The sequence below is a fragment of the Agarivorans sp. QJM3NY_25 genome, assembly GCF_050870875.2.
Lineage (GTDB): Bacteria > Pseudomonadota > Gammaproteobacteria > Enterobacterales > Celerinatantimonadaceae > Agarivorans.
In genome coordinates this window covers 4,547,801-4,663,143 of sequence record NZ_CP194041.2, presented here as the reverse complement: position 1 = coordinate 4,663,143, position 115,343 = coordinate 4,547,801, and the positions used below count along the sequence as shown (strand labels likewise).

96 protein-coding genes and 1 riboswitch (1 of these 97 cut by a window edge) are annotated in these 115,343 nt (G+C 46.8%); of the genes, 51 read left to right on the top strand and 45 right to left on the bottom strand.

The window, feature by feature from the left end:
- The 4 genes in view from menB to ACRRSW_RS21345 are tightly spaced (at most 9 nt apart) and all read right to left on the bottom strand, a layout consistent with a single transcriptional unit that may run on beyond the window.
- Nucleotides 1–347: the 5' portion of a 1,4-dihydroxy-2-naphthoyl-CoA synthase gene (gene menB / locus ACRRSW_RS21360; protein WP_432460395.1), read on the bottom strand. 499 nt of this gene lie to the left of the window's left edge; the window shows 347 of its 846 coding nt (coding positions 1–347); the start codon lies at nucleotides 345–347; the stop codon falls past the left edge of the window.
- Nucleotides 348–356: 9 nt separating this feature from the next.
- A complete protein-coding gene (gene menH, locus ACRRSW_RS21355; RefSeq protein ID WP_432455543.1) occupies nucleotides 357–1,136 on the bottom strand; it encodes a 2-succinyl-6-hydroxy-2,4-cyclohexadiene-1-carboxylate synthase in 780 nt (259 codons plus the stop codon).
- Entirely contained in the window at nucleotides 1,126–2,859 is a 1,734-nt protein-coding gene (menD, locus tag ACRRSW_RS21350) for a 2-succinyl-5-enolpyruvyl-6-hydroxy-3-cyclohexene-1-carboxylic-acid synthase (RefSeq protein WP_432460394.1), read from the bottom strand. Before menD ends, menH begins: the two co-directional genes overlap by 11 nt.
- Entirely contained in the window at nucleotides 2,846–4,171 is a 1,326-nt protein-coding gene (locus ACRRSW_RS21345) for an isochorismate synthase (protein WP_432460393.1), read from the bottom strand. Before ACRRSW_RS21345 ends, menD begins: the two co-directional genes overlap by 14 nt.
- 117 nt (nucleotides 4,172–4,288) lie before the next feature.
- Here ACRRSW_RS21345 and ACRRSW_RS21340 point away from each other — a divergent pair, with 117 nt between their 5' ends.
- From ACRRSW_RS21340 to ACRRSW_RS21305, 8 genes are all read left to right on the top strand, one after another.
- Nucleotides 4,289–5,200: a 1,4-dihydroxy-2-naphthoate polyprenyltransferase gene (locus ACRRSW_RS21340; RefSeq protein ID WP_432460392.1), complete on the top strand. Its 912-nt coding sequence runs from the start codon at nucleotides 4,289–4,291 to the stop codon at nucleotides 5,198–5,200.
- Nucleotides 5,201–5,315: 115 nt separating this feature from the next.
- Nucleotides 5,316–5,431, top strand: a riboswitch (TPP riboswitch).
- Nucleotides 5,432–5,544: 113 nt separating this feature from the next.
- Complete coding sequence (gene thiC, locus ACRRSW_RS21335) at nucleotides 5,545–7,494, top strand: phosphomethylpyrimidine synthase ThiC (RefSeq protein WP_432460391.1); 1,950 nt, start codon at nucleotides 5,545–5,547, stop codon at nucleotides 7,492–7,494.
- Nucleotides 7,484–9,028 carry a thiamine phosphate synthase gene (thiE, locus tag ACRRSW_RS21330; protein WP_432455548.1) on the top strand — a complete coding sequence of 515 codons (1,545 nt, stop codon included), beginning with the start codon at nucleotides 7,484–7,486 and terminating at the stop codon, nucleotides 9,026–9,028. Before thiC ends, thiE begins: the two co-directional genes overlap by 11 nt.
- 8 nt (nucleotides 9,029–9,036) lie before the next feature.
- Entirely contained in the window at nucleotides 9,037–9,798 is a 762-nt protein-coding gene (locus ACRRSW_RS21325) for a HesA/MoeB/ThiF family protein (protein ID WP_432455549.1), read from the top strand.
- 6 nt (nucleotides 9,799–9,804) lie between these two features.
- On the top strand, nucleotides 9,805–10,011 hold the full coding sequence (gene thiS / locus ACRRSW_RS21320) for a sulfur carrier protein ThiS (RefSeq protein WP_432455550.1): 207 nt from the start codon (nucleotides 9,805–9,807) through the stop codon (nucleotides 10,009–10,011).
- Between the two features lie 14 nt (nucleotides 10,012–10,025).
- Nucleotides 10,026–10,793, top strand: coding sequence for a thiazole synthase (locus tag ACRRSW_RS21315; RefSeq protein WP_432460390.1), 768 nt, complete (start codon nucleotides 10,026–10,028; stop codon nucleotides 10,791–10,793).
- Between the two features lie 12 nt (nucleotides 10,794–10,805).
- On the top strand, nucleotides 10,806–11,918 hold the full coding sequence (thiH, locus tag ACRRSW_RS21310) for a 2-iminoacetate synthase ThiH (protein ID WP_432460389.1): 1,113 nt from the start codon (nucleotides 10,806–10,808) through the stop codon (nucleotides 11,916–11,918).
- Nucleotides 11,919–12,065: 147 nt separating this feature from the next.
- Nucleotides 12,066–12,602 carry an ATP-dependent zinc protease family protein gene (locus ACRRSW_RS21305; protein WP_432460388.1) on the top strand — a complete coding sequence of 179 codons (537 nt, stop codon included), beginning with the start codon at nucleotides 12,066–12,068 and terminating at the stop codon, nucleotides 12,600–12,602.
- Nucleotides 12,603–12,708: 106 nt separating this feature from the next.
- On the opposite strand, the gene ACRRSW_RS21300 is transcribed toward ACRRSW_RS21305, so the two are convergent.
- Nucleotides 12,709–13,554 (bottom strand): DNA ligase, encoded by an 846-nt coding sequence (locus ACRRSW_RS21300; RefSeq protein ID WP_432455554.1) that lies wholly within the window; start codon nucleotides 13,552–13,554, stop codon nucleotides 12,709–12,711.
- Nucleotides 13,555–13,635: 81 nt separating this feature from the next.
- Between ACRRSW_RS21300 and ACRRSW_RS21295 the strand changes: the two genes are divergently transcribed.
- Nucleotides 13,636–13,995 carry a GFA family protein gene (locus ACRRSW_RS21295; RefSeq protein WP_432455555.1) on the top strand — a complete coding sequence of 120 codons (360 nt, stop codon included), beginning with the start codon at nucleotides 13,636–13,638 and terminating at the stop codon, nucleotides 13,993–13,995.
- Nucleotides 13,996–14,109: 114 nt separating this feature from the next.
- On the opposite strand, the gene xylA is transcribed toward ACRRSW_RS21295, so the two are convergent.
- From xylA to ACRRSW_RS21280, 3 genes are all read right to left on the bottom strand, one after another.
- Nucleotides 14,110–15,432 carry a xylose isomerase gene (gene xylA, locus ACRRSW_RS21290; RefSeq protein WP_432455556.1) on the bottom strand — a complete coding sequence of 441 codons (1,323 nt, stop codon included), beginning with the start codon at nucleotides 15,430–15,432 and terminating at the stop codon, nucleotides 14,110–14,112.
- A gap of 436 nt (nucleotides 15,433–15,868) precedes the next feature.
- Entirely contained in the window at nucleotides 15,869–16,780 is a 912-nt protein-coding gene (locus ACRRSW_RS21285; RefSeq protein WP_432460387.1) for an aminoimidazole riboside kinase, read from the bottom strand.
- Nucleotides 16,773–18,197, bottom strand: a complete 1,425-nt coding sequence (locus ACRRSW_RS21280; RefSeq protein WP_432460386.1) for a sucrose-6-phosphate hydrolase — start codon at nucleotides 18,195–18,197, stop codon at nucleotides 16,773–16,775. Before ACRRSW_RS21280 ends, ACRRSW_RS21285 begins: the two co-directional genes overlap by 8 nt.
- Nucleotides 18,198–18,492: 295 nt before the next feature.
- Between ACRRSW_RS21280 and ACRRSW_RS21275 the strand changes: the two genes are divergently transcribed.
- The gene (locus tag ACRRSW_RS21275) at nucleotides 18,493–19,560 is read left to right on the top strand and encodes a carbohydrate porin (protein WP_432460385.1); all 1,068 of its coding nucleotides are present in this window, start codon (nucleotides 18,493–18,495) and stop codon (nucleotides 19,558–19,560) included.
- A gap of 84 nt (nucleotides 19,561–19,644) precedes the next feature.
- Nucleotides 19,645–21,012 carry a sucrose-specific PTS transporter subunit IIBC gene (locus ACRRSW_RS21270; protein ID WP_432460384.1) on the top strand — a complete coding sequence of 456 codons (1,368 nt, stop codon included), beginning with the start codon at nucleotides 19,645–19,647 and terminating at the stop codon, nucleotides 21,010–21,012.
- 201 nt (nucleotides 21,013–21,213) lie between these two features.
- Here the strand turns inward: ACRRSW_RS21270 and ACRRSW_RS21265 are convergent, their stop codons facing one another.
- From ACRRSW_RS21265 to ACRRSW_RS21245, 5 genes are all read right to left on the bottom strand, one after another.
- Nucleotides 21,214–22,242, bottom strand: a complete 1,029-nt coding sequence (locus tag ACRRSW_RS21265) for a LacI family DNA-binding transcriptional regulator (protein ID WP_432460383.1) — start codon at nucleotides 22,240–22,242, stop codon at nucleotides 21,214–21,216.
- Between the two features lie 255 nt (nucleotides 22,243–22,497).
- A complete protein-coding gene (locus tag ACRRSW_RS21260; RefSeq protein WP_432460382.1) occupies nucleotides 22,498–23,235 on the bottom strand; it encodes a substrate-binding periplasmic protein in 738 nt (245 codons plus the stop codon).
- Between the two features lie 198 nt (nucleotides 23,236–23,433).
- Nucleotides 23,434–24,393 carry a transaldolase gene (gene tal / locus ACRRSW_RS21255; RefSeq protein WP_432460381.1) on the bottom strand — a complete coding sequence of 320 codons (960 nt, stop codon included), beginning with the start codon at nucleotides 24,391–24,393 and terminating at the stop codon, nucleotides 23,434–23,436.
- A gap of 559 nt (nucleotides 24,394–24,952) precedes the next feature.
- Complete coding sequence (gene xylB / locus ACRRSW_RS21250) at nucleotides 24,953–26,404, bottom strand: xylulokinase (RefSeq protein WP_432460380.1); 1,452 nt, start codon at nucleotides 26,402–26,404, stop codon at nucleotides 24,953–24,955.
- On the bottom strand, nucleotides 26,383–26,697 hold the full coding sequence (locus ACRRSW_RS21245; RefSeq protein ID WP_432455566.1) for a hypothetical protein: 315 nt from the start codon (nucleotides 26,695–26,697) through the stop codon (nucleotides 26,383–26,385). The genes xylB and ACRRSW_RS21245 overlap by 22 nt, the downstream gene beginning before the upstream one ends.
- A gap of 238 nt (nucleotides 26,698–26,935) precedes the next feature.
- Between ACRRSW_RS21245 and ACRRSW_RS21240 the strand changes: the two genes are divergently transcribed.
- Complete coding sequence (locus tag ACRRSW_RS21240; protein ID WP_432455567.1) at nucleotides 26,936–28,114, top strand: XylR family transcriptional regulator; 1,179 nt, start codon at nucleotides 26,936–26,938, stop codon at nucleotides 28,112–28,114.
- Between the two features lie 129 nt (nucleotides 28,115–28,243).
- A complete protein-coding gene (locus tag ACRRSW_RS21235; protein WP_432460379.1) occupies nucleotides 28,244–29,134 on the top strand; it encodes an aspartoacylase in 891 nt (296 codons plus the stop codon).
- Nucleotides 29,135–29,206: 72 nt separating this feature from the next.
- Here the strand turns inward: ACRRSW_RS21235 and ACRRSW_RS21230 are convergent, their stop codons facing one another.
- From ACRRSW_RS21230 to ACRRSW_RS21195, 8 genes are all read right to left on the bottom strand, one after another.
- A complete protein-coding gene (locus ACRRSW_RS21230; RefSeq protein ID WP_432460378.1) occupies nucleotides 29,207–30,178 on the bottom strand; it encodes a magnesium transporter CorA family protein in 972 nt (323 codons plus the stop codon).
- Nucleotides 30,179–30,204: 26 nt separating this feature from the next.
- Nucleotides 30,205–31,575, bottom strand: coding sequence for a magnesium transporter (locus ACRRSW_RS21225; RefSeq protein ID WP_432455570.1), 1,371 nt, complete (start codon nucleotides 31,573–31,575; stop codon nucleotides 30,205–30,207).
- A gap of 160 nt (nucleotides 31,576–31,735) precedes the next feature.
- Nucleotides 31,736–32,167 carry an ATP-dependent zinc protease family protein gene (locus tag ACRRSW_RS21220; protein ID WP_432455571.1) on the bottom strand — a complete coding sequence of 144 codons (432 nt, stop codon included), beginning with the start codon at nucleotides 32,165–32,167 and terminating at the stop codon, nucleotides 31,736–31,738.
- Nucleotides 32,168–32,210: 43 nt separating this feature from the next.
- The gene (locus tag ACRRSW_RS21215; protein ID WP_432460377.1) at nucleotides 32,211–33,245 is read right to left on the bottom strand and encodes a succinylglutamate desuccinylase/aspartoacylase family protein; all 1,035 of its coding nucleotides are present in this window, start codon (nucleotides 33,243–33,245) and stop codon (nucleotides 32,211–32,213) included.
- 32 nt (nucleotides 33,246–33,277) lie between these two features.
- Complete coding sequence (gene rimK, locus ACRRSW_RS21210; RefSeq protein WP_432460376.1) at nucleotides 33,278–34,183, bottom strand: 30S ribosomal protein S6--L-glutamate ligase; 906 nt, start codon at nucleotides 34,181–34,183, stop codon at nucleotides 33,278–33,280.
- A gap of 45 nt (nucleotides 34,184–34,228) precedes the next feature.
- Nucleotides 34,229–34,576 (bottom strand): DUF413 domain-containing protein, encoded by a 348-nt coding sequence (gene maoP, locus ACRRSW_RS21205; protein WP_432460375.1) that lies wholly within the window; start codon nucleotides 34,574–34,576, stop codon nucleotides 34,229–34,231.
- Nucleotides 34,577–34,622: 46 nt separating this feature from the next.
- Nucleotides 34,623–34,772 (bottom strand): hypothetical protein, encoded by a 150-nt coding sequence (locus ACRRSW_RS21200; protein WP_432460374.1) that lies wholly within the window; start codon nucleotides 34,770–34,772, stop codon nucleotides 34,623–34,625.
- 64 nt (nucleotides 34,773–34,836) lie between these two features.
- Entirely contained in the window at nucleotides 34,837–36,141 is a 1,305-nt protein-coding gene (locus ACRRSW_RS21195; RefSeq protein WP_432460373.1) for an HD domain-containing phosphohydrolase, read from the bottom strand.
- 301 nt (nucleotides 36,142–36,442) lie between these two features.
- On the opposite strand from ACRRSW_RS21195, the gene ACRRSW_RS21190 reads away from it, so the two are divergent.
- The 4 genes from ACRRSW_RS21190 (at nucleotide 36,443) to ACRRSW_RS21175 (ending at nucleotide 41,827) form a co-directional block, all read left to right on the top strand.
- The gene (locus ACRRSW_RS21190) at nucleotides 36,443–37,321 is read left to right on the top strand and encodes a LysR family transcriptional regulator (protein WP_432460372.1); all 879 of its coding nucleotides are present in this window, start codon (nucleotides 36,443–36,445) and stop codon (nucleotides 37,319–37,321) included.
- A 155-nt stretch (nucleotides 37,322–37,476) separates the two neighbouring features.
- A complete protein-coding gene (locus tag ACRRSW_RS21185; RefSeq protein WP_432460371.1) occupies nucleotides 37,477–39,303 on the top strand; it encodes an ABC transporter ATP-binding protein in 1,827 nt (608 codons plus the stop codon).
- A 244-nt stretch (nucleotides 39,304–39,547) separates the two neighbouring features.
- A complete protein-coding gene (locus tag ACRRSW_RS21180) occupies nucleotides 39,548–40,492 on the top strand; it encodes a substrate-binding domain-containing protein (protein ID WP_432460370.1) in 945 nt (314 codons plus the stop codon).
- Nucleotides 40,493–40,558: 66 nt separating this feature from the next.
- Entirely contained in the window at nucleotides 40,559–41,827 is a 1,269-nt protein-coding gene (locus ACRRSW_RS21175; RefSeq protein WP_432455578.1) for a sensor domain-containing diguanylate cyclase, read from the top strand.
- A 28-nt stretch (nucleotides 41,828–41,855) separates the two neighbouring features.
- Here ACRRSW_RS21175 and yegD read toward each other — a convergent pair whose 3' ends face one another.
- The gene (gene yegD, locus ACRRSW_RS21170) at nucleotides 41,856–43,229 is read right to left on the bottom strand and encodes a molecular chaperone (protein WP_432460369.1); all 1,374 of its coding nucleotides are present in this window, start codon (nucleotides 43,227–43,229) and stop codon (nucleotides 41,856–41,858) included.
- Nucleotides 43,230–43,475: 246 nt separating this feature from the next.
- On the opposite strand from yegD, the gene ACRRSW_RS21165 reads away from it, so the two are divergent.
- The gene (locus ACRRSW_RS21165; protein ID WP_432455580.1) at nucleotides 43,476–44,378 is read left to right on the top strand and encodes a DMT family transporter; all 903 of its coding nucleotides are present in this window, start codon (nucleotides 43,476–43,478) and stop codon (nucleotides 44,376–44,378) included.
- 111 nt (nucleotides 44,379–44,489) lie between these two features.
- On the top strand, nucleotides 44,490–44,741 hold the full coding sequence (locus ACRRSW_RS21160; RefSeq protein WP_432455581.1) for a DUF2498 family protein: 252 nt from the start codon (nucleotides 44,490–44,492) through the stop codon (nucleotides 44,739–44,741).
- Nucleotides 44,742–44,833: 92 nt separating this feature from the next.
- On the opposite strand, the gene ACRRSW_RS21155 is transcribed toward ACRRSW_RS21160, so the two are convergent.
- Nucleotides 44,834–46,474, bottom strand: a complete 1,641-nt coding sequence (locus ACRRSW_RS21155) for a glycoside hydrolase family 13 protein (RefSeq protein WP_432455583.1) — start codon at nucleotides 46,472–46,474, stop codon at nucleotides 44,834–44,836.
- Nucleotides 46,475–46,890: 416 nt separating this feature from the next.
- On the opposite strand from ACRRSW_RS21155, the gene ACRRSW_RS21150 reads away from it, so the two are divergent.
- Entirely contained in the window at nucleotides 46,891–48,933 is a 2,043-nt protein-coding gene (locus ACRRSW_RS21150) for a starch-binding protein (RefSeq protein WP_432460368.1), read from the top strand.
- Nucleotides 48,934–49,246: 313 nt separating this feature from the next.
- Here ACRRSW_RS21150 and ACRRSW_RS21145 read toward each other — a convergent pair whose 3' ends face one another.
- From ACRRSW_RS21145 to ACRRSW_RS21130, 4 genes are all read right to left on the bottom strand, one after another.
- Entirely contained in the window at nucleotides 49,247–52,423 is a 3,177-nt protein-coding gene (locus tag ACRRSW_RS21145; RefSeq protein ID WP_432460367.1) for an efflux RND transporter permease subunit, read from the bottom strand.
- A 2-nt stretch (nucleotides 52,424–52,425) separates the two neighbouring features.
- Nucleotides 52,426–53,448: an efflux RND transporter periplasmic adaptor subunit gene (locus ACRRSW_RS21140; protein WP_432460366.1), complete on the bottom strand. Its 1,023-nt coding sequence runs from the start codon at nucleotides 53,446–53,448 to the stop codon at nucleotides 52,426–52,428.
- A gap of 53 nt (nucleotides 53,449–53,501) precedes the next feature.
- Entirely contained in the window at nucleotides 53,502–55,190 is a 1,689-nt protein-coding gene (locus tag ACRRSW_RS21135; protein ID WP_432460365.1) for an FAD-dependent oxidoreductase, read from the bottom strand.
- 86 nt (nucleotides 55,191–55,276) lie between these two features.
- A complete protein-coding gene (locus ACRRSW_RS21130) occupies nucleotides 55,277–55,462 on the bottom strand; it encodes a YgaP family membrane protein (RefSeq protein ID WP_432455588.1) in 186 nt (61 codons plus the stop codon).
- 137 nt (nucleotides 55,463–55,599) lie between these two features.
- Here ACRRSW_RS21130 and ACRRSW_RS21125 point away from each other — a divergent pair, with 137 nt between their 5' ends.
- From ACRRSW_RS21125 to ACRRSW_RS21115, 3 genes are read left to right on the top strand one after another with little or no spacing between them, the layout of a single operon-like run.
- Nucleotides 55,600–55,896 (top strand): ArsR/SmtB family transcription factor, encoded by a 297-nt coding sequence (locus ACRRSW_RS21125; protein ID WP_432455589.1) that lies wholly within the window; start codon nucleotides 55,600–55,602, stop codon nucleotides 55,894–55,896.
- A gap of 54 nt (nucleotides 55,897–55,950) precedes the next feature.
- Nucleotides 55,951–56,379: a YeeE/YedE family protein gene (locus ACRRSW_RS21120; RefSeq protein ID WP_432455590.1), complete on the top strand. Its 429-nt coding sequence runs from the start codon at nucleotides 55,951–55,953 to the stop codon at nucleotides 56,377–56,379.
- On the top strand, nucleotides 56,372–56,794 hold the full coding sequence (locus ACRRSW_RS21115) for a DUF6691 family protein (protein WP_432455591.1): 423 nt from the start codon (nucleotides 56,372–56,374) through the stop codon (nucleotides 56,792–56,794). Before ACRRSW_RS21120 ends, ACRRSW_RS21115 begins: the two co-directional genes overlap by 8 nt.
- A gap of 55 nt (nucleotides 56,795–56,849) precedes the next feature.
- Here the strand turns inward: ACRRSW_RS21115 and ACRRSW_RS21110 are convergent, their stop codons facing one another.
- The gene (locus tag ACRRSW_RS21110) at nucleotides 56,850–58,040 is read right to left on the bottom strand and encodes an ROK family protein (RefSeq protein WP_432460364.1); all 1,191 of its coding nucleotides are present in this window, start codon (nucleotides 58,038–58,040) and stop codon (nucleotides 56,850–56,852) included.
- A gap of 300 nt (nucleotides 58,041–58,340) precedes the next feature.
- Here ACRRSW_RS21110 and ACRRSW_RS21105 point away from each other — a divergent pair, with 300 nt between their 5' ends.
- Complete coding sequence (locus ACRRSW_RS21105) at nucleotides 58,341–59,129, top strand: substrate-binding periplasmic protein (protein ID WP_432460363.1); 789 nt, start codon at nucleotides 58,341–58,343, stop codon at nucleotides 59,127–59,129.
- On the opposite strand, the gene ACRRSW_RS21100 is transcribed toward ACRRSW_RS21105, so the two are convergent.
- A complete protein-coding gene (locus ACRRSW_RS21100; RefSeq protein ID WP_432455594.1) occupies nucleotides 59,077–60,177 on the bottom strand; it encodes a phosphotransferase in 1,101 nt (366 codons plus the stop codon). The two genes, ACRRSW_RS21105 and ACRRSW_RS21100, sit on opposite strands and share 53 nt — an antisense overlap.
- 207 nt (nucleotides 60,178–60,384) lie before the next feature.
- The gene (gene rep, locus ACRRSW_RS21095) at nucleotides 60,385–62,403 is read right to left on the bottom strand and encodes a DNA helicase Rep (RefSeq protein WP_432460362.1); all 2,019 of its coding nucleotides are present in this window, start codon (nucleotides 62,401–62,403) and stop codon (nucleotides 60,385–60,387) included.
- A 177-nt stretch (nucleotides 62,404–62,580) separates the two neighbouring features.
- Here rep and ACRRSW_RS21090 point away from each other — a divergent pair, with 177 nt between their 5' ends.
- The 3 genes from ACRRSW_RS21090 to ACRRSW_RS21080 are packed head-to-tail and all read left to right on the top strand — an operon-like array spanning nucleotide 62,581 to nucleotide 67,368.
- On the top strand, nucleotides 62,581–63,147 hold the full coding sequence (locus tag ACRRSW_RS21090) for a TetR/AcrR family transcriptional regulator (RefSeq protein WP_432460361.1): 567 nt from the start codon (nucleotides 62,581–62,583) through the stop codon (nucleotides 63,145–63,147).
- A gap of 16 nt (nucleotides 63,148–63,163) precedes the next feature.
- Nucleotides 63,164–64,285 carry an efflux RND transporter periplasmic adaptor subunit gene (locus ACRRSW_RS21085; protein WP_432460360.1) on the top strand — a complete coding sequence of 374 codons (1,122 nt, stop codon included), beginning with the start codon at nucleotides 63,164–63,166 and terminating at the stop codon, nucleotides 64,283–64,285.
- 11 nt (nucleotides 64,286–64,296) lie between these two features.
- The gene (locus ACRRSW_RS21080) at nucleotides 64,297–67,368 is read left to right on the top strand and encodes an efflux RND transporter permease subunit (protein WP_432460359.1); all 3,072 of its coding nucleotides are present in this window, start codon (nucleotides 64,297–64,299) and stop codon (nucleotides 67,366–67,368) included.
- Between the two features lie 298 nt (nucleotides 67,369–67,666).
- Here the strand turns inward: ACRRSW_RS21080 and tcdA are convergent, their stop codons facing one another.
- Nucleotides 67,667–68,455 (bottom strand): tRNA cyclic N6-threonylcarbamoyladenosine(37) synthase TcdA, encoded by a 789-nt coding sequence (gene tcdA, locus ACRRSW_RS21075; protein ID WP_432455599.1) that lies wholly within the window; start codon nucleotides 68,453–68,455, stop codon nucleotides 67,667–67,669.
- A 242-nt stretch (nucleotides 68,456–68,697) separates the two neighbouring features.
- On the opposite strand from tcdA, the gene ACRRSW_RS21070 reads away from it, so the two are divergent.
- Entirely contained in the window at nucleotides 68,698–69,225 is a 528-nt protein-coding gene (locus tag ACRRSW_RS21070; protein ID WP_432455600.1) for a DUF4136 domain-containing protein, read from the top strand.
- A gap of 53 nt (nucleotides 69,226–69,278) precedes the next feature.
- Here ACRRSW_RS21070 and ACRRSW_RS21065 read toward each other — a convergent pair whose 3' ends face one another.
- A complete protein-coding gene (locus tag ACRRSW_RS21065) occupies nucleotides 69,279–70,742 on the bottom strand; it encodes a sensor domain-containing diguanylate cyclase (RefSeq protein WP_432460358.1) in 1,464 nt (487 codons plus the stop codon).
- Between the two features lie 175 nt (nucleotides 70,743–70,917).
- On the opposite strand from ACRRSW_RS21065, the gene ACRRSW_RS21060 reads away from it, so the two are divergent.
- The 3 genes from ACRRSW_RS21060 to ACRRSW_RS21050 are packed head-to-tail and all read left to right on the top strand — an operon-like array spanning nucleotide 70,918 to nucleotide 73,586.
- Nucleotides 70,918–71,952: an acyltransferase gene (locus ACRRSW_RS21060; protein ID WP_432455602.1), complete on the top strand. Its 1,035-nt coding sequence runs from the start codon at nucleotides 70,918–70,920 to the stop codon at nucleotides 71,950–71,952.
- Nucleotides 71,953–71,986: 34 nt separating this feature from the next.
- Complete coding sequence (locus ACRRSW_RS21055; RefSeq protein ID WP_432455603.1) at nucleotides 71,987–72,427, top strand: HNH endonuclease; 441 nt, start codon at nucleotides 71,987–71,989, stop codon at nucleotides 72,425–72,427.
- Between the two features lie 43 nt (nucleotides 72,428–72,470).
- Nucleotides 72,471–73,586, top strand: a complete 1,116-nt coding sequence (locus tag ACRRSW_RS21050; protein ID WP_432455604.1) for a DNA alkylation repair protein — start codon at nucleotides 72,471–72,473, stop codon at nucleotides 73,584–73,586.
- A gap of 27 nt (nucleotides 73,587–73,613) precedes the next feature.
- Here ACRRSW_RS21050 and ACRRSW_RS21045 read toward each other — a convergent pair whose 3' ends face one another.
- A complete protein-coding gene (locus tag ACRRSW_RS21045; RefSeq protein ID WP_432455605.1) occupies nucleotides 73,614–74,477 on the bottom strand; it encodes a LysR family transcriptional regulator in 864 nt (287 codons plus the stop codon).
- A 133-nt stretch (nucleotides 74,478–74,610) separates the two neighbouring features.
- Between ACRRSW_RS21045 and ACRRSW_RS21040 the strand changes: the two genes are divergently transcribed.
- A complete protein-coding gene (locus ACRRSW_RS21040) occupies nucleotides 74,611–75,111 on the top strand; it encodes a phenolic acid decarboxylase (RefSeq protein WP_432455606.1) in 501 nt (166 codons plus the stop codon).
- A 21-nt stretch (nucleotides 75,112–75,132) separates the two neighbouring features.
- Entirely contained in the window at nucleotides 75,133–76,698 is a 1,566-nt protein-coding gene (locus ACRRSW_RS21035) for a carboxylesterase/lipase family protein (protein ID WP_432460357.1), read from the top strand.
- A gap of 52 nt (nucleotides 76,699–76,750) precedes the next feature.
- Here ACRRSW_RS21035 and ACRRSW_RS21030 read toward each other — a convergent pair whose 3' ends face one another.
- Together ACRRSW_RS21030 and ACRRSW_RS21025 are read right to left on the bottom strand one after the other, a co-directional pair.
- The gene (locus ACRRSW_RS21030; RefSeq protein WP_432460356.1) at nucleotides 76,751–78,289 is read right to left on the bottom strand and encodes a diguanylate cyclase domain-containing protein; all 1,539 of its coding nucleotides are present in this window, start codon (nucleotides 78,287–78,289) and stop codon (nucleotides 76,751–76,753) included.
- Nucleotides 78,290–79,126 (bottom strand): phosphate/phosphite/phosphonate ABC transporter substrate-binding protein, encoded by an 837-nt coding sequence (locus ACRRSW_RS21025; protein ID WP_432460355.1) that lies wholly within the window; start codon nucleotides 79,124–79,126, stop codon nucleotides 78,290–78,292.
- A gap of 310 nt (nucleotides 79,127–79,436) precedes the next feature.
- On the opposite strand from ACRRSW_RS21025, the gene ACRRSW_RS21020 reads away from it, so the two are divergent.
- Both ACRRSW_RS21020 and ACRRSW_RS21015 read left to right on the top strand, forming a co-directional pair.
- The gene (locus tag ACRRSW_RS21020; protein WP_432460354.1) at nucleotides 79,437–80,195 is read left to right on the top strand and encodes a GNAT family N-acetyltransferase; all 759 of its coding nucleotides are present in this window, start codon (nucleotides 79,437–79,439) and stop codon (nucleotides 80,193–80,195) included.
- A 271-nt stretch (nucleotides 80,196–80,466) separates the two neighbouring features.
- On the top strand, nucleotides 80,467–81,423 hold the full coding sequence (locus ACRRSW_RS21015) for a choice-of-anchor A family protein (protein ID WP_432460353.1): 957 nt from the start codon (nucleotides 80,467–80,469) through the stop codon (nucleotides 81,421–81,423).
- A gap of 537 nt (nucleotides 81,424–81,960) precedes the next feature.
- Here the strand turns inward: ACRRSW_RS21015 and ACRRSW_RS21010 are convergent.
- The 4 genes from ACRRSW_RS21010 to ACRRSW_RS20995 all read right to left on the bottom strand — a co-directional run bounded on the left by ACRRSW_RS21010 (nucleotide 81,961) and on the right by ACRRSW_RS20995 (nucleotide 85,891).
- Nucleotides 81,961–82,470 (bottom strand): GNAT family N-acetyltransferase, encoded by a 510-nt coding sequence (locus ACRRSW_RS21010; RefSeq protein WP_432455612.1) that lies wholly within the window; start codon nucleotides 82,468–82,470, stop codon nucleotides 81,961–81,963.
- Between the two features lie 71 nt (nucleotides 82,471–82,541).
- Nucleotides 82,542–83,372 (bottom strand): NAD(+)--dinitrogen-reductase ADP-D-ribosyltransferase, encoded by an 831-nt coding sequence (locus ACRRSW_RS21005; RefSeq protein ID WP_432460352.1) that lies wholly within the window; start codon nucleotides 83,370–83,372, stop codon nucleotides 82,542–82,544.
- Nucleotides 83,369–84,313, bottom strand: a complete 945-nt coding sequence (locus tag ACRRSW_RS21000; protein WP_432455614.1) for an ADP-ribosylglycohydrolase family protein — start codon at nucleotides 84,311–84,313, stop codon at nucleotides 83,369–83,371. Before ACRRSW_RS21000 ends, ACRRSW_RS21005 begins: the two co-directional genes overlap by 4 nt.
- A gap of 183 nt (nucleotides 84,314–84,496) precedes the next feature.
- Entirely contained in the window at nucleotides 84,497–85,891 is a 1,395-nt protein-coding gene (locus ACRRSW_RS20995; RefSeq protein ID WP_432460351.1) for an SLC13 family permease, read from the bottom strand.
- A gap of 97 nt (nucleotides 85,892–85,988) precedes the next feature.
- Between ACRRSW_RS20995 and ACRRSW_RS20990 the strand changes: the two genes are divergently transcribed.
- Nucleotides 85,989–86,789 (top strand): helix-turn-helix domain-containing protein, encoded by an 801-nt coding sequence (locus tag ACRRSW_RS20990; RefSeq protein WP_432460350.1) that lies wholly within the window; start codon nucleotides 85,989–85,991, stop codon nucleotides 86,787–86,789.
- A gap of 294 nt (nucleotides 86,790–87,083) precedes the next feature.
- Here ACRRSW_RS20990 and ACRRSW_RS20985 read toward each other — a convergent pair whose 3' ends face one another.
- Nucleotides 87,084–87,665 (bottom strand): hypothetical protein, encoded by a 582-nt coding sequence (locus ACRRSW_RS20985; protein WP_432460349.1) that lies wholly within the window; start codon nucleotides 87,663–87,665, stop codon nucleotides 87,084–87,086.
- A gap of 441 nt (nucleotides 87,666–88,106) precedes the next feature.
- The gene (gene ilvC, locus ACRRSW_RS20980) at nucleotides 88,107–89,588 is read right to left on the bottom strand and encodes a ketol-acid reductoisomerase (RefSeq protein ID WP_432460348.1); all 1,482 of its coding nucleotides are present in this window, start codon (nucleotides 89,586–89,588) and stop codon (nucleotides 88,107–88,109) included.
- A gap of 201 nt (nucleotides 89,589–89,789) precedes the next feature.
- Between ilvC and ilvY the strand changes: the two genes are divergently transcribed.
- The 3 genes from ilvY to ubiK all read left to right on the top strand — a co-directional run bounded on the left by ilvY (nucleotide 89,790) and on the right by ubiK (nucleotide 91,714).
- A complete protein-coding gene (ilvY, locus tag ACRRSW_RS20975; RefSeq protein WP_432455617.1) occupies nucleotides 89,790–90,671 on the top strand; it encodes an HTH-type transcriptional activator IlvY in 882 nt (293 codons plus the stop codon).
- 13 nt (nucleotides 90,672–90,684) lie between these two features.
- Nucleotides 90,685–91,158 carry a Cys-tRNA(Pro) deacylase gene (ybaK, locus tag ACRRSW_RS20970; RefSeq protein WP_432460347.1) on the top strand — a complete coding sequence of 158 codons (474 nt, stop codon included), beginning with the start codon at nucleotides 90,685–90,687 and terminating at the stop codon, nucleotides 91,156–91,158.
- Between the two features lie 301 nt (nucleotides 91,159–91,459).
- Nucleotides 91,460–91,714, top strand: coding sequence for a ubiquinone biosynthesis accessory factor UbiK (ubiK, locus tag ACRRSW_RS20965; protein WP_432460346.1), 255 nt, complete (start codon nucleotides 91,460–91,462; stop codon nucleotides 91,712–91,714).
- A gap of 55 nt (nucleotides 91,715–91,769) precedes the next feature.
- Here the strand turns inward: ubiK and ACRRSW_RS20960 are convergent, their stop codons facing one another.
- From ACRRSW_RS20960 to ACRRSW_RS20950, 3 genes are all read right to left on the bottom strand, one after another.
- Nucleotides 91,770–92,009 carry a GlsB/YeaQ/YmgE family stress response membrane protein gene (locus ACRRSW_RS20960; RefSeq protein WP_432460345.1) on the bottom strand — a complete coding sequence of 80 codons (240 nt, stop codon included), beginning with the start codon at nucleotides 92,007–92,009 and terminating at the stop codon, nucleotides 91,770–91,772.
- 229 nt (nucleotides 92,010–92,238) lie between these two features.
- On the bottom strand, nucleotides 92,239–94,503 hold the full coding sequence (locus tag ACRRSW_RS20955) for a glycoside hydrolase family 9 protein (protein ID WP_432460344.1): 2,265 nt from the start codon (nucleotides 94,501–94,503) through the stop codon (nucleotides 92,239–92,241).
- Nucleotides 94,504–94,529: 26 nt separating this feature from the next.
- Nucleotides 94,530–96,539, bottom strand: a complete 2,010-nt coding sequence (locus ACRRSW_RS20950; protein WP_432455623.1) for a methyl-accepting chemotaxis protein — start codon at nucleotides 96,537–96,539, stop codon at nucleotides 94,530–94,532.
- A 337-nt stretch (nucleotides 96,540–96,876) separates the two neighbouring features.
- On the opposite strand from ACRRSW_RS20950, the gene ACRRSW_RS20945 reads away from it, so the two are divergent.
- The 12 genes from ACRRSW_RS20945 to ACRRSW_RS20890 all read left to right on the top strand — a co-directional run bounded on the left by ACRRSW_RS20945 (nucleotide 96,877) and on the right by ACRRSW_RS20890 (nucleotide 114,327).
- Nucleotides 96,877–98,058: a carbohydrate porin gene (locus tag ACRRSW_RS20945; protein WP_432455624.1), complete on the top strand. Its 1,182-nt coding sequence runs from the start codon at nucleotides 96,877–96,879 to the stop codon at nucleotides 98,056–98,058.
- A 59-nt stretch (nucleotides 98,059–98,117) separates the two neighbouring features.
- Complete coding sequence (locus ACRRSW_RS20940; RefSeq protein WP_432455625.1) at nucleotides 98,118–99,029, top strand: MalM family protein; 912 nt, start codon at nucleotides 98,118–98,120, stop codon at nucleotides 99,027–99,029.
- Between the two features lie 239 nt (nucleotides 99,030–99,268).
- Nucleotides 99,269–102,433, top strand: coding sequence for a GH116 family glycosyl hydrolase (locus ACRRSW_RS20935; protein ID WP_432460343.1), 3,165 nt, complete (start codon nucleotides 99,269–99,271; stop codon nucleotides 102,431–102,433).
- 47 nt (nucleotides 102,434–102,480) lie between these two features.
- Nucleotides 102,481–104,883, top strand: a complete 2,403-nt coding sequence (locus tag ACRRSW_RS20930) for a GH36-type glycosyl hydrolase domain-containing protein (RefSeq protein WP_432460342.1) — start codon at nucleotides 102,481–102,483, stop codon at nucleotides 104,881–104,883.
- A 372-nt stretch (nucleotides 104,884–105,255) separates the two neighbouring features.
- Nucleotides 105,256–106,263, top strand: a complete 1,008-nt coding sequence (locus ACRRSW_RS20925) for a LacI family DNA-binding transcriptional regulator (RefSeq protein WP_432455628.1) — start codon at nucleotides 105,256–105,258, stop codon at nucleotides 106,261–106,263.
- Between the two features lie 24 nt (nucleotides 106,264–106,287).
- Nucleotides 106,288–107,535, top strand: a complete 1,248-nt coding sequence (locus ACRRSW_RS20920; protein WP_432455629.1) for an extracellular solute-binding protein — start codon at nucleotides 106,288–106,290, stop codon at nucleotides 107,533–107,535.
- Between the two features lie 49 nt (nucleotides 107,536–107,584).
- A complete protein-coding gene (locus tag ACRRSW_RS20915) occupies nucleotides 107,585–108,586 on the top strand; it encodes a carbohydrate ABC transporter permease (RefSeq protein ID WP_432460341.1) in 1,002 nt (333 codons plus the stop codon).
- Between the two features lies 1 nt (nucleotide 108,587).
- Nucleotides 108,588–109,439, top strand: coding sequence for a carbohydrate ABC transporter permease (locus ACRRSW_RS20910; RefSeq protein ID WP_432455631.1), 852 nt, complete (start codon nucleotides 108,588–108,590; stop codon nucleotides 109,437–109,439).
- Nucleotides 109,440–109,443: 4 nt separating this feature from the next.
- Nucleotides 109,444–110,784, top strand: a complete 1,341-nt coding sequence (locus ACRRSW_RS20905) for a GH1 family beta-glucosidase (RefSeq protein WP_432455632.1) — start codon at nucleotides 109,444–109,446, stop codon at nucleotides 110,782–110,784.
- A 1-nt stretch (nucleotide 110,785) separates the two neighbouring features.
- A complete protein-coding gene (locus ACRRSW_RS20900) occupies nucleotides 110,786–111,922 on the top strand; it encodes an ABC transporter ATP-binding protein (RefSeq protein ID WP_432455633.1) in 1,137 nt (378 codons plus the stop codon).
- A 176-nt stretch (nucleotides 111,923–112,098) separates the two neighbouring features.
- A complete protein-coding gene (locus ACRRSW_RS20895; RefSeq protein ID WP_432455634.1) occupies nucleotides 112,099–112,704 on the top strand; it encodes a GNAT family N-acetyltransferase in 606 nt (201 codons plus the stop codon).
- 276 nt (nucleotides 112,705–112,980) lie between these two features.
- Nucleotides 112,981–114,327 carry a class II 3-deoxy-7-phosphoheptulonate synthase gene (locus tag ACRRSW_RS20890; protein ID WP_432455635.1) on the top strand — a complete coding sequence of 449 codons (1,347 nt, stop codon included), beginning with the start codon at nucleotides 112,981–112,983 and terminating at the stop codon, nucleotides 114,325–114,327.
- Nucleotides 114,328–114,399: 72 nt separating this feature from the next.
- Here the strand turns inward: ACRRSW_RS20890 and ACRRSW_RS20885 are convergent, their stop codons facing one another.
- Nucleotides 114,400–114,927, bottom strand: coding sequence for a GNAT family N-acetyltransferase (locus tag ACRRSW_RS20885; protein ID WP_432455636.1), 528 nt, complete (start codon nucleotides 114,925–114,927; stop codon nucleotides 114,400–114,402).
- Nucleotides 114,928–115,343 lie beyond the last annotated feature (416 nt).

Sequence of the window (115,343 nt, the reverse complement as noted above, 5' to 3'; positions counted from 1 at the left end):
TTGGGACAGGTCCGAATTTGTCGTTGAAAATCGAGGACATTCAGATGATGAGTGCCCTGATCGTCTTGATAACCGCCATAATCCCCCCGTACCGATTGGTCACCACCAGAGCAGAAGGCGAGCTCTCCTTCACCAGTTAAAATAATCACCCCGACTTCAGGATCAATTCGCGCATCGTGCAAAGCATGCATCATCTCTTGCACCGTTAACGGTCGAAAAGCATTGCGAACCTGCGGACGATTAATGGTGATTTTGGCGATACCGCATTTCGATTTATGGTAGTAAATATCTTGGTAGTCATGGTTGACGTTTTGCCAATTTACTGGGGTGCGTTCAATTGTAGTCATGTTTTTCTCTTATATATTTTTAAGACACTGAGTGAGTTGTTGGGAAAACAGCGCCGGTTGTTCAAAGTGGCAATTGTGCCCAGCATTGGCAATGTGATGCCAATGCTGTTGCGGATAATCTTGCTGTAGCTGCTTGGCTAGGCGCTGGTAGTTATGGTCTAAACTTCCGCCGATAAAATCGAGCGGCATTTTTAAGCGTCTTAGCTGCTTTGAGAGGTCATCTTGTAAACCTAAACTACAGGCGGTTAAGGTTGCAGCTAGGCCTTGACGATCTTGGTGGCTGCGTTTTCGTATCAGTTGCTGGCGTTGTAAGCTCGATAAATTGCTAAACACCGCCTGTTGATACCAGTCGTTTAATAGCTCTTCCAACGGCTCGTTTAAGCAACGGTCGGCCCAACGGTGATCCTGTACTAAACGTTGTTGGCGAGCTTGAGCGTCGCATAAACCTGGGTGAGCCGATTCAATAATCAGCTGCTGCAAGCCTTTGGGAGCGAGTAGTGCGTGATGTAAAGCTAAGCGGCCTCCGAGGCTGTAACCGAGTAATCGGTATTGGCGTACTTTCAGGCGTTTGAGGCAGGCGCTCAAGCGATGACTAAAGTCTTTGAATGCTGCGCGCGGTTTCAACCGTTGCTGCCCGCTCAAACCATGACCAGGAATGTCGATGGCGACGCAGTAATAATCAGCGCTTAATTCGGCGATGACCGCCTGCCAGTCGCTGCCATTTCCCAAGAAACCATGTAACAGCACCAAGCAGGGATGTTGACTTTGTCCATAAACACTAAAGTGCATGCTGTTGACTGACCTCGCTGAGTAAGGCCTGATAACGCCGACTGGCATCACCGGCGGAAAAACAAACCTCAATCAAACTCGCGCCTTGATGTTGCTGTGCTTGCTTAAAGGCTTGCTCGAATTGCTGCTTGCTCGAGACTCTGTGGAAGGGCAAGTTAAATAACTGTGCGGCTGCGGCGAAGTTGGTTTGTTGGGGCAATTGGTAATAGTCCTCGGCCAGTTGCTGGTGCTGCTCGGGCTCACCCAGTTCAGGCAGTAAACTAAAGATCTCGCCGCCTTGATTATTCAATAAGATGATCACTAGCTTATGTTGGTTGCGACTCGCCAGCGCCAGTGAATTCAAGTCATGCAGTAGCGAGGTATCGCCAATCACTAAGCTGGTTGATCCAGCCAAAGCCTGACTAATTCCGACACTGGTTGCCAGCAGACCGTCGATGCCCGAGGCTCCGCGGTTGGCAAAATAATTTGTGGCAGCGCAGCTCTGGCCTAAGAGTTCGAAGGTCCGTATCACCATACTATTGCCCATAAAGAGGGTTGAGCCTGGTGCTTGTAAGGCGCTGATTTGAGCACTGATCGATAGCTCTGAATAATCTTGCAGATGCTGCTGCACGATGGGCTGAATTTGTTGCTGTGCCTGGAGCCATCGCTCTAAGTAAGCGCCACTACTTGGCTGCTTCGCCAGATGGCTCTTGAGCCAAGTAGTGGGCTGGCACTGCCAGCGAATTTGTTGTTGATGCTTGGGATTTAGTCGCTGCTGTGCGGGATCAATTAGCCACTGCTGTGTCGAGATCTTGGCCAACCATTGGCTGAGACGTTTGGCGACCAGATGCGCGCCAAACTGGATCACTAAATCCGGTTGATTAGCCGTGGCAAAGTGCTGGTTGGCCAGTAATAAGTCTGCTTGAGTGATGACTTTGCTATCGACTACTTGCCAATGGCTCTGACAATCGACTACCACTGGCCAATGGTGTTGCTCAGCCCAAGCGATAATCGCCTGAGTCTGTTCGGGCAGTTGTTTACCAACTACCACTAACACTTTGCTGTTGCGATCCAAGCTTGACCAAGCCGCCGAGCAAGTGGGGCTCTGAGGGCTGATGACTACTTGGTAATAGGGTTGGTCACTGTCGTGCCAAACGGTTAAGTCAGCTAGGTGGCTGGATAAATCTTGTCGCGCCTGCTGTGGGTAAAAGGGTTCTCGATAGGGGCAATTAAGATGTACCGGGCCAGCTGTTTGTTGTTGCATGGCCAAGGCCTGACCTAGTTCCGTGAGCATGCAACTGGGTGACATGGCGAGGTTGGGTTCGGCTAAACTGGCTTGGTAAATCGGGTAGTCGGAAAAAATCCTACGCTGATCAATGGCTTGATTGGCTCCCACCGCAAGCAACTCTTGGGGGCGGTCGGCACTGAGGATCAATAGTGGCACGCCGGTTTGCCGTGCTTCAATTACCGCCGGATATAAGTTTGCGACGGCAGTACCAGAGGTGGTGATAATTGCCACCGTTTGTCGGCTAGCCTTGGCTAGACCGAGGGCGAAAAAGCCAAGACCACGTTCGTCAAAGTGAACCAGACTTTGGCAGCCAGGGTGATTAGCGACGGCCAAGGTTAAGGGGGTAGAGCGAGAGCCCGGCGCGATACAAAACTGGCGAATACCATGGCGCAGACAGTCTTCAATCAACAGTTCCGCCCAAGCGATATTAATATTTTTGGGGTTACTTTTGTTCAAGGGCGTCCTCATCGACTAATTGTAATACGGTGGCGATTTTGTGGTTGAGTTCTTGCCATTCTAGCTCAGGATCTGAGCCGGCGAGGATCCCCGCGCCAGCAAAAATAGTCAGTTGTTGAGCACCGACCAAGGCGCTACGGATCGCGACCGAAAACTCACTTTGCGCGCCACTAAACCAGCCGACGGCACCGGCATACCAGCCGCGAGCGTATCCTTCATGCTTTAAGATATATTGGATCGCCGAACTGCGCGGTAGACCGCCGACGGCGGGGGTTGGATGCAAGGCCTGTAACAGAGTACTATCATCCAAATCGGGACTGATTTGAGCAATGATCCGTCGCTTTAGATGTTGCACCTGAGCTAGCTTGACGAGCTCTGGCTCGGCCAAGGTTTGTACATGTAAGCTGAGTTCGCCGAGACGACAGCTTAAGTCATCGGCCACCAATTGATTTTCTCGTTGGTTTTTTGCGTCATCTAATAAGGCCTGTCCAAGTTGTAAATCTTGTTCTGGAGTTGCGCCTCTTGGGGCAGTTCCGGCTAGGGCTTCACTGCTTAGCTGGCTTCCTTCCCGTGAATACAGGCGCTCGGGGCTACAGCCAACAAAGCAGTGAAAGCCATCAAACTGAAATAAGAAGCTATAGCACTGCGGCTCTTTTTGTTGCCATTGTTGCAACAGTGAAAAAGCATTAATATCAGCACTTAAGCTCAGACTTGTCTGCCTGGATAAGACCACTTTTGCGGTATGCTGCTGAAATTCACTGCTGGTGACCTGTGTCACCAGTTGCTGCCATTGGGCTTGACTGGGCTGGTCGTGACGACTTAGCACTGTGAGCTGGTTTGGTTCGATGGTTTGAGTGGCTTGGAGCGATGAAAAAGCTTGTTCGATCCGTTGATATTCTAAGTCGATTTGTTGTTCAAAATTGGCATTAATGAGGAATTGAAAATCTTCGCCATTGCCTCGGATCTCAAAGCGCGGCAAAATAAAACGCTGTTGTGGGAAACTGGGCCACGATGCGGCTTGTTCCGCAAAGGCAATACCACCATAGAATCGCAGTTGATTGTTTTGGGCGTTGAGTTGTTCACACTGAGCTTGCAGTTGTTCCTGACCAATCAGTGATTTTGCGGCACCGACAAAAGCCACTTGTTGCTGATGTTTATCCCGCCAGTAGCCACGAGTATGTTGTTGCTGTTGATTTAACCAGGCTAATAAATCTAATTTAGGCAAGCGGATGCAGGCTTGCTGAAAACCATGCTGTGGCGCCTTTTTTAGTTGCTGCATCAGCAGTTTAAATTGACTATAAGAGAGCTGCACCTTTACGATTCCTGCTATCGACGACCGTCTCAATGTAGCGGTTTTTTTTATAACATCATAGTCAGATTTGGTTCTGCTTTGATGCTGAGCAATAATAGGCGCCGAGTTGTTATTTTTATGTTGAGTATTACTGTGAAATCCTGGTTGCATGCTGCCCGCTTGCGAACGCTGCCTTTGGCGAGCTCGTCGGTTCTTTTAGGTTCTTGTCTGGCGCTGAAACAGCAGCAGTTTAGTTGGCCAGTATTTGTACTGTCGTTATTGACGGCGGTGTTGTTACAAATTTTATCCAATTTAGCCAATGACTATGGTGATGCGCTGAAGGGCCTCGATGATGAGACCCGGGTGGGACCGACGCGGGCGATTCAGGCTGGTTTGCTGAGCGCACCGCAAATGTTGCGGGCGATAGTGCTAATGGCCTTGTTATCGGTGGCGAGTGGTTTGCTGCTGTTGTGGGTGAGCATCGGCGATTATTGGCTGGCCTGGCTTGGTTTCATTGGTCTGGGGGCTCTGGCGATTGTTGCCGCTATTGCCTACACCATGGGAGAGAAACCCTACGGTTATCGCGGTTTGGGCGATCTCAGTGTGTTTGTGTTCTTTGGTCTGCTAGGGGTGGTGGGCAGTCATTATTTACATACTCAGCAGCTCGATCCTGCAGTATGGTTGGTAGGGGCCGGGAGTGGTTTACTGGCGACGGCGGTGCTTAATATCAATAATATTCGCGATTTTAAACCCGATTTGTCGGCTGGAAAGCTGACTCTGGCGGTGCGTCTTGGGGAGCGCCGAGCGCGCTATTATCATCTGTTATTAATATTGGTCGCTTTGGGACTGTTCGCCAGCTACCTATTGCTGAATGCTGCCAGCAGTTTTGCTTGGTTGTACCTGTTGGCCGCGCTCGCCTTGCTCAAGGTGAGTGCTACGGTGTTTTGTCAGTACCAACACCAAGTTTTAGATCAACAACTGCAAGCGACGGCGAAATGGAGTTTCTTGTTGAGTGTCCTGTTTAGTCTCGGTCTGCAATTTCAGTTTTAGTCCATCAGTTGTGGTTGTCATCTTTCTCGGCCTTACTTGGCGGGTATTGAGCGGTGTTGCTCAGTTTGGTTTTTGATCTGCCGCTTGTGATTTGTATTTATCAGCCCTATACTCGGCTCTCTTGTCGGAGTGCCGAAAGGCTGAGACCACGGGTAGCATTGCTACTGTTGTGTGGGATCCGTATGACCTGATCAGGATAATGCCTGCGCAGGGAACAAGATGAGTAAGTTTTTTGTGAAAGTGCCAATGGACCGTTGTGACGGCGTATATTGGGCCCTTAGCTTTGCTTACTTTTCCTACATCCGACAAGCCTCATTGTTAATAACTTTATTGAGAGGCAAGTCATGTCAAGACGCGAAACCAGAGCCGCTGCAGAGCAATATATTAATAACCTGCAGGGTCAAGCTTTTCCAAATTCAGAAAAAATATATATTCAAGGTAGTCGTGACGATATTCAAGTTGCGATGCGCCAAATTAACTTAGCCGATAGCCTCGTGGGCGGTAGTAAAGAAAATCCGAAGTTTGCCGCCAATGAACCGGTTCGGGTCTATGATACCTCAGGAATTTATAGTGATGAACAAGTCGATCTGGATGTGCGTAAGGGCTTGCCCCAACAGCGTCAGGCTTGGATCGAAGAGCGCGGCGATACCGAGGCTTTAGCCGGACACAGCTCAAACTTTTCTCAGCAACGTTTGGCCGATGAAGGTCTCGATCATATTCGTTTCGATAGTTTGCCTACACCACGAAAAGCCAAGCCTGGTAAACGAGTGACTCAATTACACTATGCTCGCCAAGGTATTATCACCCCAGAAATGGAATACATTGCGATCCGCGAAAACATGGGGCGGGACAAGATCCGTGAAGATTTACTGGCCGAACAACAAGCGGGTCATTCCTTTGGTGCTTCCTTGCCGGCGCATATTACCGGTGAGTTTGTTCGCGATGAGGTCGCGCGAGGTCGGGCGATTATTCCTGCCAATATTAACCATGCCGAAACCGAGCCGATGATCATTGGTCGTAATTTCTTGGTCAAAGTGAACGCCAATATTGGGAATTCGGCGGTGACCTCTTCGATAGAAGAAGAAGTTGAGAAGTTAGTTTGGGCGACCCGTTGGGGTGCCGATACGGTGATGGACTTGTCGACTGGCCGTTATATTCACGAGACCCGTGAATGGGTGATCCGTAACTCGCCAGTGCCAATCGGCACCGTGCCCATTTATCAAGCTCTGGAAAAGGTGAATGGAGTGGCTGAAGATCTCAACTGGGAAGTCTTTCGCGACACTTTGATCGAGCAGGCAGAACAGGGCGTAGACTACTTCACTATTCATGCTGGCGTATTGCTGCGTTATGTGCCAATGACCGCCAAGCGGATTACTGGCATCGTTTCGCGTGGCGGCTCGATCATGGCCAAGTGGTGTTTGGCCCACCATCAAGAAAGCTTCCTTTACGAGCGGTTTCGCGACATCTGTGAAATTTGTGCTGCCTATGATGTGTCGTTGTCACTGGGGGACGGAATGCGTCCGGGCTCGATTGCCGATGCCAACGACGAGGCACAGTTTGCCGAATTGGAAACCCTTGGCGAGTTGGCCAAAGTTGCCTGGGAATACGATGTACAGGTGATTATCGAAGGCCCAGGCCACGTCCCGATGCAGCTGATCAAAGAGAATATGGAGAAGCAGCTCGAAGTTTGTGACGAGGCCCCGTTTTATACTTTAGGACCGTTAATTACCGATATTTCTCCGGGATACGATCACTTCTCTTCGGGCATTGGCGCGGCGATGATTGGTTGGTTTGGCTGCGCCATGTTGTGTTATGTGACGCCCAAAGAACACCTCGGTTTACCCAATAAAGATGACGTAAAACAGGGGATGATCACCTATAAAATCGCCGCTCACGCAGCCGATTTGGCAAAAGGTCATGCTGGCGCGCAAATTCGAGATAACGCCATGAGTCGAGCGCGTTTTGAATTCCGCTGGGAAGATCAATTCAACCTTGCTTTAGATCCCGATACTGCCCGAGCCTACCATGATGAGGCCTTACCGCAAGAATCGGCCAAGGTGGCGCACTTCTGTTCGATGTGTGGCCCGAAATTTTGTTCCATGAAGATCTCTCAAGAGGTGCGAGATTATGCCAATGACTTAGAGATTAAGTTGTTAGATGAACCGCTTGCCGATCTTGGATATCAGCCTGCCGCAGTGGTTGAAGGGATGGCGGAAAAGTCTGCTGAGTTTCGTCGTAAGGGGGCCGAAATTTACCACTCTCCGTTAACTGCCGAGACTAGCCATGAAGCCTAGCGCTTGCCTTGACGCGGCCTTGCGCCCACAAGTTTGGACGATCGCGGGGAGTGACAGCTGTGCAGGAGCGGGTTTGCAGGCCGATTTACTGAGCGCCCATGATTTGGGCGTTGAGTGTGCCACTGCGGTGACCGCGTTGACTGCGCAAAATATTCGCGGAGTGAGCGCCATGGAGACGGTCACGGGCGCGATGTTGGCCGCGCAGTTGGATGCTTTGGCTGCAACGAATCCGGCCAAGGTGATTAAAATTGGCATGTTAGGCTGCGCCGAGTTAGTGACTTTGGTGGCAGATAAGTTAGCCAGCTATAAGGCGACTTGGTCGGAACCACCGCTGGTGGTGTACGACCCTGTACTGGTTGCGAGTTCTGGAGCGAAGCTGGCGGCTGACGATCTGCTAGCGGCTTTACCCAAGCTATTGGCTCAAGTTGATGTGCTCACGCCCAATGCCAGTGAGTTAGCCAGTTTGACGGGCATTGGGCTCAGCAGTCCCGTTGCCGTGAAACAAGCCTGCGCAGCGTTGCTAGCCAAGGGCGTCAAAGCCGTGTGGGCTAAGGGGGGACACTTAGATTTCACGCCCGGACAAGCGGTGGATTTTTATTGTGATGGGCTGCGCGAGATATTGCTCTCCAGTCCGTTACTGGAAGCCTCGCATACCCACGGCACTGGTTGTACTCTGGCCTCCGCCCTGGCGGCTGGTTTAGCGCTCGATTTTGCCATGGAAGATGCACTGGTGCTGGCTAAAGCTTATGTCTATCAGGGACTTTCGCAGCAGCAGGGTTGTGGCAATCTGGCGCACTTGGGCTGGCCCAGTCAGCGGCAATATTTTCCACGGGTTGAGTCGGCACAAACGCCGCTAGGAAAGCTGTTTGGCCTCAGCGAAAGTTGGCCAGAGCAGCAGTCCTTCGCGAGCTGTGATAGCTATCAACTTGGCGTTTACCCAGTGGTGGATAGCGTGGCATGGATAGAGCGTCTATTAGCGATGGGGGTGAAAACCCTACAGCTGCGGATCAAAGATAAAAGTAATGCGGAAGTGGAAAGCGATGTGCGTCAAGCCATCCAACTGGGTCGTCAATATCAGGCGCGTTTGTTTATTAATGACTACTGGCAATTGGCGCTAAAACATGGTGCCTATGGGGTGCATTTGGGGCAAGAAGATCTGGCCTTGGCCGATTTACCACAAATTGCCGCTGCTGGTTTGCGTTTAGGCATTAGCACCCATGGCTATTACGAATTATTACGTGCCAGTCAGCTAGGCCCTAGTTATATTGCACTGGGTCATATTTTTCCCACGACTACTAAGGATATGCCGTCCAAGCCGCAAGGTTTGGCGAAATTAAGTCGTTACGCGAGCTTAATGAGCGATTACCCCTTAGTCGCGATTGGCGGCATCGATTTGCCGCGAGCCAAGCAGGTGTGGCAGTGTGGCGTGGGCAGTGTGGCGGTGGTCCGAGCGATTACCGAGGCAGCCGATCCCGCGAATGCGCTGGCCGAGCTCGAAGCGATTGTCAGTCAATCAACTGAAATGAGCAGATAGGAGTCAACATGAACTTCAACCAATTAACGGACCAAGAATACCAACGCTATAGTCGCCACCTATTACTCAAAGAGGTGGGTGAAGCCGGGCAATTAAAGCTCAAGCAGGCTCAGGTATTGTTGATTGGGGTGGGAGGCTTGGGCGCGCCGGCGAGTATGTACTTAGCCGCAGCAGGTGTAGGGAAATTGGTTTTAGCCGATTTTGACCAGCTCGATAGCAGCAATTTACAGCGCCAGGTGCTATACACCGAAGCGGATATTGGCAGTGCCAAAGTCACTGCTGCGAAACAGCGCCTGCAGCAGCTCAACAGTCAGATCCAAGTGCGAACCGTGAATCGCAAGATGGATGATTTGTTACTGGCGATGGAGGTGGCGCAAGCCGATGTGGTGCTGGATTGCAGCGATAACATCAGCACCCGTTATGCGGTGAATCAGGCCTGTGTGAAAGCCAAAGTGCCTTTGGTGAGTGGTGCAGCAGTCGCCTTTGACGGGCAGTTGATGGTGTTTGATTTTCGCCGTTCAGCTCAGGGCTGTTATCACTGCTTATTTCCGAATGCCAGTGAGCAGCAACTTAATTGCAGTAATGCCGGGGTCCTTGGGCCAGTGGTGGGCACCATCGGTAGCCTGCAAGCCTTGGAAACCATTAAGTTGCTGGTGGGCCTTGCTTCCGCTCAGCTTGGGCGCTTCTCCAGCTTCGATGCGCACAGCCTCGAGTGGTTTCATTTAAGCATACAGGCCGATCCGGCCTGTCCGGTATGCGCTGAAGGGTGAAAAATAATGTACATAACAATTGAGTTGAATGGCTTGAGTACCGCGCTAGTTGAGCCCTTGAACATTACTCAGTTACTAGAGCAACAGCAGCAATCGTTGAATGGGGTTGCGGTGGTCGTCGATGGTCGGATTGTGCCGCGAACTCATTGGCCGGTAACCCAGCTGGTGAATGGCACGAAGGTGCGAATTTTTCGGGCGATTGCCGGTGGATAAATTAAGGAGTTCCTGTGTTACAGATTGCAGATAAGAGTTTTACCAGTCGTTTATTTACCGGGACCGGCAAATTTGCCAGTGCGGAGTTAATGACTGCCAGTATTCAAGCCAGTGCTAGTCAGCTGGTGACCATGGCGATGAAACGGATTGATGCCAGCGATCAACAGGATGATATTTTAGCCCCCTTACTCAAAGCGGGGGTGCAGCTGCTGCCCAATACCTCTGGGGCGCGCAACGCTGAGGAGGCCATTTTTGCTGCTCATCTGGCGCGTGAGGCGTTGGCAACCAATTGGTTGAAGCTGGAAATTCATCCCGATCCGAAATATCTCATGCCGGATCCTATCGAAACGCTTGCCGCCGCCGAAACCCTGGTGCAACAAGGTTTTGTGGTGCTGCCTTATGTGCATGCCGATCCGGTGTTGTGTAAACGATTGGAAGATGTGGGTTGTGCTGCGGTGATGCCGCTGGGCGCTCCCATTGGTACTAATAAAGGCCTGCGCAGTCGCGATTTCTTAGAAATTATTATTGAGCAAGCCAGCGTGCCGGTGGTGGTGGATGCGGGCATTGGAGCCCCCTCCGATGCGGCGTTGGCGATGGAGTTGGGCGCCGATGCGGTATTGGTCAACACTGCGATGGCCGTGGCCAGAGATCCGGTGGCGATGGCCCAAGCTTTTGCGATGGCCGTTGAAGCGGGGCGCAATGCTTATCTTGCTGGTTTAGGTCGCGAATTACGCCATGCGGAAGCATCGAGTCCTTTAACGGCGTTTTTAGATAATTTATAGGAGGGCAAGCGAATGAGTTTTGCCGAGCACTTAGCGACTTATGATCACGCAGCAGTACATTTGTCGATTTACAGTAAAACCGCTGTTGATGTCGAGCGAGCACTGGCCAAAGATAAGTTAGACTTGGACGATTTTCAGGCGCTCATTTCGCCCGCAGCCGAAGCCTATTTGGAACCGATGGCCCAGCGCAGCATGCGTTTAACTCAGCAGCGTTTTGGTAAGACACAGCAGTTTTACATACCTTTATATCTGAGCAATATGTGCAGTAATGTTTGTCAATATTGCGGTTTCTCGATGGGTAATAAGATCCGTCGCCTCACCTTAGATATGGCACAAATCGATGCAGAATTAGATGCCATTAAAGCCCTTGGTTTTGACCACATCTTGTTAGTGACTGGTGAGTCGGAACGCAAGGTCGGCATGGCCTACTTTCGTCAAGTGATGCCCTTAATTAAGGCGCGGTTCTCACATGTGTCGATGGAAGTTCAACCCTTGGATGAAGCGGACTACCGAGAGCTGATTCCACTCGGTTTAGATGCGGTGATGGTTTATCAAGAAACTTATAATCGGCAGCGTTATGCCGAGGTGCATCCCAAGGGACGGAAGCGTGATTTTGATTATCGTTTAGCTACCCCTGAACGTCTCGGTGCCGCCGGGGTTCGTAAGATTGGTATAGGGGCTTTAATTGGTCTGGATCAATGGCGTAACGATTGTTTTTACGCGGCTGCGCATTTGCAGTATTTAGAGCGTCGCTATTGGCAGAGTAAGTTTTCTATTTCCTTTCCGCGCTTGCGGCCCTGTGAAGGCGGTTTTCAGCCGGTATCGGTGATGACGGACAAGCAGTTAGTTCAGTTGATTTGCGCCTATCGTTTGTTTAATCCCGATGTGGAGTTGTCGTTATCAACTCGTGAGTCAGAACATTTTCGTAATCATGCGATTCCCCTGGGGATCACCACCATGAGTGCCTTTTCCAGCACCCAGCCGGGCGGTTATGCTAAAACTAGTCAGACCGCGCTGGAGCAGTTTGAAATTAGCGATGAGCGCCGACCTGAAGTAGTTGCCGCAGCGGTGCAAAAAGCTGGTTATCAAGTGGTATGGAAGGATTGGGATCGGGTGCTCGGTTAAACGAATTTGAGGATTATCGAATGGCAGCAGGTTTCGACCTGAGCGAGCATCAGCTAAACTACAGTAAATTTATGGGGAAGCTGAGTCTGTCGTGATCAGACAAGGCTGATGGTAGAGCTCCCCTGCGACCAAGTTGGAGAAAGTTAGGTGTTGAAGAAGATATTGTTCGCGATGGTGTTTACGCTGGCTTCCGCCAGCAGCTGTTGGGCCGAGAAAGCAACGGTGGGAGCCTTAGAATATATTCGTATCGTGGAAGCTGATCTTCGTTATTTAACCCGGATTGATACCGGCGCGGCCAGCACCTCATTGCATGCCGACCATATACGGGTTATCGATGGTAATAATATTCTGCCAGCGGATTACTCAGAAGCCGAGCAAAAATCGCTGGTGAAACCTAAAATGCGTGCCAACATTGGTAAGTATCTGGAATTCACCACCATTAATGAGCAGGGTGAGCAGCATCAGGGCAAGGCACGGATCAGCGATGTGGTGGCGGTACGTAATTCTCAAGGCTTAGAGATCCGTTATAAAGTGGCGCTGGCCATTGAATGGCAGGGCCAACAGAAAACAGTTGATGTTAACTTACGCGATCGCAGCAAAATGGACTATAAGTTGCTGATCGGCAGGGATTGGCTGGAAGGTGATTATCTGGTGGATGTTGAGCGAAATAAACAGCTGCCTTAAACTCTTTGACTAGAGCTTAAGTTGGGATACTAGAGCCGTTTGCCCTTACTGCTCAGGTTTGAGCTCGGGATCCCGCAGTCAGCTTAGTGAGACCAATACTTAGCTGTTAGAGCGTTTGATGAAGCCGTATAAAGCGTGCGAAACGCGGCTTACCATGACTGCTCAAACCGTTGTAGCGGTATTCAATCAGACTACCAAGCGGCGGTGGTGAAACTCGGAGCTGATCTGTTAAGCCGCTGCCTATTTTGAATCGTTGTCCTTGTCGATCTTGTACCACTAAGGCACCCAGCATACCTTGATACTTACCTTTTCCAGCGCTATAAGCCACAACTTCGGCTTCTCCGTCTTGGTAAGCTTTATATTTGATTAAGGCGTGACTACGGGTCGCCAGATAAAACGAGTTTGGATCGCGTAACATTAAGCCTTCGCCGCCTTCGGCGCTGATTTTTTGTAGCTCTTGCGCTAATTGAGTTCGGCCGGGATAGTTATGATATTCAGGTATTCGAATAAAATTAGCCTGCTTGGCTAAGCCTTGTAGTTGTTGATAGCGGCTTCGATAGTTACCCGGATGATGGGGAAGGTCAAAGACCATAAACTGTACCTTTTGCCATTGCTCGAACTTGCTCTGCTGTCGATGTATTAAGCCCACCAATTCGCTAAACTTGCCCCGACCGAGCCATAGTTCGCCATCTAGTGCAAAGGCCGGGAGTTGCTGTTGTAACTCGTGAGGGATGGAAATGGTTCGGCCACTGCGGCTCAGTAATTGCTGTCCGTTCCAATAGGCCCGAACGCCGTCATATTTTTCACAAACCCAGTAGCGTTCGAGTTGCAAACCTTGCTGGTATTCGCTGGCTAATACCAAAGGCGGCGGCGGGGCGGCGTAGACCTCATGCTCAACACTATTGAATAACAGTAGACTTAGGCTTAAGGTCTTATTAAATGAGGCATTCATAAACCACCATTAATGATATAAATATTATTAATGATAGTGCAAATCGGCCCAAGGTCGAATCAATCGTCAAGGAGAGTGCAAATGAGTCAAGTTCATCAGGGAAGTTGTCACTGTGGCGCGGTAACATTTTCATTAAAGTCCAGCCTAGTGCCAGCGGTGCGCTGTAATTGTAGCCTATGCCAGCGCAAGGGAATTATGATGGTCACCGCCGAAGATGATAGCTTTGAGCTACTCACTGGCCAGGATGCGTTGACCTTGTATCAGTGGAACAGTCATGTGGCCAAGCATTATTTTTGTAAACATTGTGGTATTTATACCTTCCATCGTCCGCGAAGCGCGCCTGAATTGACTCGGGTAAACGCTGGTTGTTTGGAGGGGCTTGATCCTTTGACGATGGAATATCAAGTTGTGAATGGGGCAGCGCTATCGCTGGAGTCTTAATCAGATGCAAATCATGATAGCGAGTCTGGGTTGACGGTGTTATCCACGACGGCTGTTTGAGTTACAAAAACCGACGCTCAAGCGTCGGTTTTATGGCTTGCTGAAACTTTATCCTTATCTGCTGAAGATGTGTTTATTGATGATGTTTTCCAATTGTTCTTGGCGACCCGAGACATGAGTTGGCTGGATGTTGTCACTCAGCGCTTGTTTGGCTAAGGACTCAAGACTGTAGTCTCCAGTCATAATCGCTTTGCCAAGATCACCACTCCAACCCGCGTAACGTTCGGCCACTATTTTGTTGAGTTCTTGGCTTTCCAGTAAACTGGCGGCTTTTTTCAGCGCGAGGGCGCAAGTATCCATGGCTCCAATGTGACCGTGGAAGTAATCCGCCTTGGCGATGCTTTGACGACGCAATTTGGTATCAAACATCAAACCTCCGGTAGAGAACCCTCCTGATTTTAAGATATCGTGCATCACCGGTGTCCATTCTTCCACACTATTGGGGAATTGGTCGGTATCCCAACCCAGTTGCGGGTCACCGCGGTTCGCATCAATCGAACCAAATAAGCCCAGTGAGATCGCGGTGGCGATTTCGTGATGGAAGGAGTGCCCCGCCAAAGTTGCGTGATTTACTTCAATATTTACTTTGACTTCATTTTCTAAGCCAAATTGCTTGAGAAAGCCATAGACAGTGGCGGTGTCGTAGTCGTACTGATGTTTGGTGGGTTCAGCAGGTTTAGGCTCGATCAATAAGGTGCCGTTAAAGCCGATTTTGTGTTTATGTTCTACCACCATTTGGAAGAAACGACCCAATTGCTCACGCTCTTGGCGTAAATCGGTATTGAGTAAGGTTTCGTAACCTTCTCGACCTCCCCACAATACATAGTTTTCACCGCCCAGCATTTTGGTGGCGTTCATCGCGCTAAATACTTGGGTCGCTGCATAGGCAAATACTTCGGGATTGGGATTTGAAGCTGCGCCTGACATGAAACGTGGATGAGAGAATACGTTGGCGGTACCCCAGAGTAACTTCATCCCCGTTTGTTGTTGCTTCTCGGCAAGCACGTCCATCATCACCTTCATATTCTCGCTATATTCTTTGAGCGAGTTGCCTTGCGGCGCAACGTCGATGTCATGGAAGGAATAGTAAGGAATGGTTAATTTTGTAAATAGTTCGAAGGCGACGTCGGCTTTCACTTTGGCCATTTCTAAGGCGTTGCCTGCTTGCTGCCAAGGGCGATCAAAGGTACCTGAACCAAATATGTCAGAGCCATCCCAGCAGAGATTGTGCCAATAGCAGGCACCAAAGCGCAGATGTTCTGCCATGGTCTTACCTAAGATCAGCTGATTGGCGTCATAGTGACGAAAGGCTAAAGGGTCATTAGATTCCGGTCCTTGGAAAGTGATTTTTTCAATTTGATCAAAATACTGAGCCATGGCATTACTCCTTAAGAAAGCATATTTATCGAAGAATTAGTGTCCGTTGGGCTTGAGCGAGTCAATGGGTTGCATTGCCAAAGCGTCACAGTGCCAATCTTCCGATCCTAAGTTCATTGTTAGTCTGCTTCTGGGATGACTCAATTACGAAAAATGCGGACGATTTTCAGCAATTTGCTTTTCGTGCGCTAAATCTCGTTTTAAAAAGGTATTTTTTAGGTTTTTTAACAAAATAGTCGATAAGTGGCTAGCAATAATAAATTTCATAACAGCGGTTTGCCATTTCCTTGGGCATTCAAGACCACGTTGAGACGCTGATGTGAGTAAAGTGAGATAAAAAGTGGAGGGAAACATTCGGCCAAGCTTGGCTCAAGGCTTTGGATAATTTAGAAATCCACAACCCAGAGCTCTCGGCGCGCTCTGGGTTGCGTTGTGATTAACGATGTATATAGGGTAGGGCCGACATCGCCCCTTTTTCGCCAACCGCCAAACCGCCACTTTTATTACCACGGGCCAAGGCCTCGAGTAATAAGGCTTGGTCTTGCCATTGGCTAAACTGGCTCAAGTAAGCCAAGACTCCTCCTACAAAGGCATCACCAGCGCCGGTGGTATCCACCACCTTGGCTACGGGCTCGGCAACGACTCGCTGGATTTTCCCCGCATAGACTAATTCACTCCCTAATTCGCCTAGCGATAAGATAAAAGGAACCTGAAGTTGCTCTTGTAAATACTCGACCGCTTGCTCAATTTGTTCACAATTGCTAAGCCATAATGCTTCTTCTTCGGAAAATTTAACTAAATCGCACAAGGGTAAAAATGCTTCAATCTGCTGACGCATTTGCTCGGGGCTAGACCATAACATAGCTCGTAAATTGAGGTCGAAGAATACCCAACCACCAGCAGTGCGGCAGCGTTTAGCCGCTTCGATGGCGGTTTCGCGACAGCGCGGTGCGGCAAGGGCGATGGAACTTAATTGCAACCATTGTTCGGCTTGGAAGGCGGGGAGCTGCTCAGTGCTTAAAAACTGATCGGCACTGGGTTGTACCAGAAAGGTAAATTCACGCTCTCCACTGGCATCTAAAGAGACTAATACGGTAGAGGTTCGCTGCTGTTGATCGAAGCTTAAACTGCTGATATCAACGCCTTCGTCTGCCAGAGTGGCGCTGACCATCTTACCCATGGGGTCGTTACCCACTCGGCCAATGAAACCACTATTGATGCCGAGGCGTGCCAAGGCGACAGCGACATTGGCAGGCGCACCACCGGGGCACATTTTGAGTAGACCATTGTCTTCTGGGAGCAGGTCGATAACGGCATCGCCCAAATTCCATACTTGTACTTTATGCATCTAGATCCTCCTCGATCCAGCTATTGCTCAGCTGAGTCAGCTGAAGCTTGGCTTGCCCACTTTCCAACTTGAATTGCCCTGTGTGCCAGGCTTGCTGAGGAAATAGTCGGCCCGATAACACGGCTTCGCCATCATTGACAAATAGTTCAAAGCTGGAGCTGTCGATAAATAATTGTAGCTGCCTTAAGTTGCCATTACGACTTTGATAAGTTCGCTTGGTATCACTGTTGAGCGGACCGAGTTCGCCTCGCTCAACCACGAGTGTTCCTTCGCTCCAATGGAGGCTGAAACTATCGTCCGCACTGGGTAGACTGAGTTGAAAAACGCTGCACTCGGTGAATTCAATGTCTAGCATACAGCTTCTGCTGAAACCCTTAAGTTGATGCTCTCCACTGCCATAAGAGTCGCCTTGTTGAGCTTGGGCGAGCGCCTTGAACGCTGGGATGGGGCGCTGCCGTAAGCAGCCGTTTTCCCAACTTAGGCTACGAGGTAAGCCGAGCATTTGTGTCCAATTGTGGCGAACGCTTGGGTGCTCACCATCATCGGGTAGCCCAAGCCAACCGATTAACAGGGTGGTGCCTTGATGTTGCAGGGTTTGCGGCGCATAAAATTCGAAACCATGATCGAGTAAATTAAATTCACTGTTGATGGTCAGTTCTGCCGGGCCAGCGCTCATGTCAACGGTGAAGTAACCACTCAGATTGGTGGTGGTGTATTCGGCTTGATCAAGTTCGATGCCCTGCGGGCAGGCCAATAATAACCATTGTTGGTCGAGCTCAAATAAATCAGGACATTCCCACATATAGGCTTGCTGTGGGCGACCGAGATTAATTTCTTGGCTGATGAAGCGACGTTCAAGCCATTGCTCTTGTTGCTGCTGTAGTAGACAGATTCCACCCCGTTGACCCAGCGTTTGAGCTCCCAGAATGAGCCAAGATTGATCTTGCCAAGATAAATACTTCGGGTCACGGACGTGGCCAGTGTAATTGCTGAGTGCTTCGATATTCATCGGCCCCAGTTTTTCAACATGCCCATCAGGATGCAGCACCGCTTTACATTGGTAACTGAGGCGTTGCTCACCTTGGCGGACATTGCCAGTGTAATAAAGGTTAAGGATCTCGCCCTCACTCACTGCTGTGCCGGAATAGCAGCCATTTTTGTCGAACCAATCCGTAGGGGCTAAAGCGGCTGGATGTGCTTGCCAATGTATCAGGTCGCTGCTGCTGAAGTGGCCCCAGTGTTTGTTTTTATGTTCGCAGCCAAAGGGGTTCCATTGGTAAAACAGTTGAAAGCGTCCTTGATGGAAGCTAAAGCCATTGGGATCGTTAATCAAGCCCGTTTTGGCGGCGATATGGTAGTAAGGACGCCAAGGATCTGCGGTAAATTGTTTCGTCGTCCATCCACATGATTTTGGCATGCTTACTCCAAGTAATTTGATAATGCTGATTCGATAATATTCATTCTATGAATGAAGAGCGCAAAACCGCAAACGGTTCCATGTTTGTTATGCTTTATACGTGATCGAAATCACGTAAATAGGCCATTAATCTCTATTTTTGTTAGATTTTGCTCACATATAGCGAGATTGTTACTTGTATGTATCGGTTTTGCATCTATTCTTATTTCGAGCCAAATGGAACCGATTTCAGTTTGGTTTAACTCCGAAAAATATAATGGTTCAACTACGGAATATAAAAATGGAAGGAATAACCATGAATAAATTCGCTGCACTTACTATTACAACTGCACTCGCAGCCGCCAGCCAAGCACAGGCTGCGGTGACTATCGAAGGTGAGCAAGGCAAGCTGACTATCGGTGGTGACGTCGAATTCAACGTCAACTATGTCGACAATGATGTGAATACTACCTCTGATGATAAATCTTGGGATCAGGACGGTCGTTTCTTGATTTCATTTTTGGGCGAGCGTCAGCAAGGCGATTATATGATCCGCGCCTTAGCACAACCAACCTACGGCACCGATGGTGGCGTGAGCACCGATGATGTTTGGTTTGAAGTTGCTAAGAATGACAGTTGGACCCTACGTCTCGGTCGTTATGAAGCTTATGACATGAACCCTCTGGGTCAAGATGTATTTGTGAATCACTCGGGTGATACTGCCGATGGCAAATATACGGATGGGGATGTCTATATTTACCGGATGTTAGAAGCTCGCGGTCGTTCTGGCAGTGCTGGCCAAGCGATGTACAACCAGACATTTGGTAACGTTTATGTAGAAGTTTCGACTCTCTTTGGTGATAACAGTGGTTTCTTTGATGGCACTACATACCATAATTCAGCGCTGACTAAAAATAATAAAAACGCCTTTATTGTTCGCCCAGTAGTAGCCTACCAGCAGGGCGCCTTTAAAGTGGCCGCAGCCCTGGAAACCAACTTGGTTAGCGACTCAACTCTAGACGCCAATGGTAATGATGTATCCGATCGTACCGGTTATGGCTTAACCGCTGGCTATAATCAAGATGGTCTGGTGGTGAACTTAAATGTTGCCAGAATGGATGCCTTAAATGAAACAGATACCACCTATGGCGCGAACGCCTTGTGGCATAAGTTTGGTTTAGGTTATATCCACGGTATTAATGAGTTTGATGATGGTAGTGATAAGAAAAAAGTTAGCACTATCTATAGCTCGTATCAGTTTGATAACGTGGTTGTGTCAGATTTTTCGATTTACCTAGGAGCTTACGCGAGCAAGTTGAGCAATGCAGATGCTGATAAAGACAACAATTTCGGTGGCCGAGTACGCTTTAAATACTTGTTTTAATTTGAACTAAACTGCAAACGGTTCCATGCGCTATGTTGAATGCGAGGAACCGTTTTATGACGAAGTGGAATAGAGGGATCCAAAATGTCTGAACAAGATACAGCCAAGAAGATTTTAGAGCTGATTGGCGGCAAATCAAATATCGCAAGTGCGGCGCATTGTGCAACTCGCCTACGATTAGTTCTCAATGATACCGAGCTTGCAGATACCGCTGCAATCAAAGAGCTCGATCTGGTCAAAGGTGTGTTCACCAACAGTGGCCAATACCAAATTATTATTGGCTCTGGTATCGTAAACCGAGTCTTTAGTGCCTTGGCTGAATTGGCAGGCATTAGTGAAGCGTCAACTGCTGAAGTTGCCGCGCAGGGGGCTAAGCAGAACCCTTTCCAAGCTTTAGCGCGTACTTTATCCAATGTATTCGTACCGATCATTCCGGCGATTGTGGCCAGTGGTTTATGCATGGGGCTACTTGGCTTCTTACGTACCAATGAAATGATTGCCACCGATAGTATCTGGTACTTAATCTTAGACATGGTATCCAGTTCAGCATTCATTATTCTGCCGATTTTGATTGGTTTTGTGGCGGCCAAAACTTTTGGCGGAACGCCGATCCTGGGGGCGACGCTTGGTGGCGTATTAACCCACCCCGCTTTAACTAATGCTTGGACAGTTGCCAGCGGTTTTCAATCGACCGAACTATTTGGCATGGAAGTGGGTTTAGTTGGCTACCAGGGAACGGTTTTCCCGATGCTGATTGCGACTTGGTTCATGTGTAAAGTAGAAAAACGGGTTCGCCAATGGGTGCCTAACTCCTTAGATGTGATTTTGAGTCCGTTTATTATCTTAGTGGTCACTGGTTTTGTTTCTTTGGTCGCGATTGGCCCCGGCGGACGGATGTTGGGTGATGGGATCTCAACTCTACTACTCTACTTGTATGAAAATGTGGGTATTTTAGCTGGTTTACTATTTGGTGGTACTTATTCAGCCATTGTGATTACCGGTATTCACCACAGTTTCCATGCCATTGAAGCGGGTTTACTGGGTGATCCTAAGATTGGGGTTAACTTCTTACTCCCTATCTGGTCGATGGCGAATGTTGCCCAAGGCGCAGCTTGTTTAGCAATTGGCCTGAAATTTAAAAATATTAAAACCAAGGCTTTGGCGATGCCATCGGGTGTATCGGCTTTGTTTGGGATAACCGAAGCGGCAATCTTTGGGATTAACTTACGCTACATGACCCCATTTTTCGCTGGCTTAGCCGGTGGTGCGGTGGGTGGTGCTTATGTGGTATTTGCTAAAGTGGGTATGACTGCGGTTGGTTTAACTGGTATTCCAGGAATTGCAATTGTTCAGACGGGCTCTGTGGTTCACTATATGATTGGCTTTGCCTTAGCCTTTGGTGTGGCCTTTGCGGGGGCTTACTTTAGTACCACCGAAAAAGCCGATGCCTAATTGAAGATGGCGGTCATGCCGCCATCAGTTTGGTTATATTTCCTGTGTGACCCCTCATTGAGCGCCACAGTTCCGGTAAATAATTCCCTACCTTGGGGTGAGCAGTGAGGTTATCGGAGACCAAGGGCATTGGTTTTTATTGAATGATCTTGGTATCAGAATAATAAGGGTAGCGGCGATGAGTTGCCGTTACCTCAAGTTTTACTCGCTTTTAGCAGCCTGCTTCTTTGGCTGCTTTTTTAATGCGTAGGATTCTCTTTCAGTAAAAAGCCCCTGGTAGGAAAAAGCTACATCAGTTAAGGGCTTCTCTCGCAATTGCTTGATTAATACCGAGGCCGCTTCTTGGCCCACCAGCTGGTAGTCATAATGCAGGGATGCCAAGGGTGGCTCTAAGACGGTACATAGCTCGTCATCGCCGACACCAATTACTGCCACATCTTGACCGATGAGTAAGCCCTGTTCGCGTAAGGCTCTAATACTACCTGCAGCGAGGCGGTCGGTAACTGCAAACACACCATCGGGTCGATATCCAGTGCTGAGTGCCAGTTTGGCCTGTTGGTAACCAGACTCCAGGTTAAAATCACAATCGGTTTGATAGCGGCAATCAACATCTGCAAGATCGAGCGCATCGACAAATCCTCGCAAACGCTGTCGACCCACCGCCACATCACTCTGAGGCACGCCAACAAACATTAACTGTTTACAGCCTAGTTTGAGTAATTGACTGCCAGCAATAAATCCGCTGCGATAATCATCGAAAAAGACACTGGTGAGACCATGTAAAGAAAGATCCTGGCCAACGATCACCACCGGCGCCGCAGATTGTTTTAGGGTAGAGAGTAACTCCTGATTGTAGCCAGCCATGAATACAATAATACCGTCGACCCCCTTTGAATTCAGGGTTTTGATATGGTTATTGGTTTTCTCTATCTGCATGCCCGCATTCATTAACAGGGTTTGCATACCTTCTGTTTCAATCACCTCGCTCAAACCTTGTACCATCGCGGCGACTGACTTAGAGGTAAGCAAGGGGACTATCACGCCAATCGTATCAGAGTTGCGGGCCTTTAAGTTTTTGGCGGCGATATTGGCGGTGAAATTGGTTTCGTCGATTAAAGCTTGTACTTTGGCCCTCACCACAGCATTAACGCCTGGTCGTTTGTTTAATACCCGGGAAACGGTAGATTTCGATACGCCGGCTATTTCCGCAATATCGGAGATGGTTTTCAACGACTTAACTCCTTGTTGTGAGCGCGACGGGGTTTGATTGGACAGTGTTGCTCACATGATATCAATTATTATTACCATTTGAATATACTTGCTGAGCTATGTCAGTAATAGTGAGCATAAATTGTAGTTAGAATAAGTGCTTACTGTCATGAGTATGTAGCTTTAGCAAGCTTAAAGCTTGCTTCGATTGTAATCGAGTTTGGCGTAATACGGTAGCACCAAGCGAGTGATGTGGTGTGTTTGTTGGCGATCGTTTTAGCGTTTTAGTTCTGACAGGGTGTGGGTTTTGGGCAAATATTGTTTTTGTACTTGGTCAATCGCTTGATTGAGCATTGGCATAAATTGAGGGTGTTCCTCTATGTAGGCTTTGGAAATATAGATCCCAAAGGGGGCGGAACGCTGCACGACCTCGATGTACTGGCCATTGCGCATGTTACTGTGAATGGCATTATATTTAAATACCTCTGCAGACAAGAAAGCCGCATCAATTCTTTTTAAATCAAAGAGTAACTGGGCTAACTTGACTACATCGTTTTGTTTGCCGACCACTTTGTAGTGGTTGTTTTTTAGCCAGGTTAAGGTATTGGTTCCTTCAAGGGAAGCTATTTTGGCCTTCGCTTTAAAGTCTTTAGAGTGTGGGTCTAGAAAATTTTCTTGGCGGAAAAACCAACTCCAGTTATTGACTAATAGCGGTTTGGAGAATTGGGCAACTTGATCGCGTTTTTGGTTTTGCGAAGCAAAGAAAAAACCGTCGGCTAAGTTTCTCTCAATATCGTTAAGTGCTCGTTTATAGTTAGGTACTTGACGACTTTGATAAGGTTGCTTGAGCTTTTTCATGATTTGATCGAGCAAAAAATTTCCCGCGGCTGGCTCTCCACTCTTGGCATAAGTAAAAGGAGGGAAGTCGGGGTAAATTAGGCGCAGCTCATGCGCTTGAACACTATTCAGACTGCTGATGCTTAGCCAGAATATCAGCTTCCAAATATCTCTCACTTAGCATTCCTTTTTAGATGGTTATGCCTACTAGTATAGACCGCGAGTCAATATTTGGAATTGGGTTTGGAGACAGAATGTGAGTATTTTATTTTGTTTTCTGTAAATAGGGTGCGATGCTTCGCTTTTATTGAACAGAGACAGGGCAATAAAACTTACTAAGCTATTGCCCTGTGGTTTTAATTTGCTTGCAAAGGCTTAAGCTTGAAGCGCTTCAATCAGCATCTTGTCGAGTTTTTCTTGATCAAGAGCGAAGGTACGGATCCCTTCGGCAAGTTTCTCGGTGGCCATTGCATCTTGGTTATGTCCCCAGTAAAACGCGGCTTCGTTTAGTGGCTCTGGGCGAACGGCGCTGACGCCTTTATCGACTAAGCGAGGGCTGAGATTGGCTTCACTCTGGGCCAACTCTTCCAATAAGGCTGGGCCAATGGTGAGTCGGTCACAACCCGCGAGTTCAAGGATTTCACTGGTATTGCGAAAACTTGCACCCATCACCACGGTCGAATAGCCGTGCTGTTTGTAGTAGTTGTAAATCTCGGTGACCGAGATCACTCCAGGATCGCTTGCGCCGCTGAAGTCCGCTTCCGGTTGTTTGGCTTTGTACCAGTCCAAGATACGGCCGACAAAGGGAGAGATTAAAAATACTCCCGCTTCGGCACAAGCTCGGGCCTGGGCAAAGGAAAACAACAAGGTTAAATTACAGTTGATGCCTTCTTTTTCTAATACTTCGGCTGCGCGGATCCCTTGCCAAGTGGCGGCGACTTTGATCAGTACTCGTTGCTTATCGATGCCGGCGGCTTGATACAATTCGATGAGTCGACGAGCCTTGTTAATCGTCGCTTCGGTGTCAAAAGATAAACGTGCATCAACCTCTGTAGAAATGCGGCCAGGAACTAATTCTAGAACTTTGCAACCAATGGTGACGACTAATTTATCTGCAGCCAGATTGACCTGCTCATTGAGCTGTTCACTTTGGGTCTTTGCCCATGTGGCAACGTCTTTTAGTAAACTCGAATACTCTGTTAAACCAAGCGCTTTAACAATCAGCGAAGGATTAGTCGTCGCGTCTTCAGGGGAGAATTTACGCATGGTTTCTAAATCGCCGGTATCGGCGACAACGGTAGTGTATTGTTTTAATTGGCTTAGTAGAGAACTCATAAGATGCATATACCCTTGTCATTCAAGCTTAAGTTGAGAATGGCCTTGATTCCTCATGATTGCTTGAGGCTCGAAGACCAAAGCGAAGCTTTTGTCCTTATTAAAATGCCATATCGGCAGTTGAGTGCAATTACTGTTTTTCGCGTAGAAATGCTGAATTTTCATTGCCTCGACCCAGCTCACATTTGCAGAATTTTTTTTTGCTACAAAAGTCGGCTATCAAGTCTTGGTAAACACTCCTTAAGCATGGTGCGCCGATTTGTTAAAGAAATAAATATGCTTAGCGCGTGGAGTGAAAACAACAGCGAAAATGTCCATCTATGCTTACCTTATATGTTGTTCTCAAGGTCGATAGCTAAAGCAGCGAAGACAATATAAAGTTTTATTGGCTATTTTCGGTCTGGTTAGCATGACCAGGAACTGAAGCCATCACCAGGCGATGGCTTCATGTCGTACATAGCTATTCGATCATCGTTGCTAGTTCACGTGGCGAATAAGGGCCAGATAAATGGTTTTTCGCCATTCGGTTTAGATTTTGTGCTCAGTTATTTACAAGCTTTTAAAATATGGGTTTTAGCTGCTGGTATAGGGCCTTAAAGGTTTCGCGTCGCTGGGCGTAGTAGGCTTGTCGTTTGGCATCTACATGATGCACTTCGACTAATTCCGGAACCGGGCAGATAACATCTAAATCTGCCTTGTGACTCACTCCCAATTGCGCCAAGCGAGCGGCACCCAAGGCGGGCCCCACCTCTCCCCCTAAGCGATAGCTAAGTTTTTGTCCGAGGATATCGGCCAGCATTTGCCGCCAATAAGGGCTGCGAGCACCACCACCAATGAGGGTGATGTCATTGGCTTTTAATCCGGTCGCATGCAGGGCGTCTAAGCCGTCGGCGAAGGCAAATGCTACGCCTTCCAAGACTGCGCGGCAAAGATCGAGTGGGCCACTACTATGAGTGAGCCCAAAGAATACGCCGCTTGCCTCGGGGTTGTTGTGAGGCGTGCGTTCGCCACTGAGATAGGGTAAGAAGAGCAGCTTATTGTCTACGGGTGGCGCTGCCTCTACAGCGGCGAGCATACTAGCGACATCGCTTTGCCCGGTGAGTTTAACAACCCAATCAAGGCAGGAAGCGGCACTTAAAATGACCGACATATTATGCCAAGTATTGGGCAGAGCATGACAGAAGCTATGTAGCGCCGACTCAGGATTACTGAGATAACCATCACTCACCGCGAAATAGACTCCAGAGGTGCCCAACGACAACATGGCCTGGCCGGGTTTAGTGATCCCGACTCCGATGGCTCCCGCGGCATTGTCGCCCCCGCCAGCCACTAAGGGGACCGATCCCATGCCCCAGCGTTCTGCCAACTCAGCTTTTAACTGGCCGGTGATTTCACAGCCTTCAAATAGTTTTGGCATTTGGCTACGGTTTAAGCCAGTTGCAGCCAGCATGACATCACTCCAATCTCGTTTTGCCACGTCTAACCACATCGTACCTGCGGCATCGGACATATCAGAGGCAAAGTTGCCCGAGAGTAAATAACGGAGGTAGTCTTTGGGTAGCAGAACTTTATCGATTTGGGCAAAAATTTCCGGTTCATGTTGGCGCACCCAAAGCAGTTTGGGTGCGGTAAAGCCGGGCATCATTAGATTGCCAACGATGCTTCGCGAATTTTCCACGCTGTGTTCGATGGCAGTACATTGGCGAGCGCTACGACCATCGTTCCATAGGATCGCTGGTCGTAATACTTGTGCGTTTTTATCGAGTAGGGTGGCACCATGCATTTGACCACTCAGGCCTATCGCTTTGACGGTTGCGAGATCGTGTTGCTGGCATAAGTTGTCCAGAGCCTGCTGACACGCTTGCCACCAGTCTTGCGGGGCTTGTTCAGACCAAAGCGCTTGCGGTCGTGATACTTCTAAACTGGCGCTGGCTTGGCTTAACAGCTCACCTTGTTCTCCAAGCAAAACAACCTTTACTCCCGAGGTACCTAAATCAATTCCGATATACATGGCTTTTCCTTATGCGTTTTGCCGCTAAATAAAACTGATGGAACGTTGACGGTCGGTTTATTCAAAATAATCGCTTTTAAATTACAGTCAGCAGTCTGCCGTTTGGTTCGCGAAGCCGATACGCCTGAATCCTTAAGATAAAGCTGCAGGCGTAACACCTTTGAGTCGACGCTGCGGGTCTTAACGCTGGTTGATTTATTGTTTGTTGTCTGATGATTGATGTCGATGACGTCACTGCATTGGGTCTGACTCATTTTAATAAACAACTCGCGCTTGTAAAAATAACTAGCCAAGTTCAATTGACCTTGGTATTTGGGTAAATCATCTTCTCGATCCTGCCGTTATTTTTAAGCGGGCCTCAATTACGAAAACTGCTTGCTGGGTAGCGTTTTTCTGCTGCGTGCTTAAGTTCACAGTTTGCTTGGTGCCATGGATGATCGCAGTCACATTACAATTTATAGTGGTGGCGTTTAGGCCGCTTTTTTTAGATAGTAAATTTAATGTATTTGCGATTGCTCTATGGGAACCGGAATGTTTGATAAGCGCTTCAAAATTACTCTATTGTTTAACGCGAATAAGGTATATGACCGACAAATTATTAAGGGCATCGGGGACTATTTGCAGGCTTCGCAATGCGACTGGGATATCTTCCTTGAGGAAGACTTTCGTTGCCGAATCGATAAACTTCAACATTGGGTTGGGGATGGCATCATTGCGGATTTTGATGACCCGCAAATCGAACAAGCTTTAAGCGGTATTCAGGTGCCAGTGGTGGCGGTGGGGAGTTCTTATGATAACCCGCAACAGTATCCAGCGTGTCCTTACGTGGCCACAGATAATCGCGCCTTGGTTAGCGCTGCCTACGAACACTTAAAAGCTAAAGGTTTGGAATACTTTGCTTGCTATGGCATGCCGCCCGACCCGAGTAATCGTTGGGCCAGCGAGCGGGAGCAGATATTTCAGCAATTAGTGGCTGCCGATGGTTATGAGTGCGCTTTATATCGCGGTTTACATACCCAACCAGAGTCTTGGCAATATGCTATGAATCGCTTGGCCGATTGGTTGCAGTCGGTTCCTAAACCTGTGGGGATCTTAGCGGTTTCAGATGCACGAGCCCGCCATTTGTTGCAGGTATGTGATCATTTGGGGATTATTGTACCGGATAAGGTGTCGGTGATTGGCATCGATGATGAAGATTTAACTCGCTATTTGAGCCGCGTATCTTTGAGTTCGGTGGCCCAGGGCTGTCGCAAAATGGGTTTTCAGGCTGCCAAGTTGTTACATCGCCAACTCCAAGGACAAGAGTTGAGTCATACACGCCAGTTGGTGGGGCCAGAACAGGTAGTCGAACGGCAATCAACGGATTTTAAAGCCTTAAAAGACCCCTTTGTGATCCAGGCGATGCACTTTATTCGGCATAACGCTTGTAAGGGCATCAAGGTGGATCAAGTTTTGGATTACGTGAAGGTATCTCGTTCGAATTTAGAAACCCGTTTTAAAGATGATATTGGCCATTCGGTTCATCAAGAAATCCATCATGCTAAGTTAGGTCAAGCGATGAGTTTACTGAGAAATACTGAGCTTTCGACCAGCGATATTGCCGAATTGTGCGGTTATCCTTCGCTGCAATACATGTATGCGGTATTTAAAAAGGATTTAGAATTAACGCCAAAGGCTTACCGCTTGAGCAAACAAGATATCGCGGATTAACGATCAATATCATTCGCGCTAAACGACAGTGAAGCGGCAGAAGGTCAACTGTCGCTAAGCTTGAGTTTGAGTTACTTTCCTTTTAAGCTCGCAGCTGCTTATATTAGTTTGCGCTTAAGGAGAATGCAGTTGTCAAAGCTCACTAAAGTCGCCATTGTTGGTGGTACTCACGGAAATGAATTTAGCGGTATTTATCTGCTGAACAAGTGGCAGCAACAGCCACAGTTGGTGGCTCGCCCTAGCCTCGAGGTGAGCACCGTGTTTGCCAATCCGAAGGCCCATGCAGAAAACCAACGTTATATTGACGTCGATCTTAACCGTCAGTTTGCCTGTAAAGACTTAGCCGATTTTCAGCTGAGTAATTATGAGCAGTCTCGAGCCAAAGTATTACACCAACAGCTGGGTCCAAAGTCGGCACCAAAAACTGACTTAGTGATTGATTTACACAATACCACTTCCAATATGGGGCCTTGTCTGATCCTCTTGGAGCAGAACGCTTTCTATAATCACTTAGCGGCTTACGTAAAAATGAAAATGCCTGAGGCGGTGATTTTTCTCGATGAAGTTGAGGAAGATATGGCCGAGCACATGTTTTTGGCAAGCTGCGGAAAGTATGGTGTATTGATCGAGGTTGGGCCACAGCCGCAATCAGTACTACGACAAGATGTATTGGAACAAATGGAAAGCATGACTGGGCATATTTTGGACTTTGTCGAGTTGTATAATCAACAGTGCTTGCCAGTGCTACCTCAGCAAGTGGAAGCCTTCCAATATTTGGATACCATTAGTTTACCCTTGAATGAACAAGGTGAGCGAGTCGCCATGGTGCACAGCCATGTTCAGGATCAAGATTTCAAACCAATCAAGCCTGGAGATCCGATCTTCCGTAGTTTCGATGGTGAAGATATTTTCTATCAAGGTGACACCACGGTTTATCCCGCGTTTATTAACGAAGCCGCTTATTATGATAATAATTTGGCTATGTCGCTGTTAGAAAAAGTGTTCATCGAGCTGAGTTGAGCCAAACTTGAGCGTATGAGAAACAAAGTCAATCGATAAAAAAGCAGAGTGAAAGGACTCTGCTTTTTGTTTTTAGAACCACTTCTTCCATTTAAATATAGCGATTAAGGACAAAGCGATGCTTAACATCGTGCCAAGTAAGATGAAATAAGCATTGCGATAATGCAATTCCGGAATGAATTCAAAATTCATTCCGTAGATCCCAGCTAAAAAACTTAAGGGCACAAATATCGCGGTAATTAAAGTGAGCATGCGCATGGTATTGTTGAGTTTGTGCGAGCTAATGGATAGGTAGCCATCGACCAGATCGCCGCAAATGTTGTAGTACATTTGATTTAAGCTGTGCAAGCGTTCAAAACGGTCCTGTAAGTCTTGGATCACCGGTGGATCGACGGCAATTTGCTGAAATGCATTTTGTTGGCAAAGATGTAGTAATTTACTGCTGAGGCTGAGATGGTAATTGAACACTCTGCTGAGGCGCACAATATTGGCTTTTTTGCGGGTGATATCGGCAAGTAGTTGGTCATCACCGTGAACGCTAATCTGTTCTTCTACTTCGCTGAGTTGGGTCTCGAATTCGAGTAATTGGTTGAGGTATAAGCCAGAGGCGGTATGCATGATCCGACAGGCTAAGTTCAGTGGTGCCAGTAAGTCCTTGCTAAAGCTATCCTTTAGTAATGATTCGATGCCTTGGGAGCGTCCTTTGTGTAGGGTAATCAAATAGTTTTTACCTACTAATATGACCAGTTGCATATGAGCAAATTTGAGCTCACCAAGGATCTGTTCAATCCCGCGGTAAATCATAAATATCTGATCATCGAAGACTTCTATTTTAGGTGGGTGTCGCTCGCGAAATGCATCCACAATAGTTAAGGGGTGACATTGAAACTGCTCCAGTAACATGGCTGCTTCGACTTGTTTGCTGTGGGCAAGGTCAATATCGATCCAAATATAGCTGTCGGGATCAGCCGACCAGCAGGTTATTTGGCTCTCATCGCCAGGATGTGCGCTGAGTTGTTTGTTTGATAACCAGGTTCTAATCATTGAGTATTCCTTTGGCAAGTCTATGACTAGTTGATTAAGAATAGCGAGGCGAGGCCCAAAAATGCGACAAAACCGACGATATCAGTCACGGTGGTTAAGATCACTGAACCTGCAACCGCCGGGTCGATTTTCATTTTCTTGAGCATAAATGGGATCATGGTTGCCGAGGCAGCGGCAGCGAGGCTATTTAATACTATGGCAATGCAGATCACTAAACCCAAGGACCAAGAATTAAACCAATAACTCACAACCGCTGCGATTACTAAGCCGAGCATCAGTCCGTTAAAGACTGCGATCTTGAGCTCCTTGTTGAGTAGTAACTTAAGGTTACTCTGCTGTAAGTGATTTAGAGCAATACCGCGTAGCGCCACCGCTAAGGTTTGGCTGCCAGCAATACCGCCCATACTGGCGACCACTGGCATTAAGATCGCTAAGGCGACCAACTGTTGTAAGGCACCCTCAAATAAACCGATGACCCAAGAGGCTAAAAATGCGGTGGCTAAGTTAGTGGTTAGCCAAATTGCCCGCATTTTTGCCGCTGTGGGCACTGGGGTGAATAAGTCTTCTTCATCAGAGGGGGCATCGTTGATGACCACCTCAAGGCTCTTCTCTTGTAACCACTCGATGATCACCGCCAGTGGGATCGCACCAATAATTTTGCCGTCTTTTTGGATCGGGTGCCAAGCATGTCCAGCCACGACATTAAATGAAAGCGCAATATCGGCGAGTAGCTGCTGGTGGTCAAATACTTCGATAGCCTGAGCGAATTCACTGAGCCGAGTCGTGTCATCGGCGTTGATGATGTCGGTCATACTGCAGGCACCCTGAAATTGCCCGTTGGCATCAACTAAATAGATGGCTACTTGCTTCTCGCTTTTGGTGTTGAGTCGTTGCTTAATTCGTTGAACGGTAGCGCTAGGCCTCGCTCGCAGGATATGCGGTGTGAGGTAGCGCCCTATTTGCTCTTCTTCGTAACTCAGGGCATGCTGGATTTGGCTGGTGGTCAGTTCATCTTGTTGATCTAAATAGGCATCGACCATCTGCTCTGGCAGAATATCGGCCCATTCAACAATGTCTGTTTCGCTAATATGGCGCTGTAACTCGGCTAAATGCTCGGCTGAGAAATAGCCGAAAAGATGTTTAACGGTTTCATATTGTAGTAGATGTAAGATGTCCCAGTAGCGCTCGTTGTCGACCAGGGGCCATATTTGCTGGCGGTAAGCATCGGGTAAGGATTCGATGAGATTGGCAAGTACCGCATTATCATATTGGCTAACAAAACTTAAATCGGCCTGTTCAGCATTTTCGGCAATGGCCAGCAATACTGCGCTTAGTACTTCGTCATGATGACCATCAAAAACTTGCTGGTTGGAGCTTAATATTGGCTCAGATGTCATATGACTTTCCTTTTAAATTTTAGGGTCAATATTTAGCGCGTCGAATACTCTATTGATTTCAATTTAATTCATTAGATTTACTTGAACTTATTGCGCTATCTGCTGCGTATTTAGCTATCAGTGAACAGCGAGCTTAGCATATTGCTTCGCTCGCTTAGGTTTAACTAATGGAGTTGACCAAAAAACTTTGTGAAGGGTCGACTAAGACCTTATCTGCCATTCCTTGGCGGCCAAATAACATCAAATAACTCATGTCTTGACGGTTGGTAAGGGTGATTTCTATTGGCCAAGTTAAGTCACCCAGTTGAAAATTGGTTTGGATAACATAGCGCTGTTCCACCACGCCATTGGATGATTTGATCCGTCGAGTATCGAATATTGGCGCGGTACAGCGGCATACTTGTTTTAGGTTATAGATGTCTGGGTGTAAGTCGAAACTGATGTGGGGTTTCCCATTCACCTTAATTCGCTCGACATTATCCACATGCAAGGAAGAGGTTTGTGCACCTGTATCCACTCGGATCGGTAAATCATGGATCCCTAAATCTGGCAAATGGCAAGTTTCCAAGTTACCAATAATCATTTTGCTCATAGGCTTCGCTCACTCGTCAATAAATTTATGCTCGAAGAGGACTTCATCCTTGGCTATTCTCCGCAATGTTTGCAGCAGGTTCGATAAGTTTTATCGACTCTTGCATCGCCCCAATGTTTTCCGCAACTTCTTCTTGTTCAGCACCAAAATGCGCCAGGTGATACATCGCATCTCCCTCTTGAACCAAGGGAATATTTTGTTTACCGATCACGATACCAGAGCGTTGCGCCTTCACTTGATTAATTAACTCACCAAACGGACTATTAATATCCGCCAATAAATCCCCCGCTTCTACGTGATCGCCTAACCTTGTATATTCATTCACAATCCCGCTGGCCGAAGCCCGTAGCCAAGCACTGCTATAGGCAACATAAGGTTCAAATTTTTTCTTACTACGACGTTTCTTGATCATCCCTAAATGCGACAGTACCTTGAGGATTCCGCGTACCCCGGTCTGGATTGAAAGCTCATCAAAGCGTAGCGCTTCACCTGCTTCATAAAGCAAAATTTTGGTCCCTTTATTCACCGCAGCTTCGCGTAATGAACCATCTCGTAGGTTCGCATTGATGAGAACCGGAACCGCAAAGGCCTCGGCTAAGAGTTTGGTCTCAGGATCCTCTAAGTTTGCTCTAATTTGCGGTAGGTTGGAGCGATGAATTGCTCCAGTATGTAAATCGATACCATAATCGCAATGTTCTACAATTTGATTCAAAAAGGTGTAGGCCAGTCTTCCGGCAAGCGAGCCTTTAGGGGAGCCGGGGAAGCAACGATTTAAGTCGCGTCGATCTGGCATATAACGGCTTTGGTTGAGTACCCCATAAATGTTTACCATTGGCACTGCAATTAAACAGCCCTTAGTGAGCTTAAAGCTTGGTGAACGTGTTACTCGGCGAATTATTTCAATACCATTTAACTCATCACCATGTACCGCAGCGCTAATGAATACTGTTGGCCCAGCCTTGCGGGCTCGAGTGATATGCACCGGGATCGAAATCTCAGTATCGGTGTATAATTTTGCTACCGGTATTTCTATTTGCTTTTGTTCGCCAGCTTTAATTTCTATTCCACCTATCTTCATGGTTCGCCTTTGCTTGGTTCTTGTACTCGGACTTAGCCTTTACCACGGGTTTTGGTTGCAAAGGGTTTGGCATTTTTTTCGATGAATTCGAACACCATGCCAGCCACATCTTTACCCGTGGCATTTTCGATGCCTTCTAGACCCGGGGAAGAATTGACTTCCATTACAACAGGGCCATTATGTGATTGTAGAATATCAACGCCACACAAATTCAGCCCCATGATTTTAGCTGCATTGACGGCGGTCGCGCGCTCTTCCTTGGTTAAACGTACTAACTGTGCGGCCCCTCCGCGATGCAAATTAGAGCGAAACTCACCTTCCGCAGCCTGACGTTTCATTGCCGCGACCACTTTACCGCCTACCACTAAACAACGGATATCGGCCCCCCCCGCTTCCTTGATGAACTCCTGTACTAAAATGTTCGCTTTTAAGCCCATAAAAGCTTCAATGACGCTTTCTGCTGCCTTATTGGTTTCGGCCAAAACCACCCCAATACCTTGTGTCCCCTCTAATAACTTAATGACTAAAGGTGCGCCACCGACGTTTTTAATCACATCTTGAATTTTATCCGGTTTGTTGGCAAACCCTGTACGTGGCAAGCCAATGCCTTTCCGCGATAATAGTTGTAGCGAACGCAGTTTATCGCGTGAACGACTAATCGCGACCGACTCGTTGACACAAAAGGTGCCCATCATTTCAAATTGACGCACGACCGCCGTACCATAAAAAGTAATTGAGGAGCCGATCCGAGGGATAACCGCATCATAACTGGGTAATACTTTACCCATGTAACGCACGGTTGGATTACTGCTGGTAATATCCATGTAGCAGTGCAGGGTATCGATAATATCAACCTCGTGACCGTGAGCCTCACCTGCTTCTTTTAAGCGACGAGTAGAGTAGAGGTTTTCTCCACGAGATAAAATGGCTATACGCATTGTCATGTTCCTAGAATAAAAGTGCTGAGAGCTTGCTTTATTGGGCTACTCGTCATGAATGAAGATTTCATCTTCACTCGGATTTAATGTGTTGCCGTGGCTGCTATGGAGCGTATGGAAACGGCGTCGAGCATTAGTTAAAGTCTTATATTTAAGCCAAACTTTTTCTAGTTTAGTGCTGGCTTCGAGTTGTTGGCTACAAACTAAAAGAAAGCGCTGCTCTTGATTGTTTTCGGGAAGTAATTCGCCATTATTTATCGCTTTCATGGTTTCGCCATAAAGGCTCAATAACTCCGCTTCTAATAAAGTGAAATTGCCTGATTTACTAAAACCACGTTTAAATTTTTGGTCATCGTAGAAACGTTTTTTTCCAAAGCGAAACTCAGTATTCATTGCAACGACTCCTGGTGATGCGAAAAAGACTAATCGGCGGTTGCGGTTAGCTTGGCGGCAAGGTAGAGAGTATTCGTTGAATATGAAAACGAATTGTTTTTGTCGTTAGAATAAATATTGTTTGTTGTCGGTTTTGTCGATTTTTTCCCAAAACCTCACTCCAAGCCTGCTTCGTCTCATATGCGGTTTCATGCATGATTTTCTCCTTAAAGATTCTGGATGAGAGTTACTGGGTTGGTGCTGTTATCTGTGTGTGATATTTAAGCAGAAAAGTGCTTAGCTTTTATTTCACTGAATGACTCATGGTGGTTGTTTTGCGAGAGTTGAAAATAGAATTCAGCATTTTGCTGGAGTAAATTGTAGATGTCTTTATCAAGTTTTCCGGTTTGCACCAGTGGCCCCATGATATTGAACACTTGTTGTAAATCGAGAGCATCTCGGTAAGGGCGTTGTTGAGTGAGTGCTTGAAATACGTCAGCAATGGCTATGACCCGTGAAGGAATATCAAGATCATTGGCTGTTTTTCGAAAAGGGTAGCCAGAACCATCGAGCCGTTCATGATGATTTGAGGCCCATGCGCCAATCGGCGACTTAGGAAAAAAGTTAACTAATATTTCACTGGTATCAACGGTGTGACGTTTAATTTGTGCGTATTCTTCTTCGCTGAAAGAAGCGGATTTGTGTAATAGCCCATCAGGAGTTCGCAGTTTGCCAACATCATGTAATAAGCCTGCGATGTAGATCATCTCGGCAGTTCGTGCCGAAATACCAGATGCCAGTGCCAACTGCTGGGCTAATATCGCGACTTTGTCTGAATGTTGAAAGGTAAAAGGGCTTTTGGCATCAACAATTCTGGCTAAGAAGCGCGCTAACTCAGCGGCCTCTTGGAGACTTAGTTGTTGGTCATAGAGTTGATCTTGTTGAAAGCTTAAGCCCATTTTTTCAATGTGACTAATGTTCATGTTGTACCAAAAACCATCGATAGCAACGAGCTCACACATACTGTCCACTATTTGCGGGTGGAACAGGCGACCACGATTACTCTGTAATATTTCGGCAATGGCGGTTTCGTGCAAAATAATTTGTTCTTCACCGATATCTAAGGTGTATTGCGCTCGTAAGAAGTCGAGTCGGTCGGCGACAAACACTAGCGCTGCGACTCGTTTGTCTAATTCAGCAATGTTCAGTGCTGCCAATTGTTCCCAGGGAGTATGATGATAGCGAACAACGTTGGCGAATTGGTGAATCACCGGGCACTTTAACAAGGCTTGATATCCGTGCAGACAATGAACTTCAGTCGATTCGGGTTGGAATAAGTCAAGTAGCGCTAAATGCTGCTCAGTGGAAGAGACTCCACAGTCGTGAATCAAACCTGAGAAATAGGTAAATTGTTGTTCTGCTTCGGTCCAAGTCATGCGTTTTGCACACTCGTAAGCCATATAGGCTACGCGTTGCCCATGATGCATGTCATCGACGCCGACAAAATCGAGCGCTTTGGCAATTGCGAGTAAGGCGTGACGCATATTAATCTGAATAATCTGTTCGGAGTCGATTGTTGGTGACATGACACGCCTAACCATATTTTTGATTATAGTTAAAAGTGTAGACAAGGTTCAGAGGTGCTTCAATCAGAGGGGCTGCAATAGAGTAAGCGTGTTGAATTTTTTGCTGCTTGGTGTTTAGTTTACGCTGTTAGTTTCAGATAAACCCTTACGAAGACTTTACAGTGGAAGTTTTGCGGGTGTTTTTTGCGGGTGTTTTTTGTGGTTTTTTTGAGCCTCCTTCTTGACGACGTTAAAAATATTATTTGTCGTAAGCGTAAAAATTGTTTGTTACTCTCGTTGCTGCTGTTATAGGGGTGAGAGAATGGACGTAAAAGTATTTCGAACGTTTTTAGAAGTGGCAAAAGAGAAGCACTTTGGGCGAGCGGCAGAAAATTTATATATCACTCAAGCGGCGGTTAGTGCACGCATTAAGCAATTAGAGAGCTTCTTTGACGCTCAGTTATTTATTCGTGACCGGAATGCCATTAAGTTGACTAGTTCTGGCGAACGTTTAACCTCCTATGCTGAAAATATGGTGCGTACTCTTGAGCAAGCGAAGGCAGAGTTATTACTCACCAAAGCGCATGCCATTCAATTGACCATTGCTGGCACGCCTAACGTTTGGGATGCTTATTTGCAGCATTGTTTGAGTGTGGTGACCGAAGCATTTAGCGGTTATGCCTTTCGTGCTGAGACCTTAAGCCGTGAACAAATGCATCGCGCCTTAATCGAGCGAACGCTAGACATTGGGGTGGGCGTTGACCCTTTAAAATCTGAAGAGTTGGCCTGTAAAAAAGTTGTCGATTTAGAGCTTGTATTTGTTTCTACTCGCCACCAAACTCAGCAATTGGCGCTAGAAAACTCGTATATTTATGTTGACTGGGGCACCCGTTTTGCTTCCGAGCATGCGCTTCGTCATAGTAAAATGCCACCGCCATTTTTGCGCACCTCGACGGGACGAATTGCTTTGGATTTCATCTTAGAAAAAGGTGGAGCCTGTTATTTGCCAGTGTCGATGGTTGAGCCTTTTCTCGAATCGCAGCAACTTCATTTGGTGGAATGTTCAGAGCCTTGGTTACGTCCGGTATATCTTAGTTATCGGAAGGATTCGGCGGCATTGCAGCAGATCCGTCAAGTGGAAAGCCTATTAGGGGTTACCGAACCCTCTACTCCCTATAGTTTGCAGCAAGCGGCTGAATAAGCGATGCGTATTCAAACGGATCACTATGTTAACTGGCATTGAGGCCTGAATGGTCTTGGTATGGCGCTCAATGTTGCACAATTTTTAATATATTTCGTAAAGTATAATGGTTTGTTGATCGTTCGAAACACTGGTTTTATCGCAAGGAATTTCAAATGTTTGGTTTTTTTGAGCGCTTAACTGCGCCTTTCCCCACGCAAGAGCCTGAGCAACCCCCTAAGGGCTTATATCAGTTTTGTCTCCATTATTGTCAGGGGATGATGGTACCGCTGTTATGCATGGCCGTCATCGCTGCGTTGATCGCTATCTGTGAAGTTGCTTTATTTGGCTTTATGGGGCAGTTGGTTGATTGGTTAGGCAGCAAAGATCCAAATACGATATTAAGTGAAGAATCTTCCACCTTGTGGCTGATGGGCATCACGCTGTTGGTGGTGATGCCACTGCTTACCCTACTCGATTCGCTGTTAATTCACCAAGCTTTGCTCGGTAATTTTCCGATGGCGATCCGTTGGTCGGCGCATCGCTATTTATTGCGGCAGAGTGTTTCCTTCTTTGCTAACGATTTTGCTGGGCGTGTCGCGACTAAAGTCATGCAAACGGCCTTGTCGGTACGTGAAACGGTGATGAAATTACTCGACTTAATGGTTTATGTATTGGTCTATTTCACTTCCATGGTGCTGTTGGTGGCACAGGCTGATATACGCCTCATTTGGCCGATGCTGCTATGGCTGGTGGTTTACATCGCAATTCAGTTCCGTTTTGTGCCGAAATTAAAGCGAGTGTCGACCGAACAAGCGGATGCTCGTTCTTTAATGAGTGGTCGAATTGTGGATAGCTATACCAACATCGCAACCGTGAAGTTATTTTCGCATAATCAACGCGAGGCCGATTACGCTCAAGAAGGCATGCAAGGATTTTTACAAACCGTTCATCAACAGATGCGTTTGGTGACCGGGCTCAATGTTTGTGTGCAACTGTCAAATTATTTGCTTACATTTAGTATTGCGGCCCTGTCTATTTACTTATGGATGTTAGGTGACATCTCGGTAGGGGCAATTGCTATTTCTATTGCTTTGGTGCTGCGCTTGAATGGTATGGCTCAGTGGATCATGTGGGAAATAGGTTCTTTATTTGAAAACATAGGCACCGTAGCCGACGGGATGACGACCTTAACAAGCCCACAGACGGTGGTTGATGAGCATGATGCTAAGCCTTTGCGGGTGGATCAAGGTCAGATTGATTATCGTGACATCCGTTTTCATTATGGTGAGAAAAGTGGGGTTATCGAACACCTCAATCTGAGTATTAAGGCTGGCGAAAAGATTGGTTTAGTGGGGCGTTCTGGTGCAGGGAAAACCACTCTGGTGAATTTATTATTGCGCTTTCATGATGTTGAGGGCGGCTCAATCGAGATCGATGGTCAAAATATTAGTCAAGTGACTCAAGATAGCTTGCGGGCTCAAATTGGGATGGTGACGCAAGATACTTCCCTATTGCATCGTTCGGTGCGTGACAATATTTTATATGGTCGTCCCGATGCCAGTGAAGAGCAAATGATTGCTGCGGCTAAACAAGCCAAAGCCCATGAATTCATTTTAGGTTTGAGTGATCAAGATGGTCGTTGCGGTTATGACGCTCATGTCGGTGAGCGAGGGGTGAAACTCTCCGGTGGGCAACGTCAACGTATCGCAATCACTCGAGTATTATTAAAAGATGCTCCTGTTTTAGTCTTAGATGAAGCCACTTCAGCCTTGGATTCGGAAGTTGAAGCGGCGATCCAAACCAGTTTAAATCGCTTGATGCATGGTAAAACAGTGATCGCCATTGCTCACCGTTTATCCACCATCGCTGCGATGGATCGCCTAATTGTATTAGATAAGGGAAAAATTATTGAACAGGGTAGTCATGCCGAGTTGATTCAAGGTGATGGGATCTATAGTCAATTATGGGCGCATCAAACGGGCGGTTTCCTCGGTGAATAAAGCCTGAACCTTTTCTTCTAAGGCCTGCATTCACGCAGGCCTTTTTTATTGGGTGTTGTATGGGGCTCGGAGGTTCCGCTGAAGTCAACTAATAAGGGCGAGGCCGCGGCTGATAAACGCACGAACCCATATTTTTTGACTATTGTTAAAGGTAAAAGGGGCAATCCATTGATAACAATAAGCTTGATTATGACTGTTTTTTCTAAGGTTACACTTATGCGATTAACGTTGTTGAAGCCTGTCTATGCGTAGATTTTTTAGTCTGACGAGTCTGCTGTTATTCAGCCTTTGCCTGGGAATGGGCTCTGTTACGGCCGAATGTATCGGTGTGGTGACCGCTGGTGGTGGCGCTGATTTTTGGAAATTAGTTGAGCGGGGGGCGAGAAGTGCGGCCGCAAAAATTGGCACTGAAGTTTATGTTCGTGGCGCTAATAATGAACTAAATGTTGAAGGTCAAGGGGCATTAATTAATACGGTATTAGATCGCGGTTGTGGTGCTTTAGTGTTAGCTCCAAATAGTCCAGAGCGAGCTGTGGATGTCGCTTTATTAAAAAGTATCAATATTGCCACGGTGTATATCGACAGAGATGTTGGTGGCGCACCGATGTTGATCATTAAAACCGATAATTATATGGCAGGTGCTTTGGCTGGAAGAAAAATGGCAAAAGCGCTGGGGGGGAAAGGTAAAGTTGCACTTTTCCGACTCGATAAAAGTGTGGTGACGACCGCAGCGAGAGAGCAAGGGTTCATTGATGAGGCAGTGAAAGGCGGATTAGAGGTCGTGGTTGATGTGTATCTTGGGACCACAGTTGGGTCGGCGCGCTTTAAAGCTTTATCGATACTGAATCATATGCAAGATGTGCAGGGCATTTTTACTCCGAATGAGCTGACGACTCTTGCCACCGTGGTTTCTCTTCGGCAATTGGAGCGGCAGGGCTCGATGGTGCATATCGGTTTTGATTCCAATCGAAGTATTAATGCCGCGATTGTCAATAAAGATATCTATGGGGTGGTGATACAACAGCCTTTTGCTATGGGGTATCTCGCAGTATACGCGGCGTATCAAGCCATGTTAGGTCACCAACCAGAATTGCAAGATCAGCCTTTGTTATGGGATACAGGGGTTTTATTTGTGGATCATTCAAATATTAATCAAGCTAAAGTTAAGCAGGTGTTGGGGCTTGATTAGTTGAAATTAAACCGCCTGATTTGAGTAAGTGAAACCGTCTGACTAAGCTATATAGATGGCATGCTGATGAAGCGAATTATGCGCAAGCAGAATAATATTTGCGGCAATTATGGTACCGCTATTCATCGTGACTTTGTTCCGTTGTTTGTTGATGATTGTTATGCGCATATGTTTGGTTATGATAATGCAGCGCAGGTGATGGCATTGCCATCGTTACTGACGCTGTTTTGTGAACATGATCGCCAGCAAGCCCTACAAAATTACGCGGCGATAATGGCTGGCAAAATGCGTCCCAAAGTGGTGGGGTATCAGAATAGAGACAGATTTGGCCAGCTCTGTTCGGTGATTAGTATTGATCATCTTTGCCAGTGGCAGGGCGCACCAGCGCTGCAAATTACGCTAATTGATGTTTCCCAGCAAGTCGCCGCGAAACAAGCACTGCAACAAAGCGAGCAACGCTATCGTTCGTTGGTCGAGTCTTCCTTGCAAGGTATTTTAGTTCATCGCTTTTTTAAACCGCTGTATAGCAATCAAGCACTAGCCGATTTAGTGGGATTTAGTCATGTTGAACCGCTTCTCGCTCTGCCAAGTTTGTTAGCCTTGATCCCTGAAGATAACCAGCAACAAGCTATTGAATTACATGAGCGCTTGCTGCTTGGAGAGATGGAATCACATTCCGTAGTGACAGAGTATTTGCGACAAGATGGCGACTCGGTGTGGCTAAATATTAGCGAAAGCTTAGTCAGTTGGGAAGGTGAACCTGCGGTGCAGTCGGTGATGATGGACGTGACTCAGTTACATCGGCAGCAACAACGTTTGGAGTTTCAGGCGAATCATGATGTGCTAACGGGCTTAATGAATCGACGCTCGATGAACCAAGTTTTAGTGACTGAATTTGCAATGAGTAAGCGCAGCGATAATCCTTTGTGCTGTTTGATATTAGATATTGATGATTTTAAGCAAATTAACGATCAGTATGGACATGCCATTGGAGATGACGTATTGCGGATGTTTGCTATTGAAAGCCTCAAGGTATTACGTGATGGTGACTTTTTGGCTCGCTGGGGAGGCGAAGAGTTTCTACTGTTACTCCCCAATACTGCTCAATCATCAGCGATGCTGATTGCACAGCGGGTGCGTCAACATCTGGAACAATCACCAATCACGGTCAATGGACAGCATCATTTTTGGTCGGTTAGTATTGGTTTAGCGATGTTGACCGAGAACGACTCTAGCCCTGAATCGCTGATTGCGCGTGCCGATAGTGCGCTCTATATCGCGAAACAGCGAGGCAAGAACCAAGTTGCCTTAGCGCCGCAATTTTATCAATTGTAATTCAAGCGACGGCTTGTTGGTTGTTGCTTTAAGTGGCCTGAAAAATATGATTAGCCCACAGGGTAAGGCCGCTGGTCACGCTGCCGAAGTTATCTCCACAAATCAACGGCGCTTGGTAACGTTTCGCTAAGAAGTCTTTTATCATCGGAGAATTGGCGCTACCACCAGTTAAGAAAATAACTTCGGGTTGGCAAGCTGCTTGGGCAAGTACTTCATCACTTAACTTGGCAATATTAGTGAGCAAGCGTTCTGCGGCTTGACGGTAGCTTGTCTGGCTGACTTCGGCCTGTAGTTGTTCACTTAAATAACCTAGGTCGACCACGGTTTCAGACTGTTCACTAAGGGCTATTTTGGCTTGCTCTGCCGAGGCGCTCATTTGGTAGGTTAAGCGTCCTTGGCTTAGTCGCACTAAGGCTTTTAAAGGCGCGAGTTGTGGTTCTTTGAGTAGTCTTTGCAACAATAAGCTGGTGTCTTGATGATAGAAGCGAGCCTGCGCTGGGAAATCGTTGATCGCAGCGGCATCCCAAAAGGGTTTAATCGGCATTGGTTGGCCACTGGCCAATAGAAGTTTGGCGCCTAAACAAGGCATTAGTGTTTCAAAGTTTAGTGCGATATCAAAATCATTGCCGCCGATCCGTTCACCGTTATATCCCAGTACTAAGCTTTGATGGTCGCGTTCTGCTAAGTAGTTTGGTCCCATGGTGAGCATCGATATATCACTGGTGCCGCCGCCAATATCGATGACTAAAACGCGTTGCTCTTTGTGGAGTTGTTGTTGATAACTGAGGCCCGCCGCCATTGGCTCATACAAAAACTCAACATGCTTAAAACCAACGTATTTAGCCGCATTGCGCAAGATGTTGAGTGCTTGTTGGTTGCTTAGCTCACTATTTAAACCTTGAAAGTTGACCGGTCGACCAATCACCACTTTTTCCAAGTTGGCTAAACCGGTTTGCTTCACTTGCTCGGCGATGTGCCACATCATCGCTGCTGCAATGTCTTCAAATTGTTGTTGTTGGCGTTCGCGAATGCCACTGGCGCCTAAGAATGACTTCGGAGATCGCACGTAATAACAGTCGGCGGGATCGATGAGGTATTCATGCAATGCTTGTTGGCCAAAACTCAAATGTTCATCATAACCGTCTAGTTTTAATTCGCGTAAGGCTCGTAAGCTGGCAGATAGCTGATGAGAGCGAGCATGTTTATAGGCTTCGGCTTGGCCTTGGGCGTCCAGTTGTTGATAGAGCCAACCGCAAATCATCTCTGATTGTGGGGCAAACAGAGTGGAGGGCATGTAATGACCATGTGCTGGTAACTTTACTAAATGGGCTTGTTGCCCCTGCATGATACCGACAGCGCAGTTAGAGGTGCCAAAATCGAAACCGGCGATTGATTGATTCACAAAACATGCCTCACGGATAGAAAAGGCCGCGCAGGTTAGCAAATTAAGCGCCAAGGGTACAGTACCCTTGCTTGGTCTTTGGTTCATAGCGTGCTTTATTTCTTCAAATTGGTTTCGCGGCGTAAGCTCGCGGGAGAGCGGCTCAGCTTGGTTTGGCAAGGGTTTATTGGAAATGGCGTTGAGGCTTGTGATAGCGGCGGGAGCCCCTTACACTGAAAGGCTTGAGTGCTTGAAATAGAACCGAAAATGAAAAACCAGACTAGAGCTTACTTATTTGGCCTTAGCGCCGTGTTGATGTGGTCAACGGTGGCGACTGCATTTAAGTTGGCGTTACAGTGGCTGAGTCCGATTCAACTGGTGTTATTGGCTTCTTTCAGCTCGATGCTGCTGTTGACTGGGATATTGCTTTGGCAACAAAAATTACATTTGGCCTTTCGTTATGCGCGCCAGCGCCCTGGGTATTTCCTATTGGTCGGAGCGATTAACCCCTTTGCCTATTACTTGGTATTGTTTAAGGCTTACGACTTGCTCCCCGCTCAGCAGGCTCAATCGCTGAATTATACTTGGGCGATTACCTTGGCCTTGTTGGCGGTGCCTTTTTTGCAGCAGCAATTGCGGCGTCAGGATCTGCTTGCCATGGCTTTAGGTTATTTTGGGGTATTGGTGATTGCCACTCGTGGTGACATTTTAGCGATGCAGTTCGATAGCGTGGCGGGTGTATTGTTAGCCTTATTCAGCACCCTGCTATGGGCAGGTTATTGGATCATGAATACTCGCAATCATGGTGATGCAGTGGCGAGTTTATTGGTAGCCTTTAGTTTTAGCCTACCAATGGTATTCGCTTATTGCTGGTTCAGCGACGGTTTACCCAGCTGGCATTTTAAAGCTTGGTTAGGCGCTGCCTATGTGGGTTTATTTGAGATGGGGGTTGCTTTTGTTTGTTGGGTTTTGGCGCTAAAATTGACTGACAATACTGCACGGATCAGTAATTTAATTTTTATTTCGCCGTTTCTGTCGTTGTTTTTCATCTCCTATTTTCTGGCAGAACAAATTGAACCAGCAACTTACCTCGGCTTGTTATTGATCATTGCAGGCTTACTGATCCAGCAGTGGCGGCCGAAAAAAACGATCATCGAAGCGCGGCCCTGATTTACCGTTAAGGGTGCGAAAAACACCACAAGTTTTGATCTAAAAATTAGGGTGTAGTGGACCAAGTGTGTATGCTAAGGTTTATCTTTGGATCGGAACAAACTTACTGTAATGAGCAAACAAACGATAACTAAACAAGCCTTGATTGATATTGCTAATCAAATGTTGCGTGAACATGATGACTATATTCCCGGTATTGAAGTACGTGACGTGACTCAGTATCACGATGTTCTCACTTTTAAGGGCGAAGCTTTTCTGGATGAGGAGCTGTTACCCACGGTGAATAGTCCAACTGCTTTTAATTTGTATAAATGGTTATGCCATCGCTTGTCGGAACAGTACAGTCTTAGCGAATCGGCCTAGCACATACTCGGGCTAAGCTTGACTTCAGTATGAGCACTCACCGTGTGTTGATGGTGTTCAGCGCACTCTCCCCGGTGAATGACATTCGTGGCCTAGTTAGTTGTGTCCAAGGCGTATAACAAGGCTTGGTAAGGCGCTAAGCTGAGTCCTTGTAAATGACTAATTTGCGCTTCGTCTTGTTGTAGATTATTTAGAATCAGTGCCTTTATCTGATAATCCAGACTCACAGCGACCGCTTGTTCACTTAAGTTAGTGACGACTAACAAAGCTTGTTGTTGGTAGCGTCGCAGGTAAGCGAATACTTGTGGATGCTCGGGGAGTAGTAGTTCAAAGCTGCCATATATCAAGATCTCTCCGTAGTCGGCGGACTTACGCAAGGCAATTAGGCGCTGGTAGTGGTAGAACACCGAGTGAGGGTTTTGTAAGGCCTTACTCACATTCACTTCTGGATAGTTTGGATTCACGGCAAGCCATGGCTGAACCTTGCTGAAACCAGCATGCGGTAAATTATCCCATTGCATTGGTGTTCTTGCGTTGTCGCGGGCGCTGGCATATACACCCTGCATAAATTGTTGATGACTTAAGCTTTGCTGTTCAAGTACTTTTTCCTGATAACTATTTTTGATTTCGATGTCTTGGTAGTCATCCAAATGTTCAAAGCGGACGTTGGTCATGCCAATTTCTTCACCTTGATAAATATAGGGCGTGCCTTGCATGCCATGTAATAAGGTGGCAAATAATTTGGCGCTGCGTTGGCGATATTGTCGGTCATTCCCCCAGCGACTCACGATGCGTGGTAGGTCGTGATTATTCCAGAACAGTGCATTCCAACCATCGCCTTGAAAGGCGGTTTGCCACTTGCTCAATACTCTTTTCAAAGCCACCAGATCAAATTTTTGAGTTTGCCATTTACCATGTTGTGGATGCCAGTCTAAAGCGGCGTGTTCAAATTGAAACACCATCGATAGTTCTTCGCGAGCAGGATCAGAGTAACGTTTAGCTATTTCAGGTGTGGCCCCCCAAGTTTCTCCAACGGTGACTAAATTGTGATTGGCGAAACAGGCCTGATGTAGTTGCTGTAACAAAGGATGCAATCGAGGACCATTCTCGGTGATCCCCTGGTCAATCTGTTTGCCAATAAGATCGATTACGTCTAAGCGAAACCCTGCCACTCCTTGAGCAACCCACCAACTGATCATTTGTTGAATTTCTTTCTCTACCTGAGGATTTTCCCAATTTAAATCGGGCTGAGAATCGGCAAACAAGTGAAAATAGTACTGATCGGTGGTGGCATCATAGTTCCAAGCGGGCCCACCAAAGATCGAACGAAGAGAGTTAGGCTGATCGCGCCAAATATAATAATCGCGATAAGGGTTATCTAGGCTTTGCTTCGCTTGTTGGAACCAGTGGTGTTGGTCGGAACTATGGTTAAGAACCAAGTCCATGATGATGCCAATATGATGTTGGCGTGCAGTGGCGATTAATTCTCGTAAGTCATTTAGGCTGCCAAAACGGGGATCGATGGCTTGATAGTCAGCGATGTCGTAGCCGTTATCTTTCATCGGAGAAAGGTAAACCGGGGATAACCAAATCAGGTTAATCCCTAATTTTTCAAGATAAGCTAGTTTGCTGATGATACCACGCAGATCACCATTACCATCCCCACTGCTATCACAAAAACTACGAGGGTAAACCTGATAAACCACTGCCGAATGCCACCACTGCTTTTCCATCTTGGTCTCCGAAATAAAGCGTGTAGACGCTATTGTACTGCTTTAAAAAATGCTGACCTAGCTTGCTGTTGGCTTGATAACGTTTTCATAGTGATTTATTTGTTAGCAGTAGCTGATGTGGCGCATTTCGTCTCATAAAATTAAGAATTTTTTACTAAAATATGATCCGCTTCATGCCGTAACTATCGGGTTAATTATTTATTGTGACGGTTTGCTCAAATCACGGTTTCACTACAGCATGCTTTGCTGAATCGGCGTAAATTGAGCGTCGAGGTATATCGCCAAGGATGGGTAAGTTTGGATTTTACTTGTGGTTCTTTCCTGCGGTTTATTTACCTTCTCATCATAGACCACCAAAGAGTGGCGGTGAAACATTAGTCTAAAGAGACGCTCAAAGATTACACGGGAAAGTAGCAATGAGAAAATTTAGTAAAATCGCCACTAGCGCCTTGCTAGCTGGTGCGGCGCTGAGCTATGCCTCTAGCGCCACGGCAGTGCCTCGCACTGCTTTTGTTCATTTGTTTGAGTGGAGTTGGCAAGATGTTGCCACCGAATGTGAAACCTTTTTAGGGCCTAAGGGCTTCGCTGCGGTACAAGTCTCCCCACCAAATGAGGGGGTAGACAATCCCGCTTGGTGGGCTCGTTATCAGCCAGTGAGTTATCGCTTCAATAGCCGCAGTGGCAACCGCGAGCAGTTTCAAGATATGGTACAACGCTGTAAGGCTTCGGGTGTCGATATTTATGTCGATGCGGTGATTAACCATATGGCAGCATGGGACCGATATTTCCCCGATGTTCCCTATGGCACCAATGATTTCAACTCTTGTACTAGCGAAATAGATTATGGCAATCGTTGGCAGGTACAGTATTGTGATCTAGTGGGCCTCAATGATTTAAAAACCAGTTCTGATTACGTACGACAAAAAATTGCCGATTATATGAATGATGCCACGAGTATGGGGGTGGCTGGTTTTCGAATTGATGCGGCAAAACATATCCCTGCGGAAGATATCGCGGCGATAAAATCTAAACTGAATGGCAATCCATATCTTTTCCAAGAAGTGATCGGTGCTGGTGGCGAGCCGATTCGTCCAACCGAATATACTTATAATGGTAACGTGACGGAATTTGCCTTTGCGCGCCAAATTGGTCCGGCATTTCGTAATAGCAACATTGCCTGGTTGAGAAATCTATCGTCTTCGATGGAGCTAGCCAGTGCTGACGCCGTGACTTTTGTTACCAATCATGATGAGGAACGACATAATCCTAACGGACCGATTTGGCATGGTACAGCGGGTGATGGTTACTTCTTAGCGAATATTTTCACCCTTGCTTATCCTTATGGTTATCCAAAAATCATGTCGGGTTATTACTTTAATGGCGACTTTGATGCGGGTCCACCAAGTACTGGTGTGCATACTGGCAATGCCTGTGGTTTCGATGGTGGGGACTGGGTTTGTGAGCATAAGTGGCGTGGTGTCGCGAATATGGTGGCATTCCGTAACCACACTGCGGCACAGTGGCAATTAACCAATTGGTGGGATAATGGTAACGACCAAATTGCTTTTGGTCGCGGCGGCCTAGGTTTCGTTGTGATCAACAAGCGCGCAGACGGTACTCTAGAGCAAGATCTGAATACTGGTATGGCGGACGGTGACTACTGTAATATTATTGAGGCTAACTTCGATGAGACGAGCGGTGAGTGTATCGTTTCGGCGGATGCGAAAGGTCCTGGAGTGATTACCGTGAGTGGTGGAATGGCCCACTTCAGCGTGAGTGGCGATAATGCTGCGGCGATCCATGTTGGCGCAAAAATTGAGCCTTGTACTGGGGATGATTGTGGTTGTAGCGGAAGTGCTTGCCTGACTCCTGTGACCGCCAGCACCATTTGTTATGACAACGCGGCTCAATTTAATTCGCCAAGTCTTTACTATTGGGGGGCTCAACCTTTGGGCAGCTTAGCCGATGCCAATTGGCCTGGTGTGAGCATGCAGAAAAATGGTAGTTTTTACTGTCATGATCTTGGGGCAAGCCTCAGTCGTGTGAATGTTATCTTTAGTGATAATGGTGCTAAGCAAACTGCCGATTTAACCGTAGCAGGTGCCAGCTGTTACCAAGGCGGACAATGGAAGAGTTTGACCGACTGTGGTTTTATCGTCACGGATCAGCCGGTGGGTGGCAGTGAAGTGTGTTATGACAACCAAGTTGGCTTTACTAATCCAAGCATTTATTACTGGTCAGTTCAAGCTGAAACGGTTGTGAACGATGCCCAATGGCCTGGTACTGCGATGCAGCAAAAAGGGAATTACTATTGTTATGATTTTGGCACCCCCTTGAGTCATTTAAATGTGATTTTTAGTGATAATGGCGCCAATCAAAGTAGTGACTTGAGTACCGATGGTGATGCGCTTTGTTACGCCTCTGGAAGCTGGGTTGCGTCAAGCTATTGCAGCGACTAATTTGCTTGCGGGTTACCTTTAATCGTGGCGGTAAAACGATTGTACTAACCGCATAGCAAACCTTCATTTATTCATGCGTCTCGATTGTGCCCGGCTTGTGCCGGGCTTTTTTATGCTGGGCGCGGTGAGGGACTTTTAGCGGCACCACATAGGGCTTTGTGAGAGCGAAGCGAGTCAGGCTCCGCGCTTCGGTGGCGTCCGTGCATCATTGCCGCACACTGCAGGATGAATGAAACAGGCCCACCTTTGCAGATCCAGATAGGCCCGATCTTAAGATTGTAAGCAGGCGATAGCGGGCATCCACGGATTGTGATTATCCTTGAGGATAGTGCTTACGCATTAAGGCAAAATATAATACTGGTATAACCACTAAGGTCAGTAGCGTAGAAACCAGAATTCCAAAGATAAGGCTGATGGCTAAGCCATTAAAGATTGGGTCATCGAGGATGAATAAAGCCCCGATCATCGCGGCTAGTCCGGTTAACACGATGGGTTTGGCTCGTACCGCCCCCGAACTTATTACGGCTTTGGAAAAAGGTATACCAGCGCTTGCCTGCTGATTGATAAAATCCACCAGCAAAATAGAGTTACGCACAATGATCCCCGCGAGGGCTATCATACCGATCATCGATGTGGCAGTGAACTGGGCGCCTAATAGGGCGTGTCCCGGCATGACCCCGATGATGGTTAACGGGATCGGAGCCATGATGATCAAGGGGACCAAATAAGAACGAAACTGGGCAACCACTAATAGGTAAATCATGATCATCCCCACCGCATAGGCGAGTCCCATGTCGCGGAAAGTTTCGTAGGTTATTTTCCATTCACCATCCCATAAAATGGCAATCTCGCTCAGCCCATCAGGTTGGTCGATATAGTGTTGCGCAAAAGGCAAGCCGGCATCTTTGGCACTGAAGGCCATCTCAAACATGCCGTATAAGGGACTGTCTAAATCACCAGCCATGTCGGCAACGACCATAATCATAGGAATGGCGTTTTTATGCATAATCGGCAGGTTAGTGCTGCCTTGATTGATGCTTACCAATTCACTCAGGGGGATCGCATCGCCTTGTGGGTTATGCAGTCGTAAATTGAGCAGCTGCTCTAAATCAAACTTGTCTTTTTCTGCCAGCTGTAAGCGGATCGGGACCGGATAGAGTTGTTGTTCTCGATGTAAGAAGCTGACATCTTTTCCGCCAATCGCGGTGGTAATGAGGGTAACAATGTTCCCATAGCTAATCCCAAGCTGAGCACTCTTACTACGATCAATCGTAATTCGCCATTGAGTTTGTGGGCTGGGTTGCATGATGTCGATATCAACGATGTCGTTGGTATGATGAAAATGCTGCATTAAAGCACTTGCGGCTTGTTGGCGTATTTCATCGCTGGGGCCATAGACCTCTGCCACAATTGGTGACCAAACTGGTGGCCCTGGCGGGACTTCAACGATTTTGATGTTGGCCTGATAGGGGGCGCCGATCGCTTGCAGTTGTTGTCGCACCGAACTGGCAATACTGTGACTATCACGTTGCCGATGGGCTTTATCAACTAAGTTTACCTGGATATCACCGAGCTCTTGGCTACTGCGTGTAAAGTAGTGACGGACTAAGCCATTGAAGTTAATCGGGGCGGTGGTGCCGGCATATAGTTGTAAGTCAGCAACTTCGGGGATGGTGAGCAAGTAATCGCTCAGCTCAAAGAGAAGTCTTTGATTTTGCTCTAAACTGCGCCCTTCAGGTAGATCAACCATCACCTGAAACTCTGACTTGTTGTCGAAGGGAAGCATTTTCATAACCACCAATTTATTAATGGGTAAGGCGACGGCGGCAATAATCATCAATAGTACGACTAACCACAACCAGATCCGGTTCTTGCCGCCTCGGTGAGGGTCTAGAAACGGCCGCATTAGTTGTTCGAATAAACGGTGTAATTTCGAGCCTTGGCTCGATTCGGCTGGATGATCAGGGGTATTTTTGAGTAGTTTAGCGCTTAGCCAAGGTGACAGGATAAAGGCCACCGACAAAGAGATTAACATGCCAAGGCTGGCATTAATTGGAATGGGGCTCATGTAGGGCCCCATCAAACCGGAAACAAAGGCCATCGGAAGCAGTGCGGCAATCACGGTAAACGTTGCCAAAATAGTTGGCCCACCCACTTCATCTACCGCTTGAGGGATAATTTGGCTTAGCTTGGCGGGTTCGGCATGCTTGGCTGCCAGCCGCATATGTCGGTGGATGTTTTCGACCACCACAATTGCGTCATCGACTAGAATGCCGATGGAAAAAATCAGTGCAAAGAGAGAGACCCGATTAAGGGTAAAGCCCCAAGCCCAGGAAGCAAATAAAGTCATCGCGAGGGTGATGACAATCGCGATCCCCACCACAATAGCTTCTCGCCAGCCCATGGCCAGCAGCACCAACAGTACAACGGCGATTGTGGCAAACACCAGTTTGCCAATCAGAGTATTGGCTTTGTCAGCGGCAGTGGCGCCATAATTACGGCTCAGTTGGTGTTTCACCTGATGTGGAATGAGTACATTATCCAGTTGGCTTAGCCGTTGTTCGATACGTTCCGCCAGTTGTACCGCGTTTTCACCCGCTTGTTTGGCGATAGCAATCGTGACGGAAGGAAATTTACCTTGCTGGTTGACCAGCCACACGCTTTGACTGGGTAATTCAGCTCCAACCTTGATGCTGGCAACATCAGCCAAGAATACCGGTTTTTGATTGTGGGTTGCTATCACCAAGTTCTCTAATTCGCTGGCGGATCGTAAGAATTGCCCGCTTTGCACCTTGATGACTCGGTTATCTTGGATCAGATCGGCTAATCCTGATTGTTGGTTATTGCTTTGTAACTGCTGGGCGATCTGGTCAAATTCGACCCCATAGGCGTTGAGTTTCACTGGATCAACTCGGACTGAAGCGACCATCGCTTGCTCACCTAAGGTATAGACATCTTTGGTGCCGGGGATCCGTTTTAATTCAGTTTCTAAAGTGCGGGCGATTTTAGTTAGGTCGAAGGGACTCAGTGTGAGACTCTCGTCCCATAAGGACAGGCTTACGATGGGCACATCGTCAATTGCTCTGGGTTTAATTAAGGGTTGTCCGACGCCCGCACCACTGGGGAGCTTGTCTAAGTTTGCATAGATTTGGTTGTATAAGTTTACGATGGCGTCATTGCGTTTTACACCGACATCAAACACCACAATAATCATCGCACCATTGGGTTGTGAGAATGAATACAGAGTATCGATACCATTCAGCTCGGAGATGATTTTTTCTGCTGGTAGCGTAACTAAATTCTCGACTTCTTTGGGACTTGCACCGGGGAAGGGAATATAGACATCAGCAAAGGTCACATCAATTTGTGGTTCTTCTTCTTTGGGGGTGATCAGTACCGAAAATATCCCAAGTAATAGACCAATTAAGGCTAATAAAGGGGTAATCGGTGAGTTTAAGAAGCGCTCGCCAATGCGTCCTGCAATTCCCATGACTACTGCTCCCCATCTAACATCGCTTGGTAAGCCGATAGTGCGATTTGGTCATTTTCTTGTAAGCCAGAAAGCACTTGTACCTGTTGTTGTTTGCGTTCTCCAAGGCGAACTTGGTTCAGGCTAAAGCCCTTGGCAGTTTTTAAATAGACCGCACTGAGTTCATTGAGCTGTAATACCGCAGACTGAGGGATCCAGATTTGCTCTCGCCAGCCGTAACTAAAACTCAATTTCGCCCAGCTACCGGGATAAATGTTGGCGCGTTCAGTGGGCAGATTAAGCCGGATCTTGAAAGTGTGAGATTGTTGATCGGCGTGGCTAAACAGAATAAAGTCCTTGGACTGTATCGGATTTTGGCCATCGATAATCAGCGAGAACAAAGTTTGATTATTAATCACATCTAAATAACGCTGTGGCACATTGGCCACCGCACGCATATGTTCGAGTGAGTAGCCAGAATAAAGTGCCTGGCCTTGTGAAATGGTCTCACCCAATTGCACATGGCGTTCGGTTACAACGCCAGAGAAAGGTGCTTTAACAACGGTGTAATCAAGCGTTTCTTTTGCTTGTACTAGGGCGGCCTTGGCGGCTTTTACTGCACTGGTTGCTGCCTTTGCCTCTGTTTCGGCCAGATCCAGTTGACCCTTAGAGACCGCGCCTTGGGGATAGAGCTTTTGCAGGCGTAACCATTGGCGTTGCGCTTCGTTGTTTTGCGCAATGGCACTGCTGAGTTGGGCGTTTGCCGCGGCGTAGGCGGCCGATTGCTGAGTGCTGGTGATTTCGAGAATGATGGCGTCTTTCTCGACAAAATCATTCACATCATAATAAAGGCTTAATACTCGCCCCGAGGTCTGTGCAGCTAAGGTTGCCGCATCGACAGCTTCGATGACCGCGTCGAGTTCAACATGAATGGGGGTCATTGCCGAGCTGACCGTAACCGTTTCTAGGTCTGCAGGGGCGGCATCAACCGTGTTGGCTGCAAACGTTAGCAGTCCAGTGAAAAAAACAGTGGCTAAGCTTTGCATCTGACATCTCCCTTGTAAAAAGGCGCTAGTACTAGCGCCGTAGTCCTAGTCTGCTAAAGACAAGCTTGCTCTGCGAGCCAAGTTTTATAGCCTCCGGTAAGATTTTTGGCCTTAAAACCAAGATTGGCTAACTGGCGATAGGCAACGTTGCCACGTAAACCAACCATGCAATAAATGAGTATTTCCTTGTCTTTAGGGAGCTCATCAATGCGTTCACGAAGTTGATCCACTGGAATGTTGATTGCTCCGGGGATCGTACCGAGTTGCTCTAATTCGTTGGGATTGCGCACGTCTAAGATAAGTTGTTGCTCGGAGGCTTGATTGATTTCAGCGCTATGACACAGGTGGGTATGCCCTTCAATACTATTCGCTGCGACAAAGCCTGCTTGGTTAATGATATCCTTCGCGCTGCCAAAAGGTGGCGCATAAGTTAGCTCAAGGTGTTGTAAGTCGAAGACGGTCATACCGGCTCGCTGGGCGACCGCAAGGATATCAATTCGCTTGTCGACTCCCTCTTTACCTATCGCTTGTGCGCCATAGATCAAGCCACTTTGAGGATGAAATAATAGTTTTAAATTTATTGGCTGAGCGCCCGGATAATAGCCGGCGTGGCTTGCTGCGTGCAGGTATACTTTTTGATACTCAAGCCCCTTAGCTTGCAAGTTTTTTTCATTTAAGCCAGTGGAAGCTACGGCTAAATCGAAGACTTTACAGATAGCCGTACCCTGGCTGCGTTGGTAGTGCTCGTTGGCACCAAAGATGTTATTTGCAACCATTCGTCCTTGACGATTCGCTGGCCCCGCAAGTGGGATTAATGCGGCATCTCCGGTAACAAATTCAGGGTCTTCTATGGCATCCCCCACCGCATAAATAGATGGGTCGGAAGTTTGTAGTTGGCTATTCACTTGAATCCCGCCGAGTTTTCCTAACTCAAGCCCTGCAAGCTTGGCTAAGCTCGTTTCTGGTTTTACCCCGATAGCCATGATGAGGAGTTCTGTTTCGAGCATCTCACCATTGCTGAGGCGCAAAGAAAGCGCGTCGGAATTGAGGTTTGCCAGCTCTTCTTTTTGTTCCGCAGCGGGCGGGAATACCGCTTCTAAGGCGACGCCTAAATGTAAATCAACACCGTGATGGCGTAGCTCTTGGTGAAGTGGGCTGGCCATTTCTGGGTCGACCGGTGCCATGATCTGAGAAGAGAGTTCAATCAGGCTGGTATTGATTCCACGTTGCACCAATGCTTCAGCCATTTCGATGCCAATAAAGCCACCGCCAACTACGGTGGCATGTTTGGGTTGATTGATATCGATACTGGCGATGATTTTGTCCATATCAGGAATATTGCGCAGTGAAAAGGTGCGCTGATTATCAATACCGGGTAATGGGGGGACAATTGGTGCGGCTCCTGGACTAAGCACCAGAGCATCGTAACTTTCTTGATAATCTTGCTGAGTCAGTAAGTCGCGGATCGTTACCGTTTTGTGTTCTCGGTCAATGCTCAGTACTTCATGCATCACTCTGACATCAACATTGAAGCGGGCTTTAAAGCTTGCGGGAGTTTGCAATAACAGCGCATCACGTTGTTCGATGTCGCCACCAATATGATAGGGCAGGCCACAGTTTGCAAAAGAAATATAGGGGCCGCGTTCCAACATAATAATTTCAGCGCTTTCACTTAAACGCCGCGCCCTCGCTGCAGCTGAAGCGCCGCCTGCAACTCCCCCCACAATAACAATCTTACGCATAACTCTCTCCAAAAATTAAACTATAGCGGTATCGGCAAATACCGCTCTTGAAACTCAAGACTAAATTGATAAATATCAAACGCCGTTTATTTAAAACCTAGACGTTTAAACACCATTGCCGCTGGGCAAAAGCCAGTCACTGCACTTTGGATTAGGTTCACTCCGATGAATACGGTAAACCAAACAAAGTTAGGATGAACCCAGTAAGTTAATAGCAGTGAGCACAACACCATACTGCCAGCAAAAATCCGAACCACATTTTCTAAAGACATAATCGACCTCCTGAAAAACTGTAGTAACTTTATATTAGCTTTATCTAATTCACAATGGTCTAAATTAAAATATTCTAAATTAGATTTGACTAAATAAAGTGGTTTTGTATAATTTCGCCATGTTGATAGGGGGAACTATGCAAGATGTATTGGCGCTACGTAACAATGTTTTATTAGTCAGTGAGTTGCTTAAAACTATTGCTCATCCCGATCGCCTAGTCGTACTTTGTTTGCTTAGTGATGGTGAAATGGGGGTGACAGAACTACGCCAATATAGTCAAAATAGTCAGTCTGCGTTTTCTCAACATTTAAAGGTATTAAGAGAAAGTCAGTTGGTGTCGGTGCGTAAAGAGTCTCAAAATGTTTATTACTCTTTAGCCGATCCTCGGATTAAGCAGTTACTTAGTAGTTTACGACAAAATTTCTGCGGTTAATTTTTAACAGCCCACCTACAGCCATCATTTTCTATTTTTTTCTTGGAGTTATTTATGAGTCACTTTACCCCTTGGAGCGCCCTGTTGGGGGGCATGTTATTGGGCCTGTCTGCGTCTTTGTTATTACTGTTGACGGGTAGAACTGCAGGGATTAGCGGTGTATTAGGTGGCATTTTTGGCGCGGCTAAGAGTGAATGGCCATGGCGGGTTGCTTTCATTGCAGCGATGGCAGTCAGCGTATTGATTACCCAGCCATTGGGGGTGAGTTTACCGATGTTGCCTAATTATTCCTTGGCTTGGACCATTATCGCTGGCTTGGCGGTGGGCGTGGGGACACAATTGGCTAATGGCTGTACAAGTGGCCATGGGATCTGTGGGATTGGCCGATTTTCCACTCGGTCTATTTTAGCCACATCGATATTTATGTTCACTGCGGTGTTGGTGGTGGGCTTGAATGCCCATTTTGGACTCGTCCATGTATAAAGTTATCGTGGGTTTAGTCACCGGTTTATTATTTGGTCTGGGGATGAATATATCGCAAATGGTTGATCCGAATAAGGTGCTTAATTTTTTAGATATATTTGGCGCTTGGGATCCGAGTTTAGCCTTTGTGATTGGCGGTGCTTTGCTGGTCTTCATTCCTTTTTACCATTTAATTATCAAGCCTCGCCGGCTGGCTATAAATGGCGATGAGTATCGCTGTGTATCGGTTAAACAAGCGATTACTGGGCGTCTGGTTGTAGGCTCCGTGTTATTTGGTATTGGCTGGGGCATGGTTGGTATCTGTCCGGGTCCTGCTGTCGCGGGTCTGTTACGTGGAGATATGATGATTTATTGGTTTATTGCCAGCATGTTGTTTGGCCATTACGCGAGTCAGTGGATTTTTGCTAAGACTTAAACCAGAAACTAGGAGGAAGCAGGGCTTCCTCTTATGGCTTGCTCGGTGAGTGGGATTAGTCGGTGTGTTGCTGAATGATGGCAATGATCCCTAGCCCCGATAAGTCTTCATTCCAATTGCAAGTTTCAACCACGTTTTCAACATGATGATAAGGCAATACACTGGCTTCTAAAGTGTTATTCATGGCGCTTTGCATGTGGCTAAATGCTCTGATCCCAGGGCCAGAGATAACAATTTTCTGTGGGTTAAATAGTGCCATGATATTGGCTAAACCTAGACCTAACACCATGCCTGCTTGATTAAATATTTGGGTCATGGGCTCATTGGGATTGCTGGCTAACTGATTTAAATGCTGCATTTGTTGTTCGCTAGGATGGAGTAAATCATCTTGTGGTAATTTATAGATAGCGCAAGCATCTCGATAGATGGCGTAATCGCCTAGGTAAGCCTCGATACAGCCGCGTTTACCGCAACGGCATTGTGGCCCATTGAGACTGAATTTGGTGTGGCCAAATTCCGTTGAAGCGATCATCGATGGTTGATAGCTTGGATTGTTCACAATTAGTCCCATGCCAACCCCGTAGCCGAGTTGAATAGCAACTAAGTTATCTGTTGCTCGGTATTGCTCTTGATTCTTGATGGCAACGGCTAAGCAATAGGCGTCATTTGCCATAAAAACAGGGAGTTCCAAGCGTTGTTCGAGTTGATCGAGTAGTTGTGGATGTTCACCACATACCGCTGGGCTCCATAAAATTCCCCGAGCATCACTTCTTACGACGCCTTGCTGAGCAATGCCGAGTCCACGGATCTTACTGCGGTCGAGACCTTGTTGTTGAATGAAGTCTTCGACCACATCATGCAACCAGTTAAGAAGTTGTATTTGATTGAATTCTAGAGTGGCTGGATTCAACTTTGTTTGCCCAACAATTTTTCCAGTTGCGTCACCGAGGAATAGTCGGACTTCATTGATGGATAGCTTAAGACCAATATAAAAAGCAGCATCACTTACAATTTTTAGTTTAACTTTGGGGCGACCCCGGCTTGCGGATGGATCTAATTCGCTTCTTTGTTCGCTGAGTAAACCTTGTTGAAGTAATTCGGCAGTAATGGCGGTGATGGTCGCTGGACTTAGCTTACTGTAAGAACCTATATCAACTCTTGCTAGTTCCTGATGTTGGCGAAGTGTCCGCAAAATATCTCGACGGTTAGCGGCTCGGATCAACTCAGTTTCAGTCACTTTCTTCATGCAATGATGGCCTGCAATAATAATTTATGTATTAAAAATAGTCACTTATCTATTAACTCGTCAGCAAATTTTAGCGAATTGTTAATTGAGTCACGCATTCAATACAAAGGGTCAGTTGCTGGCTATCTTTCATTGTGGACTTCACTGTAGAAAATCTGCAGCGAATTGCTCCAATTGTCGCTTGTGTATTAAACGACGGGTAGACAGCCAGAAAAGATAACTTGACTGCCAAGATTTAGTTGTTTGCTGGGACTTGGCTATAGTTTAACCACGACCTGTTGGATTTAGATTGGAGGCTGTTTGCAATTTTATGTTTGGCTGCGGTTATGGCTCAGTCTTATTCTTTTGAATCTAACCCCTTGCTTGTTGGCTGATGAATTACGGGTGGTCACCCATGTATTGCCCCCTTACACTGTGTTGGAAGACCAACGGCTTAGTGGTTCATCTGTCGATTTGGTTTATTGCACTTTAAATTCTCTCAATCAACCTTATTCGGTGACTGTTCGTCCAGTGTCTCGCGCTGAACAGCAGCTGGAGCTGGGACTGATGGACATGTTTTTTATCGCAAGTGAAACTTCGGCAAGGAGTGCGGTGGCGGCGTTTAGTCAGCCCGTTGCCTATGCCAGACGGATGTTATATGGTCTCAATGAACACTTGCCAACGATGAATGATGCTCAAATAAGACAATTAACGGTGGGTGTATTGCATGGTTCGGCGATGCACCGCTGGTTGTTAGATCAGCAGTTTCCTCATATTAAATCACGTTATAACTACCATATTTTGTTTGAAATGTTAGAGCGTGGGCGTATCGATTCGGTATTAGCGCCAGAAGATGTATATCAGCAAGAGCTATCAGATCAGCATATTCGTCAGAAGTTATATAGCCAATTAATGAAATACATACCGATCGGTGTGTATATCAGTCACACTTGGTTGGCAGAGCATCCTGGGTTTATGGCTGCTTTTAATCAACATTTGCAAATTTGCAAAAAACTAACAGTAAACCAGCAGAGCGCTGAGCATTTCATTGGATCTGCTATGACTGTTGGTACTGCTTCGCTAAATGCCGATAAGCTTGATATTTTTTGATCAATTCGATTTGGCTGAGTGTGGCATTATCGAATAGTAAGGCACCGTTGTTTTCTAGTTGCAGAAACACCGTCGCTAACATGGTAATGACTTTGTCGATCCGCTTTAAGGTCATTGTCGTGCAGCTCTTACCGTGAATGTCATCGGCAATATCAAGACAATGCGAGCGAAAACTTTCGCTAATAAATAAGTTTTTTAAGGAGCGTTCGTTATCTAAGGCATATTCCCAGCGCTCGATAATTTCAGTTTGCCATTGAATAATAAGCGGTTGTGCGTAGTTTTGCTTTAGCCAAATGAGCTTTTGGGTATAGCTGTCGAGAGCGGTTTCCTTCAATTCACGAAATAACGCCAGTTGATCGGCTGGGCTCATCACATCCTGATAACGCAATAAGTAACCGAATACGTTACGGGTTTCTAGACGTTCTGCCGCATGAAAAGCGGGTGAGGCGAGACCGTCACTATTGTAGTGTTCGAGGGGGTTATAAGCATACATATAGCCAAAATCGAATAAGTGAATATTACGGCCATCGTATAAAATATTCCCTGGGCATAGATCCCATTCCATCAGACCTGCTTGCTCCAGAGCGAACAGCGTGGCAAATATCTGACGGAATATCTCCCGGCTAAAACTGGCGAGAGGTTTACCGTCGATCCACGGTGATAAAATGAATCCCAGCCGATAATTTGCGTAGAGCGTACTTACCAGAGGTGCAAAAGCTTTAGCGGTTCGGGGGGAATCTTTTAAGGCTTGGATGTCTCGGCGGCGTTGCACTTCATTTAAAAATGAAGTTTCACCATCCACATTATGCACTAAAGCCTGCGCTCGCTTCCGCTTTAGATTGTAGTGACGGCCATGAATATACAAGTGGAGCACAATGGCGGTTAAGCCGTCTTCAAAGGTTTCGACGACATAGGGGGAATCAAGCCTTAAGCTTGCTAACTCTTCGACGGGCAATGGGCAGGCCTCTGCTTGCCCAACAATAATGTTTGCTTCACCCTGCTGAAAGTTTAACTGCGTCTGTTGGCGTTGCTTCACGAGTGGGTTCATCGTATTGACCTCACATCCATTGATCCTAATTTGCTGAGTCTATGCCGATCGCAGAAGCAAGTAAGGTAAAATTTAGAGATGAAAACCTTTTCGGTCACAGAACTTCCACTAGCAGCGGAAATTATTCGCTTGGGATCACATCTACGACCTAATTTAGGCTTGAGGTTTGTCCAATAAGTGACCTTTAATTGATTAAAAAATAAAGATTTATTTATCTTTGTTGAGCGCTGCACGAAGTGCCGCAATACCAATTGAGCCTTTTTCTTGGCGTTGCTCTACACTTTCTTTTTGGCGTCTTTGTTCCCAAATGAGATCGTTTTGAGGTAATTCATAGAGAAAGCGGCTTGGCTCAGGCTTAATTAATTCACCAAACTGACGGCGTTCTTTGGTTAAGGTAAAGGTGAGTTCTCGTTGCGCTCGAGTGATCCCCACATAAGCTAGGCGCCGCTCTTCATCAACATTTTCCTCATCGATACTGCTTTGGTGGGGGAGCAGACCTTCTTCCATTCCGATTAAGTAAACATAAGGAAATTCCAAACCTTTTGAGGCATGTAAGGTCATCAATTGCACTTGATCACTTTCTTCATCGTCTTCGCCTCGTTCCATCATGTCTCGTAACATTAGGCGATTCACAACTTGCGGCAGGTTCATCGCCTCGTTGTCGTCATCTCCTTCTAACATTCCGCTCACCCAGCGAAACAGCTCAGACACGTTTTTCATCCGCATTTCTGCGGCTTTAGGGCTGGGACTGGTTTCGTAAAGGAAGTCTTCGTAGTGAATATCACGGATTAAATCACGCACCGCTTGCAGTGCATCTCCCTGTTCTACCCGCTGTGCGAGGCTGAGTAACCAGTGGCTGAACTGGCCGACAGATTTGAGTGCTCGGGTGGGTAAAATGCTTTCCATTTCAGAATGTTTGGCTGCAGCAAACAAACTGATTTGTTGCTGGTTGGCAAAGCTGCCTACTTTTTCCAAGGTGCTTGGGCCAATTTCACGGCGGGGGGTATTAATCACTCGCAGCAAGGCATTGTCATCCTCCTGATTTACTAAAACACGTAGGTAGGCCATGATATCTTTGATTTCGGCGCGAGAGAAAAATGACGTGCCACCACTAATTTTGTAGGGCACGCGGTTGTTCATCAGAACCTTTTCTAATAAGCGTGACTGGTGATTGCCTCGATAGAGAATAGCGTAGTCTTTATGGCTGGCACCATTCATAAAGCGATGGCCGATTAATTCGGCGACCACACGCTCAGCTTCTTGCTCTTCGTTCTTGGCGAACAATATTTTGACCGCTTCACCATAATCGAGTTCGGAGAATAAGGTTTTATCAAATATATGTTCGTTATTTTCGATCAGAATATTGGCACATTTTAGGATCCGCTGAGTTGAACGATAGTTTTGCTCTAACTTGATGACCTGTAATGCCGGGAAGTCGGTTTGCAGTTGCATCAAGTTTTTCGGTTGTGCACCGCGCCAAGAATAAATGCTTTGGTCATCATCTCCAACCACGGTAAAACAAGCCCGGCTGCCGGCGAGTAGCTTGACCAGTTGATACTGGCTGGTATTGGTATCTTGGTACTCATCTACCAGTAGGTATTGAATGCTGTCTTGCCAACGTTGGCGAACTGCTGAATCGTGGGTGAGTAGCAGAGTTGGCATTAAAATTAAGTCATCAAAATCCAAGGCATTATAAGCGGTGAGTTGGCGTTGGTAAGTTTCATATAGACTGGCAAATAATTGCTGTTGTTCACCTTGCGCGTGGCGTAGCGCCTGAGTGGGCAAAATGAGGTCATTTTTCCAGTTGGAAATGCTGGTAATCAGTTGTTTAAGTAAATCTTTATCGCCTTCTAGCTGTTGTTCCGTTAACTCTTTGAGTAAAGACATTTGGTCTTGATCATCAAATAGCGAGAAGTTGGGTTTTAGTTTTAAACTTTTATATTCACGACGAATAATATCTAAACCTAAGGTATGAAAAGTCGACACTCGTAAGCCGCGGCTTTCTTTGCGCCCTAGGGTCTGCCCCACTCGCTCCTTCATCTCTCTCGCCGCTTTATTGGTGAATGTCACCGCTGCAATGTGTTTCGGCTTATAGCCACAGTTTTGAATTAAATGGGCAATTTTGTTGGTAATGACTCGTGTTTTTCCGCTACCTGCGCCAGCTAATACTAAACAGGGGCCCGAGACATAACTGACAGCTTTTGATTGAGCGGGGTTTAACTTCACAAGGAGGTCCTTCAATAATTGGCCGACTATTTTAGCTGATTGACGTAAGGCAATCTATGCTGCTGTTCGTGTGGTTTTTAGAATTGAGAACGAAAAAACTGTGAACTGAACACATATTCATTGATTAAATTGTTCATTGTTTTATACTTTTCGACTTTATGAATCAGTGTTCATTTTATGACTAGTGATAAACGTGTGCGTATTTTGAGCGCAGCTGGCGTCTTAATTAGTCGCTCTGGGGTTGACGCTTGTTCTATCCATCGCGTGGCAAAGCAGGCGGGGGTGGCTACCGGAACGATTTATTTATACTTCAAAAATAAAGAAACCCTGATGGCTGAACTGCATGAACGTAACTTACGTTTGTATGCCGAGGCTTTTGTTGCGGGGGTTGAAGATGAGTCTGACTTGCTGGGTCAGCATCGTCGTCTTTGGCGAAATGCGCTAAATTATCATAAGCTGAATCCAACGATACATCGTTTATGGGTTCACTTAGAGACCTTACCCAGGGGTCATCGTCATCAACAATTGGTTGAAGATTTGTTTCAGCCGGTGAAACATTTTTTAAGTTCAGGTGTCGAACAAGGCTACTTTAAACCTTTACCTGGAGAGTTGTTATACGCTTTGGCCTTTGGTCAAATTAATGAAATCTGTCGTTTTATGATGCTTCGGCAAGTGCAATTTAGTGAGCAAGATATGGATGCTGCTCAATTAGCTAGCTGGGACGCTATTATTTTACATCCTTAGTGACTGGAGTTGGGAAATGAAGAAATGGATGGCGATCATGCTACTTATCGCAGTGGTACTGTTTGGTAGTGTGTTTGGTTTTTACTTGTTTAAACAAAAAATGATTGCTCAATTTATGGCGAATAGACCGATACCTGAATTGCCTGTTGAGGTGGCTTCAGCTAAGGCGCAAGATTGGCATCCAGCAATTGAATCGATCGGTTTTATTGAACCTTATCAGGGCGTTAATATTTCTAGTTCGGTATCGGGCTTGGTGACCGACATTCATTTTTCATCGGGTGATACCGTAACATCGGGCCAACGCTTGGTGAGCTTAGAGGCGGATGTAGAAAGAGCTAACTTAGCTAGTGCCGAAGCGAAATTACCTGCGATTAAGCGACAAATGGAGCGTAATAAAACGTTGTTAACCAAAGGTTCGGTGTCGCAAACCCAGTTCGATGACTCGGAAGCGACTTATTTAGCTTTGGTGAGTGAGATAGCATCTTTAAAAGCGACCATTGAGCTTCGTGAAATTCGCGCTCCCTTTGATGGGGTGATGGGGATCCGCCAAATCAACCTTGGTGAGTATTTGCAGCCAGGGAATGACATCGCGCGCTTAGAAAACCTGAATCGCATGTTGTTACGCTTTATTGTCCCACAAAAAGAGATTTCGCTGATTGATGTGGGGACTGAAGTTGAGCTGAATACCGACGCTTACCCTGAACAGTGGTTTAAAGGAAAAATTACCACAATCGAACCTACGGTTGATTCGCAAAGTGGGGTGATTCAAGTGCAGGCGACCTTACCTAACGATGAAGCCTTACTGCGTTCCGGTATGTATGCCAGCGTTCGTATTTGGCAACCGGTACAAGCCAATCAAGTGGTGGTTCCGCAGCAAGCAATTACCTTCTCCTTGTATGGTGAGTCTATTTATGTGATTGAACCACAAACCGCAGAGGATGGCAGCGAGATCTTAGTTGCTAAACAACGTACGGTTACCATCGGTGAGCGTCGTGGCGATGTTGCGGTGGTGACCTCGGGTATTAAAGCGGATGAGCAGGTTGTGGTGTCTGGACAGGTTCGTTTGCGTAACGGTGCTCGGGTGAAACTTGTCGAAGACAACTTCGTTCAGCGCGATCAAACTTTGCCAAAAGACTAGGAGCTTAGGTCATGAAATTTACCGATATTTTTATTCGGCGACCCGTATTGGCTCTGTCTTTGAGTTTGTTGCTATTAATTGTGGGTATGCAATCCATATTTAAGCTGCAAATTCGTGAGTACCCAGAGTTAACCAATACGGTGATTACTGTTACCACCTCATATTATGGTGCGCCAGCAGAAGTGATTCAGGGTTTTATTACCCAACCTTTACAACAGTCGATTGCGGAAGCCGATAACCTCGATTTCTTAGAGTCTAAATCGGCGATGGGTAGCAGTACGATCACTGCGTATATGAAAACTGGTGCCGATCCCGATGCAGCTTTATCTGAGGTGATGGCTAAAGTTAACGCGGTTCGTGCGCAGTTACCGAGTGAAGCTTTAGATCCAAATATTGCCCGTTCTACGGGTTCTAGTACCTCGATTATGTATATTTCCTTTAGCAGTGAGGATTTAAAATCAGCTCAGCTGGTGGATTACGTGAATCGAAACGTACAGCCGCAAATGGTGACGGTGACCGGTGTTGCCAAGGCCAATGTTTATGGTCCTCAGTTGTCGATGCGGGTGTGGTTAGATCCGGTGAAACTGGCGAATCACAAACTGACTGCCGTGGAAGTTGTGAGTGCATTGCAAAATAATAACTTTAGATCGGCGCCTGGTCAGGCCAAGAGTCGCTTCAAAGTATATAACGTTGAAGCGGATACTGATCTGAAGACGCGTGAAGAGTTCCAACAGTTGATTGTTTCGCGTAGTGCTTCGGGGATTGTGCGTTTAGGCGATGTGGCTGAGTTAGAGCTTGATTCTGCCCGGGAAACGGTTCGTGCCAAAGCCGATGCAACCACCGCGGTGGTGGTCGCCATCGATCCGACGCCAACCGCAAATCCACTTACCGTGGCAACACTGATTAACGAGATGCTACCCAATATTCAGGTTAATCTTCCCGATAGCATGAAGATGGAAGTACTCTATGACTCGACCGAATATATCGAGTCTTCGATCGATGAAGTATTACATACCATTGTCGAGGCAACGGTGATTGTCGTAGTGGTTATTTTCCTATTTATGGGGAATTTCCGTGCGGTATTGATCCCGGTGATTGCCATCCCACTGTCTTTGGTTGGTGTCTGTTTAGCGATGCAAGCGCTTGGTTTTTCGCTTAACTTATTAACCCTATTGGCCATGGTACTGGCAATTGGTTTGGTGGTGGATGACGCAATTGTGGTGGTGGAGAACGTCGATCGGCACATTCGACTGGGAATGAAACCCTTCGATGCGGCGATCGTGGGGACTCGAGAAATTGCCCTTCCAGTGATCTCGATGACCATTACTCTGGCCGCTGTTTACTCACCGATTGCCATGGTCGAAGGTTTAACTGGGGTGTTATTTGCCGAATTTGCCTTAACTCTTGCTGGTGCGGTGGTGGTGTCGGGCTTTGTTGCCTTAACCCTATCGCCAGTGATGTGTTCGGTATTGCTAAAACATAACCCTCATCCTGGGCGTTTTGAAGCCGGTGTTCATCGTTTCTTGAATCGCTTAGACAGTGGTTACGATCGCATGGTGGGCGCGGTACTGGCTCGTCGCCCTGTGGTGGTCATCTTTGCGTTGATCGTGATGGGGTCTTTGTATCCTTTGCTAAAAATTATCCCTACCGAATTGGCGCCTGCCGAAGATAAAGGTGCGGCGATGATTATGGCAACTGGACCAGCCGGGGCAAACCTTGATTACGTTGATCAATACACCACTGAGATTGGTCGTCGGGCCTTGAAGTTAGATGATATTGCTGGTTCGTTCACCTTAGCGGGGATCCCGAGCTCTACCCAGGGTTTAGGATTCTTACGAACCGTGGTATGGGACGACCGTACTATGGATCAAGATACCTTGGTGAAAACGATTCAAGCAAAAACCGCGGATATTGCCGGAGTATCGGTCGCTTCATTCCCGCTACCGGTATTACCGGGCTCTAGTGGCGGTTTCCCAGTGCAGTTTGTATTGCAGGGAACTGGCGACTATCGTAGCTTAGTTAGCCTTGCGCAGGAATTACAGCAAGCGGCGATGCAGAGTGGTTTCTTTGTGTTTAGTGACCTAGATACTAAGTTCGAAACTGGGACTTTAGATATTCAGGTGAACCGAGATAAAGCTGGTGCTTATGGGGTGAAAATGGCCGATATTGCCAGTACCTTAGGCACTTTGATGGGGGATGGTTATGTCAATCACATTAACTTTGATGGTCGCTCTTATGAGGTGATCCCACAGGTGAAACGTGAAGACCGCCTTAGCCCAGAAGCGATTGGTCAGTTTTATGTGAAAACTGTTGATAGCAGTTTGGTTCCATTAGTGAATTTGATTGATTGGAAGCTCAAAGGCCAACCGGAAGCCTTGTTGCAAATGAATCAGACCAACTCGGTGACACTGAATGCGGCGTTAATGCCGGGTCAAACCATGGGGGATGCTCTTAATTTTCTAGAGCAGAAATCAGCCGAATTATTGCCTAAGGGCTATAGCTTTAACTATAAAGGTGAATCCCGTCAGTTTAAACAAGAAGGTTCGGCGCTGTTTGCCACCTTTGGTTTAGCTTTGGCGATCATCTTCCTGGTTTTGGCGGCTCAGTTTGAGAGTCTCCGTGATCCTTTGGTGATCATGGTCTCGGTACCTTTGGCGATTTGTGGTGCCTTGTTGATGATGGGCTGGGGCTTGGCGACGCTGAATATCTATACTCAAATTGGTATGATTACTCTGGTAGGTTTGATTACTAAGCACGGTATTTTGATGTGTGAAGTCGCCAAAGAACGGCAAATATTGCGCGGTGAAGATAAAATTACCGCGATTCGTCATGCTGCTCGAATTCGTCTACGGGCAATTTTGATGACGACCATTTCGATGGTGGCTGGCCTCATCCCCTTGTTATTGGCGGTGGGTCCGGGCGCAGCGGCTCGTTTTGATATTGGGATGGTGATTTGTGCTGGCTTGTCCATCGGTACGGTATTCACCTTGTTTGTATTGCCTGTGATTTACTCTTACTTAGGTGCAAATCATAAGCAAATCCCAAGCGTGGAACATCTGCAAGGGGAAACTGTTGCGGATTAAGCTCTCATCGTTGATGTGAATAATGGATAAAAGCCCAGCACTGCTGGGCTTTTTTGTGTCAGTTGTTCATGGCGTCGAGAGCTTCGTATTATGGTACCAATCTGACAGTCTATTTGAAATCCAGGGCTGTATTGTTGATTCCGATACTAACGATGTTGGGCGATGCTCAGCATAGAAAGATGATTTTAAAGTGAGCCTAAAACATCGGGTGTATAAGCTTAGTACCATTCTGGGGGAGAGTTGTATTGGGTGCTGGTTGTTTGTTCTGCGCCACAATGTCACTACGCGCTAAACATGTTCAAGCCGCGTTTGCTTGTTCGGCGAGTTTTTTTAGTACACGTGAGACAGCGGCGAAGCCAAAGCTTGCCGTTACATGCGTTACCGCCCCAAAACCACTGCTGCAATCCATGCGCATACTGCCAGTACTATCGGGTTTGGCCATACAGGTGCCTCCGTCATCACTGGGGTAAATCAGCTGTTCGGTAGAATAGACACAATCGATGCCGAATTTACGTTTTGTATTTTTACTGAAGTTGTAAAAACGACGCAGCTCATTACGCACCTTGGCCGCGAGAGGATCTTGAATCGTTTTTGCCAAATCGCTAATGGTTATTTGAGTGGGGTCTATCTGTCCACCTGCACCGCCGACGCTAATTAGTTTGATTTTATTACGCTTACAATAAGCGATTAGCGCCGCTTTTGCTTTGACGCTGTCGATGGCATCAATCACATAATCGAAGTCTTGGGTTAGGTATTGGTATAGGTTATCTCGGGTGACGAAGTCTTCGATTTCCTGACAAATACACTCGGGATTAATCTGTTGAATACGTTCGCACATGACCGCTGTTTTTGACTGGCCAACGGTCGCGCGAGTTGCATGTACTTGGCGGTTGGTATTGGTGGTGCAAATGTCGTCTAAATCGATCAGGGTAATTTTTCCGATCCCACTTCTTGCCAATGCTTCCGCGGCCCATGAACCGACTCCGCCGATGCCGATAACACAGACGTGAGAGTGCTGAAATTTACTGAGCGCGCGGCGGCCATAAAGGCGGGCGATCCCACCAAAGCGTTGTTCAAATTGAGACATAATAAACCATTACTAAAATTACGTGGCGATTATAGCAAAGCGATTCGCTCTGGGTAAGCACTGACGACTTGTTGAGCAGCCTGATGAGCCTGGTTAGTAAAACATCCTACTCGCAGCGGTTTAGTCTACTGAGTCGCGAAATAAATCTAAACAGCAAAGGCCACTTGCAGAGATCTATTTATCTTAAATTATGGTAGATTTAGGGAAATGTTTTTAATGCTGCTTGCAGCAGGAGTTCCGCCATGTATCGAGTCTTCAGTATTGCCTTATTCACTTTGCTTTCGGTGGCTTGTACGATTCAGCCTGCAACTGATTACCAAGTGGGTCAAGACTTTTCGCAATATCATCATTACGCATTTGTTGCTGGTGCAGATGATGCGGTGCAAAGTCTCGACGAACAGCGCATCAAAGCTGAGTTAGCGGCTCAATTGGAGCAAAAGGGCTTGCAAATGGTTGCAGCAGAACAGGCTGACTTATTGGTTGACTATCGCGTTGATTCGGCTAGTGAACTAGAAGCTCTTGGTGGTAGCTTTTCGGTTGGTTTTGGCAGTCGGCATAGCGCAATTGGGATGAGTTCTCCCGACCGTTATAAAGAGCGTAAATATGGCAAATTAGTTGTGGAGCTGTTAGACCAACAGAATCAAACCATCGTTTGGCGCTCTATTTCTCAAAGCCAGTTAAAAGAGACTCTGGGACCAGAGAGTCGCGCAAAATTTATTGCGGAACAGATTACCTTAATGTTAGCTCAATACCCGCCGCAACCAAGGTAACCTAGTGCTGAAATGCCCCAAGTTTTCATTGTGAGCTCGCCAACGAGTGAACTTTATGGGGCTATTTCACTACAATTACGACCGTTTCTCTTGGCGCTGTACATCGCTTGATCGGCACGGTTAATTAGTAAATTAACAAAAACTTCATGGCTTTTGGCCTGCGCAATCCCGCAGCTAATGCTTAACTGCAATTCATTTCCATTCACGCAGACCGTGGTATGTTTGATTGCTAGGCGTATTTTTTCGGCCACCTCAAATGCGGCTGAGGCATCACAATTTGGCAATAGAACGATAAATTCTTCGCCTCCCCAACGGCAGATAATATCTGAGCCGCGCAGCTGTTCCGTGGCCAGTGCAACAATGTGCTTGAGTGCTTCATCACCAACCAGATGGCCATATTGGTCATTAATTGCTTTGAAATGGTCAACATCAAAGATAACTAAGGAGCAAGGGCTGTTGGAGCGATGTTGAATGTCGATCACCTGTTCTAGCTGTGTTTCAAAACTTTGTCGATTAAACGCGCCGGTGAGTTTATCGGTAGACGCCAGTTTTTCCAGACGACGTTGGTAATTTCCAATCGTAAAATTTGCCACTATTAACACAATGAAAGTCACCAGCAGGCTAATCAGTAGATTAATCCATAGAATCTGTTTGAGTTGCTTCGCAGCTGGCGCGTCTTGTTGTTCAACCATTAAATACCAATTGAATTCGGGAATGTAGCGCGCATTTAGGTAAAATTGAAGATTGTCTTGCTTGAACTGGTAACGTCCACTGGGGCTGGATAGTAAGGTCTTGGCCTGCTCCGACAAACCGGGTCGTTGATAGATATTTCGTGGACCACGGTAGTGTTCATCACTAAGCGCTACATTACCCTCAGGGTCGATGAAATAAACGCTACGTTGATAGCGTTGTTGATAAAGTGAAATTAGTTTTTTTACTAAGGTTACATTCAGACCAACCCCCGTCACCCCAATCAAATTGTGCTTGTAGTCATAGACCTTGTAGTTGACAAACACGGTCGTGCGGGTTGGGTCTGCGGTGTCATAATCAATGTTGGTTTCGTAGTCTTGGGTTTTTGGCAGTTGCTGCACTCGAAAATACCAAGCATCATTTGGTTCATCTGGCGAGAGCGTTTTAATGACACCCTTGGGATGATAGTAACGTAGGGTTTGATTAGATACAAAAAAAGTGGTGACGGTGTGATAGCGTTGCTGAATGGTGCTGAGGTAACGAACGATAGGCTCAACTTCGGTTTCTTGGTGTAATGCCCAATCGCGTAAAAAGGTATCTTGGGCCATTAAGGAAGAGATGAAAATAGGTTGTAGTAGATCTTGTTGAATCTCTGAATAAACGGTATCGCTGGTGAGCGGTAAATGGTTGGTTTCGATTTGTTGGCTCATCGAGTGGTAGGCAACTTGGTAGCTTAACCATGAAGTTAAACAAAAGGAACAGAGTAGTAATATAGATAACACTAAAATAAACTTCTGTTTACTGCCCCCGAGCTGAGATATAGACACTTGCATTCCTTGCAAATTAACGATTATTCAAGCTCTTAGTGTAAAGTTAAAGGTGGATTAAGGCAATTAACGAAAGCCCTTTCTTGCTTGCTTGTCGGCGCTCATGTGGCGGTAAGTATAGCGGGGGAACATTTTTTAAGTGAGCGAACACTTCTACAAAGGTACATGAATTTTTATGAGCGATACTCAAGTGACTCGTCCTTCTTTATTTTATATCGAGTGTCTGCGTTTTATTGCAGTGATTGCGGTGGTGGGGATCCATGTTTTGGGGCCTTATCGGGAGTTAATTCCCAGCCTTGCTTGGCATCAGTGGTTGCCTGCGGTCTCATTGAATGCGATGAGTCGTTGGGCTGTGCCGATTTTTATGATGATTAGTGGCGCCTTATTGCTGTCAGATAGGCGGCCTTTTAACTGTGGTTATTATTTGTCACGGCGTTTAGCGAAGGTATTAGTGCCATTTATTGCTTGGACGGTGATTTATGCAGTTGTTGCGGGATTTCATGATGGACGTTGGTCGTGGACGATAACCGAAAGTCTGTTAGCACATGCCAACAATCAGCATACTTGGTATCACCTTTGGTTTTTTTACGATTTCATTCCCCTGTATTTTGTGATCCCTTTGTTAGCCCCGTTGCTGCATAAAATGGATCATCAGCGGGTTTTATTGTTATTGGCGGCGTGGTTATTACTCACTTTAATGCATTGGTTAAAGGTAGAAACGCCATTGCGGCAAAATATCATTTTATATAGTGGTTATTTAGTTGTGGGTTGGTATTTGTTTAACCATGAACAGAAACCTTACTTGAAGTTTTGGTTGATGACTGGCCTTGCGACTTTAGGTTTCAATGTATTGGGCAGTGTTTATTACATTTGGCAGCAAGGGGAATATAGTAGTGTATTTATGGGCTATAAGAGCCTCAATACTGTAGTGATTGCCATGTCGTTATTTGTATTGGTGAAAGCCTACGCAGAAAAGGTCCCCAATGGTTGGAGACCGATGATTAAAACCGTCTCTAAATATAGTTTTGGGATCTATTTAGTCCACCCTTTGTTCCTGATCCCGGTTCGTCACCTAGACTATGGGATTTACCAATGGTTTGGCCATTCGAGTATCGCCCTGCCAGTGCTTATGGCGATTGTCTTACTGTTAGCTTTGGGTTTAAGTTGGTTATTCACCCGTTCTGTATTTACCCGGTGGTTAGTGCCTTAATAAGCCGTTATGTTGTCGTGAAGGAGCAGAATAAATGTACCTCGTTAGTTATTATTTGAATGGAAACATGAAGCGGAGCAACTATAAGACCGAAGCTGGCGCTTTAAGATCGGTTTTTAAATGGCTTAAAGTGAATCAAGAGGCTAACCCAAAAGTAACTTTTTATGCGCCAGGTGAAACCCCTCAAGATTTTAGTCACTTTCAACAGGTCCCCTATCGTGAGCCGAAAACATTCAATTTTTATTCGTCTGCTAAGTGGTTACGTTTACGAACCAAAGCCTTTGAGTTATACGGCAATACTTGTTCATGTTGTGGTGCTTCTCCGGCCACTGGCGCGGTGATGCACGTCGACCACATTCGGCCGAGATCGACGCATCCAGAGTTAGCATATGATATTGATAATCTGCAGATCCTCTGTGAGCATTGTAATGTCGGTAAATCCAATCTATCAACGTATCAATGGCGATCCAGATGATGAATCGTGAGATTCAATTTATTACATAGGATTTTATGAGAATATGGCCGAACAAATGTTGATGAAAAATGCTTTAGCCGAACCTGCCTTGCAACGGATCGCAAAGGGTTTGGTGGCGGTGTATCCGCAATTTGATGCCTTAGGTTTTATGGAGTTGGCACAGGCAGGCTTAGAGCAATTAGAACTGAAGCAACGGGTGCAGCATATTATTGCGGCGTTGCAACAAACGCTACCGCAAGATTTTGGCCAAACAGCGAAGCTGTTGAGCAACTTACCAAAGTATTGGGATGGTGGTGATCCAAAGGATAGCTTACGTGGTTTTGCGATATGGCCAGTCACCGATTACGTGGCGGTGGCAGGTATCGAGTATCCCCAGCTCGCCCTACCAGTGTTGGCGAAGCTGAGCCCCCTATTTAGTGCGGAGTTTGCGATCCGCCCCTTTCTTGAGCTGCATCCGGAGCAAACCTGGGCACAGTTGCATCGCTGGTTGGTGCACCAAGATGAACATCTGCGGCGTCTGGTGAGTGAGGGCTGCCGTCCGCGTTTGCCTTGGGGAGCGCAGTTAAAGTCTCTGATCCGTGACCCATCGCCAATTATTCCTTTGCTGGAACAACTCAAGAATGATCCCAGTTTGTATGTGCGGCGTTCGGTGGCGAATAACCTGAATGACATCAGTAAAGATCATCCAGAGCAAGTTTTAGACTTATGTCAGGCTTGGCAAAAGAACAATGACCCACAGCTTGATTGGGTGATTAAACACGCGACTCGCAGCTTGGTGAAACAAGGCCATCCCTTGAGTTTCCCCTTACTCGGTTATACCGCTGAGCCAAAGCTGCAGCTGCAGGAATTTGCGCTGCTCAATGCTCGGTTTAAATTAGGCGATGTGCTCACTTTTGCCTTGGCAATAAGCGCTGAAAAAAGCCAACAAAAGTTTGTTTTGGACTACGCGTTGCATTTTATGAAAGCTAATGGAAAAACTGCGGCCAAGGTCTTTAAATTAAAAAATCTCTGTTTAAATCAGGGGGAGACTTTTGCGATGGAGAAAAACCACTCTTTTAAAGCGATTTCTACCCGAAAATACTATCCTGGAAAACATTATGTCGCGTTGCATGTGAATGGACGAGAGTTAGCTCGTTTAAGTTTTATCGTCGAAAGTTAAGTTTTTAAACTGGTTTGCTTAGGTCGCTTACACCTCGCAAATCAGTTCGGCTAAGGCCTGTATGGCGGGATTACGTCGATCATAGTCCATATAGATTAGGTATAAAGGAATGCTTCTAACTCTTCCCATATCTAAGGGGAGTGGCGTTAATTCGCCTTGGTTGATTAAGTCTTCAATACGATGTGCCGGTAGCCAGCCAAAACAAAGATTACTGCGCACCGCTTCGATAGCGGCATCAACGGTATTGACTGTCCAGCGTTGACTTGAACGCTCAATTGTTGCACTGGCATATTGATGGTTATTATCCAAATGAACTTGAATGTAATGATTCAAGTCGGCTTCAGTTAAACGAGTTTTCTTAAGGTGATGCAAGGGATGTGCGGGGTGTGCCACGGCTACCAATTCTACATCTAAAAGTTTTTGGGCCATTAACTTGCCATTGAAAGGAAGCCCAATCGATAAATCGCAATTTGCCAGACTATTGGTTGGGGCGAGACGGACGATTTCTTTGAGTTCTACCTGAGTGTGGGGAAAGGTTTGTTTAAATGCACTTAAAGCTCTAAACAGCAATGACTTAGGGTAGATACTGTCGACTTCTAACTTAATGTTGGCAGGCGCGCCAGCGGTGAGCAGTTTGGCTCGAAGCTCAATGTTGGCGAATTCTTTTAATAAGGGTCGAACGTCTTCCAATAAGGTTGCCCCGAGTGGTGTTAACTGTACTTTTTTGCCGTGGATCCGCAGCAATTCTACGTCGAGCTGCTGTTGTAAGTTTTTGATCGCATAACTTACCGAGGATTGACTGCGGTGCACTTGTTTTGCCGCTGCGGTGAATCCACCGACATCGATCACGGTTTGCAGGATGTACCATTGTTCCAAAGTAGAGCGATGCATGACTATCCATCTAATTTTTAGATTGTTGTGAATGAAAAATAGCGTTTTTAGATTTATATTTCAAATGATAATGTTGTTCGAAATTAACTCAATGCGAGAAATTATTCTCAAGCATTCTTAGGAGAGCAATTTTATGAACAGCGAAAAAAATGAATTAGCTTTGGACCCGTTAGTCGGAAAACATCTTGTTTATACTTATGAAAATGGTTGGAAATACGAAATCTATGTGAAGTCTGACACCGTGTTTGACTACCGGATCCACAGTGGTATTGTTGGCGGTCGCTGGGTCACCGATCAGGTCGCCCATATTCACCCGATCGCGCAGCACGTCTATAAAATTTCTTGGGATGAACCCACGGGTACCTGCGTAAGTTTAACTATTAATTTAGCGCGACTAGAGTTACATGGAGTGATCTTCTTTCCGCGTTGGGTATTTAATGACCCGAAAAAAACCGTTTGTTATCAAAATGAACATCTAGAATTAATGCAGCAATACCGCGACGCTGGACCAACCTACCCGAAAGAGGTGGTTGATGAGTTTGCTAAAATAACCTTCATGGAAGATTGTGGTGCGGATCGAGATGATATTATCGCCTGTGCACCTGCTGAGCTTCCCGAATCTTTTCCGAACTAGTGCAATAGCAGAGATTTAATCATGAAAAACTATCCATTTAAAACCTTATTGTTGAGTGCTGTGAGCCTACTTTCGATGTTTGTGAGCTCAGCCTTTGCCGCGTCTCCTATTCCCCCTAATAACCAGCTGATGGTGACTACGGGTTTGGGCCAAGTGGCGGGTGTGGTGAAAGATGATATCGTCAGCTTCTATGGTGTGCCCTATGCCGAAAACCCCTTTGTTGAAGGGCGCCGCTTTCAGGCTCCGCAAGCCAAGCAAGCTTGGAGTGGGGTGTTAGATGCTAGCGCTTTGGGCGCACCAACTCCGCAGCCGAGTCGTGGTGTTAAAACCGAGTTAGTTGGCGCTCCAGGAGATCTTACCTTAAATATTTGGGCTCCTGCTGAGATGGGCAAGTTGCCGGGAAAACTACCGGTGATGGTATGGATCCCGGGTGGCGCTTTTATTCGTGAAGATGCTGGCGAATCGGTATACAACGGTAGTAGCTATGCCAAGCAGGGGGCGATTGTGGTCACGGTTAATTATCGGGTTGGCGTGGATGGTTTTATGCATTTGCAAGGCGCACCCGATAATCGCGGGATCTTGGATCAAATTCTCGCCTTGCAATGGGTGCAACAGCATATTGCTGCCTTCGGTGGTGATCCTAAACAGGTGACTTTATTTGGACAATCGGCTGGGGCCGAAAGTGTTGCAATTTTACTCGGCACTCCGGCGGCGAAAGGTCTATTTCATAAAGCGATTATGCAAAGCCCGCCAATGCAGGCGGTAAGCACAGCGCAAGCCACGCGCCTAAGCGAGGCATTTGCTGAACGATTCAAGGTTGCAGCCTCAATTGAAGGAATTGCGAGTGTGCCTTATCCTGAGCTAGTTGCTGGGGTAGTCGCGCTGGGGCAGCAGATCCAAGACCGTGAGCAATGGGGCGAGTTGTCTTGGGGTGGAACGGCTTTTCTGCCTGTTATGGACGGGAATCTGATTGTTGATACGCCAATGGTGAACCTTGCTAAAAATGCCGATCCGAGCATTCCGGTCATTGTTGGTAGCACCGATCAGGAAGCGAGATTGTATCTTGTTCCTGGTGGCCAACTAGACCGCATGACGAATGCCGAGGTGTCGCTATTTTTAGGGGACTTAAAGTTAGCGGGAAAACCAATGCAGGTGTATTCCGAGGATGGGCAAGCAACTCAGGGGGATATCTTCGCCGATATTCAATCGGACTACACCTTTAGAATGCCGGCGTTACATATTGCAGAGACACTGGTCAACAATGGTAATCCAGTTTGGCATTATAATTTTTCCTGGCGTTCAAAAGCATTTGGAGGTCAGTTAGGGGCCGCCCATTTTGTGGATGTTCCTTTCTCTTTCAATACCTTAGCAACGGAGCAAGCCAAAGCGTTTGTTGGTAGTGATGCACCACAATCACTGGCCGATTCGATGCATCGTCAGTGGCTTGATTTTGCGAAAACAGGTCAAGTTAGTTGGAGCCAGTATCAGCTTAATCAACGCTATAGCATGCGTTTTGACGCCCAGTCAAAGCAACAGCGCGATCCAGAAAAGTCGCGACGCCTGTTATGGGATGGCTATTCTTTCTAGCGCTTCGCTTCAAGCTCAAATACCCCACTAAAATAACTGGGGAATTTGAGCGTCAATGCGGGTGTTCAGTATGAGGCGGTGAATCTTTTTCGGCAAAAGCATAATTGTTTTTGCCATTAGATTTTACCGTATACATGGCTTCATCGGCTCGATTAATCAGCCTTTCTGCATCTTGAGCATGGTCTGGATACAGTGCGATACCGATGCTGGCTCCGATCTGAAGAGGCTGCTCGTTGAAATGAAAAGGAGCCTTCAAATTGTTAATCAGCTTTTGCGCAATTAATTTGATATCGTCAGGATCGCTAATGTCGCTCAATACCACCATAAACTCATCCCCGCCAATCCGTGCCACGGTATCCATTTCACGTACCGTGGCGCAAAGTCTTTTGCCAACATTCATCAGCACTGCATCACCAGCATCATGACCATAGCTGTCGTTGATTGTTTTAAAACCATCGAGGTCAATAAATAAAACAGCTGCGCATTTTTTGTGACGATGTGCCATCGCGATGGCGGTAGACAACTTTTCCCGACAGAGTCGTCGAGTGGCTAGACCTGTGAGGGCATCATGGTTGGCCATGTGCCGAAGCCGTTCTTCAGCGGATTTTTGCTCGGTGATATCGGTGCGTAACGAGATATAACGTTGCGGCACACCGTGTTCATTTAAAAAGGGGACAATGGTTGAGCTGACCCAATAGTGCTCACCGTTTTTCGTCAAATTACAAATTTCTCCTTGCCACACCTTGCCTTGAGTGATGGTTGACCACATGCTCTTATAAAATTCTGGTGAATGAACTTTTGATTTAATCACTCGGTGAGTTTTGCCGAGCAGTTCTTCTTCAGAATAACCGGATATTTGTAAAAACTTGGTGTTGACGTAGGTGATCCGACCTGAGCGATCTACGGCGCTAATAATAGCATGTTCGTCAAGCGCATTTTTACGGAATGCCAGTTCTTCTACCATGGTTTTAAATGCTTTGCTTAGATCGCCAATTTCGTCTTCCGTTAGTGATGGGAGTGCCGGTCTAAAATCACCTTCGACGACTTTCTGGGTGGCGAGGCTGAGCTTTTTAAGTGGCCTATAGATAATTTTATATTGGCTTAATAGGGCAATGAGTTGGCTTAATAAAACCAAGCCTATCACCATGTTTCTCACCTTATTAATATCCGAGATAACGGTTTGTCGCTTATCACTCCAGTTTACGTCTAACTCAATACGACCTAGATATTTCTCTCCTGAACTTAGTTCATGAACAATATGAATTAGTTGCTTGCTCTGCTTGTCATTTAGCGATGGTTTTACGATGGGGTAATAACGCTTGTTGTTATAGTTATATAGCGCGATGTTCTGCCAGCGAGACTTATAGGTTTCTTCTAAATATTCGAGGTGAACGTATAAAGCGCCCAAGTCTCGTTGTAGTAGGCTCTTGGCAATTGATGATTCTCCCAAAGTGAGCAATTCATAAGTATGTTTCTTATATTCTGTCTTGGCGTTTTCCAATTGCAGCGGGATCCAGTACAACTGAATAATCAGGCTTATCAGAATCAGGCCTATCAAAGGTGGTATCGCGAGCTTTAAATTAATTTTCATCTATTTATTTGGCGCCACATAGAAACGTTCAAGGTCCATTGTTTTGAGTGGTAAATAATCATCTAGGTTTGCCGATCCTATACTGTTAATAGGGATCTTGGATAATAGTAACAGCCCTTTTTTTGAGCTGCCCATCTCTAATAAAGCATCACGTACTCGCTCTCTTACTTCAATTGGAACTTGAGGTCGTGCAGTAAAGGGGTGAGGCGCTACTTTTGCGGTGCTGTGAATGATGTTTAGTAGTTCTTTATATTGTTTCTTTTGGCGATTCAGGGTTTTTTGCACTCCACCGCCTGCGTCTGCTTCATCTAATAATACATTGAGGTAAACAGAGTCGTGAGTTTTGACATAGCGAGCGTTAAAGTTGAGGTCATATTGGTCTTTCAGTTCTTGTCGCATCAGTAGCGATGCGCCCAGTGCATTAGGCGACGGAAAAACCAAGGTCTTGCCATCTAGTTGTGTAGGGCTTGTGATATTGCTGTCTTTTTTTACAACTAATACGCCATAAAGCTTACGGCCATGATCGCGAACTAAAGGAAGATAACCAGCTTGCTGATTGGCAATCAGCAGGTGGTAAGGATTCATGTAAGCGAAGTCGTATTTGGCAGCGGCCAAGTCTTGCTCGAAATCAGGGATAGAGGTGGAGCCCAACAATTTAAATTTGTAGCCTGTTTTAGCGGTTAGCTGCAGCAGTATTGGGTGCCAAATTTGATGCAGTTTATTGGTTTCAAATTGAGGCACAATCCCCACAGAGTAAACTCGCTCTGTTTGCGCTGTGTAACCAGTGGTACTGGTCGTACTTAAAATAAATAAAATAAGGGCAGTCAGTTGCTTCATCGGGCACCTACTTTAATTGGGGGGCATTATCAGCTTATTTTACAATATAGTCACAATGAGTCGTGTCATCGAGATTTCTGGTTATTTCTGGTTATTTCTGGTGAGTATGTCACTTTTGGCAAACAAGATCGTGGCTTCTTGCATGGCTCAACTTATAAACGCTTGTTATGAGTGAGTACCATTATCATGTGTGGCTTTAAGGCGCATGAAAGTGGCGTTTGTGTAGAAAGTGGTCTTTATTTTATTTATTGGCGAACCAAGCGCTTGATTGGAGTTAATGGATGAAGGTTAAGGAGCAAGGAGTTGAAACGTGGAATACATCAGTTTAAGTCCGTCGAATATTGCAACTGAGCATATCTGCTGTGCATTTTCGGATAAAAAGTGTCAACAAAGTTATCAGGCAAAAAAAGACTGGTTAACCCAACAATTTGAGCAAGGCTATGTATTCAAACGCCTCAATCAACGGGCAAAGGTGTTTATTGAATATGGTCCTGCCGAAACCGCATGGTTGCCGATCGTGGCGCCTAATTACTTGGCGCTTGGTTGTTTTTGGGTGTCGGGAAAATATAAAGGCCATGGGCATGGTCTATATCTTTTAAACCAAGCGATTGAAGATGCCAAGCAGCAGGCCAAACTAGGTTTAGTTGTGGTGGCGGGTCGCAACAAAAATCATTTTATGAGCGATAGCAAATGGTTAATTAAACAGGATTTTGTGGTGTGCGATGAAACTGCGGATGGCTTCGTTTTACTCTGTTTAGCCTTCGACGAGGAGTCGGTACTCCCTAGCTTCGCTGCTCAGCTTAAAAGCCCGGGGCTTGTACCGCAAGGCTGTGTCGTCTATTTCTCTAATCGCTGCCCTTTTGCTGAATATCATGCGACTCAATCTTTAAGAGAAAGTTGTGAAAAACGTCATATTCCATTGACCGTTATTAAGCTTGATACTTGCCAGCAGGCGCAAAACTGTCCTTCTCCGGCAACCATCTTTAGTTTGTTTTACAACGGTCGGTTTGTGACGACAGATATTAGTGCATGTATGGATAGTCGGTTTGACAAATTCATTCAAGCTTAAGCTCGTATCGTATGATGAGGCGAATCTAAAGCTTGTTGCTGAAATGCTAATATTGAGCAGTTGTCGAGTTTTTTTACACATTTGCATCATTCCTCATGTACACTTTTATTTACCTATTTATAAGACATTGAATTAAATGGTTATTTACTTGTTGGCTTAATTTTTGCCTTTGATGCGCGGACTGAGCGGTCGAGAAACCATCGCTTATCACGGTTTCACTTTGAAAACATAGAATAAATTTAGGCGACTTAGCAGTATCAGGAAAAGTTATATGTTTTATGAAAAATTTGGCCAAGCAGCAGTGATCGGTGTTGCCTTATTGTACTCAGCTGCTAGCCAAGCAACGCCTTTAAGTGATTACAATTTAATCCTCACTGGTGACTATAACTACCAAGGTGGAGAAGTCGAAGGACGAACCATTATTGGTGGTGACTTAAATGCCGCTGGGCAATCGCCAACTTTTGCGATTCGTGAAACCACCGTCCCTTTTGAAGATACGGTTACAGTTGCAGGCAATATCAATGCTTCGAATATTAACCTGAATGCTGGCAGCCTGACTTACGGTGGCAACTTAAATGTGAGCAACGTAAACCTAAATGGTGGCGGCTCCAGTGTGCAAAAAGTGACGGCAGGCGAGCAAGCTGCCATGGCCAGTAATATGGCTGGTCTTGAGTCGCAACTACGTGCCGATTCCGCATATTTTTCCGGTTTAACTGCAAATGGTAGCTTTAGCGCTAGTCACTTGTCTTATAGTGGTAGCGATGATATGGCGGTATTTAATGTCAACTTCAGTGAGGTGTTTGCCCAAAATAACTCTTTGTCATTAGCGGCTGGCTCGGCTAAAACGGTGGTTATTAACGTAGCCGGCTCTGCGGTATCGGTAGCCGGAGGGGTCAACCTTACCAGCGGTTTTGGGATCTTAGATGATGGCCTGAACATTGGCGCGGCGAATATTTTGTGGAACTTCTACGAAGCAGAAACTATCGATTTTAACAGTATCGCCTTTGTCGGCGCGGTATTGGCAATGGATGCCGATTTGGTTGGTGGTGCAGTGTTTGATGGCAGTGTTGCGGCAGAGAGTTTCACCGGTGCCAGAGAATTCCACAATACCGGCTTTAACTGGCAAGAGCCGCAAATTCCTGCGACGGTGAGTGAAGGTTCGAGTTCTATTTTATTTGCCCTTGGCTTAGGCTTTGTGGTGTTATCGCGCCGCCGTAATTGCATCTAAAATCAGCTTTAGCTATTTTCCTGTGCGCCTGTGAACAGCCCCATGCCTTGCATGGGGCTTTTTTAGTGCCATTTCGAACGGTTTGGCGGTGGACTGGCCGCACTTTTTGAGGCGAGTATTAAACGCCTTCAGATGGCCCAATGGTTGTGTTTATCATTTGCTATTTTGCAAATTTGAGTATTGATAATGTGATTCACCTGTTAGCGCTCAACACTAGTAATATTCGGATTAAAAACAAATGCTTAGTTGCTGCCTCGAAGTGTCGTTAACAAGCAATTATATTGAATCAGTTTATGAATGTAGATTATGGCCTCGCGGTCAGAGAGCTTTGCTTCATTGGATGGGAATTGCTGTTTCTCATCTCTAGTTAATACAAAATCTGCTCTGTTCGGAGGCGTTGACTCATATTTTACCGAATTATCAATTTGAGAGTGTGGCGCTGAATATTTTGTTCCTTTTCTTGTTTTTCTGCGGTGACTATTTGCATGCTTGTCTGGGTCCTCTGTGAGTTCATTTCAGGTGGATTTGATGATGGTGTTATGACTTTGGCGACTCAATGACAAAGTTGATCAGACCCGGTCGATGGTATAGATCTACGTCTTGCACGGGTTTCATTCCGATCTTTGTAAGCACGCGTTGGGAGGCAATATTTTCTTGTACAGCAACCCCATAGAGCGCATTGGCTATGTTTTGATTAAAAGCCCATTTTAGGACTGCATGTGCCGATTCAGTCGCATAACCATAACCCCCGCAGGCATGGACCAGGCCCATTCGGATATCGATAAACGCTGGGTTCGGTGCATATTCAAAGCCGATAAAGCCGATTTTTTTAGAGGCTTGATGGGTAAGTTCAATAATAAAGGTTCCAAATTGATGCTCTTGCCAATGCTGTATTCGATTTTCTAGATAACTGCGTTGTTGTTGTGTTGAATATGGTTTTTCGTGAGGAAGATATTTAGTTTGCAGCGGACAAGATAAAATCTCTGCAATAATGTCGATGTCGTTTGTATCGGGTTTTCTTAGTTTTAATTGTTTGGTTTTAATCATTGAATGCTCCAAATAGCAATATACTTAGACCAACGTGCATCACTCATTGATATTCTGTCAACTGCTGGTCTTTAAAACTTGAAAGGTTCGACGCGATATAAGCCACCCAAGACCATGAATTCTTGCTCGCCTTGCAGGCTGCGGGGCAGTAGCGACTCGAAACAGACGATTTTGCTCAAAGGCACCTGCACCGCAAACACTTTTGAGCCGAAGCGTAATGCCGCCTCGGGATCGGCGGTGAAGGAGCTGAGGTTATTGAACAGTTTTACCGCTCGTCCTTCGAGGTTATATTCCGGCAAGGCGGTGCAACCTCGATAGAGGCTGAGGTGCTCGCCATTGGGGTGACGCAGCCGCAGCTCCTGTTGGCAAAAGCAGTAGAGTAGATCCAACTGGTCATAGAGTTCATTGGTATTGTAGGTCGCTTGGCTACACTGTTGGCGAAAGCGCAAATAGGCCGGGCCGTCCGGATCGGCCAGCGTTTCATGGTGAAAACAAGTGAGCAGGCCAAAGCGTGACTCCACCCAGCTGCGCCACGCCGCCCCCTGTTGATTATCGGAGTCAAATAACCACCCCAGCAATAGCCGTCGATAGTTGACCTTCGGCCGCGGCGGAGGTTGGTGGTTTGGGTTTGCTTGGCTGCGCCCCTGCGCTAAGTTAAAGCGAAAATTCATAAAGTCTTTAAACTGTGCGGCGCGTTGTTCGGCAGTTTCGGCCCGCTTTACACCCGTAAATAATTTTGGATACCAGGTGCTAATTAAATCCAGTTGCAAGGGGATCGGCTGTTGCTGATAGGCCAAACTGGCCAGTAACCAGGAAGGCAGATTGCAATGATTCAGCGGCAGGCAGATCTGCTGCAATAACTGCGTTTCGCTGGCGCTGGGGCTGTAGAGCTGCGAATTCATCGGGCTGCGATGACGTGTTCTGGCTGGTTTTGTGAAGCCGCGAACAGCCCATCGGCCAAGCTGGCAATCTGTTGGTGTTGATGCAAGGCCTGCCGCCAGTCCTGACGAATATTTTGATGGCCGTAATAAGCCCCAGCTAACTGACCGGCAATGGCGGCGGTGGTATCGGCATCGTTGCCCAAGTTGGCCGCCGCCAGCACGCAGGATTCAAAATCGTCACTATTGATAAAACACCACAGTGCCGATTCGAGGCTCTCAATCACATAGCCACTGCCGGTGAGCGCAGCGTAAGGTTTTTCGAGAAACTCACCCGCCTTGATGCGGCTTATTTCATCGCTTTGTGGGGTGTAGGCGATGTGATGAAAACTCTGTTTGTCGCCACCTTCAATCAAGCTCAGTAATAGCAGCGATAAATAGCGACAGGCATCGATGCATAGCGGTGAGGCATGAGTGGTGCGTGAGCTTTCGCCGCCATAATGAACCGCTGCAAGTGGCTGTTGCTGGTAAAAAATCGGGATCGGCGCTAGGCGCATGATCGAACCATTGCCAGAGCTCCAGCGTGCCTTGGAGCCAGCAAAGACTTGGCCGGTTTTTTGATAACGGCGCAGGGCGGAGGAGACCGTCACCCCTACATCAAAGCAAACACCAATACTACTCATGTAGCCTTTATCCAGCCAATTGCAGTAGCGCTGCATTTGATCGCCTGGGTCAAACCCCTCACTTTCCAGTAAGCTATGTCCGAGGCACAGAGCCATCGAGGTATCGTCGGTCCAGTGGCCCTTCTTTAAACAAAAGTGACCGCCACCCACCATATCGGTGAGGGGTTTAAAGCTCCCTGGGGTCTGAAACTCGAGGGTGGTGCCAATGGCATCCCCTACCGCTAGACCAACCAGGCATCCCCTGGACTTATCCTGAGCGAGATTCTCGTAGGGTACAGGCATAACAGCTCCCTTGTGTATGCTGATGCTTTAACTTAAACCTTATTGTCTGAGTTGTCATGAGTTGACGCTAATTCCTTTTATATATTGTGGGTTTATTTCAAGCTGATGCCAAGGCCTTGCTCAGTGCCAAACCGTGGTTCAGAGCGCGCGTGGCTTATTTGCCTGCAGCTATCACTCGCCGGTCTAAGCTATCCAGCCTAGTAGTCTCCACCACAAATAGTCCAGAGGCATCAGTACCACAATGGTCAGCAATGCCAGTGGCAGAGTAATTTTCAGCAGTTCGGCCAGGCGCTCGCCAGACAGCTGCATCGCGACGATTAAAGGTGCAACCTGGTAAGGGAACAGCACCGTTGAGAAACCAATCACTTGGGTCATTAATACCGCGGGTAGGCTAAAGCCGGTGGCCTCAGCAAAATTTGCTGCCATCGGAGAGAGCACCGTTGGTACTCCGGGAATGGTGGTAATGAGTCCGGTAAAGGTCGAAATCAGTGATAGTGACATAAAGTTTAAGAAAGTATTTTCTACGGTGTTGGGTAGTAAGTGACTAAAAGCCTGCCCGACATATTCACCCAGCCCGGATGCGTTCACCAAAGCGCCTAAACCCAAGGCTGCGGCAACAAAGATGACGGTGCCAAAGTCGATGGCGCTGTTAAAGGACTTCGCCGCCAGCACGCCCCATTTGGGCATCAGTAAGATAATCGCGGTCACTAGACCGACCCAGGCAGGATTTACCCCATGTAGTGAGTCGCTGATCCAGAACAACAAGGTAATGCCCAAAATAATGCCAACTCGTTTTTGAATTTTACTATCAAATGGTTCATCTGGTTTGGGCGAATGCTTTCCCGTGGCGGATGAAATTTTTGCCGGAAAGATCCACAGGACCAGCAATACGATCAATAGCGACTTCAGGATCCCCAAGACAGGAAAATGCAACAGTAGGTATTCGGTATAGTGATAGTGAATGTTAAACAGGGTTTCGCTCGAGCCCGCCAAAATCATGTTGGGAATGTTGGACGGTAAGATTGCAAAGCTTGGCATATTACAAGCTAGCGCCAGTGCAGTAGCGATCCCGCGACGCCCGTTGCTGCCTAGGCTAAAGCCCACCTGTTCGGCCAATGCCATACCGATTGGAATTAATACCACCGAACGCCCAACAGAAGAGGGCATCACAAAGCCCAGCAACATCGCACTGGCGACCAGGCCACCGATCAAGCGAGGATAACTGGCGGTTAAATAGGGAGCAATGCTGAAGGCGAGCTTTTTACCCAAACCGGAAACGGAGATCGCAGAACCAATAATAAAGCCTGAGATAATCAACCACACCGCAGTTGAGCCAAATCCAGAGAACAAGATGTTGGGTGCGATGAGTTTAAATACTGCAACTAAAGCAAAAAATAGCAAACCGGTGAGGAAAGGGGGGAGTGCACCAGTGCTCCAAAAGATCAGAGTAATGAAGACCACCGCGGCGCTATGCGAAAATCCATCTGCATGACCCTCGATAGGAAACAGCGTGAACCATAGGGCGAGAGCTAATGCCGTCAATAGAATCACATTTTTAAAGTTGAGTTTGCTGTCCATATCGTTCGCTTCTCCTGAAAGAGTGAAAAAAGACTTGAAATGATTGTGCTTGCCTTTCTAAGATAGCGAATCCTCTTTGTCGTTTTAAGGCGTAAATATGACAAAACCTATTCCTAATACGACAATGTTGCCGCCTAGCGATATCGCATTCACGATTGATGCGAGCCGACCAGTATTAAGCAATGGCCGAGATATGCTCGCCGAAGTCAATATTTCACCGCATTCCCATCCGCGAGGCCAACTATTGTGGGCCATGGAAGGGGTATTGCGAGTGACCAGCGAACAAGCCGTGTGGGTGGTGCCGTCGACTCATTCGGTTTGGATCCCGATGAATACCTATCATCAGGTGAGTAGTGAAACTGCTGTTCAAATTCGTAATCTGTACATCGACCCGTCATTTCCTATTCGTCAACATGAACAAGCGGTGGTGATGTTAAGCATGAGTCCCTTGATGCGCGAAATTGTGCTGCGACTTAATCAAGATCCTCCAAGCATGAACCAAACGAGTATCCAGCGTTTGGGACTGGTGGCGATTGACGAGCTGGAGAATTTATCGGCCTTTGAAGTGCGGATCCCGGCTGGCAATGACCCGCGATTGGCGAAACTGATCCATCATATGGTACAAAACCCCACTCAGAATTTACCCTTGTTGGACTTAGCAAAATCAGTGGGCGCGAGTGTGCGCACCATCGAACGTTTATTTAAAGCCGAAACCGGGATGACTTTTCGCCAATGGCGCAGCCGCTTTCGTTTGATGAACTCACTGGAGCTCTTGAGCCGAGGGGAAAGCTCCAGCTTGGTTGCACATTCCTTAGGCTATAAAAGTGTCAGTAGTTTTGTGCAGGCCTTTCGCTTGCAATTTGGCTGCACGCCTCAGGATTATGCGAAGCAACGATAAGCTATTGTGATCTCGTTTTTATTGTAGAGAACGTTGCTTAGGAGGTTTGCCGACTCGGCGAAGATGGAGGGTTTATATTTTTGCTTCTTAGTGGCTGTGGCGCGAGTGGTCAGTTTTGATTTCGCCTGGACGGCGCCGTCATAAGCGTTGTCCAGCTAAAGCTTACCAGCAAAAGGCTGCCCCGCATCTTCTTAGATCCTGCGTTGCGCATTCATAAGGGTCTTGAAGTCACTCGCTAAGAGTGAAGTTGAAAGCCCGGAGTGGAAATACTCGGGCTTTTTTGTTTCTAATCTGTTAACTAAAAACTTTATTCAAGAAAGTTGTATATTGTCCTCGATTTTTAACGAACGCAGAGTAGTAAATTCTGTCACCTAAAGAATAACTATTGATATGCCACTTTCCATCGGAGAGGCCGCTAAATAGTCGATAGCATTCTAAAGTTTTATAAGTCAAATATAACGACATCAATACACCTATCACGGAGTCAAATGTTATTGCTAATGGTTGCTGGTAAAGAGTTATGACTGTTACAGTTAATAGCAGGACTGATAAAATCAGCTTAGGCAGTAATAAAATAAAATACTTCCTACTCATTTCTTTTTCACTGTTAAAGTGCAAGTTTTTAAGGGCATGTGTATTATCTATAATCGGAATTCCATTTATATTAACAATCCATTTATTTTCTTCTGACTCAACTAAAACCGACTCTTTAGCTTTCCATCCATGAATAACAATGGAAACCAATACTGCATAAAGCAGTTTAACCAAGATGAAGTATAAGAAACCGCCAGGGTATCCAACTACTAAACCTGCAATAAGAAAAATTACACTCAATATATAAAAAGTTGGTTCTAACAATTGTCCTAAATTTTTCAATTTTTGCTCCCTGCAAATAATTACTTCTATTATCAATATCTATTGTAACCAATTATTCATCATTCAATAAGTTATAATTAATATCAGTAGTCATCAATGACTTAATCATAAGCTAACGAAACCAAATTAATTTCGACAACGAACGCGAAGTTCTATTACTCATCATCTCCCTAGCTCAGTTACGCTGCTCAGCGAAGATGATGGGGTTACATTTTTGGTTTTTGGTGGCTATGGCGCTATGGCGCTGGTGGTCAGTTTTGATTTCGCCTGGACGGCGCCGTAGGCGAAAGCGCTGCTTTTACGAGTGATTCTGATTGGTCGTAATGGCGTGTTGGCAGTGCTGTTTTGCCGTGGGGATAAGTCCGACAAAAAAGCCCCGAGCATTGCTCAGGGCTTTCAATTTCACAGTTAGCTAATCGTCATTAGCCAAAAGCGAGAAGATTAACCGCCAACGGCAATTTTCTTCATGTCTTTCATGTAGCCACGAAGTTTCTTACCAACTACTTCTACCGGATGGCTGCGTAGTGCTTCGTTTACTTCGATGAGGCGCGCGTTATCCACGCCGTTATCTTGCTCTTCGAAGCCTTTACCGATGTACTCTAGGCTGATGTTGTTCACGGTATCGCGCAATAGAGGCACGGCAGCGTGCGAGAATAGGTAACAACCGTATTCTGCAGTATCAGAGATAACCACGTTCATTTCGTATAAACGTTTACGAGCGATGGTGTTGGCGATGAGTGGCGTTTCGTGTAGTGATTCGTAGTATGCACTTTCTTCGATGATGCCAGCAGCAACCATGGTTTCGAAGGCGAGCTCAACACCAGCTTTGACTAGGGCGACTAAAATGATGCCTTTGTCGAAGAACTCTTGCTCGGTAATTTCTACCTCAGATACTGGCGCTTTTTCAAAACCGCTTTGGCCAGTTTCTTCACGCCATTTTAGTAGGTTTACATCATCGTTGGCCCAGTCTTTCATCATGGTTGATGAGAATTCGCCTTCGATGATGTCGTCCATGTGTTTTTCAAATAGCGGACGCATTAAGTCTTTAAGCTCGTCGGCTAGGTCAAAACATTTGATTTTAGCTGGATTAGATAGACGGTCGACCATGTTGGTGATGCCACCGTGCTTCAATGCTTCGGTAACCGTTTCCCAACCAAATTGAATGAGTTTAGCGGCGTAGCCGGGTTCAATACCTTCGGCTACCATTTTGTCATAGGCTAAGATTGCACCAGTTTGTAACACACCACATAAAATGGTTTGCTCACCCATTAGGTCAGATTTAACTTCCGCAACAAAAGAAGACTGAAGTACACCGGCACGGTCACCACCGGTTGCAGAAGCATAAGCTTTTGCAATCGCAAGACCGTTGCCTTGAGGATCATTTTCTGGATGCACAGCGATTAGGGTTGGCACTCCAAAACCACGTTTGTATTCTTCACGAACCTCAGTGCCTGGGCATTTTGGCGCCACCATCACTACGGTGATGTCTTCACGCACTTGCATACCTTCTTCAACAATGTTGAAGCCATGCGAGTAAGCGAGGGTAGAACCTTGCTTCATTAACGGCATCACCGCTTCAACCACGTTGCTGTGTTGCTTGTCTGGGGTGAGGTTAAGCACCATATCAGCTTGTGGGATTAGCTCTTGGTAAGTCCCAACTTTAAAGCCGTTGTCGGTCGCTTGTACAAAAGAAGCGCGCTTCTCTTGAATTGCCGCATCACGTAAAGCGTAAGAAATGTTGAGCCCAGAATCACGCATGTTTAAACCTTGGTTTAGGCCTTGTGCACCACAACCAATTACCACGATGTTCCAGTCTTTAATAAAGTTACAACCATCAGCAAATTCGCTGCGATCCATAAAACGACATTTACCCAATTGCTCTAGTTTCTCGCGCAAGCTTAGGGTGTTGAAATAATTAGCCATGTTCGACTCCGTAAAATAGCGTTAATCAAATGATGATGGTGTTGTTGTGTTTACGAGATCCCAATGCACTTCTTTTCTTGAGCGCGTTTCTTATCCTGTCTCGTGATGGATTTAATATAAACCTAAACTAATATTGCGTAAAATGATGATTTTGGGATATTGTATTGCATAAAATGAAACAGGCTTTATCAAGGAAAAGCAATGGATGTTCGAAGTGTTGAGCTGTTTTTACACTTAAGCCACAGCCTGCATTTTACGAAAACCAGTCAGGCGATGCATGTTAGCCCCTCTACCTTAAGTCGGGTGATTCAGCGGCTAGAGGAAGAGCTTGGCAGTCGTTTGTTTAGTCGTGATAAACGCAGCGTACATCTGACTCAGGCGGGAGTGCGATTTCGCAGTTTTGCCGAAAATTGGTTACAACAATGGCGACAGCTGCAAATGGATTTATCTTTGCAATCTAGCGAATTGGCGGGGGAGTTAACCCTGTATTGTTCGGTGACCGCGAGCTATAGTCACCTGCCAGATATTTTGGATAAGTATCGTCTTACCTGCCCAAATGCCGATATTAAATTAGCCACCGGCGATGTGGCGTTGGCGGTGAGTAAGGTCGCCGATGGGGAAGTCGATATCGCGATTGCCGCCCGCCCCGAGCAATTACCGCTGAACATGGCTTTTGCCAGTATTAGTAAGGTGCCCCTGTCGATTATTGGCCCCACGGTTCCCTGTGCGGTTCGTAAACTATTAGAGCGAAATCCAATTCCTTGGGATCAAATTCCCTTTATTTTGCCAGAACATGGCCCAGCGCGTGCTCGGATTGATCATTGGTTTAAAGGGATGCGTATTCAACCTCATGTTTATGCCAAGGTGGCGGGTCACGAGGCTATTGTTAGCATGGTGGCGCTCGGCAGCGGTGTGGGGATCGCTCCGCAAGTGGTGGTGGATAACAGCCCAATGCGTGAGCGGATCCAAAGTATTCCGGTCGGGGTGGAGCTGGAGCCTTTCGATTTGGGGATTTGCATGTTATCAAGAAGGTTACATGAACCATTGCTGCAGCGATTCTGGCAAGTGGCAGCGCGCAATTAAGGAGTGAAGATTTATGACGCCGGCAGTACAGCAGCTTAAAAAAGCCAAACAGGATTATTTATTACTGGAATATAAAAGTGATCCTCAGCAGGGCAACTTTGGTCTAGATAGCGCCGAAAAACTGGGTTTGGCCGCAGAGCTAGTCTTTAAAACGTTGGTGGCCTGTGATGAACACGATCCCAAAAAAATGGTGGTGGCAGTGGTGCCAGTGACCGGCCAACTGGATTTAAAAGCACTGGCCAAGGCCGCAAAAATCAAAAAAATGCGGATGGCCGAGGTGCCCGTTGCTGAGCGTACCACTGGTTATGTTAAAGGGGGGATCAGCCCTTTTGGCCAAAAAAAACGTTTAGCGACATTTGTGGATGAGAGCGCTCAAGCCTTGCCTGCTATTGTGGTGAGTGGCGGTAAACGTGGTTTGTCTTTGCAGCTTAAGGCGGATGTGCTGCAGCGGGTGCTTGGTGCTCAGTTTGCTAAACTTAGTCATTAGTCGTTCATTATAGCGCTGGTTATGAGACTGACTGTGGGTTTGTTTTGTTGGTGTGGTTTTTCAGCGAGAGCTTCGATTTATCAACGGGCTAGCCAACAGCGGCATTTGTATTGGTCGAAAGCTTCGACTCAAGGCGCGCAAGCCGAGCGTTCATGCGCCGCACCGCAGGACGGCTGCTACGGGGTGTTGTGGGTCGTATATCTCAAATTGATGCTCGTTTAGCTCGGTCATACTAAAACCAGAGCCGCTTGAGCCCTTAGCAGAGCTTCTATACAATGAGTCCAACTTAAAGGAGAGATAGATGATTAACCCAGCCAAAATCGAAGAGATCGCCAAACAAGTGAGTGAGATGGTGCCCCCCGGCTTAAAGAATGTTGGTGATGAGTTTGAGCGCAAGGTAAAACAAGTGATTCAAGCCAAGTTGAACCAGCTGGATGTGGTGAATCGTGAAGATTTTGACGTGCAGACACAAGTCTTGTTGCGCACCCGAGAAAAGTTGAGTGCCTTAGAGCAGAAAGTCGCTGAGTTAGAAAAGCGCTTAAACCAAGAGTCTTGAGTCGCTCCTTGTTTGATTGATAAAGCACAGCTTCGGCTGTGCTTTTTTATGTACTTTAGCTTTTAAATCGACTCACTAGATAGAGCAATAATACCGCGCCGACCGTTGCGGTAATCAGCGATGCCACAAGACTGGCACTGTGAAAACCCAGTAAGCGAAAAATAAAACCGCCGAGCATTGAGCCGACAATACCTACCCCAATATTGCCAAGTAGGCCAAAGCTTTTTCCTTTGGTGATTTGTCCCGCTAACCAGCCTGCGGCTGCGCCAATTAGCAACCAGATCAAAATTCCCATGATGTCTTCCCCTGTATGCTTTACTCTATGTCGTGCAACTGAATTGGAGGCGGCTGGTTAGTGTTGCATTCAGCCCCGAAAGCCTCATTTCAGCTTAAGTTTACTGACAATCCTCAAAGATTGCTTGGTCTCGTTGTGTAAATACAAGTTTTAATCCGCTGTTTACGCCATCAGTTGGCTCGTTTGGATGACTCTAAGCAGTATTCACCTGAACTCAGCTTGCGTGGCGTCACTGGAGGTTATTGGCCAGGCTCTGATTCAACAAACATAAGTAAGCTGCCCACAGCGCTTGCCAGTTAATGGCCACTTCATTGCTGGCCCAAGAATCCTGATGGTCAATGTAGACCTGCATTGGTGCCATATTTTCTCGGGTGGCAGCCATCATATCGCCCTTCAGTTCGACCGAGTTTGCGCCACCAATGAGCAGGCCAACTGGCAGTGGTGAGGCTTTTGATACATAGGGGCGAAAGTGTGGGTGTTGCACATGATTGGGCGTGTCGCCGACCACAAATATTTTGCCGTGAGGGTTGAGACCAAAAAACCAGTGGCTCAGCTGCATCGCTGCTGCCTGCCATGCTGGTTTATCCAAAAGGTATCCACCGTATAGTAATTGGAAACCTGTGCTAGCGATAATGCCATTGGAGCCCCAATCGAATTGTTGTTGATGGCCAGCAAAGGCGATGCCATATGGATTGTTTTGTTGCAAGCTTAAAATATGTTCTAAATAGTGGCTCAGAGCTTGGTGGACACTTGGATATAAATCGTCGTTTTTCGGCGCAGCTTTTAAATACAGCAGCGCTGAGCGGCTGCGGTTATCTCGCCAGCTGGGGGAAGGATCACCTAAACGCGGTAACTCCAGTAAACTTACGAGGTATTGTTTGCTGTGATTGAGGTAGTGTACTTCGCCAGTCATCTGGTAGAGCGCAAGTGCCGCGAGTAGTCGCTCATCTCGGTCGTCCACATCATCGTAAGGACCTCCGTATTCGAATTGATGATAACGTTGTTTTATCATCTCCAATTGCGGATGGGCCTCTAGATAAGCCCATGCGCGCAAGGCAGCTTGGCGATATTGCAGGGCCTGTTGTTGATGCGTTAATTGGCGGGATCGAGCAAAACTGTTGGCGGCCATGGCAAACGCAGCTGCACTGTGAGCCGTTGCGGTCGTGGTGATTGGTAGTACGGTTTTAATTTGGTGATCCTGTTGTGGCGCTTGCGCCAATGGTGGCCATTGAGCTGATGCTGCTTTGTGATAAACCCCACCATTGTCGGCTTGCAGCTTGAGTAACAAGTTGAGTTCGCTGCTGAGCAGTGCCAGTAAGTCCGAACCTTGGTCGCTGGCAATTGGTGAAATGTTCACGGCAAAGGCGGTGGGTTGTAATTGCTCGGCCATCAATAGCGTCATCAGTGAATAGGCTGCATTGACCGAATATTTGCCATAGTCTCCCGCATCAAACCAGCCGCCGCGCACATCCAGCGTGCTCTCGCTATCCAGCCGTTTGGCTCGACTATCTTGGGGGTGGGTCCCCGAATAGGGGCCTAAATCACTGCTGTCAAAGTAATAAAAAGCGGCTAAAGCTTGGTCTCGATGGCGTTGTAGGCTGGAAAGATCAAGACCTTGTTTTAGGCTGATACGGGTGTTTGTCAGTTGAGGATGGATCGAGTCAATTTGTAGCGTCAGCGGCTTGCCTGTAAAGCGAGTATTGAGGTTTGCTAGATCCAAGCTTACGACTTTCATGCCCGAGCCTGGATCGCTCTGTGAAGGGATCGTGAGCATGAGTTCTTGTGGTTTGACGCCGACGGCATTAATGCTTACTGGCAGCTGGCTTTGTTCAATCCAATCTGGTAACTCTATTAATACTGGGCTGGCAGTGTGTTTGAGATAACCATCGTGGTTGAAACGCACCTGGTAGGCCTGTGTCCGTTGGTCGGATTCGGGCCAAGAATAAATGATGAAATCACTTAATTTAGCTTGAAAGTGCTCGGCACCGGCCGTCATCATCGTCATGAATTTAATCTCTGTGCTGTCACTGGGCAACTCAAACCACAGTTCGCTGAGCCCCGCTGGAATAAACCCTTTGTTGTCTTCTTCAACCACTTTATGCCATAGCGCCTTGCCATTGGCAGCCTTGGCAGGTTCTAGTTCTTTACCATCGACTTTCAGCTGTAGGATTTTTTGGCCCCATAAAGGCTTAAAGTCATCAACTAAATGCAACTTAAAATACAATAACTTTCGACCGTAGGGCAGGGTTTGCGAGATGCTAAGCTTAAATAGCTCTGCATCATTAAAAGCATGTTGTTGTTGATCTTGCAGTATAAAAGCGCGCTGATCTGCAGTCAGTCGAGCGCTGATTCGTTGCTTATTCCATTGGGCTTGAGGGGCTTGTTTAAAGCGCAAGGAGAGTGTGGTCGCACCTGCTAATGAGGGAGATATCATCGCCATAAGCTGAGGGCTGAATATAGCGAGCACGATACACAGCATTGCGGGTATTTTCATGGTCTCTCCTATTGCCAGATGGCAAGTTAAATGTTTGAGACTTGGGCATCAATATGAAAGCGCAAGCATAGCCTCAGTTGTTGCTGAGCAAAGTCTTCCAGTTGTTCGCTGGCTTGATGAAGCCGTGATACCACGGCATAGTTGTGCTGTGCCGACTGTGAGATCTGTTCCATGCTTCGTGAGACCTCGAGGCTGCTATTACGCTGTTGCCCGGTGGCAATACTTATTTCGTGATTGAGCCCCGCGAGGCAACTCACCGATTCACTGACTTGTTGTATATGCTGGCTAAGTCCCTGATAGTAAATTTGATTATCATCCATTGCTTGGGTGCAAGTTTGCATGTCTGATACCGCAGAATGGGCGACTTGTTGTAGTTGTTCGATCATTCCCTGAATCTGTTTGGTTGAGCTGGCGCTGCGTTGTGCAAGCTGTCGTACTTCGTCTGCCACGACCGCAAAGCCACGCCCTTGTTCACCGGCTCGAGCCGCTTCGATGGCGGCATTCAGTGCCAATAAGTTGGTTTGCTGAGTGATACCATCAATCACTTCAAGGATGCTGCCAATAACTTGGCTTTGTTCGGCGAGCTGTTCAATGTTTTTACCAGAGCGACTTAGGTGGCTGATTAACTGGTGATTACTATGGTTCGCCTGAGTGGTCAAATTGGCGCCTTGTTCGCTGAGCTGCTGGATCTGTTGCATGTTTTGACTGACATGCTCGGCGCGGCCAGCGACATCTTGGATTGCTTGTTCCATCTCGCTCATTGCAGAGGCCACGTTGAGGCACTCGTGACGCTGTTGGTTTAGTTGCTGTTGGATGTCGAGGCCATGGTGTTGGTTACTACTGGCGGCGCTCTCTAGCTGCTGGCTTTTCTGTTGTAGCTCGAGAACTACTTCGCGTTGTTGCTGGATCACTTGATTGATTTTTTTGCTGAGTAGACCAAATTCGTTGTTGGCTCGATAGTGGCATTGCTGTTGCAACTCGCCTTTGGCGAGAGCGCTCAAGGTGGCAAGCAATTGTTTTAAGGGTTGACGGATGGTGATAAATAGCAGTAGTCCTAGGCTCAAACAAAAGCCTATCGCAATCGCGGAGGCGCTGACTTGCCCCTGTCTGAGTTGGCTCAGTTTACTGAGACTATTCACCAGTTGTTGGGCGGTTTGAGTTTGCCTGGCTTGTTGCCAGTCACTCAATTGTTGGCTCAAAATACGGCTTTGCTGTTGTAAGGCTAAGCGTTGTTGTTGTTGGTGAAAGTGAGACTGTAAGTAGGCTGAGTATTGGCTGACGATCCCTTGTTCGCCAGTTAATTCGCTGAGTAATAGCGGCAGCTGGCGAGAAATGTCTTGATGGCTTAAGCCTAAGCGAGTGATGAGCTCCGAAAAATCGGCTTCGACTAGGTCGAGTTTTGCTTTGGCTGAGCGAAGGGCTGTTTTTACTTGCGCCAGATCTTGGCCGTTGAGCGCTCGGGCAGCTTGAGCCTGCATCAAGGAAAGCGCGGTATCAACATTAGTGAGCAGCATCTTGGGGTAGTCTTTTTTTACCGAAGCGCGAAGTTGCCCTAGGGCTTGGTTAAGCTGAATACTTAATAGTTGATATTGCGCGCGGTGTTCGGCGAGCTGTTGTTGTTGCTTGAGTAAAGGGGCTTGAGCGCTTAGAACTTGGCTGGCACGGGTAAACCAAAGCTCACTTTGTTGCTGCAGTTGTGCGCTATTAGTGTCAGTACTGAGGGCGCTAAGCGCCTTAAGTTGCTCAAAATAAACCTGAGCCTGTCGCTGAATTTGCTTGTTCAAGGCTTCGAGTTCACCAGCTTGGTGGCTATTTTCTGCCTGGCTTATGGTTTGAGCGCTTTGGGTTAGGGCTTGGATCAATGCTTGGCTGCTCGCCAGCCTTGGCAGATCTCGCTGATTTAATTGTTTGAGGCTGTTTTCCAGCGGCATGCTTAACTGCCAAGAAAGTCCAGCCATAGCCAGTAAACATAAGCCCAGAATGGTAAAGCTTAGGCTCGTCAGTTGAATGATCGATAACGTTCTAAAAATTCTCATCTTTGCAATCCGTGTTTTAGATGTAAGCGCTTACCTGCGGTTTGTTGTATTTTTGTTTTAACCCCCTTGTCTATTGGTATTTTTTGTTGGATCATTACAATAAATGTAAGTGCTTTCATTGTTTCGTTAGCTGGACACAATATATTGGATCGTCTAGGCTAAATATTGAACAGGGATCACATTTGCTATTTTTGGTTATGTAAGCGCTTGCATTTGCGCTTTTGATCACAAAAATAGCGTTTTTATCTGTGTATATTCGAAATAGGTGGTGTTTACGTTGTTTGGAGTAGTAGCGAATTCACCCATAATACCTAAAACAGAAAAGGATTTTTTTACCATGAAAATGAAAGCGCTTACATTATCTTTGATGTTAGTTTCACTCGGTTCAGTTGCTGGAACACCTAATTTTTCTGGCTATGGCCGTTATGCGCAAGAAGCATCGGGTGACGAAATGATTTATCTAAAAGGGGATTACGGCGAAATTAATGCCGCTGGCCGTTTAGGTAACGAAGGTAACTGGATGGAGTGGATGTTGACCCAAGACTTCGAAATGGATCAATCCAAATTTAACTTGAATGTGATGATCGGTACTCCGGGCCATGATGATTGGGGTAAGTTGTTTTACTTACAACAATTCTATGGTGGCGGTTCAGGCATTTTTCCTTCGCAACCCGATGCCTATGTATGGGCGGGTAAGCGATTTTATGGGCGTGAGCAAGGTGGTTTGAGTGATTACTACATGCTGAGTGCCGATGGCAGTGGCGCAGGTGTGGATAACTTGGATGTAGGGTTTGGTAAGCTCGACTTAGGTTGGACTCAGGCTGGAGACGGTGCAGGGGCTGCAAATACCACTCAAGGCACGGTCAACATGCTGATGTTGCACTTGCATGACATGAAAATTGGCAAGCAAGGTACTTTAAAATTTAGAGCCAACTATGCATTTGCCTTAGCCGATATTAAAGACAACTTAGAAAATGATACGGCAATGCAGTTGTTTGCGGCCTATCGACACACTTTTGGTGACAACTGGGTACAGTTGGCGGGTCGTTATGAAACCGATGGTGCAGCATTTACCACCGCTAACTCTTCGGGGACTAGCTGGGCGGGTTATGAGGATAAAACCGCACGTAGTTACGGCGCCTTTGTTGATGGTGCGATTACGCTTGGTGAAATGACAGCCATGGAATACAACGCCAACTATTTGAAGGTCGATTGTACTGAAACCGGTTGTTCTTTCGATGAGAAAGAAGAGTACGGGGTGGCGGTTCGTCCGCAACACCATTGGAACGATTATATGGCGACTGCTGTAGAAGCTGGTTTTCATAATACCAAGGAAGATTCGAATCAATCGGATGCTTGGAAGTTAACCTTGTCACAAAACTTCCAGATTGGTCACTTTATGTGGTCTCGTCCAGTCGTACGTTTTTATGTCGTTACCGGTGAGAAGAAAAATACGGGTAAAAATGCGGGTACCACCGATTTAACCAAGGTGGGAGCCATGGTTGAGGCTTGGTGGTAAACCCAGAGGGCAGTGTTTTGGGTGCTAGTTTGCTAGCACCCAATACAGGGAGAAATAAAGTGAATAAACACTATAGTTTGTTACTGATAAGTGCATGTCTGGTTGCTTGTTCGAGCACTCAGGCGGTGGATGTCGAAGACCCTTTTCGTGGCTGGGGCTCACAATTTAGTGACCAAACCGAGTTGCGTAATCGTTTAGATGCGCAGCAACCGAGTGTGCAAATTGAACAATTATCTTATCGTTTACTATCGGCCGATCGCACCAACCGTGTGGATATTGGACTAAACTCATCGGTCGTTGAGTTTGCCGAAGGACGCTCCTATGTGGCGGCATTAGCACTCCCTGAGCATCTTGAGCAAGTTGAAGTTGAAGTTGATAGTCTGATTACCAACATGGTGTTTGTCCCAACGATTGCAGTATATGACAAACAGCTACAACCCTTAGCTAAGTTTAATCAAACGACACTCAGCGCCGAGGGTTTCTTAACCATTAAACAACAATTTAGTCCTACTTTAGCGAGAAAGGCCCGCTATATATTGGTTTATACCGCCCACGAGCAGTTATTTGGTAAGACCGAACTCATTGATCCCAAAGTGGCCTATGAACTAAAAATGGGCATCGATCGCCCCGCTGCGCGTAAGGTGTATGCGAAACACTCACCAATTGGTCAGATCAATATACGGCTGAATAAAGTGCAATTTGGGTCACAATTTAAGGCGACGACTTCGAATAGTGCGGGTGCTACGGTACTTGCAACTGCAGCCGCTACATCGTTGGTCGAACCAAGCAAGGTTCAAGCCGTTACGGTTTTACAACCGGCCACGGAGCAGTTTTACCAGCAACAAATTCGGCTAGCGATAGCCGAGGGTAATATTGAGCAAGCGTTACTGTTTCTTAAAGAGGCAGAAGCTGCAGGTTCAAATACTGCCCAACATACCTTCACCGAAGCAATCAAGGAGAAAATACCCTAGTTCATCGTGTAATCCTTAAATTCTTTATTCCTTGTCGTATTGGCATACGGCTCCTAAGGAGCCGTTTTTTTTTGCCACCAAAATGTGTGCGTAGCTCGGTCATGGAAGCACCGAGAGTGGGGGAATTAAGGTTTTTGAAGGTTGTTAAATTTAATGGTCAGTGAATAGATTTTATTTCTTGTACAAGGAGTTACTAATGTGCCCAACAGTTGTTGATGTGATTAAAATGAGGGCTGCTTATGAAGATTGAACAGTATTTAGCGGCTTCTTCGCTCCGTGGCAGTGTTGCCGAGCTGATGGCCCCGGGTTTGGCTTCGGAGTTTGTTCAGCCTTGGTATCAACCCTTGCCAACTACCCCCTTAACGACAGGGATGGCGATGGGCGGAATTGGCAATACTTATAGTTTGTCGATCAGTGGTTGTAGTCCTGTGTTCAATTTTTTGCCAGGGATTCAAGTGCGCGCTGAACGTAACGACAGTTTGCGGATGGCAGATTTTTATTTTAGTGAGCAGGATGAGTTACGGGTTGGCGAGCTTCGTATTATTGAGCCTGCCGACTTTATTCAACAAATTTCTTTGTATCCCTTGCTCGATGATCAAGGGCAAGAGTTATTTAGTCCCGATCAAAGTCAAGCGCAATGGTTAGCTGGTTTACAGCGTTTGCTCGATGAACCTCAACTATATGCTTGGAATAAGCAACGATTGGCGGATTGGAAAATTCATTTAGATCGAAACTTAAAGCTGGCGCTGAGTACTGGGCAAGTGGATCGTCGTGCCAATTGCCAGTTACTCCTTAAGTATTTTGGTGGCTGTGTTCAAGAACAGTGTTTTCAGCGCTCGCTGATCGCCGATTGTGAGGCCGATAGTTACCTTAAGCAACCGGCTTGGCCTGCAGAGCAGATTCAATATCAAGGTTTATACCCGGTGGCGCAGAGCGATTATTCGGGGGCGGTGTTACAGCTGAGCAAGACCCATTACAGCTTTATTGAAGCAGATAATGAAGCTTTGTGCCGTCTGCCGGTCTCGCTTACTCAATTTTGCGTTCATAATCCGAGCCAGCGAACTCAGCGCTTTAATCTGGTTCAGGTTCAGGAAAATCTAATTGGTTTTCAGGTCACTAAGGAGCGAGTTGGGAGTCAGGACGCGTCGTTTATGTTGGTTCGTCAAGCCAGGCAGCAGCAGGGAGAACTCTTTAGTGAGCGTTGTGAGCAAGGGCAGCGAATATCGCTATTAATGAGTGGAGAGTCTTACCAAGATTGTTTGGGCGAGATGGCGCTCTCGCTACAAGCGCCAGCGCAGTGTCAGTTGAGTGCCAATCATTGTTTTTACACCGCCCATGCCGATAAGGTGGTGGCTCAGGCTTTAGCTGGCGGCGGCTTGAGTGGTCAAAGCAAACGCGGGATCTATAGCGGTCGCGAACTCTGCTCTTCGGCCTTGCAGTTGACGGCTACGCTCGCCCCCGGCGAAACGCTGCAATTCTGTTTTATGACCGTATTAGATTTACCGCAAGTTGAAATGAATGGCTTAAGTAGTGAGAAGGCTTATGTGCGTCAGTTTCCACAAGCGAAACAGCGTGCCCTGGCGATTGCGCGCTTTGCCTGGTCGAAGCAGCAAGACTATTTGCAACAGGCCTTTGCCGGGCTTTGGAAGCGCGCTCAGTTTAGTCAGCAGGAAGATCCTCAATTACGCCAACAGTTGACAACAATGGCTTTGAATAGCTTATCTTTTCTAGCCGAGGCGACGGTTTGGGATAAGCAGGACCGCTTTTTGATCCGTGAATGTGTTGATTACCCGTTCTTCAATTCCTTAGATGTGTACTTTTACGGTTCGTTTAGTCTATTGAGCTTGTTACCTCGGCTCGATGGTGAGGTGATGCGGCGTTTTGCCGACGCAGTATTGGCTGACGATTTTCGGCAACGACGCCATCATATCTATACCGAAGAACCCTATGCCGAACTCAGTCATCCGAAATATCAGGCTGAACGCGCGATTAGAGGGGCGGTTTGTCACGATTTAGGGAGTCCCTTCGATTGTCGTCCCGATGCCTATGATTGGCATAACGTGAAGGAATGGAAGGATCTGGCTCCAAAATTTGTGTTGATGGTATTGCGTCATGTGAGCTTATTTGACGATCCAACATTGCTTGAAGATTGTTGGCCAGCGGTGCAGCAGGCGATGAATTATCTAGAGAAAATGATCGAACCGGGTCAGCAATTTCCGTTGACCAATGGGACCGATGATACCTTCGATAATTTGCGCTCACATGGCATTTCTTGTTATAGCGGTTCGTTGTGGCTGGCCGCTTTACAGGCTTGTGCCAGCTTAGCGAAGTTACGCGGTGCGGAATTGTTGGCCGAACAGTATCGGCAGCGTTTAGCGGTGGCTAAGCAGCAGTTTGACGATAGTCTATGGGACGAACAACAGGGTTATTACCTGTTCTATGTGACTCCTTTGCGTGCTAGTCAGGTGGATCGACAACAACTACCACAATTGGCTGAGCATTTTTCCTTACTCAGCCAGCAAGCTTATCAACAGACTAGCTTGAGTGAATTAGTCGTCGCGATTAATCACTGGTTGAACCAACCGTTATTGTTCCCATCATTGACCGAGGACCAGCAAGCCTTGTGGCAGCAGCACTGGAATTGTCCATGGCCAGAGCAGGCAGGAAAATTGGCGCAACGGCGGCTGAAAAAACTATTGCTGTTAAATGGCGGTGGTGATTGGTGCCTGCAGGGCGAGCAATGGCTGGTGTTGGATAGCGATGATATTTTTGCCGATCAACTTTTAGCCGATAGCTACCTGCGTTGGTTGGGGCAAGAGGCTTTATTTGAGCAGGCGCGTTGCCAGCGGGTATTGCAGCACGTTTATCAATACAACTATCGGCTCAACAGCCCGCGAGTGGGAGCGGCAAATTTGGTCAAGCACAATGGTGCGCCAAAGGCCTGGGATAATTTTCAAGCTCACGATGTGTGGATTGGCGTGCAGTATTCGCTTGCTTTGGCGATGCAGCAGCATCACCAGCCGCAATCCGAAGAACTGCTTGCGTCGGTATATCGGCTGCTATATCAAAGCGCACAGATCCCCTTCGCGGCACCAGAGGGCTTTAACGCCACGGTGCGTTTGCAAGCCCAAGACTTGCCCACATGGTTGAGTGCATCTGAGCGAGATGACTTACTCGCAGCCTTAAAGCAGCATGGTTTGCTGCAAGCCGATGGTCGAGTTGCCGGAGACTTAAGCGAAGACTTTGGCCAATTTAGCCAAGATTACGCCAGTTTATTCGCGGAGTGGTTGTTAGATTGCGGCGAAATTTTTCGCCTATTGCATGCGACCGCCTTGAAATATACCGCCGGTCGTTACCTGCGACCGGGGATGATTTTTGCCCTTGCCGACCAGCACCAAGGCTGAGCGATGCAGTATTTATCGAATTTTTTTTGAATGAAAGGTTAGTGATTATGAAGTATGGATATTTTGATGACCAGCATAAGGAATATGTGGTCACCACGCCAAAAACGCCGATCAAGTGGATTAACTATGTGGGGACACTTGATTTTGGTGGCATCGTCGATTGTTCGGGCGGCGCCTTGTTATGTAGTGAAGATCCGGCCTTAAATCGGATCACCAAGTATATCGCTCAGCAGCCAGCTTCTGAATTTAAAGGTAGTACGCTGTATGTTCGGATCCGTAAAGATGGTGAATACTTGCTGTTTTCACCTTTCTATACACCAACCCTGAACGAGTTAGATCGTTACGAATGCCGAGTGGGTTTGTCTTACACCCGTTGGCTAGCAGAAGCACACGGTGTGAGAGTGGAAGTGTGCTATTTTGTGCCACCCGGCAGTAAGGTGATGTTGCAGGATATTCGGTTGACTAACATTGGTGGTGAAGCGCTGGAAATTGATTTGATCCCCGCCTTCGAATTTAGTCATTTCGATGCCTTAAAACAGCTCACCAATGCAGATTGGGTACCGCAAACCATGCAGCTAAAAGCCCATCAACAGGCGGGCGGACAGGTGGTATTGGAGCAGTATGCTTACATGAAACGTGATAGTTGTGTGAATTATGTAACGGCGAACCGCCCGGTGGATTCTTGGGAAGGCGATCGGCGGGCCTTTCTTGGCGACAATGAATACGGCAGTTGGGCCAATCCCGGAGCTCTACTTGCACCGCAATTGAGCAACTCAGAATGTGTGCGTGGCGATACCATGGCTGCCTTGATGATCAAATTAGGCAGTTTGGCGTCGGGGCAGAGTGAGCAAAGCATTGTTCAAATTGGTCAAGCGGCTTCGCTAGAGGACGCGTGTACGAGCATCGAACGTTATCGAGATACCGAAAGCGTGGCTGAGGCTTTTTCTGGCTTAGCTGAATTTTGGCAAGACTATTTGTCAGTGATGCAGGTAGATACACCCGATACTTCACTCAACAGCATGCTTAATATTCATAACCCTCGGCAATGCCATACCACCAAGAACTGGTCGCGTTATCTGTCGCTATATCAATTAGGGTACGGTGCTCGAGGCATTGGTTTTCGAGACTCTTCACAGGATCTACTGGGGGTGATGAGCCATATGCCGGAGCAAGCGAAACCATTTATGGAGCGTTTGTTATCGGTGCAAAAGCCTGATGGCTCGGCGATGCATCAATATTTTCCGATGACCATGGAAGCCACCGAAGGCGATTCTCGAGAAGAGTTGGATCGCGCCAGCTATTATGGTGATGATCATCTATGGATCATCTTAACGGTGGTGCAATACCTGAAAGAAACCGGTAATTTGGAGTTTTTGCAGCAGCCGGTGAGCTTCTATCAAACGGGGATTGCGGAAGCAGAGCGAGAGCAGGCGACGGTATTAGAGCACTTACTGAGAGGGATTGAGTTTACTCGCAGTAACATCGGTGCCCATGGTTTGCCGTTGCTGGGTTTTGCGGACTGGAATGATACGGTGAATCTACCGCTAGGCGCTGAGTCCTTGTTTGTGGCAAACCTTTATGGCAAAGCGATTATTGAACTAAAAGAAGTGCTTAGCTTCTGTGGTGAGCAAGACTTAGTGACTCGTTTAGATAATTATTATCAACAGATGCAGTCTCAGGTGAATCAACATGCTTGGGACGGTGAGTGGTGGTTGCGCTATTTTGATGAGCAGACTCAAGCCTTAGGATCGACCCAAAACCAGCAGGGGAAGATTTATGCCAATGCTCAATCCTGGCCGGTGATCTCTGAGTTTGCCGATGTGTCGCGAGCAACCATGGGGCTTGATGCTGTTAAGCGTTTACTGAATACCGAACGCGGCATTAAATTATCTTGGCCGGGTTATACTGGCTACGACGAAAAGCTGGGAGGGGTCTCTACTTATCCCCCTGGCGCGAAAGAAAATGGTGGTATTTTCTTGCACTCTAACCCTTGGGTGGTGATTGCTGAAACCAAGCTTGGCCGCGCCGATCAGGCTTACCAGTATTATCGTCAGATTAATCCGGCTTCACGAAATGATGATTTGGATTGTTTTCAATCGGAGCCCTATTGCTATCCACAAAATGTGTTAGGTGATGAACATCCACAGTTTGGTCTGGCGCGTAATGCTTGGTTATCGGGCACCGCTAGCTGGATGTATGTTGCTGCAACCCAGTATATTTTAGGGATCCGTCCGGAAATGACTGGTTTGCGGATCCAGCCTTGTATTCCGGACGCGTGGCCGGGCTTTAAAGTGGTGCGTAAGTATCGCGGTGCGAGTTATCACATCGAAGTGCTTCGCTCCGCTTTGACCACGAGTCAACTCTATTTGGAAGGGGAAGCGATTGTTGGAGATTTGATCCCAGAGCAGGCACCAGGGGTTTATCAAGTTCGCTTGGAACTTGCTCGATAAATCAGCGGTAATACGCGTGGTAAACAGTAATGCGCTTAACCCGCGTATTGCTGCACCGCCACGGATTTAAGGCGAGGAATACTGGGCTTGCGAGCGATTGAAGTCGCGCACACTTAGGATATTAATGTTAAATATGTGATTTGACATTATGTTTTTTAATTTATTGAATATAAACTAGTTTTTTTGTTTCATAATTTCATTGTTGTTTCATTGAGTGTAAGTTATGCGTCTGTTCACAGTTCTACCAGTCATATTTTGCAAAGAATTGACAATTGTTGGCTGGCGAAGCACTATTTAGGAAAGCGCTTACATTAACCCTGAATAGGGTTTTTTAATCAAATTGAATGTAAGCGCTTACATAGGGAGTGATTGATGGCCACCATCAGAGAAGTATCAGAATTGGCAAATGTATCTCAAGCCACCGTGTCGCGAGTCATTAATGGCAATAAGAAAGTGTCAGAAACGACTCGTGTTCGGGTGGAAGCTGCGATGCGTGATTTGGGCTATCGTCCCAATAGTTTTGCCCAAGCCCTTGCCTCAAGTCGTTCAACCAGCATTGGTATGGTTGTAAGTAGTTTATCAGGCCCATTCTTTGGGCCAATCATGCATGAAGTCGAACAAGAACTGCGTGCCAACGGCCACCATTTAGTGGCGACCAGCGGTGATGATATTGAGGAGCGCGAGCGCGAGGCGATTGGTTTTTTGCTATCGCGACAGGTTGATGCCCTCATTCTGCATGTGACGATGATCGGCGACGATGAATTGATCGAAATTTCCAAACAGGGTCGGCCGCTGGTATTGATCAACCGGTTTGTGCCTGAGTTGGCGAACAGCTGCATTTTTCTCGATAACGAATTGGGTGGTTACTTAGCCACCAAACATTTATTAGACCTTGGACACCGCTCTGTCGCTTGTATTTGCGGACCAATGAATAAGCAAGATAGTCGTGATCGGGTGCAAGGCTATCGGATTGCGCTGGCAGAGCAGAAGGTGGCTTTTGATCCCAATCTGGTGGCTGAGGGCAGTTATGACGAAGACGGGGGCCTTGCTCCCGCTAGAAAATTAATCCAACGTGATGTGAATTTTACCGCGGTTTTTTGTGGAAATGACAACATTGCCTTGGGCGTTTATGACGTATTAGCAGAACAGCGTAAGCAGGTAGGCAAAGATGTCTCGGTGGTCGGCTACGATGATGTTCTGTTATCTCGTTATTTAAGGCCAAAACTAACGACTGTCCACTTTCCCGTAGTGGAAATGGGGAAAGCGGCAGCACGTTTAGTTTTGAAAAAGATCTCCGGAAAAGGCGACATGGAAGCAATTGAGTTGACTCCCGAATTAGTGGTTCGAGAATCGACCGCCCAGCCTCTTTCAACGGAGTGATAAATCACAAAAGGAAATTGAAAGATGACAAAGAAAAAACTGCTAGTCTCTGCTTTGTTTGGACTCGGTTTGGCATGCACGGCTAATGCGGCTCAAACTGAAATCCGCTTCGACGGTTTTCCAGATTTCGATAGTAGCTTAAAACAAATATTGCCAAAGTTCTATCAAGAAAATCCGGATCTGAAAGTTGATTATGTGATGAACAACTGGGGAGACCATCACAATAAGTTAACCACCAATCTCGCAACTGGCTCGGGTGCTGGTGATGTGGTGGTGGTCGATGTGGGTCGGATTGGCGCCTTCGTAAACAAGGGCGGGTTTGTAAACCTCTCTGAAAAATATGATGTCGACAGTTTAGCTGACCAATACGCACCTTATGCGTGGACTCAGGGTCAGGGCGTGGACGGAGCACAATATGGTATACCGGTGGATTTGGGCCCAGGGGTATTGTATTACCGTCGTGATGTAGCTGATTCTGTGGGTGCCGATATCAATAAGGTGATCCACGATTGGGATAGTTACATTGAATACGGTAAGAAGTTAAAACCGAAAGGTGTTTACTTGATTGCGTCGGCTGCCGATGTTGCTGAAGCGATTATTTACACCACGGTTGAAGATGGTAATGGGCTTTACTTTGATGCCCAGGGTAAATCCTTACTGCAATCACCTCGCTTTGTAAAAGCCTTTGAAACTGCGAAAAAAATTCGTGATCTAGGTCTGGATGCCAAAATTACTGCTTGGAGTAACGAGTGGTATGAAGGCTTTAAACAAGGCACCTTGGCGACCCAACTTTCTGGGGCTTGGTTGCTTGGCCACTTAAAAAACTGGATGGCACCAGATACCGCTGGTAAATGGGGCGTGTCGAATCTGCCTGATGGCATCTACGGTAGCTGGGGTGGTTCATTCTTAGTGATCCCCAAACAAAGTAACAAGCAGGATCAAGCTTGGACATTGATTAAGTATATGGCGACTCGTCCTGATGTGGAGCTAGAGGCCTTTAAAACGATTGCTGCCTTCCCTTCATTAGTTGCGACTTACGACGACCCCATGTTTGACGAAAAAATCGACTTCCTCAATGGACAAAAAGCTCGTTTGTTGTTCGCTGAAGTGGCTAAAAACGTGAAACCCGTTAAGCCAGCGAAGGGCGATCAAGTGGCTCGCTCAATCATCTTAGATGCCGCTCTAGGCGAAGTTTTGGATGAAGGTAAAGACGTGAAGACGGCACTTGCCGAAGCTGATCGTATTCTGCAACGTCGCTTAAAAGCAATGTAAGTCTATCTGGCCTGGAGCTACTCCAGGCCAAGCTGTTAGGGATATTGTTATGTCGTCAACAACGAAAGATGCAACTCGCTTTGAGCCTAGGACTGGCACTTTGCGACATTGGTTTGAACAGGGGGGCCGAGAGCGGCTGGCTCCCTATCTATTTTTAGCCCCTTATCTGGTTTTATTTTTGGTATTTGGCTTATTCCCTTTACTGTTCTCTATGTTTCTCTCCTTTCACCAATGGAATCCGGTGGCAGGCTTGGATTCCATGAAATTTAATGGCTTAGAGAACTACGTTTTAGCCTTGGACGACCCATGGTTATGGCGTTCCTTAAAGAACACCTTTTGGTTGGCATTAACCTCCGGTTTTGCTCAGCATTTGGTGGCGATCCCGGTGGCTTGTATTTTGGTCTCTTTGGGCAGTCGGGCGCGTCATTTGCTCACATCGGCGTTCTTTTTACCTTTTATCACCTCCACGGTGGCGGTCTCGTTGATCTTTTTCAACATGTATTCGCCTAACTCGGGGATCATCAACAAGGCCTTATTAGCCTTAGCTCAGTCAGATATGTTTTCTTGGGCCTTTGGCTGGATAGAGCAGTACATGCCGATCCGTTGGTTGGAAGAAAAAGCCACCTTGAAACCGGCAATTGCTTTTGTGGTGTTTTGGAAGTACACCGGCTTCAATATTGTGCTCTACACCACGGGTTTGATGACCATTCCCAAAGACCTGTATGAGGCAGCTCGGATCGATGGCGCGAATGCGACCCAACAATTTTGGTATATCTCTTTGCCCATGTTGCGTCCTTTCATCTTCTTTGCCACTACCCTGACTATCATCGGGAATCTGCAGTTGTTTGAAGAACCCTTCATCCTTACCCGTGGTACCGGCGGCGTGGGGCAATCGGGTCAAACGATTGCTATGTATCTGTATCGAGTCGGTTGGGAATGGCTGGAAATGGGCACTGCATCGGCGATTTCATGGTTATTGTTCCTGCTAATTGGTGGTTTTACCCTAGTCCACTTTTTCTTCTTTGGTAAACAGGGTATGGGAGACAACTAACATGGATAAGCGTGATATTTTTTTCTATTGGTTGAAGAAATTTAGTCTGTATTTACTCGTCACCGTGCTGAGTATTTCAGCCTTTTTTACGGTGTTTCCGTTCATTTGGTCGGCACTATTATCAACCCATGATCGCAGCACTATTTTTAGCACCGAGCTGATCATGAGCATCGGCGATAGTCTCGGTTACAACTACCAGCGAATGATAGAGGTGATGCCTTTCTGGTCGGCGATGTTTAACAGCATCTATGTTTCGGTACTGGGAACGACGATCTCTTTACTATTTTGTAGCATGGGCGGTTACGCCTTTGGGGTATATCGCTTCAAGGGTAAAAATGTTCTGTTTGCAATGCTGATAGGCTCAATGATGGTGCCACCAGTGGTGGGGATTATTCCTTACTTCCTGACCATCAAGTTCCTTGGACTGCTGGACACCCACGTGGCAATTTGGCTGCCCTTCACAGCGACACCTTTTTGTATTTTCATGGTCCGCCAATATGTGGTGGCCTCGATCCCCAAAGAGCTATTGGAAGCGGCGAAGTTAGATGGTGCTGGTGAATTTCGGACCTATTGGTCGGTGGTGTTACCGCTGATGCGTCCGGCATTGGCAACGGTGGGTATTGTTCAATTTGTGATGTTCTGGAATATGTTCTTGCAGCCGTTGATTGCGCTCAACAGCAGTGAAAATTTCGTGTTGACCACCGCCTTGCGCAGTGTACAGGGCCTGCCGAATACCCCTTGGGGCGCGGTGATGTTAGGGACCACCTTGTCGATATTACCGATTGTATTGGTCTATCTATTTGCGTCTAAGCAGATGATTAGTGGTATGACAAGTGGCGCAGTAAAAGGATAATTAGATGAGTTTTAAGTTTGCTCCAGACAGTGTGCTGTATCGCCCTGAATTTGAATTTGGTGCCGCGACTGCTGCCTTTCAAATTGAAGGGGCGAGACATCGTGATGGTAAGAGTGACTCGATATGGGATACCTTTTGCGCAACCCCCGGTAAGGTCGCTAATGGTGATACAGGCGATATCGCTTGCCAACACTATGAGCGTTGGCCTGAAGATTTCGAGTTAATTTCGCAACTCAATTTAGATTGTTACCGTTTGTCGATTTCTTGGCCGCGGATTATCCCCCAGCCCGATGGCAAGGTGAATCCCGCTGGCTTAGCTTTCTATCGAGAGCAATTAGAGGCGCTGAAACGACTTGGGATTAAAGCCAACGTTACCCTTTATCACTGGGATCTTCCGCAGTATTTAGAAGACAGAGGTGGTTGGTTAAATCGGGAAACCGCTTACAAATTTGCCGAATATGCGGCAGTGGTAACCCAAGAGCTGGGGGAGCTGGTTGACAGTTTTACCACCTTTAACGAACCTCTATGTAGTGCATTTTTAGGCTATCGCATTGGTATCCATGCGCCGGGTGTAAAAGATGATCGTTGTGGTTTTCAGGCGGTGCATCATCTGCTGTTAGCTCATGGCTTAGCTTTGCCCAAAATGCGCGCTAATGCGCCTCACGCCAAACATGGCATTGTGCTTAATTTTTCACCGGCTTACCCACTTAAGCCGAGTGATGAAGCGGCGGTGGTCATCGCTGATGCAGAGGATACCCATTGGTTTATTCAACCGCTTCTGGAAGGGACTTACCCAGAATTAATGCGTCAGCTACGGCCACAGTGGTGGCCGTTAATTCTGCCTGGCGATTTGGCGCTGATCCATCAACCCTTGGATTTCATTGGCATTAATTACTATACCCGCAGAGTTGTTACGAGCGACCCTGAAACGCTTTATCGCTGGGTCAAATTAGATGATGTGGAACGCACCGCTATGGGTTGGGAAGTTTACCCCGAAGGTTTAAGCGATCTATTGCTTGCATTGCATCAACGCTATTCGCTGCCACCAGTGATCATTACCGAGAACGGCATGGCATCTGACGACCAGGTGATTGATGGCAAGGTCAACGATCAGCAGCGTTGCGACTATTTCCAAAGTCATCTACAAGCGGTTGATCATGCGGTTCGACAAGGCGTTCCAGTATGTGCCTATTATGCCTGGAGTCTGATGGATAACTTTGAGTGGTCTTTTGGTTACGACAAACGTTTTGGATTGATCCATGTCGACTATCAGACTCAGCAACGCACGATTAAGCAGAGTGGATTGCAATTTGCGCAATTCCTCGCGCAGCGTAAAGGATTATGAGATGAGTACTTTAAATTTTAAGAATGTGAAAAAGAATTATGGTGACGTTGAGGTGGTAAAAGGCTTTGACCTGCATATTGCCGATGGCGAGTTTGTGGTTTTGCTCGGTGCTTCGGGTTGTGGTAAGTCGACAACCTTACGCATGGTTGCAGGTTTAGAAGATATTAGCTCCGGTGAGGTGGTCTTGGGTGGGCGAGTGATTAATAAGGTGAATCCTAAAGACCGTGACCTTGCCATGGTTTTTCAAAGTTATGCCTTATATCCACATATGACGGTCTATCAAAATATTGCTTTTGCCTTGAAATTATCAGGCATGAGTCAGCAAGACATTGACGAACGGGTGCAATGGGCGTCGAAGATGCTCAATCTTGAAACCTTACTCCAGCGCAAACCTAAGGCGCTCTCGGGTGGGCAGCGACAAAGGGTCGCAATGGGACGTGCCATGGTGAGGACTCCCAAGCTATTCTTGTTTGATGAACCCTTGTCGAACCTCGACGCTAAGTTACGCGGCAAAATGCGCTCCGAAATTAAAGCTTTGCACCGCGAGTTAGGTGTTACCACCTTATATGTCACACACGATCAAATTGAGGCAATGACCCTGGCCGATCGTATCGTGATTATGGATAAGGGGGTGATCTCGCAAATTGGTAGCCCAGAAGAGGTATTCTGTAAACCGAATAACCGATTTGTAGCCGGTTTTATTGGTAATCCGACGATGAACTTTTTTGCGGCGACCATAGAGCAGCATGAAGGGCAGCTGCAGATCCAATGCAGTGGTCACTACCTACCGTTACCGGAACGTTTCAAAGAGAAAGCAAGCGTTGGTCAGGCGGTGGAGCTGGGCTTACGACCAACCGATTTGCATGTTCGGGCTGAGCGAGTCGGGCATACTGACATCAGTAAGTTGCCAGTGACGCTGCTAGACAAAGAGCTATTAGGTGCCAGTATGCTACTCAACTGCGAGTTTGCGGGCTGTCCAATGCAGGCGGAAATTGCCAGCGAAAGCTTTGTTCTCGAGGGCGATAAACTGGATCTTGTGGTGGATATGACCTCGCTACACCTGTTTGATTTAAAACAGGGACACAGCTTGGCTGTATTTCCAAACACTGCCGGAGCGGGCCTTGCTTCAGTTGGTTAATGTTGTACCTGTCTGCTGAGTTGAGTTTAGCAGGCCGTGAGGAGTAATGAATTTACCAAGGGAAGCATTCGTGCTTCCCTTGATGTATCTACTTTGCCCTACCTTGGTGGGTTGTATCATCGGCTATTTACTTTAATATGCTTGTCTTGTGGATAACATGATGAAGGGACCCAATCATGAGCAATACCGAGTATTTGACTGAAACGGAATTAACCGCCGAAGATGTCTTATTGTTACCGTTGCAGGCTGAACATAAAGCAGGCTTATTGGCCGCTGAAGCGGATGGCCAGTTGAGCCAATTATGGTATACCTCGGTACCCAACGCTGAATCGATCGATGATTATCTTGAAACTGCCTTTGGCGAACAACAGGCAGGGCGAGCCTTGCCTTTTGTGGTGATTGATAAACACCGCAAGCAGGTGATTGGGACGACTCGATTTTGTAATGCGGATGCCAGCAACCGCCGCTTAGAAATTGGTTACACCTGGTATGCCAAAAGCTATCAACGTTCGGCAGTCAATACCCAATGTAAGTTGTTATTGCTAACTTATGCTTTTGAGCTCTTAGACTCGATTGCGGTCGAGTTTCGAACTCACTGGCATAATCATGCTTCACGTAATGCGATTGCTCGGCTTGGAGCAAAACAAGATGGCGTGTTGCGACAGCATAGTATCGATGCCCAAGGTCGTTATCGCGATACCGTGGTATTTTCGATTACTCAACAAGAATGGCCAACGGTAAAGCAATCTTTGCAGTATAAACTGGGTGTTTATCAGGGGTAGTGGCCGTATTGGGTGAGGCGACGGTTTTTCTATAGCCACAGTGAAACGGCTTGATATGCGCGGCTAATCAGCGCTAGCTGTGGCATTATCTAAAAAGATTAGAGAATTAAACTAACAATCATTCAGTTTTTGTTGATAACTGCTGTGTTGTGAGGTTTTTTATTCAATCATCGGCATAGATACTCACTTCTATGATTAAAAAAAATGAAATTAGCGCTTTTCATGTGCGGGATAATGCCTATTATGGGTATTTTTAGTACATCCTCGGGAACAGTAATGACGCAATGGACACCCTCAAGCTGGAGAGATAAACCAGTAAAACAATTACCCACCTACCCTGATCAACAAAAGCTACAACAGACCGAGCAATATTTGGCCGACCAGCCACCGTTGGTATTTGCAGGTGAAGCGCGAGCGCTACGTAAAGATTTAGCAAAAGTAGCTCAGGGTGAAGCGTTTTTGTTGCAAGGGGGCGATTGCGCCGAAAGTTTTGACGAATTTAGAACCAGTCATATTCGCGATACTTTTAAAGCCTTAATGCAAATGGCAGTAGTTTTGACCTTTGGTGGTCAAAAACCGGTGGTGAAAATTGGTCGTATTGCCGGGCAATTTGCCAAGCCGCGTAGTGACGATATGGAAACCATAGATGGGGTGAGCTGGCCTTCTTACCGAGGCGATATCATTAATGAAATCGGTTTTAGTGAACAGAGCCGGGTGCCGGATCCAGAGCGGATGTTACGCGCCTACAATCAATCAACGTCAACGCTCAACTTGCTACGAGCCTTCGCTCAAGGCGGTTTGGCTGACTTGAATAAAGTTCACAAGTGGAACTTGGATTTCATCAAAAAAAGTCCCTTAGGAGAGCGTTACGAAAGTATTGCGAGTAGCATCGAAGAGTCTTTAGCCTTTATGAATGCCTGTGGTATTAATCCGGCGACCGCTCCGCAGCTGCGTGAAACTACTTTGTATACTTCGCACGAAGCTTTACTTCTGCCCTATGAGCAAGCTTTAACCCGTTGTGATAGCTTAACTGGTAAGTGGTACGATTGTTCGGCGCATATGTTGTGGATCGGCGACCGTACTCGTCAAATCGATCATGCTCATATCGAATTCTTGCGCGGTGTGGAAAATGCAATTGGCTTAAAAGCAGGGCCAACCACCGATCCTGAAGAGTTATTACGAATTATCGACATTATTAACCCAGAGAACGAAGCAGGCCGTTTAAACCTGATTGTTCGGATGGGGGCCGACAAGGTAGCGGATCATCTTCCAGGACTAATTCAAGCGGTAGAACGCGAAGGTAAAAATGTGGTCTGGAGCTGTGACCCAATGCATGGCAATACCATTAAAGCTCCGAATGGTTACAAAACGCGTCGAGTCGATGATGTATTACGCGAAGTGCAACAGTTCTTCCAGATCCACAAATCCGAAGGGTCTTACGCGGGCGGCGTGCATTTTGAAATGACTGGTCGTAATGTCACCGAATGTGTTGGTGGTGCTTTCCAAATCACCGAACACGACTTGGCGCAGCGCTACCATACTTATTGTGATCCCCGCTTAAATGCCGATCAGGCTTTGGAGCTGGCGTTTTTAATTGCGGATCATATTAAAGCGGCTCGCTAAACCAGCGATGCTAGACTAAGCCACCTATGGGTGGCTTTTTTGTCTGCTTTGAATGATTTTAGATGCGCCGTTTTAGCCTCGATGGTGATTGATTGCTCTATTGCTTTTAGATTCGCCGCTTGACCATTGATGATTAACGATGGCCCAGCGCTGGTGATCTTTCCAGCCGAATCCGCCAATGTTTAAATAATGCTTCGAATACCCTTCGTTCTCAAATCCCGCTTTTGATACCAGTTTAATTGAGCTTGTATTTTCGGGCTGAATATTGGCTTCCAAGCGATGTAGCTTCAGTTGGAAAAAAGCTTCTTCTAGTAATAGTCTTATACCAATCGTCATATACCCTTTTCCTTGATAGGGCATGAATACTTCGTAGCCTAAATATGCAGATTGAAAATAGCCTCTTACCACGCCAGAAATATTGAAGGTTCCTACAATATCACCGCTCTCTGTGAGACAGAGAAAATAGCGATATTCATCTGCCAGATAACCTGCATAGTTGCTTGGTGGATAGCTCCATGGCTGATGAAGCGAAGTGCTTGCTTGATAGAGCGCTTTGATCGATTCAGCATCCTCTGGCTTTGGTTTTCTTAAAAATAACACCGTCTAACTCCTAATTTTTAAGGCTCGCAAAAGAGCGCTGGGTTGGTCGTGGGGCACGACGATAGTAGCAAGGTTATTTAACTGCTGAAGATGGACTGGTTGGGCGAATCAGTCGGCTCTACAAATTGCAGTTAAGCTTCAAAAATTTCATCGATGCCGTTTGACTTTGCACCAAACGATGACCTGTTTTTGTGTGTCCCGTTTTAATTGTTATGGCTTTCTGTAAAGGCGAATTATTTGAGATGAATCGCTGATTCAAACAGAGGTTAAAAGTAGAAAAATACTGATCTTGCGCGTCATGTTTTAAGTTGCACATGTTTCCTAAATGGACGATGTTTGTCAACTTGACATATCTGGTGGAAACCAGCCATATGGGGTTGCGCGAGTGGTTTTCTATGGGCACTGAATACCAGTGG

Bases quoted from the DNA above. Each gene is read 5' to 3' on its own strand.
- ACRRSW_RS21300 (WP_432455554.1), bottom strand. From the start codon at position 13,554: ATGAATGCCTCATTTAATAAGACCTTAAGCCTAAGTCTACTGTTATTC.
- ACRRSW_RS20920 (WP_432455629.1), top strand. From the start codon at position 106,288: ATGACAAAGAAAAAACTGCTAGTCTCTGCTTTGTTTGGACTCGGTTTG.
- ubiK (WP_432460346.1), top strand. From the start codon at position 91,460: ATGATTAACCCAGCCAAAATCGAAGAGATCGCCAAACAAGTGAGTGAG.
- ACRRSW_RS21155 (WP_432455583.1), bottom strand. From the start codon at position 46,474: ATGGAAAAGCAGTGGTGGCATTCGGCAGTGGTTTATCAGGTTTACCCT.
- ACRRSW_RS21190 (WP_432460372.1), top strand. From the start codon at position 36,443: ATGGACGTAAAAGTATTTCGAACGTTTTTAGAAGTGGCAAAAGAGAAG.
- menH (WP_432455543.1), bottom strand. From the start codon at position 1,136: ATGCACTTTAGTGTTTATGGACAAAGTCAACATCCCTGCTTGGTGCTG.
- ACRRSW_RS20950 (WP_432455623.1), bottom strand. From the start codon at position 96,539: ATGAGAATTTTTAGAACGTTATCGATCATTCAACTGACGAGCCTAAGC.
- ACRRSW_RS20890 (WP_432455635.1), top strand. From the start codon at position 112,981: ATGACGCAATGGACACCCTCAAGCTGGAGAGATAAACCAGTAAAACAA.
- ACRRSW_RS20895 (WP_432455634.1), top strand. From the start codon at position 112,099: ATGAGCAATACCGAGTATTTGACTGAAACGGAATTAACCGCCGAAGAT.
- ACRRSW_RS21215 (WP_432460377.1), bottom strand. From the start codon at position 33,245: ATGAAGATAGGTGGAATAGAAATTAAAGCTGGCGAACAAAAGCAAATA.
- ACRRSW_RS21055 (WP_432455603.1), top strand. From the start codon at position 71,987: ATGTACCTCGTTAGTTATTATTTGAATGGAAACATGAAGCGGAGCAAC.
- ACRRSW_RS21135 (WP_432460365.1), bottom strand. From the start codon at position 55,190: ATGCGTAAGATTGTTATTGTGGGGGGAGTTGCAGGCGGCGCTTCAGCT.
- ACRRSW_RS21150 (WP_432460368.1), top strand. From the start codon at position 46,891: ATGAGAAAATTTAGTAAAATCGCCACTAGCGCCTTGCTAGCTGGTGCG.
- thiH (WP_432460389.1), top strand. From the start codon at position 10,806: ATGAGTTTTGCCGAGCACTTAGCGACTTATGATCACGCAGCAGTACAT.
- ACRRSW_RS21115 (WP_432455591.1), top strand. From the start codon at position 56,372: ATGTATAAAGTTATCGTGGGTTTAGTCACCGGTTTATTATTTGGTCTG.
- tal (WP_432460381.1), bottom strand. From the start codon at position 24,393: ATGAGTTCTCTACTAAGCCAATTAAAACAATACACTACCGTTGTCGCC.
- ACRRSW_RS21200 (WP_432460374.1), bottom strand. From the start codon at position 34,772: ATGCATGAAACCGCATATGAGACGAAGCAGGCTTGGAGTGAGGTTTTG.
- ACRRSW_RS21110 (WP_432460364.1), bottom strand. From the start codon at position 58,040: ATGAAGAAAGTGACTGAAACTGAGTTGATCCGAGCCGCTAACCGTCGA.
- ACRRSW_RS21090 (WP_432460361.1), top strand. From the start codon at position 62,581: ATGACTAGTGATAAACGTGTGCGTATTTTGAGCGCAGCTGGCGTCTTA.
- ACRRSW_RS21225 (WP_432455570.1), bottom strand. From the start codon at position 31,575: ATGACATCTGAGCCAATATTAAGCTCCAACCAGCAAGTTTTTGATGGT.
- ACRRSW_RS21165 (WP_432455580.1), top strand. From the start codon at position 43,476: ATGAAAAACCAGACTAGAGCTTACTTATTTGGCCTTAGCGCCGTGTTG.
- ACRRSW_RS21340 (WP_432460392.1), top strand. From the start codon at position 4,289: ATGTTGAGTATTACTGTGAAATCCTGGTTGCATGCTGCCCGCTTGCGA.
- ACRRSW_RS21230 (WP_432460378.1), bottom strand. From the start codon at position 30,178: ATGATTAGAACCTGGTTATCAAACAAACAACTCAGCGCACATCCTGGC.
- ACRRSW_RS20910 (WP_432455631.1), top strand. From the start codon at position 108,588: ATGGATAAGCGTGATATTTTTTTCTATTGGTTGAAGAAATTTAGTCTG.
- ACRRSW_RS21125 (WP_432455589.1), top strand. From the start codon at position 55,600: ATGCAAGATGTATTGGCGCTACGTAACAATGTTTTATTAGTCAGTGAG.
- ACRRSW_RS21120 (WP_432455590.1), top strand. From the start codon at position 55,951: ATGAGTCACTTTACCCCTTGGAGCGCCCTGTTGGGGGGCATGTTATTG.
- ACRRSW_RS21145 (WP_432460367.1), bottom strand. From the start codon at position 52,423: ATGGGAATTGCAGGACGCATTGGCGAGCGCTTCTTAAACTCACCGATT.
- ACRRSW_RS21270 (WP_432460384.1), top strand. From the start codon at position 19,645: ATGTCTGAACAAGATACAGCCAAGAAGATTTTAGAGCTGATTGGCGGC.
- ACRRSW_RS21160 (WP_432455581.1), top strand. From the start codon at position 44,490: ATGAGCAAACAAACGATAACTAAACAAGCCTTGATTGATATTGCTAAT.
- ACRRSW_RS21040 (WP_432455606.1), top strand. From the start codon at position 74,611: ATGAACAGCGAAAAAAATGAATTAGCTTTGGACCCGTTAGTCGGAAAA.
- tcdA (WP_432455599.1), bottom strand. From the start codon at position 68,455: ATGTCTCAATTTGAACAACGCTTTGGTGGGATCGCCCGCCTTTATGGC.
- ilvY (WP_432455617.1), top strand. From the start codon at position 89,790: ATGGATGTTCGAAGTGTTGAGCTGTTTTTACACTTAAGCCACAGCCTG.
- maoP (WP_432460375.1), bottom strand. From the start codon at position 34,576: ATGAATACTGAGTTTCGCTTTGGAAAAAAACGTTTCTACGATGACCAA.
- ACRRSW_RS21070 (WP_432455600.1), top strand. From the start codon at position 68,698: ATGTATCGAGTCTTCAGTATTGCCTTATTCACTTTGCTTTCGGTGGCT.
- ACRRSW_RS20930 (WP_432460342.1), top strand. From the start codon at position 102,481: ATGAAGTATGGATATTTTGATGACCAGCATAAGGAATATGTGGTCACC.
- xylB (WP_432460380.1), bottom strand. From the start codon at position 26,404: ATGTATATCGGAATTGATTTAGGTACCTCGGGAGTAAAGGTTGTTTTG.
- ACRRSW_RS21050 (WP_432455604.1), top strand. From the start codon at position 72,471: ATGGCCGAACAAATGTTGATGAAAAATGCTTTAGCCGAACCTGCCTTG.
- ybaK (WP_432460347.1), top strand. From the start codon at position 90,685: ATGACGCCGGCAGTACAGCAGCTTAAAAAAGCCAAACAGGATTATTTA.
- ACRRSW_RS21010 (WP_432455612.1), bottom strand. From the start codon at position 82,470: ATGATTAAAACCAAACAATTAAAACTAAGAAAACCCGATACAAACGAC.
- ACRRSW_RS20990 (WP_432460350.1), top strand. From the start codon at position 85,989: ATGACAAAACCTATTCCTAATACGACAATGTTGCCGCCTAGCGATATC.
- ACRRSW_RS20945 (WP_432455624.1), top strand. From the start codon at position 96,877: ATGAAAATGAAAGCGCTTACATTATCTTTGATGTTAGTTTCACTCGGT.
- ACRRSW_RS21030 (WP_432460356.1), bottom strand. From the start codon at position 78,289: ATGAAAATTAATTTAAAGCTCGCGATACCACCTTTGATAGGCCTGATT.
- ACRRSW_RS21275 (WP_432460385.1), top strand. From the start codon at position 18,493: ATGAATAAATTCGCTGCACTTACTATTACAACTGCACTCGCAGCCGCC.
- ACRRSW_RS20915 (WP_432460341.1), top strand. From the start codon at position 107,585: ATGTCGTCAACAACGAAAGATGCAACTCGCTTTGAGCCTAGGACTGGC.
- xylA (WP_432455556.1), bottom strand. From the start codon at position 15,432: ATGGCTCAGTATTTTGATCAAATTGAAAAAATCACTTTCCAAGGACCG.
- ACRRSW_RS21025 (WP_432460355.1), bottom strand. From the start codon at position 79,126: ATGAAGCAACTGACTGCCCTTATTTTATTTATTTTAAGTACGACCAGT.
- thiE (WP_432455548.1), top strand. From the start codon at position 7,484: ATGAAGCCTAGCGCTTGCCTTGACGCGGCCTTGCGCCCACAAGTTTGG.
- ACRRSW_RS21195 (WP_432460373.1), bottom strand. From the start codon at position 36,141: ATGTCACCAACAATCGACTCCGAACAGATTATTCAGATTAATATGCGT.
- ACRRSW_RS20905 (WP_432455632.1), top strand. From the start codon at position 109,444: ATGAGTTTTAAGTTTGCTCCAGACAGTGTGCTGTATCGCCCTGAATTT.
- ACRRSW_RS21130 (WP_432455588.1), bottom strand. From the start codon at position 55,462: ATGTCTTTAGAAAATGTGGTTCGGATTTTTGCTGGCAGTATGGTGTTG.
- ACRRSW_RS21285 (WP_432460387.1), bottom strand. From the start codon at position 16,780: ATGCATAAAGTACAAGTATGGAATTTGGGCGATGCCGTTATCGACCTG.
- ACRRSW_RS21180 (WP_432460370.1), top strand. From the start codon at position 39,548: ATGCGTAGATTTTTTAGTCTGACGAGTCTGCTGTTATTCAGCCTTTGC.
- ACRRSW_RS21000 (WP_432455614.1), bottom strand. From the start codon at position 84,313: ATGCCTGTACCCTACGAGAATCTCGCTCAGGATAAGTCCAGGGGATGC.
- ACRRSW_RS21015 (WP_432460353.1), top strand. From the start codon at position 80,467: ATGTTTTATGAAAAATTTGGCCAAGCAGCAGTGATCGGTGTTGCCTTA.
- ACRRSW_RS20900 (WP_432455633.1), top strand. From the start codon at position 110,786: ATGAGTACTTTAAATTTTAAGAATGTGAAAAAGAATTATGGTGACGTT.
- ACRRSW_RS21280 (WP_432460386.1), bottom strand. From the start codon at position 18,197: ATGCCAAAATCATGTGGATGGACGACGAAACAATTTACCGCAGATCCT.
- ACRRSW_RS21060 (WP_432455602.1), top strand. From the start codon at position 70,918: ATGAGCGATACTCAAGTGACTCGTCCTTCTTTATTTTATATCGAGTGT.
- ACRRSW_RS21100 (WP_432455594.1), bottom strand. From the start codon at position 60,177: ATGAACCCACTCGTGAAGCAACGCCAACAGACGCAGTTAAACTTTCAG.
- ACRRSW_RS21295 (WP_432455555.1), top strand. From the start codon at position 13,636: ATGAGTCAAGTTCATCAGGGAAGTTGTCACTGTGGCGCGGTAACATTT.
- ACRRSW_RS21085 (WP_432460360.1), top strand. From the start codon at position 63,164: ATGAAGAAATGGATGGCGATCATGCTACTTATCGCAGTGGTACTGTTT.
- ACRRSW_RS20925 (WP_432455628.1), top strand. From the start codon at position 105,256: ATGGCCACCATCAGAGAAGTATCAGAATTGGCAAATGTATCTCAAGCC.
- ACRRSW_RS21045 (WP_432455605.1), bottom strand. From the start codon at position 74,477: ATGCATCGCTCTACTTTGGAACAATGGTACATCCTGCAAACCGTGATC.
- ACRRSW_RS21325 (WP_432455549.1), top strand. From the start codon at position 9,037: ATGAACTTCAACCAATTAACGGACCAAGAATACCAACGCTATAGTCGC.
- ACRRSW_RS20960 (WP_432460345.1), bottom strand. From the start codon at position 92,009: ATGGGAATTTTGATCTGGTTGCTAATTGGCGCAGCCGCAGGCTGGTTA.
- thiC (WP_432460391.1), top strand. From the start codon at position 5,545: ATGTCAAGACGCGAAACCAGAGCCGCTGCAGAGCAATATATTAATAAC.
- ACRRSW_RS20955 (WP_432460344.1), bottom strand. From the start codon at position 94,503: ATGAAAATACCCGCAATGCTGTGTATCGTGCTCGCTATATTCAGCCCT.
- ACRRSW_RS21175 (WP_432455578.1), top strand. From the start codon at position 40,559: ATGAAGCGAATTATGCGCAAGCAGAATAATATTTGCGGCAATTATGGT.
- ACRRSW_RS21140 (WP_432460366.1), bottom strand. From the start codon at position 53,448: ATGCAAAGCTTAGCCACTGTTTTTTTCACTGGACTGCTAACGTTTGCA.
- rimK (WP_432460376.1), bottom strand. From the start codon at position 34,183: ATGCGTATAGCCATTTTATCTCGTGGAGAAAACCTCTACTCTACTCGT.
- ACRRSW_RS20995 (WP_432460351.1), bottom strand. From the start codon at position 85,891: ATGGACAGCAAACTCAACTTTAAAAATGTGATTCTATTGACGGCATTA.
- ACRRSW_RS20935 (WP_432460343.1), top strand. From the start codon at position 99,269: ATGAAGATTGAACAGTATTTAGCGGCTTCTTCGCTCCGTGGCAGTGTT.
- ACRRSW_RS21035 (WP_432460357.1), top strand. From the start codon at position 75,133: ATGAAAAACTATCCATTTAAAACCTTATTGTTGAGTGCTGTGAGCCTA.
- ACRRSW_RS21220 (WP_432455571.1), bottom strand. From the start codon at position 32,167: ATGAGCAAAATGATTATTGGTAACTTGGAAACTTGCCATTTGCCAGAT.
- ACRRSW_RS21005 (WP_432460352.1), bottom strand. From the start codon at position 83,372: ATGAATTCGCAGCTCTACAGCCCCAGCGCCAGCGAAACGCAGTTATTG.
- ilvC (WP_432460348.1), bottom strand. From the start codon at position 89,588: ATGGCTAATTATTTCAACACCCTAAGCTTGCGCGAGAAACTAGAGCAA.
- ACRRSW_RS21185 (WP_432460371.1), top strand. From the start codon at position 37,477: ATGTTTGGTTTTTTTGAGCGCTTAACTGCGCCTTTCCCCACGCAAGAG.
- ACRRSW_RS21240 (WP_432455567.1), top strand. From the start codon at position 26,936: ATGTTTGATAAGCGCTTCAAAATTACTCTATTGTTTAACGCGAATAAG.
- thiS (WP_432455550.1), top strand. From the start codon at position 9,805: ATGTACATAACAATTGAGTTGAATGGCTTGAGTACCGCGCTAGTTGAG.
- ACRRSW_RS21080 (WP_432460359.1), top strand. From the start codon at position 64,297: ATGAAATTTACCGATATTTTTATTCGGCGACCCGTATTGGCTCTGTCT.